The organism is Flavobacterium sp. ALJ2, assembly GCF_015594725.1.
GTDB lineage: Bacteria > Bacteroidota > Bacteroidia > Flavobacteriales > Flavobacteriaceae > Flavobacterium.
In genome coordinates, this window is sequence record NZ_JADNRC010000002.1 from 1 (window position 1) to 115,343 (window position 115,343).

At 31.9% G+C, this 115,343-nt stretch carries 110 protein-coding genes, 1 tRNA gene, 1 pseudogene and 1 riboswitch; of the genes and pseudogenes, 57 read left to right on the top strand and 55 right to left on the bottom strand.

Features of this window, described 5'->3' with window-relative positions:
- Positions 1-115: 115 nt before the first annotated feature.
- From IUY40_RS02200 to IUY40_RS02235, 8 genes are all read left to right on the top strand, one after another.
- Positions 116-616, top strand: a complete 501-nt coding sequence (locus tag IUY40_RS02200) for a tetratricopeptide repeat protein (protein ID WP_195735263.1) — start codon at positions 116-118, stop codon at positions 614-616.
- A 126-nt stretch (positions 617-742) separates the two neighbouring features.
- A complete protein-coding gene (locus tag IUY40_RS02205; protein WP_195735264.1) occupies positions 743-1,705 on the top strand; it encodes an ion channel in 963 nt (320 codons plus the stop codon).
- A 75-nt stretch (positions 1,706-1,780) separates the two neighbouring features.
- Positions 1,781-2,680 (top strand): MerR family transcriptional regulator, encoded by a 900-nt coding sequence (locus IUY40_RS02210; RefSeq protein ID WP_195735265.1) that lies wholly within the window; start codon positions 1,781-1,783, stop codon positions 2,678-2,680.
- A gap of 37 nt (positions 2,681-2,717) precedes the next feature.
- A complete protein-coding gene (crtI, locus tag IUY40_RS02215; protein WP_195735266.1) occupies positions 2,718-4,184 on the top strand; it encodes a phytoene desaturase family protein in 1,467 nt (488 codons plus the stop codon).
- Positions 4,185-4,188: 4 nt separating this feature from the next.
- Positions 4,189-5,025, top strand: a complete 837-nt coding sequence (locus IUY40_RS02220) for a phytoene/squalene synthase family protein (RefSeq protein WP_195735267.1) — start codon at positions 4,189-4,191, stop codon at positions 5,023-5,025.
- A gap of 19 nt (positions 5,026-5,044) precedes the next feature.
- Positions 5,045-5,485, top strand: coding sequence for a sterol desaturase family protein (locus IUY40_RS02225; protein ID WP_195735268.1), 441 nt, complete (start codon positions 5,045-5,047; stop codon positions 5,483-5,485).
- 9 nt (positions 5,486-5,494) lie between these two features.
- Positions 5,495-5,956 (top strand): SRPBCC family protein, encoded by a 462-nt coding sequence (locus IUY40_RS02230; protein WP_195735269.1) that lies wholly within the window; start codon positions 5,495-5,497, stop codon positions 5,954-5,956.
- Complete coding sequence (locus IUY40_RS02235; RefSeq protein WP_195735270.1) at positions 5,956-7,251, top strand: deoxyribodipyrimidine photo-lyase; 1,296 nt, start codon at positions 5,956-5,958, stop codon at positions 7,249-7,251. The genes IUY40_RS02230 and IUY40_RS02235 overlap by 1 nt, the downstream gene beginning before the upstream one ends.
- 174 nt (positions 7,252-7,425) lie before the next feature.
- Here IUY40_RS02235 and IUY40_RS02240 read toward each other — a convergent pair whose 3' ends face one another.
- Positions 7,426-8,730 (bottom strand): AarF/ABC1/UbiB kinase family protein, encoded by a 1,305-nt coding sequence (locus IUY40_RS02240; protein WP_195735271.1) that lies wholly within the window; start codon positions 8,728-8,730, stop codon positions 7,426-7,428.
- Positions 8,727-9,389, bottom strand: coding sequence for a TetR family transcriptional regulator C-terminal domain-containing protein (locus IUY40_RS02245; protein WP_195735272.1), 663 nt, complete (start codon positions 9,387-9,389; stop codon positions 8,727-8,729). The genes IUY40_RS02240 and IUY40_RS02245 overlap by 4 nt, the downstream gene beginning before the upstream one ends.
- A 99-nt stretch (positions 9,390-9,488) precedes the next feature.
- On the opposite strand from IUY40_RS02245, the gene IUY40_RS02250 reads away from it, so the two are divergent.
- Positions 9,489-10,400 (top strand): TIGR01777 family oxidoreductase, encoded by a 912-nt coding sequence (locus tag IUY40_RS02250; RefSeq protein ID WP_195735273.1) that lies wholly within the window; start codon positions 9,489-9,491, stop codon positions 10,398-10,400.
- Positions 10,401-10,403: 3 nt separating this feature from the next.
- On the opposite strand, the gene IUY40_RS02255 is transcribed toward IUY40_RS02250, so the two are convergent.
- The 4 genes from IUY40_RS02255 to rmuC form a co-directional block, all read right to left on the bottom strand.
- A complete protein-coding gene (locus IUY40_RS02255) occupies positions 10,404-10,943 on the bottom strand; it encodes a YceI family protein (protein ID WP_195735274.1) in 540 nt (179 codons plus the stop codon).
- Positions 10,944-11,153: 210 nt separating this feature from the next.
- Positions 11,154-11,708, bottom strand: coding sequence for an acyl-CoA thioesterase (locus tag IUY40_RS02260; RefSeq protein WP_229335310.1), 555 nt, complete (start codon positions 11,706-11,708; stop codon positions 11,154-11,156).
- Between the two features lie 8 nt (positions 11,709-11,716).
- The gene (locus IUY40_RS02265; protein ID WP_195735275.1) at positions 11,717-12,082 is read right to left on the bottom strand and encodes a 6-phosphogluconate dehydrogenase; all 366 of its coding nucleotides are present in this window, start codon (positions 12,080-12,082) and stop codon (positions 11,717-11,719) included.
- A 20-nt stretch (positions 12,083-12,102) separates the two neighbouring features.
- Positions 12,103-13,461 carry a DNA recombination protein RmuC gene (rmuC, locus tag IUY40_RS02270; RefSeq protein WP_195735276.1) on the bottom strand — a complete coding sequence of 453 codons (1,359 nt, stop codon included), beginning with the start codon at positions 13,459-13,461 and terminating at the stop codon, positions 12,103-12,105.
- Positions 13,462-13,659: 198 nt separating this feature from the next.
- Between rmuC and IUY40_RS02275 the strand changes: the two genes are divergently transcribed.
- From IUY40_RS02275 to IUY40_RS02290, 4 genes are read left to right on the top strand one after another with little or no spacing between them, the layout of a single operon-like run.
- On the top strand, positions 13,660-14,538 hold the full coding sequence (locus tag IUY40_RS02275) for a protease complex subunit PrcB family protein (RefSeq protein WP_195735277.1): 879 nt from the start codon (positions 13,660-13,662) through the stop codon (positions 14,536-14,538).
- Positions 14,539-14,579: 41 nt separating this feature from the next.
- Entirely contained in the window at positions 14,580-14,981 is a 402-nt protein-coding gene (locus IUY40_RS02280; RefSeq protein WP_195735278.1) for a hypothetical protein, read from the top strand.
- Between the two features lie 53 nt (positions 14,982-15,034).
- Positions 15,035-15,586: a sigma-70 family RNA polymerase sigma factor gene (locus tag IUY40_RS02285; protein ID WP_195735279.1), complete on the top strand. Its 552-nt coding sequence runs from the start codon at positions 15,035-15,037 to the stop codon at positions 15,584-15,586.
- Positions 15,583-17,097: a hypothetical protein gene (locus IUY40_RS02290; protein ID WP_195735280.1), complete on the top strand. Its 1,515-nt coding sequence runs from the start codon at positions 15,583-15,585 to the stop codon at positions 17,095-17,097. Before IUY40_RS02285 ends, IUY40_RS02290 begins: the two co-directional genes overlap by 4 nt.
- 100 nt (positions 17,098-17,197) lie before the next feature.
- On the opposite strand, the gene IUY40_RS02295 is transcribed toward IUY40_RS02290, so the two are convergent.
- Both IUY40_RS02295 and IUY40_RS02300 read right to left on the bottom strand, forming a co-directional pair.
- On the bottom strand, positions 17,198-20,638 hold the full coding sequence (locus IUY40_RS02295) for a choice-of-anchor J domain-containing protein (protein ID WP_195735281.1): 3,441 nt from the start codon (positions 20,636-20,638) through the stop codon (positions 17,198-17,200).
- Between the two features lie 613 nt (positions 20,639-21,251).
- Positions 21,252-21,629, bottom strand: a complete 378-nt coding sequence (locus tag IUY40_RS02300; protein ID WP_195735282.1) for a hypothetical protein — start codon at positions 21,627-21,629, stop codon at positions 21,252-21,254.
- A gap of 282 nt (positions 21,630-21,911) precedes the next feature.
- Here IUY40_RS02300 and IUY40_RS02305 point away from each other — a divergent pair, with 282 nt between their 5' ends.
- Genes IUY40_RS02305 through IUY40_RS02315 form a run of 3 tightly spaced genes read left to right on the top strand, consistent with a single transcriptional unit; the run spans position 21,912 to position 23,268 of the window.
- Complete coding sequence (locus tag IUY40_RS02305; RefSeq protein WP_195735283.1) at positions 21,912-22,127, top strand: hypothetical protein; 216 nt, start codon at positions 21,912-21,914, stop codon at positions 22,125-22,127.
- Positions 22,128-22,175: 48 nt separating this feature from the next.
- Positions 22,176-22,760 carry a pseudouridine synthase gene (locus tag IUY40_RS02310; RefSeq protein ID WP_195735284.1) on the top strand — a complete coding sequence of 195 codons (585 nt, stop codon included), beginning with the start codon at positions 22,176-22,178 and terminating at the stop codon, positions 22,758-22,760.
- Between the two features lie 52 nt (positions 22,761-22,812).
- Positions 22,813-23,268, top strand: coding sequence for a tRNA (cytidine(34)-2'-O)-methyltransferase (locus IUY40_RS02315; RefSeq protein ID WP_195735285.1), 456 nt, complete (start codon positions 22,813-22,815; stop codon positions 23,266-23,268).
- 172 nt (positions 23,269-23,440) lie between these two features.
- Here the strand turns inward: IUY40_RS02315 and IUY40_RS02320 are convergent, their stop codons facing one another.
- The 3 genes from IUY40_RS02320 to IUY40_RS02330 form a co-directional block, all read right to left on the bottom strand.
- Positions 23,441-24,217, bottom strand: a complete 777-nt coding sequence (locus tag IUY40_RS02320; protein WP_195735286.1) for an ABC transporter ATP-binding protein — start codon at positions 24,215-24,217, stop codon at positions 23,441-23,443.
- Positions 24,218-24,528: 311 nt separating this feature from the next.
- Entirely contained in the window at positions 24,529-25,557 is a 1,029-nt protein-coding gene (locus IUY40_RS02325) for an iron ABC transporter permease (protein ID WP_195735287.1), read from the bottom strand.
- Between the two features lie 6 nt (positions 25,558-25,563).
- Entirely contained in the window at positions 25,564-26,706 is a 1,143-nt protein-coding gene (locus IUY40_RS02330) for an ABC transporter substrate-binding protein (RefSeq protein WP_195735288.1), read from the bottom strand.
- 95 nt (positions 26,707-26,801) lie between these two features.
- Between IUY40_RS02330 and IUY40_RS02335 the strand changes: the two genes are divergently transcribed.
- The 8 genes and pseudogenes from IUY40_RS02335 (at position 26,802) to IUY40_RS02370 (ending at position 34,839) form a co-directional block, all read left to right on the top strand.
- Positions 26,802-27,167, top strand: coding sequence for a DUF5522 domain-containing protein (locus tag IUY40_RS02335; protein WP_195735289.1), 366 nt, complete (start codon positions 26,802-26,804; stop codon positions 27,165-27,167).
- Positions 27,168-27,415: 248 nt separating this feature from the next.
- The gene (cobU, locus tag IUY40_RS02340) at positions 27,416-27,928 is read left to right on the top strand and encodes a bifunctional adenosylcobinamide kinase/adenosylcobinamide-phosphate guanylyltransferase (protein WP_195735290.1); all 513 of its coding nucleotides are present in this window, start codon (positions 27,416-27,418) and stop codon (positions 27,926-27,928) included.
- Positions 27,929-27,985: 57 nt separating this feature from the next.
- Entirely contained in the window at positions 27,986-29,665 is a 1,680-nt protein-coding gene (gene cobT, locus IUY40_RS02345; RefSeq protein ID WP_195735291.1) for a nicotinate-nucleotide--dimethylbenzimidazole phosphoribosyltransferase, read from the top strand.
- A 21-nt stretch (positions 29,666-29,686) separates the two neighbouring features.
- Positions 29,687-30,126 (top strand): annotated as a pseudogene (locus IUY40_RS02350) (transposase).
- Between the two features lie 131 nt (positions 30,127-30,257).
- Positions 30,258-31,055, top strand: a complete 798-nt coding sequence (locus tag IUY40_RS02355) for an adenosylcobinamide-GDP ribazoletransferase (protein ID WP_195735292.1) — start codon at positions 30,258-30,260, stop codon at positions 31,053-31,055.
- The gene (gene cobC, locus IUY40_RS02360) at positions 31,040-31,576 is read left to right on the top strand and encodes an alpha-ribazole phosphatase (RefSeq protein ID WP_195735293.1); all 537 of its coding nucleotides are present in this window, start codon (positions 31,040-31,042) and stop codon (positions 31,574-31,576) included. Before IUY40_RS02355 ends, cobC begins: the two co-directional genes overlap by 16 nt.
- Before the next feature lie 78 nt (positions 31,577-31,654).
- Positions 31,655-31,880: riboswitch (cobalamin riboswitch) on the top strand.
- A 27-nt stretch (positions 31,881-31,907) separates the two neighbouring features.
- Positions 31,908-33,761, top strand: a complete 1,854-nt coding sequence (locus tag IUY40_RS02365) for a TonB-dependent receptor (RefSeq protein ID WP_195735294.1) — start codon at positions 31,908-31,910, stop codon at positions 33,759-33,761.
- A 4-nt stretch (positions 33,762-33,765) separates the two neighbouring features.
- Positions 33,766-34,839 carry a DUF5074 domain-containing protein gene (locus IUY40_RS02370; RefSeq protein ID WP_195735295.1) on the top strand — a complete coding sequence of 358 codons (1,074 nt, stop codon included), beginning with the start codon at positions 33,766-33,768 and terminating at the stop codon, positions 34,837-34,839.
- Positions 34,840-34,950: 111 nt separating this feature from the next.
- On the opposite strand, the gene IUY40_RS02375 is transcribed toward IUY40_RS02370, so the two are convergent.
- On the bottom strand, positions 34,951-36,405 hold the full coding sequence (locus IUY40_RS02375; protein ID WP_195735296.1) for a S41 family peptidase: 1,455 nt from the start codon (positions 36,403-36,405) through the stop codon (positions 34,951-34,953).
- A 125-nt stretch (positions 36,406-36,530) separates the two neighbouring features.
- Here IUY40_RS02375 and IUY40_RS02380 point away from each other — a divergent pair, with 125 nt between their 5' ends.
- The 4 genes from IUY40_RS02380 to IUY40_RS02395 are packed head-to-tail and all read left to right on the top strand — an operon-like array spanning position 36,531 to position 38,615.
- Entirely contained in the window at positions 36,531-37,040 is a 510-nt protein-coding gene (locus IUY40_RS02380) for a sigma-70 family RNA polymerase sigma factor (protein ID WP_195735297.1), read from the top strand.
- Positions 37,027-37,500, top strand: coding sequence for a hypothetical protein (locus IUY40_RS02385; protein WP_195735298.1), 474 nt, complete (start codon positions 37,027-37,029; stop codon positions 37,498-37,500). Before IUY40_RS02380 ends, IUY40_RS02385 begins: the two co-directional genes overlap by 14 nt.
- A gap of 1 nt (position 37,501) precedes the next feature.
- On the top strand, positions 37,502-38,077 hold the full coding sequence (locus tag IUY40_RS02390) for a DUF4252 domain-containing protein (RefSeq protein WP_195735299.1): 576 nt from the start codon (positions 37,502-37,504) through the stop codon (positions 38,075-38,077).
- A gap of 1 nt (position 38,078) precedes the next feature.
- A complete protein-coding gene (locus tag IUY40_RS02395) occupies positions 38,079-38,615 on the top strand; it encodes a DUF4252 domain-containing protein (protein ID WP_195735300.1) in 537 nt (178 codons plus the stop codon).
- 71 nt (positions 38,616-38,686) lie between these two features.
- On the opposite strand, the gene carB is transcribed toward IUY40_RS02395, so the two are convergent.
- Together carB and rpmH are read right to left on the bottom strand one after the other, a co-directional pair.
- Positions 38,687-41,542 carry a carbamoyl-phosphate synthase large subunit gene (gene carB, locus IUY40_RS02400; RefSeq protein WP_195735301.1) on the bottom strand — a complete coding sequence of 952 codons (2,856 nt, stop codon included), beginning with the start codon at positions 41,540-41,542 and terminating at the stop codon, positions 38,687-38,689.
- A gap of 144 nt (positions 41,543-41,686) precedes the next feature.
- Positions 41,687-41,848, bottom strand: coding sequence for a 50S ribosomal protein L34 (gene rpmH / locus IUY40_RS02405; protein WP_008464848.1), 162 nt, complete (start codon positions 41,846-41,848; stop codon positions 41,687-41,689).
- Between the two features lie 168 nt (positions 41,849-42,016).
- On the opposite strand from rpmH, the gene IUY40_RS02410 reads away from it, so the two are divergent.
- Positions 42,017-42,532: a DUF2892 domain-containing protein gene (locus IUY40_RS02410; RefSeq protein WP_195735302.1), complete on the top strand. Its 516-nt coding sequence runs from the start codon at positions 42,017-42,019 to the stop codon at positions 42,530-42,532.
- A gap of 98 nt (positions 42,533-42,630) precedes the next feature.
- Here IUY40_RS02410 and IUY40_RS02415 read toward each other — a convergent pair whose 3' ends face one another.
- Positions 42,631-43,287: an alpha/beta hydrolase gene (locus tag IUY40_RS02415; RefSeq protein ID WP_195735303.1), complete on the bottom strand. Its 657-nt coding sequence runs from the start codon at positions 43,285-43,287 to the stop codon at positions 42,631-42,633.
- A gap of 328 nt (positions 43,288-43,615) precedes the next feature.
- On the opposite strand from IUY40_RS02415, the gene IUY40_RS02420 reads away from it, so the two are divergent.
- A complete protein-coding gene (locus IUY40_RS02420) occupies positions 43,616-43,900 on the top strand; it encodes an N-acetyltransferase (RefSeq protein ID WP_195735629.1) in 285 nt (94 codons plus the stop codon).
- On the opposite strand, the gene IUY40_RS02425 is transcribed toward IUY40_RS02420, so the two are convergent.
- The 3 genes from IUY40_RS02425 to IUY40_RS02435 all read right to left on the bottom strand — a co-directional run bounded on the left by IUY40_RS02425 (position 43,897) and on the right by IUY40_RS02435 (position 47,777).
- The gene (locus IUY40_RS02425) at positions 43,897-45,327 is read right to left on the bottom strand and encodes an anion permease (protein ID WP_195735304.1); all 1,431 of its coding nucleotides are present in this window, start codon (positions 45,325-45,327) and stop codon (positions 43,897-43,899) included. The genes IUY40_RS02420 and IUY40_RS02425 overlap by 4 nt on opposite strands.
- A gap of 20 nt (positions 45,328-45,347) precedes the next feature.
- Positions 45,348-46,499: a porin gene (locus IUY40_RS02430; RefSeq protein ID WP_195735305.1), complete on the bottom strand. Its 1,152-nt coding sequence runs from the start codon at positions 46,497-46,499 to the stop codon at positions 45,348-45,350.
- A 72-nt stretch (positions 46,500-46,571) separates the two neighbouring features.
- Complete coding sequence (locus IUY40_RS02435; RefSeq protein ID WP_195735306.1) at positions 46,572-47,777, bottom strand: hypothetical protein; 1,206 nt, start codon at positions 47,775-47,777, stop codon at positions 46,572-46,574.
- A 268-nt stretch (positions 47,778-48,045) separates the two neighbouring features.
- Here IUY40_RS02435 and IUY40_RS02440 point away from each other — a divergent pair, with 268 nt between their 5' ends.
- The 3 genes from IUY40_RS02440 to IUY40_RS02450 are packed head-to-tail and all read left to right on the top strand — an operon-like array spanning position 48,046 to position 51,554.
- Positions 48,046-49,428, top strand: a complete 1,383-nt coding sequence (locus IUY40_RS02440; RefSeq protein ID WP_195735307.1) for a TolC family protein — start codon at positions 48,046-48,048, stop codon at positions 49,426-49,428.
- A gap of 12 nt (positions 49,429-49,440) precedes the next feature.
- Positions 49,441-50,394: a biotin/lipoyl-binding protein gene (locus IUY40_RS02445; protein ID WP_195735308.1), complete on the top strand. Its 954-nt coding sequence runs from the start codon at positions 49,441-49,443 to the stop codon at positions 50,392-50,394.
- Between the two features lie 2 nt (positions 50,395-50,396).
- Entirely contained in the window at positions 50,397-51,554 is a 1,158-nt protein-coding gene (locus IUY40_RS02450) for an ABC transporter permease (protein WP_195735309.1), read from the top strand.
- A 76-nt stretch (positions 51,555-51,630) separates the two neighbouring features.
- On the opposite strand, the gene IUY40_RS02455 is transcribed toward IUY40_RS02450, so the two are convergent.
- A complete protein-coding gene (locus tag IUY40_RS02455) occupies positions 51,631-53,265 on the bottom strand; it encodes an ABC-F family ATP-binding cassette domain-containing protein (RefSeq protein ID WP_195735310.1) in 1,635 nt (544 codons plus the stop codon).
- Positions 53,266-53,462: 197 nt separating this feature from the next.
- Here IUY40_RS02455 and IUY40_RS02460 point away from each other — a divergent pair, with 197 nt between their 5' ends.
- A complete protein-coding gene (locus IUY40_RS02460; protein ID WP_195735311.1) occupies positions 53,463-53,906 on the top strand; it encodes a PepSY-like domain-containing protein in 444 nt (147 codons plus the stop codon).
- A gap of 87 nt (positions 53,907-53,993) precedes the next feature.
- Here the strand turns inward: IUY40_RS02460 and IUY40_RS02465 are convergent, their stop codons facing one another.
- Together IUY40_RS02465 and IUY40_RS02470 are read right to left on the bottom strand one after the other, a co-directional pair.
- Complete coding sequence (locus IUY40_RS02465; RefSeq protein ID WP_195735312.1) at positions 53,994-55,169, bottom strand: GlmU family protein; 1,176 nt, start codon at positions 55,167-55,169, stop codon at positions 53,994-53,996.
- A gap of 180 nt (positions 55,170-55,349) precedes the next feature.
- A complete protein-coding gene (locus IUY40_RS02470; protein WP_129539582.1) occupies positions 55,350-55,601 on the bottom strand; it encodes a type B 50S ribosomal protein L31 in 252 nt (83 codons plus the stop codon).
- Between the two features lie 246 nt (positions 55,602-55,847).
- Between IUY40_RS02470 and IUY40_RS02475 the strand changes: the two genes are divergently transcribed.
- The 5 genes from IUY40_RS02475 to IUY40_RS02495 all read left to right on the top strand — a co-directional run bounded on the left by IUY40_RS02475 (position 55,848) and on the right by IUY40_RS02495 (position 61,774).
- On the top strand, positions 55,848-56,366 hold the full coding sequence (locus IUY40_RS02475; protein WP_195735313.1) for a DUF4199 domain-containing protein: 519 nt from the start codon (positions 55,848-55,850) through the stop codon (positions 56,364-56,366).
- Positions 56,366-57,322, top strand: a complete 957-nt coding sequence (locus IUY40_RS02480) for a glycosyltransferase family 2 protein (RefSeq protein WP_195735314.1) — start codon at positions 56,366-56,368, stop codon at positions 57,320-57,322. The genes IUY40_RS02475 and IUY40_RS02480 overlap by 1 nt, the downstream gene beginning before the upstream one ends.
- A gap of 106 nt (positions 57,323-57,428) precedes the next feature.
- Positions 57,429-59,156, top strand: a complete 1,728-nt coding sequence (locus IUY40_RS02485; protein WP_195735315.1) for a phospho-sugar mutase — start codon at positions 57,429-57,431, stop codon at positions 59,154-59,156.
- A 51-nt stretch (positions 59,157-59,207) separates the two neighbouring features.
- Entirely contained in the window at positions 59,208-61,034 is a 1,827-nt protein-coding gene (locus IUY40_RS02490) for an ABC transporter ATP-binding protein (protein ID WP_195735316.1), read from the top strand.
- 38 nt (positions 61,035-61,072) lie between these two features.
- Positions 61,073-61,774 carry a hypothetical protein gene (locus IUY40_RS02495; protein WP_195735317.1) on the top strand — a complete coding sequence of 234 codons (702 nt, stop codon included), beginning with the start codon at positions 61,073-61,075 and terminating at the stop codon, positions 61,772-61,774.
- Positions 61,775-61,783: 9 nt separating this feature from the next.
- On the opposite strand, the gene IUY40_RS02500 is transcribed toward IUY40_RS02495, so the two are convergent.
- From IUY40_RS02500 to IUY40_RS02510, 3 genes are all read right to left on the bottom strand, one after another.
- A complete protein-coding gene (locus IUY40_RS02500; RefSeq protein ID WP_195735318.1) occupies positions 61,784-62,506 on the bottom strand; it encodes a hypothetical protein in 723 nt (240 codons plus the stop codon).
- Between the two features lie 101 nt (positions 62,507-62,607).
- The gene (locus tag IUY40_RS02505) at positions 62,608-65,064 is read right to left on the bottom strand and encodes a TonB-dependent receptor plug domain-containing protein (RefSeq protein WP_195735319.1); all 2,457 of its coding nucleotides are present in this window, start codon (positions 65,062-65,064) and stop codon (positions 62,608-62,610) included.
- A gap of 11 nt (positions 65,065-65,075) precedes the next feature.
- On the bottom strand, positions 65,076-66,773 hold the full coding sequence (locus tag IUY40_RS02510; RefSeq protein ID WP_195735320.1) for a M23 family metallopeptidase: 1,698 nt from the start codon (positions 66,771-66,773) through the stop codon (positions 65,076-65,078).
- 175 nt (positions 66,774-66,948) lie between these two features.
- Here IUY40_RS02510 and IUY40_RS02515 point away from each other — a divergent pair, with 175 nt between their 5' ends.
- From IUY40_RS02515 to rny, 3 genes are all read left to right on the top strand, one after another.
- Positions 66,949-67,239, top strand: coding sequence for a hypothetical protein (locus IUY40_RS02515; RefSeq protein ID WP_195735321.1), 291 nt, complete (start codon positions 66,949-66,951; stop codon positions 67,237-67,239).
- Positions 67,240-67,246: 7 nt separating this feature from the next.
- On the top strand, positions 67,247-67,540 hold the full coding sequence (locus tag IUY40_RS02520; RefSeq protein WP_195735322.1) for a cell division protein ZapA: 294 nt from the start codon (positions 67,247-67,249) through the stop codon (positions 67,538-67,540).
- Between the two features lie 208 nt (positions 67,541-67,748).
- A complete protein-coding gene (gene rny / locus IUY40_RS02525; RefSeq protein ID WP_195735323.1) occupies positions 67,749-69,314 on the top strand; it encodes a ribonuclease Y in 1,566 nt (521 codons plus the stop codon).
- A 312-nt stretch (positions 69,315-69,626) separates the two neighbouring features.
- On the opposite strand, the gene IUY40_RS02530 is transcribed toward rny, so the two are convergent.
- From IUY40_RS02530 to IUY40_RS02545, 4 genes are all read right to left on the bottom strand, one after another.
- Positions 69,627-71,150 (bottom strand): PAS domain-containing protein, encoded by a 1,524-nt coding sequence (locus IUY40_RS02530; RefSeq protein WP_195735324.1) that lies wholly within the window; start codon positions 71,148-71,150, stop codon positions 69,627-69,629.
- 201 nt (positions 71,151-71,351) lie between these two features.
- Positions 71,352-72,248, bottom strand: a complete 897-nt coding sequence (gene xerD / locus IUY40_RS02535; RefSeq protein ID WP_195735325.1) for a site-specific tyrosine recombinase XerD — start codon at positions 72,246-72,248, stop codon at positions 71,352-71,354.
- 82 nt (positions 72,249-72,330) lie between these two features.
- Positions 72,331-72,837, bottom strand: a complete 507-nt coding sequence (locus IUY40_RS02540; protein ID WP_195735326.1) for a hypothetical protein — start codon at positions 72,835-72,837, stop codon at positions 72,331-72,333.
- A 279-nt stretch (positions 72,838-73,116) separates the two neighbouring features.
- Positions 73,117-73,638: a hypothetical protein gene (locus tag IUY40_RS02545; RefSeq protein ID WP_195735327.1), complete on the bottom strand. Its 522-nt coding sequence runs from the start codon at positions 73,636-73,638 to the stop codon at positions 73,117-73,119.
- 323 nt (positions 73,639-73,961) lie between these two features.
- Here IUY40_RS02545 and IUY40_RS02550 point away from each other — a divergent pair, with 323 nt between their 5' ends.
- The 3 genes from IUY40_RS02550 (at position 73,962) to IUY40_RS02560 (ending at position 77,600) form a co-directional block, all read left to right on the top strand.
- Entirely contained in the window at positions 73,962-74,471 is a 510-nt protein-coding gene (locus IUY40_RS02550; RefSeq protein WP_195735328.1) for a porin family protein, read from the top strand.
- A 137-nt stretch (positions 74,472-74,608) separates the two neighbouring features.
- Positions 74,609-75,022 (top strand): type II 3-dehydroquinate dehydratase, encoded by a 414-nt coding sequence (aroQ, locus tag IUY40_RS02555; RefSeq protein WP_195735329.1) that lies wholly within the window; start codon positions 74,609-74,611, stop codon positions 75,020-75,022.
- 85 nt (positions 75,023-75,107) lie between these two features.
- Positions 75,108-77,600, top strand: a complete 2,493-nt coding sequence (locus tag IUY40_RS02560) for a DUF5686 and carboxypeptidase regulatory-like domain-containing protein (protein WP_195735330.1) — start codon at positions 75,108-75,110, stop codon at positions 77,598-77,600.
- A 165-nt stretch (positions 77,601-77,765) separates the two neighbouring features.
- Here the strand turns inward: IUY40_RS02560 and IUY40_RS02565 are convergent, their stop codons facing one another.
- From IUY40_RS02565 to IUY40_RS02580, 4 genes are all read right to left on the bottom strand, one after another.
- A complete protein-coding gene (locus IUY40_RS02565) occupies positions 77,766-78,641 on the bottom strand; it encodes a cation diffusion facilitator family transporter (protein WP_195735331.1) in 876 nt (291 codons plus the stop codon).
- A gap of 13 nt (positions 78,642-78,654) precedes the next feature.
- Positions 78,655-79,965 carry a UDP-N-acetylglucosamine 1-carboxyvinyltransferase gene (gene murA / locus IUY40_RS02570; protein WP_195735332.1) on the bottom strand — a complete coding sequence of 437 codons (1,311 nt, stop codon included), beginning with the start codon at positions 79,963-79,965 and terminating at the stop codon, positions 78,655-78,657.
- 174 nt (positions 79,966-80,139) lie between these two features.
- Entirely contained in the window at positions 80,140-80,862 is a 723-nt protein-coding gene (locus tag IUY40_RS02575; RefSeq protein ID WP_195735333.1) for a DUF4290 domain-containing protein, read from the bottom strand.
- Positions 80,863-80,864: 2 nt separating this feature from the next.
- Entirely contained in the window at positions 80,865-81,161 is a 297-nt protein-coding gene (locus IUY40_RS02580) for a DUF493 family protein (RefSeq protein ID WP_195735334.1), read from the bottom strand.
- A gap of 229 nt (positions 81,162-81,390) precedes the next feature.
- Between IUY40_RS02580 and IUY40_RS02585 the strand changes: the two genes are divergently transcribed.
- The 6 genes from IUY40_RS02585 (at position 81,391) to IUY40_RS02610 (ending at position 87,212) form a co-directional block, all read left to right on the top strand.
- A complete protein-coding gene (locus tag IUY40_RS02585; protein WP_195735335.1) occupies positions 81,391-82,314 on the top strand; it encodes an alpha/beta hydrolase in 924 nt (307 codons plus the stop codon).
- Positions 82,315-82,633: 319 nt separating this feature from the next.
- On the top strand, positions 82,634-83,167 hold the full coding sequence (locus IUY40_RS02590) for an ATP-binding protein (RefSeq protein WP_195735336.1): 534 nt from the start codon (positions 82,634-82,636) through the stop codon (positions 83,165-83,167).
- Positions 83,168-83,232: 65 nt separating this feature from the next.
- Positions 83,233-85,125, top strand: coding sequence for an ATP-dependent DNA helicase RecQ (locus IUY40_RS02595; RefSeq protein WP_195735337.1), 1,893 nt, complete (start codon positions 83,233-83,235; stop codon positions 85,123-85,125).
- Positions 85,125-86,072: a methionyl-tRNA formyltransferase gene (gene fmt / locus IUY40_RS02600; protein WP_195735338.1), complete on the top strand. Its 948-nt coding sequence runs from the start codon at positions 85,125-85,127 to the stop codon at positions 86,070-86,072. The genes IUY40_RS02595 and fmt overlap by 1 nt, the downstream gene beginning before the upstream one ends.
- A 180-nt stretch (positions 86,073-86,252) precedes the next feature.
- Positions 86,253-86,525 (top strand): HU family DNA-binding protein, encoded by a 273-nt coding sequence (locus IUY40_RS02605; protein ID WP_129539609.1) that lies wholly within the window; start codon positions 86,253-86,255, stop codon positions 86,523-86,525.
- A 126-nt stretch (positions 86,526-86,651) separates the two neighbouring features.
- A complete protein-coding gene (locus IUY40_RS02610; protein ID WP_195735339.1) occupies positions 86,652-87,212 on the top strand; it encodes a YqgE/AlgH family protein in 561 nt (186 codons plus the stop codon).
- Positions 87,213-87,215: 3 nt separating this feature from the next.
- On the opposite strand, the gene IUY40_RS02615 is transcribed toward IUY40_RS02610, so the two are convergent.
- Both IUY40_RS02615 and IUY40_RS02620 read right to left on the bottom strand, forming a co-directional pair.
- The gene (locus IUY40_RS02615; protein ID WP_195735340.1) at positions 87,216-88,049 is read right to left on the bottom strand and encodes an aminotransferase class IV; all 834 of its coding nucleotides are present in this window, start codon (positions 88,047-88,049) and stop codon (positions 87,216-87,218) included.
- 54 nt (positions 88,050-88,103) lie between these two features.
- Positions 88,104-88,496, bottom strand: coding sequence for an START-like domain-containing protein (locus IUY40_RS02620; protein ID WP_195735341.1), 393 nt, complete (start codon positions 88,494-88,496; stop codon positions 88,104-88,106).
- 152 nt (positions 88,497-88,648) lie between these two features.
- On the opposite strand from IUY40_RS02620, the gene IUY40_RS02625 reads away from it, so the two are divergent.
- From IUY40_RS02625 to IUY40_RS02640, 4 genes are all read left to right on the top strand, one after another.
- Positions 88,649-88,725 (top strand) — tRNA-Met (locus IUY40_RS02625).
- A 63-nt stretch (positions 88,726-88,788) separates the two neighbouring features.
- Complete coding sequence (locus IUY40_RS02630; protein WP_195735342.1) at positions 88,789-89,997, top strand: site-specific integrase; 1,209 nt, start codon at positions 88,789-88,791, stop codon at positions 89,995-89,997.
- A 533-nt stretch (positions 89,998-90,530) separates the two neighbouring features.
- Positions 90,531-90,761 carry a hypothetical protein gene (locus tag IUY40_RS02635; protein WP_195735343.1) on the top strand — a complete coding sequence of 77 codons (231 nt, stop codon included), beginning with the start codon at positions 90,531-90,533 and terminating at the stop codon, positions 90,759-90,761.
- A gap of 10 nt (positions 90,762-90,771) precedes the next feature.
- The gene (locus IUY40_RS02640) at positions 90,772-91,788 is read left to right on the top strand and encodes a hypothetical protein (protein ID WP_195735344.1); all 1,017 of its coding nucleotides are present in this window, start codon (positions 90,772-90,774) and stop codon (positions 91,786-91,788) included.
- Between the two features lie 170 nt (positions 91,789-91,958).
- Here the strand turns inward: IUY40_RS02640 and IUY40_RS02645 are convergent, their stop codons facing one another.
- Genes IUY40_RS02645 through IUY40_RS02660 form a run of 4 tightly spaced genes read right to left on the bottom strand, consistent with a single transcriptional unit; the run spans position 91,959 to position 95,766 of the window.
- Positions 91,959-92,624: a hypothetical protein gene (locus tag IUY40_RS02645; protein WP_195735345.1), complete on the bottom strand. Its 666-nt coding sequence runs from the start codon at positions 92,622-92,624 to the stop codon at positions 91,959-91,961.
- A gap of 11 nt (positions 92,625-92,635) precedes the next feature.
- The gene (locus tag IUY40_RS02650) at positions 92,636-93,139 is read right to left on the bottom strand and encodes a glucosaminidase domain-containing protein (protein WP_195735346.1); all 504 of its coding nucleotides are present in this window, start codon (positions 93,137-93,139) and stop codon (positions 92,636-92,638) included.
- A gap of 2 nt (positions 93,140-93,141) precedes the next feature.
- Positions 93,142-93,663 carry a phage holin family protein gene (locus IUY40_RS02655; RefSeq protein WP_195735347.1) on the bottom strand — a complete coding sequence of 174 codons (522 nt, stop codon included), beginning with the start codon at positions 93,661-93,663 and terminating at the stop codon, positions 93,142-93,144.
- A gap of 3 nt (positions 93,664-93,666) precedes the next feature.
- Positions 93,667-95,766 (bottom strand): SGNH/GDSL hydrolase family protein, encoded by a 2,100-nt coding sequence (locus tag IUY40_RS02660; protein WP_195735348.1) that lies wholly within the window; start codon positions 95,764-95,766, stop codon positions 93,667-93,669.
- Between the two features lie 106 nt (positions 95,767-95,872).
- On the opposite strand from IUY40_RS02660, the gene IUY40_RS02665 reads away from it, so the two are divergent.
- Together IUY40_RS02665 and IUY40_RS02670 are read left to right on the top strand one after the other, a co-directional pair.
- Positions 95,873-96,067, top strand: a complete 195-nt coding sequence (locus tag IUY40_RS02665; protein WP_195735349.1) for a hypothetical protein — start codon at positions 95,873-95,875, stop codon at positions 96,065-96,067.
- A 26-nt stretch (positions 96,068-96,093) separates the two neighbouring features.
- Positions 96,094-96,678, top strand: a complete 585-nt coding sequence (locus tag IUY40_RS02670; protein ID WP_195735350.1) for a DUF6037 family protein — start codon at positions 96,094-96,096, stop codon at positions 96,676-96,678.
- Between the two features lie 28 nt (positions 96,679-96,706).
- Here the strand turns inward: IUY40_RS02670 and IUY40_RS02675 are convergent, their stop codons facing one another.
- The 17 genes from IUY40_RS02675 to IUY40_RS02755 form a co-directional block, all read right to left on the bottom strand.
- On the bottom strand, positions 96,707-98,737 hold the full coding sequence (locus tag IUY40_RS02675; protein WP_195735351.1) for a hypothetical protein: 2,031 nt from the start codon (positions 98,735-98,737) through the stop codon (positions 96,707-96,709).
- 3 nt (positions 98,738-98,740) lie between these two features.
- Positions 98,741-100,978, bottom strand: a complete 2,238-nt coding sequence (locus tag IUY40_RS02680; protein ID WP_195735352.1) for a hypothetical protein — start codon at positions 100,976-100,978, stop codon at positions 98,741-98,743.
- On the bottom strand, positions 100,978-105,099 hold the full coding sequence (locus IUY40_RS02685) for a hypothetical protein (RefSeq protein WP_195735353.1): 4,122 nt from the start codon (positions 105,097-105,099) through the stop codon (positions 100,978-100,980). The genes IUY40_RS02680 and IUY40_RS02685 overlap by 1 nt, the downstream gene beginning before the upstream one ends.
- Entirely contained in the window at positions 105,092-105,691 is a 600-nt protein-coding gene (locus IUY40_RS02690; RefSeq protein WP_195735354.1) for a hypothetical protein, read from the bottom strand. Before IUY40_RS02690 ends, IUY40_RS02685 begins: the two co-directional genes overlap by 8 nt.
- A complete protein-coding gene (locus IUY40_RS02695) occupies positions 105,688-106,146 on the bottom strand; it encodes a hypothetical protein (protein WP_195735355.1) in 459 nt (152 codons plus the stop codon). The genes IUY40_RS02690 and IUY40_RS02695 overlap by 4 nt, the downstream gene beginning before the upstream one ends.
- 153 nt (positions 106,147-106,299) lie before the next feature.
- Positions 106,300-107,178 (bottom strand): hypothetical protein, encoded by an 879-nt coding sequence (locus tag IUY40_RS02700; protein WP_195735356.1) that lies wholly within the window; start codon positions 107,176-107,178, stop codon positions 106,300-106,302.
- A 16-nt stretch (positions 107,179-107,194) separates the two neighbouring features.
- Positions 107,195-107,713, bottom strand: coding sequence for a hypothetical protein (locus IUY40_RS02705; RefSeq protein ID WP_195735357.1), 519 nt, complete (start codon positions 107,711-107,713; stop codon positions 107,195-107,197).
- 1 nt (position 107,714) lies between these two features.
- On the bottom strand, positions 107,715-108,293 hold the full coding sequence (locus IUY40_RS02710) for a hypothetical protein (RefSeq protein WP_195735358.1): 579 nt from the start codon (positions 108,291-108,293) through the stop codon (positions 107,715-107,717).
- 1 nt (position 108,294) lies between these two features.
- Positions 108,295-109,578, bottom strand: coding sequence for a major capsid protein (locus IUY40_RS02715; RefSeq protein WP_195735359.1), 1,284 nt, complete (start codon positions 109,576-109,578; stop codon positions 108,295-108,297).
- A 7-nt stretch (positions 109,579-109,585) separates the two neighbouring features.
- Entirely contained in the window at positions 109,586-109,981 is a 396-nt protein-coding gene (locus tag IUY40_RS02720; RefSeq protein WP_195735360.1) for a hypothetical protein, read from the bottom strand.
- 4 nt (positions 109,982-109,985) lie between these two features.
- The gene (locus IUY40_RS02725; RefSeq protein ID WP_195735361.1) at positions 109,986-110,639 is read right to left on the bottom strand and encodes a hypothetical protein; all 654 of its coding nucleotides are present in this window, start codon (positions 110,637-110,639) and stop codon (positions 109,986-109,988) included.
- A gap of 196 nt (positions 110,640-110,835) precedes the next feature.
- Positions 110,836-112,248: a phage portal protein gene (locus IUY40_RS02730; protein WP_195735362.1), complete on the bottom strand. Its 1,413-nt coding sequence runs from the start codon at positions 112,246-112,248 to the stop codon at positions 110,836-110,838.
- Positions 112,249-112,259: 11 nt separating this feature from the next.
- Positions 112,260-113,747 carry a terminase family protein gene (locus tag IUY40_RS02735; RefSeq protein WP_195735363.1) on the bottom strand — a complete coding sequence of 496 codons (1,488 nt, stop codon included), beginning with the start codon at positions 113,745-113,747 and terminating at the stop codon, positions 112,260-112,262.
- Between the two features lie 240 nt (positions 113,748-113,987).
- On the bottom strand, positions 113,988-114,158 hold the full coding sequence (locus tag IUY40_RS02740) for a hypothetical protein (protein WP_195735364.1): 171 nt from the start codon (positions 114,156-114,158) through the stop codon (positions 113,988-113,990).
- 114 nt (positions 114,159-114,272) lie between these two features.
- Complete coding sequence (locus IUY40_RS02745; RefSeq protein WP_195735365.1) at positions 114,273-114,716, bottom strand: hypothetical protein; 444 nt, start codon at positions 114,714-114,716, stop codon at positions 114,273-114,275.
- 6 nt (positions 114,717-114,722) lie between these two features.
- Entirely contained in the window at positions 114,723-114,959 is a 237-nt protein-coding gene (locus tag IUY40_RS02750; protein WP_195735366.1) for a hypothetical protein, read from the bottom strand.
- A gap of 104 nt (positions 114,960-115,063) precedes the next feature.
- Complete coding sequence (locus IUY40_RS02755) at positions 115,064-115,216, bottom strand: hypothetical protein (RefSeq protein ID WP_195735367.1); 153 nt, start codon at positions 115,214-115,216, stop codon at positions 115,064-115,066.
- Positions 115,217-115,343: the final 127 nt, after the last annotated feature.

The window sequence follows — 115,343 nt, forward strand, 5'->3', positions numbered from 1 at the left end:
ATTGTAATTCTAACCTATAACAAAAAAAGCAAAATATCAATATTGATATTTTGCTTTTTTGCTATAATAAACTATTAGAAAATACGTTAAACAATCTAAAACTAATTATTTTTTTATGAAACAATCATTACTTATTTTATTATTTTTAGCAACAAGTCTTACCTGGAGTCAATCGGGATCTGATTATTTTGACCAAGCTCTAAGAAAAGCCCAAAACGGAAACACCAAAGGCGCAATACTAGACTACACTAAAGCTATTAAGCTAAAAGCAAACTTCACGGAGGCATACCAAAACAGAGGTGTTGCCAAACTAAAACTAAATGACATAAAAGGTGCTCTTGCTGACTTTAATAAAACAATCGAATTAGACCCAATGAATGCTGATGCTTTTACTGGAAGAGCTAATATAAACTACAAATTAAAAGACTTTCAAGCAGCTATTAAAGATTGTACTTCATCAATTGCTTTAAACCCCAAAGACTACATAGCTTACAACTTAAGAGGTACTTGCTACACTCAAATTCAAGATAAAAAAAATGCTTGTAAAGATTTCACAAAGGCAATAGAATTAGGCAGTCAAAGCGCTAGTAAAAACAAAGCTACTTTCTGCAAATAAAAAACCATAAAAAGCACCTAACTTTTCTTTTTACAAAGTAAAAGTTAGGTGCTTTTTTTGTATTCCAACTTATACCTATATTTGATAGGATATTTGGCAATCCATCTAATTTTATTCGATATAATTATGTCAATTCTAAAAAAGATAAATACAAAAGCCAAAACTGATAAGAATTCTGGTTTTGGAACTAACTCTAATAATTATGGAGGCCGTTTTGTAAATAAGAACGGCACTCCAAATATCGAAAAGAAAGGAATGCATTTGTTACGTCGTATTAGCTGGTATCACACCATGATTGATATGCCTACTTGGAAGTTTATGTTTATTTTATTTTCCTTTTATATCACTATCAATTTCATTTTTGCAATTGTCTATTATGCAATTGGCATTGAACACCTAGACGGAATTATTGCTTCTCAAAGCGAGTGGGCAAAATTTGGGCAAGCCTATTTTTTCAGCGCACAAACTTTTACAACGGTGGGCTACGGACACATTAGTCCCACAGGATTCCTAACAAGCGCTCTATCGGCTGCTGAAGCATTAATAGGACTACTAAGCTTTGCTATTGCAACTGGATTATTCTTTGGAAGATTTAGTAAACCAACTGCATTTCTTAAATTCTCACATAATGCTTTAATCAGTCCTTACAAAGAGGAAAAAGCTTTAATGATACGCCTTGTTCCTTTTAAAAATACAAACTTTACTGATGCCGAAGCTAAAATTTCTTTAGGTATTAGTATTGAAGAAAATGGCGTAATGACTAACAAATTCTATTCTTTAGAATTAGAATTAAATCGAATAAATGCCCTTACACTTAGCTGGACGTTAGTACACCCCATAACCGAGAAGAGTCCACTATATAAATTCACAAAAGAAGACTTTGCCACTACTCATGGAGAAATTTTGGTATTCATTAAAACTTTTGATGATATGTACAGTAATACTGTTGCAGCAAGAACCTCATACACCTTTAAAGAGGTATTATACGGGGCTAAATTTGACCCAATGTACAACCGAAGTAAAGACAATACCAAAACTGTATTGCATCTTGACAAACTTAACTCTTATCAGATTATAAATTTTAAATAGACTAAAATCAATAAATTTATTATTTTAAGTATATTTATAGAAATTAAACTAAATTTGTTTATCAAATATCAATTAATGATAAACAATATAAAAAGTGTCTTTAGTATAAAAGACCTTGAAAACCTTTCTGGAATTAAGGCACACACCATTCGCATTTGGGAAAAGAGATACAACATCCTTGAACCTATGCGTACCGAAACCAATATTCGTCTATATGACTTAGCTAGTTTACAAAAACTTCTAAACATTACGTTACTACATGAATATGGCTATAAGATCTCGAAGATAGCAACTTATCCTCAAGAAAAAATTCCACAATTAGTTAGAGAAATCATTTCTAACAAAAATGCAAAAAATCACGCCATTAGTTCTTTCAAAATGGCAATGATGAATTTTGACCAAGAATCATTCTTTAATACATTTAATTGGTTGACTACTGAAAAATCTTTTAAAGAAGTTTTTCATCAAGTTTTCATTCCTCTATTAAATGAATTAGGTTTACTATGGCAATCTGAAACCATATCACCTGCACATGAACATTTTATAAGCAACTTAATTAAACAGAAACTGCACATAAATACAGAGAAATTACAAGTTCAAAAACCAACAAAAACAGATAGAATATATGTACTTTCCTTGCCAATGAATGAAATTCATGAACTAGGATTAATGTATATACAATACGAAATTCTTCTTCAAGGCTACAAAACAATTTATCTAGGTGAAAGTATGCCTATAGAAAACCTAAAAGAACTTAACAATCATTTTGACAATATCACTTTTGTTTCTTATCTAACCATACAACCTGACCGTAATATTATCAATCAATATGTAAGCACTATGGGTTCGGAATTATTAAACAACTCCAATGAAATATGGCTAATTGGTAAAATGGTAGAGTACATTGAAACAGAAAATCTGAATCAAAAAATACATATTTTTAACTCCATTGAAGAATTAGTGATGCAGATATAATTATTTTGTTTAATTATTTCGTAATTTTGTTAAACAAATGAAAAAGACAATCTCAATTATAGGTTCTGGTTTTTCGGCTTTATCTGCTTCTTGTTATCTAGCCAAGCAAGGATATGACGTAACCATATATGAAAAAAATGCTACTATAGGCGGTAGAGCCAGACAACTAAAAAGCAATGGTTTCACATTCGATATGGGTCCAAGCTGGTACTGGATGCCCGATGTATTCGAAAATTTCTTTAATGACTTTAATAAAAAGACAACCGATTACTATGAGTTAATAAAACTTAATCCTGCCTATCGTGTTTATTTTGGAATTAATGAATTTATAACTATCACTGATAATTTAGAAGAAATTGCTACAACCTTTGAATCTATTGAAAAAGGAAGCGGACAAAAACTCGTTGATCATATATCGCAAGCTAAAAGCAATTATGATATTGCCATAAAAAAATTAGTATATCGCCCAGGTGTTTCGGCATTAGAGTTGATAACTTTAGAAACCACCAAAAAACTGAATCAGTTTTTTGGAACAGTCAGCAAAGATATTCGCAAGAAATTTAAAAATGATAAACTAATTCAAATTCTAGAATTTCCTGTTTTATTCCTTGGTGCAAAACCATCCAACACTCCTTCTTTTTATAATTTTATGAATTATGCTGATTTTGGATTAGGAACATGGCATCCTAAAACTGGAATGTATGATGTTGTTCGTGGCATCGAAAATCTTGCCGAAGAGCTTGGAGTCACATTTAAAATGAATTCTAACATTGATAAAATCATAGTAAAAAATAATATCGCAACTGCATTAATTATTAATGACGAAATTATTGCATCGGATATAATTTTAAGTGGTGCTGATTACCAACATACCGAAACTTTATTAGACAAAGAGCATCGAGCCTATTCAGATTCCTATTGGGAAAGTCGCGTTTTTGCTCCTTCTTCTCTCCTATTTTATATTGGATTTGACAAAAAAATTCAAGACATTTCACATCACGCTTTATTCTTCGATGTCGATTTCAACCAACATGCAATTGATATTTATGATAATCCCAAGTGGCCAGAAGCGCCTTTATTTTATGCCAACTTCCCATCAGTTACTGATAAAACAGCTGCTCCTTACGGAATGGAAAGTGGCTTTTTTTTAATTCCGCTTGCACCGGGGATAGAAGATACTGAAGCTTTACGGGAAGAATATTTCGATAAAATTATCACTCGCTTCGAAACTGTAACTCAACAATCTATTAAAAATAATATTATCTTTAAGAAGTCTTTTTGCAAAAATGACTTTATCGAAGATTACAATGCTTATAAAGGAAATGCATACGGAATGGCAAATACCCTATTACAAACTGCATTTTTGAGACCTAAACTAAAAAGTAAAAAAGTAAAAAACTTATACTTTACTGGACAATTAACTGTTCCAGGACCTGGCGTGCCTCCTGCTTTGATATCAGGAAAACTAGTATCCGAATTAATAAACAAATCCTTTTCATCATAAAAATATGAAACAGCTATTTGATAATGTCTCGTTTAAATGTAGCAAGCTAGTAACTCAAAGCTACAGTACTTCTTTCTCGTTAGCTGTATATATGTTAGCCCCGAGCATAAGGGATGCAATTTACAGTATTTATGGTTTTGTGCGTTTTGCCGATGAAATTGTAGATTCGTTTCATGGATTCGATAAAAAATATCTAATTGATGATTTTGAAAAAGAATACTATAAAGCGATAGCAGCTGGTATAAGTCTTAATCCTATTTTAAATTCTTTTCAGCAAACTGTAAAACAATATAATATCACCGATGATTTAATTCAGTCTTTTTTAAAAAGCATGAAACTAGATTTAATCAAATCAGACTATAATGAGGAAGAAATTGAAGATTATATTTATGGTTCTGCTGATGTTGTAGGCTTAATGTGTCTTAAAGTTTTTGTTTCTGGCAGTGATTCAAAATACGAAAAACTAAAAATGGAAGCAATGCGATTAGGTTCTGCTTTTCAAAAGGTGAATTTCTTAAGAGACTTAAAAGATGATAATCTAATTTTAAACCGAAACTATTTCCCTGGAATAGATTTAAACTCATTTGATGAAACTTCAAAAAACAAAATTATAGAAGAAATTGAAGAAGATTTTAAAATTGCCTATCAGGGAATTGTAAAACTTCCTGTAGAAGCTAAATTTGGTGTTTATACTGCTTATATATATTATAAAAAGCTTTTGAAGAAACTAGAAAACACCCCTTGTCACGAGATTGGCAATGAAAGAATTCGAGTCTCTAATTATTCTAAAGCAGGATTACTAGCAAAATCTTTCGTTTCTTATAAACTAAGAATGGTATAACTTCTAACAAAAAAAAACAATGATTTCCTTTTTAATTTTCATAGGCGTATTTCTTTTCATGGAATGTGTCACTTGGTGTACTCATAAATTTGTCATGCACGGTTTTATGTGGTATTTTCACTCTGATCATCACCAACCTAAATACACAAATGTATTTGAGCGAAATGACATTTTCTTTGTGATTTTTGCAATCCCGAGTATTTTACTATTCTATTTTGGAACTATAGATGGTATCAATTATTTGTTTTTTATTGGTTTGGGATTAACCTTTTACGGATTTTGTTATTTTATGGTTCATGATGTATTGATTCATCAACGCTTTAAATGGTTTAAAAACACTAAAAACAAATATCTTATCGGGTTAAGAAAAGCACATAAAGTACACCATAAACACTTAGACAAGGAACATGGTGAGTGTTTTGGAATGTTGTTCGTGCCATTTAAATACTACAAATTCTAATAGATAGTCATGAAAGTATATAAGAAAGAATCTATCCAGCATATCAATGCGAGTTTAGAAGAGTGCTGGGCTTTTTTTTCTAATCCAAAAAACCTGCAAGTAATCACTCCTAAGTCAATGGGCTTTGAGGTTACCGATTATGATGACAAATTAATGTATGCTGGACAAATCATTCAATATAAAATCACTCCACTTTTAGGAATCAAATTAAGTTGGATGACTGAAATTACTGTAGTAAAAGAAAATAGCTATTTTATAGATGAGCAACGTTTTGGTCCGTATACTTTATGGCATCATAAACATTTTTTTGAAGCTACTTCTAATGGGACTCAAATGACTGATATTGTACATTATGCACTTCCGCTAGGTTTTATAGGTCGCATCATGAATGCACTTGTTGTGAGAAATGAACTGAAAACAATTTTTGAATACCGCCATAAAAAGGTTGAAGAAATTTTTAATACTAAATAATGGGCAAACAAAAAGTTACACTTTTTTGGTTTCGACGTGATCTGCGTTTGGATGATAATCGGGGATTGTTTCATGCTCTTGAATCTGATTTTCTAGTTATTCCTTTGTTTATTTTTGATGAGGCAATTCTTGAGAGCTTGCCTAAAAACGATTCAAGAGTGAGTTTTATATACGATTCTCTAGAGAAAATCAATACTGAATTGAATACTATTGGAAGTTCTCTTTTAATTAAAAAAGGAGAAACTAATAAAATCTGGAAATCTCTCATCGAAGAATTCGATATTCAAGAAGTGTTTTTTAATAAAGATTATGAGCCTTATGCTATAAAAAGAGATTTTACAATCTCTAATTTGTTAAGGCTAAATAATATTACAGCACATCTATATAAAGATCATGTGCTATTTGAAGAAAAAGAAATTACAAAATCGGACGGCTTACCATATACCATATATACTCCTTATAAGAATAAATGGCTTGAAAAATATAAAGTTCTAGGTCAAGCCAAAGAATATAATACTACTAAGCTTTTTCCAAATTTTTATAAAAGTGTATTTGAATTCCCGACAATAAACCAAATTGGGTTTGAAAAAAGTACTATTAAAGTACAACCTCATAATTTAAAAAACATTACGAATTATCAAGAAACAAGGGATTTTCCTGCGTTAGATTCAACCTCTTATCTTTCGCCTCATTTGCGTTTTGGTACTGTTAGTATCCGAAAATTAGTAAATTGGGCAGCAAATACAAATCAGGTTTTCTTGAGTGAATTAATATGGAGGGAATTTTTTATCCAGATATTATTTAGTTTCCCGAATGTGGTTAACCATAATTTTAAATCGGCATACGATGGAATTCAATGGTTAAATAACGAGAAGGATTTTCTGCGTTGGTGCTCTGGAACTACGGGCTATCCTATGGTGGATGCAGGTATGCGTCAACTTAATGAAACTGGATATATGCATAATCGAGTTCGAATGGTTGTTGCCAGTTTTTTATGCAAACATTTATTGATTAGTTGGCAATGGGGCGAAGCCTATTTTGCGGAGAAATTACTTGATTACGAATTGGCTTCGAATGTTGGTAATTGGCAATGGGCTGCAGGAACGGGCTGTGATGCTGCTCCTTATTTTAGAGTTTTTAATCCCGAAATTCAACTTAAGAAGTTTGATGAAAAAGGTATTTACATCCGAAAATGGATTCCTGAGTTTGACTTGGGTTATAATCAACCCATGATTGACCATGCTTTTGCAAGAGATCGTGCTATTGCGACTTATAAAGCGGGGATTCTGAGATAGTTTTAAAAAAATTTACTCAGAACTTTAAAAGCCTCTGTCTGAGTTTGAACTTTGACAGAAGCTTTATTCTTTTTGCAGTTTTCTAGCCCAGATAGGAACGGCACCCTTTTGTGGTGGTGTTCACTACAAGAGATATAATGTCCCGATAGCTATCGGGAAGCTGGATGTAGCTCCCTAATATTTCTGATAATTATTTACTTGAATTTTAGCTTTCAAATCGAACATTAAATTATATAATCCAAAAAAGGTTCTATTCATATATATAAAATGTTTCGAACCACGGTTTCCATTCATTTTTTTTAGATTCGTATCTTTAGAAAAACGCTCCCCCAATTGTCCTATACTATCAAAAAAAGCCTCATCAGAAAAATCAAATGTATCGGACTGAAATGGTTTTGTAAATAATGACAATAAATCATGGAACATTCCTGTAAAATATTCTATCTCTTCTTTGGTATCATCTTTTCTTAGAATTTCTAATTCAAAAAGTTTCTCATTAAAAAGCTTTTCATCAGTTATCACTTCTTTATTGATTAACTCAAAATAAGGAACATAAAAATCATTTGGAATTTGTTTCATACATCCAAAATCTAAAGCTACTAACTGTTTTTTATCGTTTACCAAGAAATTTCCAGGATGTGGATCAGCATGAACTTTTCGTAAAATATGAATTTGATACATGTAAAAATCCCAAAGTGCTTGCCCGATAACATCCGATTCCTCTTGATTGGGCTTCTTCGCAGTATATTCTGAAAGATGAATCCCAGTCATCCAATCCATAGTAATGATTTTCTCTGAAGAAAAGGCTGGATAATAATTCGGAAAAACCAGGTTTTCTATCTTTTTACAAGCTTCGACAACTTCTTGACTTTGCTGTAATTCCAATAAATAGTTTGTTTCTTCTATTAACTTATCTTCAACTTCTTTAAAATATTTATCTGAATCTTTTCCTTGCAGATTAAACATTCTTATTGCCATGGGTTTTACCAAAGCCAAATCAGAAGAAATACTATTAGCAACTCCTGGATACTGAATTTTTACGGCTAGTTGTTTACCATCTTTTACAGCTAAATGTACCTGACCGATACTTGCTGCATTTACAGAATTGGGATTAAACTCATCAAAAATTTCATATGGTGTTTTACCAAAATTAGTTTTAAAGGTTTTTAATACTAATGGTGCAGAAAGTGGCGGAACTGAAAATTGTGACAATGAAAATTTTTCGACATAGGCTTGTGGCAAGAAATTCTTGTCCATACTTAACATCTGTGCCACTTTAAGCGCACTTCCTTTTAAGCTTTTAAGTCCGTCGTAGATGTCTTCGGCATTATTTTCGTTTAATTTATCGCGGGTTATGTCTGGATTTACAATTTTCTCACCGTAATATTTTAAATAATTCACTCCTATTTTTGCTCCTGTTTGAACTAATTTGCTCGCCCTTTCAATTTTAGAAGTCGGGATATAGTCGATAGTTTTCATTGTTTGCTGTATATTTTTTCTTTAAAAATAAATTTACCAAAATCTAGTAAATGATTCATTGGCGCTACATTCATCAATTCAAAAGAAACATTTACAGACTTTTCGATAAAAATATCTGTTTTTTCAAAAGCTGGTGAGGCATCGTCTACCCAAAATTTAAGGGTAAGTAAAAGCTGCATCCACGCTGTTTCCTGAATTGCTTTTTCCTGAAAATTTTGAAGTTTCTCTTGTTGAACTCGAAAATCATCGGTTATGATTAGGCTAATATATTTCTTAAAACTATCACGAAGTGTGGTTAGTTTTGCCAAGTTTTTTATCGGATTCGAGTAACTTTTCAAAGCTTGAACAACATAACTACGGTTTGCAGTTAGCAATTCGAAAAAAGTAAAATAAAAACTAAGCATTTTATTCTTCATATCATATTCATGATACTCTGGATTTTTATCTAATAATTCAACTGTGTTTTCAAAAAAAAGATTGAAAATTTCTTTCTCTAATCCTTCAAATGTTCCAAAAAAAGTGTAAAATTCGGATTCTTCAAAATCATTTTCTTTAGCAAAATGGAAAATCGATTTTGGATTTTGCCCATGTTCTAAAACGTAATTCATATACAAAGAAACAATTTTATCTTTTGTCAATATTTCTTTTTTAGTTTCCATACCATTTACTTTTTTTAATTGAGTATAAAGATAAGCAACGTTTAACTATATTTACGTAATGCTAAACAAAACAAGGTGTTAAATATATTATAAACTATTATGACTAAAAATATTTTATTAACTGGTGGCTCTGGCTTTATAGGGAAAAAACTTACTGAATTATTAATTAGCCATGGGTATACGGTCTCTGTATTAACTCGGACCGAAAGAAAAGCTAGTGAAAATATTATCTATTATAAATGGGATATAGAAAACAACTATATAGATGAGGCTTCTGTTTTAAAAGCAGATTACATTATTCATCTTGCCGGTGAAGGTATTGCTTCAAAAAAATGGACAGATAAACGCAAAAAAGAAATTATAGATAGTAGAGAAAAACCTATTGAGCTCATTTATTCTGTTTTAAAAAAGAATAATAAATCCTTAGAGGCTTTTATATCTGCATCGGCTGTTGGTATTTATGGTGCTTTTACAAGTGAAACTATTTGTACCGAAGAAACTCCCGCAACAAATGATTTCTTGGGAGCTACTTGCCAAAAATGGGAAGCAGCTACCGAATGTATTAAATCACTAGGAATCCGCACTGTTATAATACGAACTGGTTTAGTTTTGGGTAAAGATGATGGGTTTTTAAAAAAATTGGTTCCAATTTTTAAGTATGGTTTTGGTTCTATTGTGGGAACTGGAAAACAATATATGCCTTGGATTCATATTGATGACTTATGCAGTATTTATCTTCTTGCAATTACAAACACTAGTATGAATGGTCCTTTTAATGCTGCTGTTACTGATAACACTAATAATGCTATTTTCTCTAAAGCTTTGGCGAATGTATATAGTTTTTCTATTTGGTTACCTAAAATCCCTTCTTTTATTGTTAAATTGATAATGGGAGAAATGAGCAAAATTATATTAACGGGGCAACGTGTTTCTTCTAAAAAAATAGAAAGTGCTGGTTTTAAATTTAAATATTCAAATTTAAAACCAGCACTTATGGATTGTTTAAATTAACTTTTATTTCATTATTCCTACCAAGCTTGTATTTACCTTTTTAGATACTTTACTTTCTATCATTGATGGTATCTTAATATTAAAATCATCCGTATTAAGTGAGAAATCTGAAATGATTTCTATGCCTTCGGGAACTTTTTTTAGTATTGCACTTACTTCTATTTCTTTTATTTTACCGTGAATTTGAAGTTTCCCTTTAATAGTGTATTCCTTTGGCGATTCAGTAATATCTTTCATATCAAATTTCCCGATTTTACCTTTAAATATAGCTTTTGGATATCGATCACTTTCAATATAATTTTGATTAAAATGAGTTTCCATTAAATCCATTTTAAATCGAAAATTTTTAATCACAGCCACACAAACAAAACTACTTGTTTCTGGCTCCATTACCATAATTACCGATTTATTAACTGCGTTTACCTCTTCAAAGAAAGGTACTGAAGCTTCAAAGTTAATAACCCCCATTGAAGTTCTTATTTTATCTTGTGCGGTAATAAAATTAGCGGTAAGTAATAAAATTAAAAAAGTACTTTTTTTCATAATCTTCTGCAATTAAGATTAAACACATTGCATGATTTTTTTGAAAAGTCTATTGAAAGAAACAAACTAACAACAGACATAAATCAAAAAAAGAACTATTCTGAAAAGAGATCAAGCCACTAACGCTATCTAAATGCTCTTTCTTAAAGTTACGAATTTTAATCTACTTTAGTTCTTAAAACAACGCTAAAACTTACACAAAAAACTATTTTAATTTAGCTCTAGTAAAACATTGTATTTACTTAAACTTGCCAATGTTTCTATAGAACTATAATTATATTCTTCTGCATGATTTTCGACTTCTTTTTTCACCTCTATATGTTTCAAAGCTTTACAAAAACGTCTTACTTCTTCAAGATTTGATAAAATAAGTCCTGGAACAAGAACACTCTTTCCTTCTTTATCTTTGGCTACCATTGTAAAGTAAGAAGAATTACAATGTTTTATTGCTCCTGTCTGAATATTTTCGGCTTCAACACGAATCCCAACAATCATTGAGCTTTTACCTACGTAATTAACAGAGGCTTTCATAGTTACCAATTCTCCTACCTCAATAGGTTTTAGGAAATTGACTGTATCCACCGAAGCTGTTACGCAGTAATTACCTGAGAATTTTGATGCACAAGCAAAAGCAATTTGATCTAGTAATGATAATATGTAACCTCCATGTATCTTGCCGCTAAAATTAGTATGCGACGGAAGCATTAATTCTGAAATGCTTATTCTCGAACAGGCTACTGTTTTAAAGTTTGTATTTGTATTCATATTATATATTATTTTACATTAAATGGGGAATCTTCTTTTTTTACAGCCTTTACAAAAAAACGCGTTTCTCCCCACCAAGGAAATGTTTTATACTTTTCGACATACTCCAATTTTACATAACCTCCTTGAAGCACTTTTAAATCTTCTATAACTTTTTTGTCACCGTCTAAAACGGAGAAAGAGAATATTTGAGCTCCAGAAATTCCTTGGCTCAGTTCTCCTTCCCATGTTTTCATCATAACTCCTTTATGACTAAGCCTGATTAATTCACCTGAACGGATTCCTGTACTATAAGGTACATAATAAATAAAACTAAAATACCCAATTAGAGCTATAGCAGCAATACCAATGATAATTCCCAGAATTCGTTTCATACAACTATTTGTTTAATAATTTAATTTTCGCTGTTATTTGCTCTTGCCAAAATATTCTCTGGAAGTGACTTTTTGGCCTTTGCTCCCATTTTCTTCAATTTTTCTACACTTGTAATTAAATTTCCTCGTCCTTCAACTAGTTTACTCATGGCATTTTCATATTCGGTTTTTGAGTCATTTATTTTGTTACCTATTTTAATTAAATCGGCTATAAAACCTTCAAACTTATCATACAACGCTCCGGCTTGTCTGGCTATTTCAAAAGCATTTTCTTGTTGTTTTTGATTTGCCCACATGCTGTCGATGGTTCGCAAAGTCGCCAATAATGTAGTTGGTGTAACAATTACAATGTTTTTTTCAAAAGCTCTATTATATAAGGTAGCTTCTTCATTTAATGCTATTGCAAAAGCAGGCTCTATTGGTATAAAAAGCAATACAAAATCAGGGCTTTCTATTTGATATAAATCATGGTAATTTTTATTTCCAAGTTGCTCAACATGACGTTTTATAGAATTTACATGCTCTTTTAAGTAATCTGCTTTTAAGCTATCATTTTCTTCATTTATCCATTTTTCATATGCTGTTAAAGAAACTTTAGAATCTACAATCATTTTTTTACCATCTGGTAAATGAATCACTACATCTGGAAGAACACGAAGACCAACCTCATTAGTAAAACTCTGTTGCACTTCATACTCTCTTCCCTTTTCTAAACCAGACTTTTCAAGAACTCGTTCCAAAACCAGCTCTCCCCAATTTCCTTGTATTTTACTATCTCCTTTTAAGGCCTTAGTTAGGTTTAGAGTTTCTTTACTCATTTGAGCATTCATTTCACTTAACCCAATTATTTGTTGACGTAAAGCTGCATGATAATCAATACTTTCTTTATGTGTGTCTTCTACTTTCTTTTCAAAGCCTATTATTTTATCTTGCAATGGTAACAAGATATTTTTCATATTTTCATTATTTTGCGCAGTAAATTTTGTCGATTTTTCTTCGAGTATTTTATTTGCAAGATTTTCAAACTCTTTGGTGAATTTTTCCTGAAGTTGTTCTACTTCATTTTTTTGTTCTTTATGGCGTTCCCATAAATTCTCAAAATCGACTTCTTTTTTCGAAAGCTGAATTGCAAGGCTATCTTTTTCAGTTCGAATAATTTCTTTATCAAAATTTGTTGCTTGAAGTTGTTTCTCGAAATTATTTTTTTCTGATTGAAAATATGCTTTTTGCTCTTGAAACTGATTTGTTAAAGCTATCAACTTTTCGTTTAAACTTACTTTCTCAGATTGGAATCGTGCAGAAAAAATAAGTTTACCTATAAAAGCTCCAATGATTAAAGCAATAAGAAAGGCCAGTAAAAAAGGAAACAGATTCAACATATAAAGACTTTTAAAAGAGTAAAAATACACAATAATAACTACTCTCAAAGAAGAGATTCTTTTTTGAGTTTTAAAAAACCCCCTTACAATAATTGTATTGCAAACACAAAAAAAAATTTAATACAAAAACATCAACTTCAACGCAACCTTTTTTGCTTTATGTCATCTATTAATATATAATCTTTTAAAATATTAAAAATGAAGAAAATTATTTTAGCCCTATTTGTTGCTTTGGGGATCAGTTCTTGTTCTTTGAATGCTGATAATGACTATCAAAGCTGTGGCGATTATAGTAATGTTACTTTTTCTGGTTTTCCTCTAGAATGCAACTATACTATAAAAGACATGCCTGCTACACCTATGGCTGTGGCAATAAAAACACAAGAAAAAATGGATTCTTTTTTTATAAAAAACACAAATCCTTGCCCTACATCTGTGAATCCTACTATCGATTTTACCAAAAATTATTTAATTGGTATTTTTTCTGGACCAAAACCAACTAGCGGATATGAAATAAAAATTAGCTCTATAGTAGAGAACTCTTGCGAAATAATAGTACAATACTATGAAAAAGAGCCTCTTCCGAATGAAGAAGTTAATACTCCTGCAACAAATCCATATGATTTTGTTTTAATTCCCAAAACTGACAAGCCTATTTACTTAAATAAGGTAAGTCAAAGCAAAAATTTTGTTGTTATAGGAAGTTATAGTAGTCAATGTACTGGATCTGATTGCCAATTATTTTTTAATATCAATAATCTAAATGTAATTCAATATTTTAATGTAGTTGTTGGTCAATATGATTTTAGCAAATACAACTATCAGACATTGAACAAAAAGGGGGATTATTCTGAGTTTGTAAAGATGATTCCTACAGAGATTTTAAATCTAAATGGTGGTACTAAGACCTATGGAAGCCCAGATTCGGCTTCTCAAGGCGGAATATACTTTGAATTGAGCCAAGGCAATAAAGTTACTAAAGTACTTATAGACAGTAACAATACATCAGATCAAAGCCAAGAAATTATTACATTTAAAAAAGCAATTAAAGATAAAATTGCAGTATTAAGAAACTAATTTAACTTTGTAGGTTAAATAATTAACATCAATTTTTTATAATGAAAAAAACAATCTTAGCTCTTCTAGTTATTATTTCTGTTTCAACTTATTCTGCAAATGTAATTTTCGAGTCTGATAAAACAGCTAAACTTTATGGAAGTTGGACTTGGCAAAAATCTACTGGTGGTCAAAACGGTAGCTACACCTCAACTCCAAAGAGTATTGGAAGCACTAAAAAGCTTATTTTTACATCTGAGGGAAAAGTAATTACATACATGAACAATGTCGAAATAAGAAATAGTAAATATAAGGTTACTAAAGGTATCAGCGTACTTGATAATCTAGAGCATGATTTAATCACTTTTGAAGGTCTAACCTATATTATCGAAAAATTAGACTCTAAAAGTTTAATTCTCACAAACAATTATCCTAATGGATACAGTTCTACTTATAAAAAGTAGAATATTAAATATCCAAATGCCTATTGCAATCTAATTTACTTTAAAATTATTTTTTGAAAGACAATCTAGACTTACTTATAAAAAAGTGCATTGACAATGACAGAGGAGGGCAATTGAGAATTTATCAATTGTTCTCTCCTGTATTGTATGGAATTTGTCTAAAATATATGAAGAATGAAGATGATGCAAAAGATGTCTTTCAAGAAGCATTTATAATCGTTTTTCAAAAAATAAAGCAATATAAATTCGAAGGTAGTTTTGAGGGATGGATGAAACGAATTTTTATCAATAAACTCATAGAAACTCTAAAAAAAAGAAAAAGAGATTATCTTTTTTTGGATGTTTTTGACTCCGAAACAGAAATTATCGAGGAGGAAGAACTAGAAATTATTCCGATAACACAAGAAAAACTAATCGAATACATTCAAGATTTACCCGACCAATATCGGATGGTTTTTAATCTATTTGTTTTCGAAAAAATGAAACACAAAGAGATTGCTGAAATGCTACAAATTACCGAAGGGACTTCCAAATCAAACTTGAATAGGGCAAAAAAAATATTACAAACAAAAATTTTGGCCGTATTAAATTTTAAAACCGCATGAAAAAGAAAAAAATAGAAGATATTTTTTCTTCAATAGAAAATTTTTCTAGTGTACCCCCACCAGAATTATGGACTATGATTGAAGAAAAACTAGACGAACCTAAAAAGAAAAAAGTAACAGCCATTTGGTGGTCGTTAGCAGCTAGTCTTTTAATAGGTTTAGCCATTACGTCTGGTCTATATTTTAACTCAAATGAAGATGAGACTCTAATAAAGAATAAGAATGTTGTCCTAGACAATCAAAAGAGCAATTCGAAATCAAATACAACACCATCCACTATTAACACTACTACTTTAGATAGCAAAACACCAATAACTGTCGCTGAATCAAACAATTCAGCAACTAATAAAATTTCAACCAACAATCAAGAATCGCCTCAAACAGCAATAATCTCAGTCAACAAAAAGGAAAAGTCTTCTTTGAAATTAAATCACGGAACTATCTCTATAGCCATATCATCCTCAAAAAACAATACTACCACTACCTCATCAGAATATAATAGTCCTAAAACTGGCAATAGTATAAATAAAGATAAAAGCGAAAAAATCGCTTTAAACAACAATATTCAATCTGCATCACAAAACGACACCAAAAGTTCTCTATTTAATCAAAATACAACCGGAGTTACTAGCATTTTAAAAATAGATCCAAAAGAGGAAATAGCTCTAAATAGTAGTTCTGACAAAGATCTTATATCTTTTAATGATTCATTGAATAAAGTACAAATTGCACTTGAATTACAACAATTAGAAAACAGATTAAACAATAAGGAAGATAAAGAAGAACCGAAAATTGAAAAAGACCTTTTAAAGGAAAAATGGTCTGTGGGTCTTTATGCTGGCGTCGCAAACTCTCAGAGTTATGGCAATAAAAAAACATTAGGTAATGATATTGAATCAAAACAAAATACTGGATATGGTGTTAAAACAAATTATAAACTCAATAAAAAATGGGCTATAAGTTCTGGTTTTAAAATCAATGAATTAGGGCAATCTGTAGCTAATGTTTCTTATTATAATAAAAAACAAAATACATTGGCTGCTGGAATTACAAATGATTTTTTTGCCTCAAACCCAAGTGTTGAATATATTTCAACAAATAAAAATTATGTTTTTTCGTCCGACAATAGTAATCAAAAAGTTCAAAGTAGTGGAACAAGTAATCTAACTGGTAATATTGACCAACAATTACAATACCTAGAAATGCCTCTAGAAATTTCTTATTCTATTTTAAGCACTAGTAAAGCCGCTATAATGCTTAATACAGGTGGTTTTATAGGAAAGCTAATTTCTAACGAAATTTTTCTAGATGGTAATTCTATAGGAGGTAATCTAGATGTTAACAACTTCGTATATGGATCTAAACTAAGCAGTACTTTACAATATGAAGTACTTAAACAAACTCGCTTATTTGTTGAACCAGGTTTAAATTATTATATCAATCCACTAAAAACACAATCATTCAACCAATTTCAGTGGGGTCTGAATTTTGGGGTCAACTTTGGATTTTAATTCTGTTTGTTGTTATAATAATTACATACCTGAGTATATTCAAAAAAAAAGCTAGATTCTGAGGGTAGAATCTAGCTTTTTTAATTCATAACATTAATGTTTAATTTTTTATAATCTTCTCTCTAAAAACAACTTTATTATTTTCTGTTAAAGTGTAAATATAGATCCCAGATTTTAAATCACTTATCTGAATTACCGAAGTACTATTCTCCTGTCCTCCATTTACATCGACTGGTTTTCCTATCATACGACCATTAATATCATAAAGTCTTAATTTAAATTTCTTGTCTTCATTCGTTTTCACAAGAACATTAACAACATCTGTTGCTGGATTAGGATATGCTTTTACTGCAAACCCATTCTTAGTTTCAAAATCTATAGTACCTAAAGTAGATCCTTTTAATTCGAAGCGAGCAATTACCGGTCCGTGATCGGATGTTGTATTTACATAATTATTTATATCCGAACGTGGATCGTATACTGCAATAGAATTAGCAATGTATTCACTATTTAATTCATTTGATATCATAATGTGATCCAAAAACCCACCTGAACTCAAGAAACTAAAAGCTCCTGCTTTACTAATATCTAAAGTAAGTGCATTATAATTGGCAGTATCATCTACAAACATTTTATATGAAGAAGGATTAGGTGCAACAACAGATGCTTTTACATCATCATTAAAATCTCCTAAAATAATTAAATTAGAATTTGCATAATAACGATCTAGACTATCTTTTAATACTTGAGCATCATATTTACGCATATTATATTTATTGATATCACTTCCGCTATTAGCACGAGCATGAAGATCAACCAAATTAATTAGTTTTTCTACTCCACCAATATTTGTTTTTATTTGTACCATATAAGGTAAGCGCCCTGATGAGAAAAAGTTAGCATTGGTACCTGGATAATTTACTAAATTTTCGGTTCCAGCACGAAGTTTATCGTAAAAATCCTTAAACATTACACGCTCACTTGTAACCGTTGCTGTTTGAGTATTATAAATCACAACTAATTTTTGCGCAGGAAAATTAGGATCAGCTGCATTAAATGAATAAGACCAACTAGGCGAAGTTACTTTGCTAAATGTTTTACCACCTACACTTATTTGCTTAATTAATTCATCCATAGCATCGTCATTAGATACCTCTTGTACAGCGTAAACATCTGCATCTAGCTTAATCATTGTCTTTGCAACATTAGCTATTTGTAATGCATTATCTGTTGGTCCAAATTCTTTACCACTAGTATCTTTTGTATCTGTTCCAAAAAATTCAAGATTATAGGTTACAACATCAAAAGTATCAGCTTTTGGTAAAGAAGAACCTGTCAATATACCAATCTCTTTATTTAATGAAGTTCCCGTTACTGTTAATGTACCTGTAATTTTTAATGCTTTCGTAGAAGGTGTAAATCTCGCATATATTGTTTTCCCAGCCAATGCATCGGCTTCACTTACAAGAATGCTTGATGAAAAGCTAGAATCATTAAGAGATAGTAGATAATCTGCAGGAGCAGTAATAGTAACATCACCGTAACCGCCTGCTTTAAAAACAAAAGTTTTACTAGTAGAAACTGCATTCAGGCTCACATCTCCAAAATCTAAATTAGGATTTGAAGCTACAAATCCTAACTCATTTGTTATAGCTACATCATCAATTGTCCATTCAGCTGCATTACCAGTTCCTCCACCTATTGCAGTTTCGTAAACCCAAGCTACATAAGTCTGATCCGTTTTATATGCTTCTAAATCAATATATTGTGATTGTACATAAGCAGCTGTTGTTACAGGGAAATTACCCTCTAATTCTGTCCAAGTAGCAGTTTCAGGGCTACTTACCCCATCATAATTTGTAGAAACCATTAATTTTAAACTAGGCCCTGCAAAATATTTACGAGAATAAAATGATAATAATGGATATTTATCGAAACTATTTAAGCGTAATTTTGGTGAAATCAACCAATCTTTACTTGCACCGCTATCTGTATATCCATTCATCACTACAGCTCTTGGAGCTGAATTAGCATTTGTTGTTGTAGTTTCCCATTTCTTAATTGATCCAGCTACACTATAAGATGTCCAACCACTATTAGTAAAAATATTGATATCATTAAAATCCTGAGTATATGGATCAATTCCGATACCTGATACAGTTATTATTTTAGTAGTTGCACCAGTAGATACATGAGTAATTTGTCCTGTAAAACTATCAACTGCATTTGGTGTAAAACGCACATAAACTGTTTGCGTAGCATTTCCAGTAAAATCGGTTACATTATATGTAACTGAAGATTGAAAATTGACATTGTCTTTCGAAACTGTAAAATTAGCCGTTGCTGTAACTATTACTGGGGCGCTAAGATTAGAAGCCTGTATTTGATAACTTAAAGCTGATGAACTAAATTTTTGCTCAACAATTTCATCAAAATTAATTGCTGTACTTGTAGTGGTTATTCTTGGCGAAACAACTGCTGTAGTCGTAACATCTAATTTGTTTGCACTATTTTGTATATTTCCATATAGATCTTCAGAAATAGAGTAAAGACTATATGATGTATTCAATGTTAAACCTGTGATAGTTTTTGAATAAACCAACGCCTTATCAGTGATATTCAATACTCCTGATTGTAACGCAACTGTTCCACTTGCACTCAAACCACTTTTTACTTGCGTAGCTGTAGGTGTCGCATCGCTAGCTGGTACTAATACATAATATGTTTTTCCTATCTCATCTATTTGATTATGGAAATCAAACTCATTAGATGATATATTATCAACTTTTGGATAACCCGCTATATTTATAGGAGCTACATTATCACTTCTGATATCTATATTGTCGATTGCAAAAGAGGGACGCGAACCTCCTCCCCCATCTTGTCTGGATATCCATCGAATTTGAACTACTGGTTGATTATCACATTCAGCAGGCAAAGTCACTTTTATTAATTGTAGATTTTGAGAATCAGTAGTTGATGTTACTTGCGCTACATCATTATTTGAATAAACTGTTTGTAATAAAGATGTAAAAGCAGCGCTAGTACCAACACGATATTGCAAAACCATTTCATTAACACGATTAGATGTTGTTTGACCAGAAACAGTTCCATAAGGGTTACGAATTGTCATTGCATCATACTGAACCTGAACCCCTGATTCTCCAGTAGTATTAAATGCAAAACCGATAGTTAGATCTAATGAACCTGTATTAAGAAATCCAATTTTCCCATTATAGTTATGAATATTACCACTAGTAGTAGCAGCTGTGCTAGTTCCTTTTAATGTCGCTGTTAAAGCCCTATCGGCAACTGGAGTCGCATTTGTATTGTATGCTGCTCCTGGTAACGTACTAGCTGTCCAGCCTTGAAAACCATTCGGATAAGTAGTTACAGTATTCACTATACCGTCAAAATTTTGTGTATAAGGCAAGCTTTGGGGTGGAGGATTACTTCCTGCTTGTGCAAAAAGATTTACTGAAAAGCAATAAAAGAAACTTAAAAAAGCCATTAAATGGCGCAAAGAGTAGTGGTTTTTCATACGTTAAAAAATTAGTGTTTTTAGAGTTCAAATTTATTATCTTTAAAGTTAAGCGAATATTATAAAACTTTAAAGTTATTACTTGAAACTTTATAAATATTTAGCAACAAACAATATAATATTGATTGTTTTTTTTGGATATCTTCAATAATTTTTCAAGATAAGCAAATAATTCTTATTGTATATCACTTTAAATTTTAAGGACAAACTATCCAATTAGCCCAATAATGGTAAGGCTTTTCAAACAAAACAACACTTAATTATTTATGAATAATTTTATCATATATTGAAATTATAGAAATATATTTTATATTAATTTCAATATTAAAAACTAATCCACCGGAGATGTTCCTTAGAGAAGAATTTACATTCGTAAGTATAACCAACCCGAGCCAAAAAAATATAGCGTCTATTTTATAGTACTAATCCTAAAAAAAATACTGAAGAATAAACGATAAGTAATTAAATCTAATTTTAATTACTTACAGATATCGAAAATATAATTCTAAAAACAGATTACAAACATTCTTAATAAATAAAAAGAGCCAATAGCTAACTTAACAATTGACTCTCTTTTATCAAGATAAATTTGTATCATGCATATATGATAATTTTATTCATCTAACTTATTATTTCCTCGATTCTTACGATTATCGGGGTTTGAATTGGGATAACGATTAGGAGTGATATCCGAATTTCTATCTATATTCTCTACTGTTTTCTTAGCTTCTTTCTCTGTAGAAACTCCTCTACTAGAGCTTTCGCTATCGTCTAACTCAATTATTTTTTTAGCAGAAATAGTTACAGAACTTCCATCAACATTACGAGCTCGCTCAACTACTTTCTTATTTCCATCAGCATCAATTACTTCTTCTTTCTCTAATTTTGTAATGATAATTTTGGCTTTATGCGAAATATCCTTACCACTAAAATCTTCGTTATGTTCTTGCTTATTATTTATTTTTTTTGAACCTAAATCTTTACTTTCCATATCTTTAAATTTTAGTATTAATACTCTAATATTACGCATTTTAGAGTCTAAAAATTAGTCATTTAACAGAACATTTGGTTTATAAAATGATTTAGTGCTTTGAATTACTCTACAAAAAACCTATCTTGATTTAATCAAAAGTCATATTTTTTAGACACTTTTAGCAGCATATTTCTAAAGTCTAACCTAATCATTATCAAAACAGTAGTTATTTACACTGAAAATTACTTTTCAAAATTGTATTTTTATTAATAATTCTCACACTCCTAAAAATGACATATTATGAACTTCTTCAAAATCAAAACGAGTTGGTCAAACGCAGAGTTCATCATATTAAAACTTTGTATCGCTTCGGCATATATTTTAATCGGAACTTATTTACATGATTTTTTTAGCAATTATTATACTCCTTTAATTATCTTATTTGGCATTACAGTAATCTGGTCGGTTTATTTGTGGTTAAATAAAATGAAAAACTACAAGCAGGAACACCGATAAATTGGAATTACTTGTGAAACAAAACTATCTTTGCACAAAAATCACAGTATGTCACATCACCATTTTATTCTTTTTAAACCATATGGTTATTTAAGTCAGTTTATATATGAACTAAAAAGAAAGAAAAAACTATTGGGTGAATTATATAATTTCCCTGAACGTACAATGGCTATTGGCAGACTTGATGAAGATTCAGAAGGTTTGCTTTTGCTTACTACAGATGGAAAAGTAAGCGAACAAATAAGAAGCAAGAAAGTTGATAAAGAATACTATGTTCAGGTTGACGGAATTATCACTCCTGAAGCGATTAAAGAATTACAAAAAGGAGTTGAAATTGGTTTTGATGGCGGAAAATACATAACCAAACCTTGTTCTGCATTTATCGTCACCGAAGTTCCTGATTTTGGCCCTAGAGCAAAAAAAATCCGAGACGAACGACATGGACCTACTTCATGGGCATCAATTACGGTAAACGAAGGTAAATTTCGCCAAGTACGAAAAATGACTGCTGCCGTTGGATTTCCTACTTTGCGATTAGTACGTGTTCGTATAGGAAATGTATATTTGCAGGACTTAAAGGCTGGAGATGTTTTAGAAGTTTCCGATTTTAAATTAGATAATGTGTCAATTTGAGAATTAGATAATTATCTAATTCTTAATTAACCGAATAAACAAATTAACGATAATGCTAAATATTGTTCTTGTAGAACCCGAAATACCTAATAATACTGGAAACATTGGTCGCTTATGTGTTGGTACACAAAGCCGATTGCATTTAATTCATCCTTTTGGTTTTGTTATAAATGATAAAAACCTAAAACGTTCCGGACTCGATTATTGGGTTCATCTTGATGTAACCGAATACCAAAATGTAGCGGAATGGAAAGCTCAAATTCCAGACTTATCACGCGTTTTCCTAATGAGTTCTCATGCCGAGAAATCATATCTTGAAACTGATTTCCAAGATGGTGATTGGTTAGTTTTTGGTAAAGAAAGTGTCGGATTAAGTAAAGAGGTCTTAGAGCAGTTCGAAAATCATCTTACGATTCCGATGTCATCCTTAATCCGAAGTTTTAATATTGCAAACTCTGTTGCTTTTGTTGTTGGTGAAGCTAAGAGACAGATTGGATTAAAGGTTTAAATGATTATTTATTTAATCGTTTAATTGAATTCGATAGCAAATCTTACCTGTTTATTTCAACCTTGCAGGATAGCTCTCGTGATTCATAGCCCTGATAGTAGCGGCATCCTTTTATTTTTTTCCTTTAAAAAAATAAAAGATATAGCGGATAGCAAGATTAGCTCCTGAAAATCTAAGTAATTACAAACTTTCCTTTTTCGGCATCAAAAGTAATATGATCGTCTTTGAATAATGTGGCAAAACTTCCTGTTGCAATTAAGTTACAAGGTTCATCCTGTATAAAAGCTTCGGGTGTCATTATAATCATTTCGTCACTTAGCTGAATTGCCAAATCGATGTCATGCGTAGAAAACAAAATACATTTTCCCGTTTCATGTGTTAGTTTTTTCAATAATTTAAACAAAGCTACTTTGTGTAATAAATCTAGATGTGTTGTAGGTTCATCCAGAATAATAAGCGGCGTATCTTGTGCTAAGGCTCGTGCAATTAATACTTTTTGTAATTGTCCATCACTTATTTCATAATGCTTTTTATGAGCCAAATGGCTTATTTGGGTAAGCTCCAATGCCTCATTTACTTTAGTGATATCATAGTTTGTCAAAGTCCCAATCCAGTTTGTGTAAGGTTGGCGTCCTAAAGCCACTAACTCAAAAACAGATAAATTACTTGGCGGTAGTTTTTCGGTTAAAACAATGCTTAGATTCTGAGCTAAATCCAGTGATTTATATTCAAATATATTCTTATCATTTAGCAAAACTGTTCCTGATAATGGATGTTGAATCCCTGTAATTGTTCGTAATAAAGTCGATTTCCCTATTCCGTTAGCTCCAATTAAAGCAATAAGCTTACCTGGTTCTAAATTCAGATTTAAATTTTGAGCAATAGTCACACTCGTTTTATTGGTCTTGTAACCAATACTTAAGTTTGAAGTTTGGAGAATTGTTTTCATTGCGATTTTTTTAAACACGTAGAAACATAGGTTTCTTTCTTTTATTAAAGAATTTTAATTAAAATTTACTTGTAAATTAAAACATAGTAACAAGCCGATTACTGTTTTGGCAATAGACTAAAATATTCATTTACAAATGTTTTTTGACCATCTTTAAAAATATTAAAACAATTAAAATTGATTATAATTCCTTTTGGAGCTTTCAATAGTTTCATATAAGTTAAAAGTAGAGTAATCATTAATTCTTTAATTAAAACAAAAACTATGTTTCTATACATTAAAAAAACAAGATACTAAATATTTGTAAGTTTTTACTCAAAATTTCTTTTTCGAACTAATAACCAAATAACTACTGGTGCTCCAATTATAGATGTTATTGCATTAATAGGCAATGTCGTTTCTAATCCTGGTAATTGTGATGCAATGTCGCAAAACAGCATAATTATTCCTCCATAAAAAAGGGTACTCCAATATAAAACAGCGTGATTACTAGTTCTAAAGGTAAGCTTTGCAATATGCGGAACGGCTAGCCCTATAAAAGCAATTGGTCCTGCAAAGGCCGTAACACTTCCTGCCAAAATACTTGTGGCAAGAATAATTATAAATCTTGTTTTCTTAAAATTAAGTCCCATGCTTTTTGCATAATTCTCTCCCAGAAGCAATGCATTTAATGGTTTGATACTAAAAGCACTTAAAAGCAAGCCAAAACTAACACTTACTGCTAAAACAATAATCGAAGACCAGGAAAGATTCCCTAGACTCCCTAATGACCAAAAAGTGAATTTCTGTAATTGTTCTGCCGAACTAAAATAGGTTAAAACTCCAACAATCGCACTGGTAAAACTACCAAACATTAGCCCGACGATTAAAATAGCCATTGTATTACGCAACCGTTGTGATACTAATAAAACCAGTAATAAAACCGAAATACTACCTAATGTTGATGCTAATACAAGTCCGTAACTCGACAGCAAAATTCCTTGTAGAAATGAAGGCAATAAACCAGCTCCTAAAATTACAATCGCTACTGCTAATATTGCTCCGGAACTTAATCCTAAAACATCAGGACCTGCTAATGGATTTCTGAATAACGTTTGCATTAGCAATCCACTTATTGATAATCCTACACCTACTAATACCGCAGTAATTGCTTTGGGCAAACGGTAATTAATTATGATATATTCCCATGTTGATTTGCTTGCTTCTCCTCCTGTTAAACTAGTATAAACTTCTTTAAATGGAATGGTTATCGACCCTAAACTAATATCCAAAAAGAATAGTAACAAAAGGGCTAAACCGAGTATAAAAAACAAGATCGTATTTCGCTTTTGATTCGCCAATTGATATTAATTTAATTTAGATACAAATGTAAATTCATAACTAGGCAATAACTCAGGATGAAATATCTTGATGTAATCTTTAAGAACTAAATCTGGGCGGCTTGGTGCCAATTCATAATAAACTGTTCCCCCTGTTGCTCCAAATTTACTCTCGAAAGTATATACGTTTTTTGTTTTAAAAGCATCAAACTGGCTGTAATGTGGGTTGCTTTTTTCTAATTCTGATAATGATTTAAAAGAACCTGTTGCAATCCAGACTGAAGCTGTTTTGGCTTTGTCTAATATTTTCTCAAATGATAATCCCAGGCTTCCAGTTCCTTCAAGATTCGCCCATAAATAATCGGCTTTGGCATCGGCCATAAATTGCGCCACCCAACTATTTCCTTTGGCAACATACCATTGATCCATATACATTGAACCGTATAATACTGTTGAAGTTGCTTTCTTGGTTGCTACTAGTTTTTTAGCTTCGTTATAACTGGTTACGATTTTATCAAAAAGTTCTTTTGCTTGTGCTTCTTTGCCAAATAATGCTCCGTATAGCTTAATCCACTCCGCTTTCCCTAATGGGGATTGCTCCATCCAATCGGCTTGAATAAGTACTTTTAACCCGCTTTTTTGTAAATTATCTAACATCGGGTTGTTATTATCAACTCCAAAAGTGACAATTAAATTTGGTGATAATTCAATAAGTTGTTCGATATTTAATTTTTCGTTTTGACCAACATTCTTAACGGAACCTTTGTCAATTAATTTTCTGGTTTTTTCAGATGAAATATAGTCGGTATGCGGAAAACCTACCAAGTTATTTTCGACATCTAACATTTCTAAAAACGGAATATTAGTTGTTGATGTTACTACAATTGTTTGTAACGGAACCTGAATTGCAGTATAGCTTTTTAAACTATCTGGCACAACTCCATCTTTTTCTTTTAATACATACGTATAATCTTTTCCTGCATCTGGCCAAGGGTTTGTAACTTTTACAATAGTGTAACCTGTAAATTTATTGATAGATAGTCCCGAAGCATATTCGATACTATTTTGTCCTGTTTCGGCTTTTATTTCTGGAGTACTTTCGTTTTTCTTGCATCCTATTAATACTAAAAAAGAGAAAAGAAAAACAACTTTATATAATGATGGCTTCATATATTACGATTTGAATAGGGACAAAGGTAGCGCAATTTCTAAAATTCTTGTTTACTTTTAAACGTAAAAAATTGAACAAATAGTATCTTTACAGCATGAATGCTCTTAAAGTAAAAAATTGCTCTAGCTGCGGAACTGCATTTAATTGCGGTGATTCTCCCAATGGAAACAAATGTTGGTGTAACGACTTCCCTCCTATTTTTGTACCTTCGGAAGTTGTGGATTGTCTTTGTCCGAATTGTTTTAAAAATGCTTGCGCTGTAAAAATAGATGATTTTGTAAATACAATTACTCCTGAAATAGCAGTTGGTAATAAAGCTTCGGCTTTACCCAAAAACAATACACTTATTGAAGGAATAGATTATTATCTGGAAAATGGAAATTATGTTTTTAAAGAATGGTTTCACCTAAAAAGAGGAAGTTGTTGCGGAAATAATTGCAGACATTGCCCATATAAATAATTATGAGTTATAAATTATTGATTCATATTTCTAAAATTTGATTACTTTGATTGCGCTAGGGATAGTTACCATCTAGACATTAGTGTTCAAAAAGCAAACACGAATTGACACGAATTAGTTTGTGAACTAATTTAGCTTTTAAAATTAATGAAATTCGTATTCAAAATATATTCATAATATTTGTGCTCATTATAGTAGATAGGATAGCAAATACCACATCCAAGAATTAAAAATTAAAAATTAAAAAAATGGTTTACTTGATTACTGGTGGCGAACGTTCGGGGAAAAGTGGTTATGCACAAGAACTGGCTTTACAACTTACAAATGCGCCAATGTATGTGGCTACGGCTCGAAAATGGGACGAAGATTTCCAGAACCGAATAGACAGACACCAACAAGAACGTGACGAACGCTGGACGAATATTGAAAAGGAAAAATACTTGAGCGAAATTGATTTTTCGGGCAAAGTGGCTTTGATAGATTGTGTAACGCTTTGGTTAACAAACTTTTTTGTTGATACTAAAAACGATGTTGCATTATCTCTTGAAGAAGCTAAAGCTGAATTTTTAAAAATAGTCAATCAGCCAGAAGCAACTTTGATAATTGTCACTAACGAAATTGGAATGGGACTTCATGCTGACACACATGTAGGAAGAAAATTCACAGAATTACAAGGCTGGATGAATCAGTTTCTAGCTAAAAATGCCGATACTGTAGTTTTGATGGTTTCAGGAATTCCGGTTACTATAAAAGGAAAATAATAGCTGAGAGCTTTGGGCTTTGAGTCTCGAGTTTTGAACCTTAAAAAAGAAAAAAATATGAGTTATTTAGATGATATATTAAAATCACGCCGCGATACACGCCATTTTACAAATGATGAAGTTCCTGACGAAGTTATCCAGAAGGCTTTGCAGGCGGGACATTGGGCGCCTTCGGTGGGTTTAACAGATGCAACTAAATACTACATCATAAAATCGGATGAAGTTAAAAAAGCTATCAAAGATTTATTTTTGGATTATAATAAAAAAGCCGAATCATTAACGGATGACGAGGAGCAAAAAGAACGTTATAAATCCTTGAAACTAGAAGCTATTGAAGAAGCGCCTATTGGGATGATAATTGCTTATGATCGCTCGGTACTAAATAACTTTACTATAGGGACAGTTGGCAGTAATGAAGCTGTAAAATTCAGTTCGGTTTGCGCTGCGCAAAATATCTGGTTGTCACTTACTGAGCAAGGTTATGGAATGGGGTGGGTTTCTATTTTAAATTATTATCAGTTCAAGAAAATAATTGATTTACCCGAAAACATTGAGCCGCTTGGTTATTTCTGTATTGGAAAACCTGCAACAAATTATGATAATCAGCCAATGTTGCAACAATTGAACTGGAAACAGAAATCGGAAACTTATGAGTGTACCGAAATCAAAACCATAACTGAGAGCTTTGTTTCGAAAGTAGATTTTGAAAACAAACCTAAAGCTGAATCTTCAACTTCTTTTAGTGAAGCACTTCAACATAAAATCGACTCGAAAACTAAACCTCTTGGCGCTTTAGGTATTTTAGAAAAATTAGCATTCCAAATAGGAACTGTTTTTCAAACTCTAAATCCTGAGGTTATAAAACCTAATATAGTTGTTTTTGCAGCTGATCACGGCATTGCCAATCATGGTGTGAGTGCATATCCGCAAGACGTTACCCGACAAATGGTTGGCAATTTCCTTGCAGGTGGCGCAGCAATTAATGTGTTTTGTAAGCAAAATAAAATTGAACTTTCTATTGTAGATGCTGGTGTAAATTATGATTTCCCTACAAATGCGAATTTAATTAATGCTAAAATTGCCAGAGGAACTCAATCCTTTTTGCATGTTCCTGCAATGAGTGAAACCGAATTGCAATTGTGCTTTTTAAAAGGTTCTGAAATTGTAGATTCTATTGCAAAGACTGGAAGTAATTGCATTGGATTTGGCGAAATGGGAATCGGAAACACATCGACGGCTTCAGTTTTGATGAGTATTTTAACTGGTTTTTCTATTGAAGAATGTGTTGGAAAAGGAACTGGAGTTGATGATAAGAAACTAATCGAGAAGCAGGAAATCCTTAAAAAAGCTATCGAAAATTATTCTGGTCAAACCGAATTAAAAGAACAACTCGCCTATTTTGGAGGTTTTGAAATTATGCAAATGGCTGGTGGAATGTTAGCCGCTTACAAAAACAATATGCTTATTCTTATAGATGGCTTTATTTGTACTGTCGCTTTTTTAATTGCTTATAAAATAAATCCAAACATTAAGAAGAATGCAATTTTCTGTCATTCTTCGGCTGAACAAGCACATCAAAAACTATTAGATTATCTTGAAGCCAAATCGGTTTTGCAACTTGATTTACGCTTAGGCGAAGGAACGGGCTGCGCAATTGCTTTACCTATATTACAATCGGCTATTGCTTTCCTGAACGAAATGGCTACTTTTGAAAATTCTGGGGTAAGTAATAAATAGTGTTTTTTTAAATAAAATAAAATGCCATTTATAAAAGTATATATACATTTAATTTGGAGTACTAAAAATGGAATTGCCTATTTAGATTCAGTAGAATTGCGCCGAAAAGTTTGGCAACATATAAGAGATAATGCAAAAGAGAAAGGAATTTATATAGATTTCATAAATGGATATTCAGACCATTGTCATTGTCTTATTTCATTAGGTGTTTACCAAAACATCCAAAAAGTAATACAGTTACTAAAAGGAGAATCCTCATTTTGGATTAATAAAAATAAATTGACTAAAAAAAATTTGAATGGCAAGATGAATATTTTGCTATATCAGTTTCTGAGTCAATTGTCGATAAAGTAAGAGAGTATATTAAAAACCAAGAAATACATCATACTAAAAAAACATTTCAGGAAGAATATGAAGAATTTATTCTCAAATATGGTTTTCAGAAAATAAATAATAAATAAAGATTTGGCTAAAGCCAACAACGATAACAAATTTCATATCCTCCAGATAAATCTGGAGGCAATTCAATTTCTAACATCTTTAGATGATAATCAAATTGGCTTTAGCCAAATACTAAACAATTAATTTTTGAATGAAAAAGCAACTCCATATATTTTTTACTGCATTAATGTTCTACACAAGGATTCCTTGTCCTAAAAACATAGACCATAATCCTGATTATCTTAATAAAGCCAGTCGCTATTTTCCATTGATTGGTTGGATTGTTGGAGGAATTTCTTTTTTGGCATTTTATGGCGCTTCTTTTTTAGTTTCAACTGCAGCATCTGTAATTATAAGCATGATTGCTGGAATTTTAACCACAGGTGCTTTTCACGAGGATGGATTTGCTGATGTTTGCGATGGCTTTGGCGGAGGCTGGACCAAAGAAAAAATCCTATTGATAATGAAAGATAGTGCCATTGGTGCCTATGGAGCTATTGGTGTAGTACTGTTATTTTTATTGAAGTTTCAATTACTTTCAGAATTAGTAACGACAGAAACAATTACAAGTCAGCAACCAATATTGAACATTCTTCTGTTCTTTATCGCTGGACATTCCATAAGTCGTTTGGCAGCAATAAGCATTGTATTTACACATGAATATTCTCGTGAAGATGCTTCAAGCAAAAGTAAACCTATTGCAAAAAGTTTTAGTTGGAAAGAAGTTTTGGGTTCTTTCTTCTTTGGTTTATTACCTCTTCTAATCCTTTCTTGTTTTCAATATCAACTACTTTTAGTTATAATCCCTGTTTTTCTGGCGCGTTACTTTCTGGCACGTTATTTCCAAAAATGGATTGACGGTTATACTGGAGATTGTTTAGGCGCGACTCAACAAGTTTGCGAAGTTATATTTTACTTAAGTGTTATAGGCATATGGAAATTTATTTAGTCCGCCATACCGAAACTGTTTGCGAAAAAGGAATTTGCTACGGTCAAACCGATGTAAACATTGTAGAACCTTACGATTTGATATTTGAAAACATTGCACAACAATTACCACAAGATGCGTTGTTATATTCGAGTCCATTGAAACGTTGTGTACTACTCGCCAAACATATTCAGAAAAAAAACAAAATTTTAAATTACCAAGAAGACAAGCGGTTAATGGAAATGAATTTTGGCGATTGGGAAATGAAAAATTGGAACGAAATTTCTCATGAAGATTTAAATCCTTGGATGGAAGATTTCGTAAACATTCGTGTTCCAAACGGAGAATCTTTTATCGATTTACATGAAAGAGTCACTCATTTTATGAAAAACAAACTACTTACAAAAACTTCACAAAAGCTAATCATTGTGGCACATGCCGGAGTTATAAGAAGTATTTTATGCCTCTTAAATTCTCTTCCCTTAAAAGATGCTTTCCAAAACAAAGTCGATTTTGGACAAGTAATAAAAGTCGAAATCTAAATGAAATCAACTTTTGTTTTGTTTACAATTAGCGTTAAAAAATCAAACACAATTGATTTATAAGCTTTTTTAACTTTATATTTGCACCCACATTAAGGTTGTGTATATTTTTTAAACACATTAAAAGGGAATCAAGTAATTGAAGATTGAAAAATCAACATTCAAAAATCTTGAGCTGTACCCGCAACTGTAAACTTAGTTCCGTAAGGAATGCTTGTTGTTAACTACAAAACCACTGTTTTAGAACGGGAAGGTAAACAACAAGACGTAAGCCAGGAGACCTGCCTTTGTTAACAAATATCGAACTCTCGGGAAAAAGAGTTTAGAAATTATGACATTACAAAAATTTTACATCTGTTTTTCACTCCTAGTTTGCCAATTCATTTCGGCACAAAATGATACTATAACAAAATTAAAAGAAGTTGTAGTTTCGGATACTAATCTCAAGAAATACTCTGGTTCTCAATCGGTATTAAAACTCAATGACTCCATTATTAATAAAAATGAAGCATTACTTACTGATTTGTTAAACTTCAATTCTACTATATATTTCAAAGAATATGGTCGTGGAATGCTTTCGACAGTTGCTTTTAGAGGAACAACGGCTTCCCAAGCTGCTGTAATATGGAACGGTATCAATATCAATTCTCAGATGAACGGAAGTACCGATTTTAACACTATAGTGGGATCTGACTACAATTCGGTAAGTGTAAAAGCTGGTGGAGGAAGTGTTATTTACGGAAGTGGTGCTGTGGGAGGAACAGTACATCTAAACAATGATTTAAGTTTTTACAAAAGATTTGAAAATAATTTAAAGTTAGATTATGGAAGCTTTAATACTATTGGAATCAACTACAAAACAAATATTTCAAACGAAAAGTGGAGCGCACAAATTGGATTTTCCAAAAATAGCTCAACCAATGATTACAAATATATAAACCAATACAATTGGAAAGGCGAACAACGCTGGAACCAAAATGGGCAATATGCCATTATTACGATGAGCGCAAATGTTGGCTATAAATTCGATGCTAAGAATAGCCTTAAATTATACAGCCAAACATCTAATACTGATAGAAATACTTCTTTAGTTTCTGAATCAGAAACCAAATCAAAATACATCAATAATTTCAGTCGCAATTTAATAGAATACGATGGTGATTTTGGCAGATTCACAAGTAACTTTAAAACTGCTTTTATTACCGAGAAATATCAATATTTTGAAGATAATTCCAAAAACAACTATAGCCACGGAAAAACAGAAAGCCTAATTACTAAAGCCGACTTAGGATACACTCTTTTTAAATCAACTCAAGTAAACACTATTCTAGATTATAATAGAACCAAAGGTTACGGAACAGGTTTTGGAGATCACATGAGAGAAATTAGCTCTGCTGCCTTAATGATAAAACAAGATTTTTATGGAAATTGGAAAAATGAGTTAGGCATCCGAAAAGAGTTTACAAATAATTACAAATCTCCTATTTTATTCTCTTTAGGATCATCTTATCAATTTAGTAAATTATATAATCTGAAATTAAATTTATCTCGAAATTTCAGAATTCCAACGTTTAATGATTTGTATTGGGAAGAAGGAGGAAATCCTGATTTAAAACCAGAGAACTCCTATCAAGCCGAAATTGGAAATGTTTTTACATACAAAAACATCTCGCTTACCCAAACTTTTTATTACATGAAAATAAAAGACTTATTACGATGGGTGCCTAGTGACAATGGCATTTGGATACCTCAAAACACCGACAAAGTAAATAGTTACGGGGCTGAAACCTTATTAAGTTGGAAAAAACATTTTGGCAAAAATTATTTTAATGTCAATGCGACTTATGCTTATACCGTTTCAGAAAATGACGAAACCAAAAAGCAATTATTCTTTGTTCCTTTTAATAAAGTTACAGGAGCAATTTCATATTACAGAAATAAGTTCTCAGCCAATTATCAATTTTTATACAATGATTTTGTTTATACACAATCCGATAATGACCCAAAAAATATAATTCCTGCTTACACCGTTTCAAACATAGGTATAGACTATGACTTCAAACTTTTATCCTCTTTTAAAATAGGTTTCCAAGTTTTAAATGTCTGGAACAAAGAATATAAAAGCCTCGAATTTAGACCAATGCCTGGAAGAAATTATAATTTGTACATAAACCTTAAATTTTAATATAATGAAACTAACTAGATTATTTTTATTAGCATTAAGCATTTCGCTTTTTGCTTCTTGCTCTAATGATGATAATGACAACAATGACGATGGTCCAAAAGGAGCTTATGAAGATGGTGTTTTTATCTTAAATGAAGGAAATGATATCAGTGGTGGTTCTGTGTCTTTTATCAATGAAGACTTAAATACAAACACTTTTGTTAAAGATGTTTACGGACCAACAAATGGCAATGACTATATCGGAAAGTATCTTCAAAATATCTTTTTTGATAATGACAAGGCCTACATTATTTCTGGTGGTACCAATGTAATCAACGTAGTAAACCGATATACTTTTAAATTAATAGCCAAGATTGAAACTGGTCTTATTAAGCCTAGATATGGTGTTGTAATAGACGGAAAAGCATACGTTACTAATGCAAACACTTACTGGAGCAAAACAAACCCAGTGGGGAATACAGATGATTTTGTCGCTGTAATTAACTTATCTACAAATAAGGTAGAAAGTACAATTCCTTTAGACGGAACTGCTAACCGTATTGAACTTACAAACAATAAACTTTACATAACTGAGCCTTATAATAGTGATAAATTAGTTATCATTAATCCAAGTACAAACAAAATAGAAACTAAAGTGACTATTGGTTTTGGTGGAGATTCAATGGAAACCAAAGATGGTACTTTATATATTATCAGAACTCCATACGGAGACAGAAGCGAAATTGCAAAAGTAAAATTATCAGATAACACCATCACTAAAATAACTTTTCCTGAATCTCTTGACGGTGCTAAAAACTTAGACATCTACAACAACAAAATATATTATACTGCCAATACTGCTGTTTATGCAATAGATTATACTGCTACAACAGCTTCTACTATTCCACTTTTCGAATATTCATCAACTTCTGCATATGGAAAAATGTATGGTTTTGCTGTGAAAAATGACAGAATTTATATTTCTGATGGAGGTGATTTTGCTTCAAATAGCAAGGCTTATATCTACAACTTAAGCGGTACTTTACAAAAAGAATTAACTGTTGGTATAGGACCAAACGGCTTTTACTTTAATGATTAATTAAAACTACCTCCCTCTTTTACTTTATTAAAAAGGCTTTCATAATTGTATTTCCCTTTTGGGTCAGTTTACAATTATGAAAGCCTTTTCAAATAGTCCTGTTTATCTATCCTATCTATCTTGCAACGCTCTCAAAAGTCCTTCAGGAGCTTTATCCAAATACATTTGATTTCGAATACCATCTATTGACTTTGAATCGGTAAAATATTCAAACACTTTACCCTCTTTAGGCTGAATCATTTTACCCGTTCCTGTAATTTTAGAAACTGCAGTACTCAATAACGGTTCAGTAGTATAATCTCCTAAAACTCCTAACGCATTTATAGATTCTAATACACTATATGTTGGTGTTAATCCGTTAGTGTATTCTCCAAAGCCTACTGAGTTAACAATCTTCAATACAATTGGCTGCATAGCATATTTATGACTTGGATTTCTATTGGTTTTACCAAAAGTAGGAGAGTCATAAAGAGTAACTGATCCCACATTTTTACCTATAGTAACATCTCCTATTTGCACTACATCAATGTATGGTTTTAAGCCATTAATAACCAGCTCACTTGCCGAAGCTGTACTTTTAGTCGTTAATATATATACCCGTGTTAAATTCAAACTATTTAAAACAACCCCATTAAATTTATCTACAAAATTATTATTCAATAATTCCGGATCTTCGCTTTCAAAATATTTATTGAGTTTACTATTCCATTTTTGCTTAGAGAAAACCTTATTAGTAAACTGTCCTGTAATCATACTTGCTAATCGGGTTGCGGTTTGTACAGAACCTCCCCCATTATATCGCAAATCAAGCACTAAATCGGTAATACCTTTGCCTTTAAGTTCTCCAAATGCAGCATTTAATTGATCATCATAGTTACCATAAAAACCATTATACATCAAATAGCCTATTTTACGGCCATTTTTCTCTATCACTTTATTAATGTAAATGGGATTTTCATCCAAAACTGATTTAGTAAGCGTAATCGATTTGCCATTTGGAACAAATGTCGTTCCATTATAATCCGTTAGATTTATAGTATAACTATCTGACGCAAGCAGTGTTCTATAATTAGAATAAGTGATTTGCGTTCCGTTAATACCATAAAATAAATCTCCACGCTTCACTCCTTTGTTTGCAGCATCAGAATTAGGTAGAATATAACGTACAAAGCCAATCAAATCATTAGAACCTTGTGATTTTGGACTTAATTTAAAATCAATTCCGTTATTTTTTGATGTCCCCTGAAGCTCTTGTTCTAATAACGTATAATCATCTACAATCCAGCTAAATCTATCTATTGACGGATCTACACGCAAAGAATTAAATAAAGTTTCAGGATCTGGATATCCTCTTAAAAAAGAGTTCAATTGTTCTTGAGTTGCAAAACGATCATCAGCTAAATTTGGAACATCACCTTGCCATAAATAATACTGATTCAATCCTTTCCATATAAAATCCTGTACTTGTAAACTCTTAGGAGCAGCCACATCATCTTGATCTTGACAGGCTTGGAAGCAGAATATAGCTAAAAATAATAATATTGCGGTTCTAAATATTGTCTTCATAATATAGGTATCAATGTAATATTAACGTAAAAATACTACCTTTAGTTTTATTTAATGCACATTTGTAACAAAAATAATTCTGTTTCGTCTTGATAATATAAGCGAACCTAAAATTTGTCATTTTTATGAATCAAATCGTTTTCATTCAGTTAGTAAATCCTTTTAAAGACAAAGTGTTTCGTCTGGCTAAACGATTGCTCACAAGCACAGAAGAAGCTGAAGATGCTTCACAAGAGATTTTAGTAAAACTATGGAATAAAAAAGAAACTTTAGACACTTACAATAATATTGAAGCTCTTGCCATGACAATGACCAAAAATTATTGCTTGGATCAATTAAAATCAAAACGAGCCGATAATATCACTCTTGTACACACAAATTACAAAGACAGAGAACCACAATTAGATCAAAAAATTGAAGATAGTAATAGTTTAGAATGGGTAGAAAAAATAATGAATCAGTTACCAGAACAGCAACAAATTTTAATTCAGTTACGAGATGTCGAACAATATGAGTTTGAAGAAATCGCTAAAATAGTTAACATGAACGAAACCGCTATTCGTGTAGCGCTTTCAAGAGCTAGAAAAAAAATAAAAGAATCTATGCTTAATACACATCAATATGGAATCAGATAGAATAGAAATAATATTAGAAAAATACTTTCAGGGAGAAAGCACTATTGCCGAAGAAATGGAGCTAAAAAACTACTTTTCTTCTTCGAATGTTGCGCAGCATTTAGAACAATACAAACCACTTTTTGGTTATTTCTCTCAAGTAAAAGAACAACGTTTAACGCAAGAAATTCCACTACAAACTAAAAAACGTAATGTAGCGTGGTTATCAATTGCTGCTTCGGCTGTCCTTTTACTAGGAATAGGTTCTTATTTTTACCTCAACAACACAAATAATACAACTCCTGTTGTTGCGAAATCAGAATTAGGAACTTATGACTCTCCAGAAGAAGCTTTAGCTGCAACGCAAAAAGCCCTGGCTATGGTGTCACACAATGTTAATACTGGTATAGAAAGTGTCCAGTATATTAAAGAATACGAACAATCAAAAAACTTAATTTTCAAACAAAATAAAATTAGATAAAATGAAATCAACAATTCACGAAAACAGAAAAAATAACAGAAGTAGTTTTAGTAAAAATTTCATAATGACACTAGTTTTCGCTTTTGTTAGTCATGCTTTTTACGCACAAGGAGCTTTCGACAAATACGATGGACAAGACGATGTAACTTCTGTAATTGTAAACAAAAAAATGTTTGACTTAATGAGCAAGGTAAAAGTTGACGCTTCTGATAAAGATACACAACAATACTTAAATCTTATTAAAAAATTAGACAACCTAAAAGTATTTACCACACAAAATGCCAGAGTTGAAGCAGAAATGAAACTTACTGCCGATAAATACATAAAAACCGCAGGATTAGAAGAATTAATGCGTGTAAATGACAGTGGAAGAAACGTGAAAATTTATGTAAAATCTGGATCAAGTGCCACTCAAATAAAAGAGCTATTCATGTTTATCGATTCAGGTAAAAATGAAGATACCGTTTTACTATCCCTAACTGGTAATTTCGATTTAAACGAAATCTCAGTACTTACTGATAAAATGAAACTACCAGGAGGATCCGATTTAAAAAAAGCATCTAAAGGAAAAAAATAATATGAAACAGATAACCAATATTTTCGTCTTTTTAGGATTATTACTTTTAATAAGTTGTAATTCTGAACCTTCGTTGCAGAAATATTTTGTAGAGAACACAGAAAACAAAAATTTTATTGCCCTCGATGTCTCTCCAAGCATTCTAAATGTCGATAAAACAAAACTATCAGCCGAACAAAGCGAAGCATTAAAGTCATTTGACAAAATGAACATTCTGGCTTTTAAACGAAATGATAAAAATCAGGCTGAATACGAAGTAGAAAGAACCAAAGTAAATACTATTTTGAAGAATCCGAAATACCAGCAATTAATGAAATTTGGTTCTGGAAAAGACGGCGCCTCAGTAAGCTATGTTGGAACTGACGAAAATATTGAAGAATTTGTAGTTTATGCCAATAGAAATGAAAATGGTTTTGCTGTAGTTCGTGTTTTAGGAAAAAACATGAATCCAAACAATATCATGACATTAATGACCGTTCTTAAGGAATCTAATATAGATATGGAACAACTTAAACCGTTACAACAACTGATTAAATAATTCTTACTTTTAAAAACAAAAAAGCCTCAAAATCTAAATTTTGAGGCTTTTTTATATTTTATGATTTAAGATTATTTACTCAAATACATTTTTCTTCTTGAATATAATTCATAGAACTGATCATCTTTTAAATCATCAATAAACAAGATACTTTCTCCAGTTGATTTCATCTCTGGTCCTAATGCTTTATTTACATTATGGAATTTACTGAATGAGAATACTGGTTGTTTAATTGCAAATCCTTTTAATTGTGGATTAAATTTAAAATCAGTTACTTTATTATGACCCAACATTACTTTTGTAGCGTAGTTTACATAAGGTTCTCCGTATGCTTTTGCTATAAATGGTACTGTTCTAGATGCTCTAGGGTTTGCTTCGATAATATAAACGGTATCGTCTTTTATAGCGAACTGAATGTTTATTAACCCAACCGTTTTTAAAGCTCTGGCAATTTTTATAGTATGATCTTTTATCTGTTGCATCACGAATTCTCCCAAGTTAAAAGGAGGCAATGTTGCATTACTATCTCCAGAGTGAACTCCGCAAGGCTCGATATGCTCCATTATACCAATGATATAAACATTACCATCAACATCACAAATTGCATCAGCTTCAGCCTCGATTGCTCCGGCAAGGTAATGATCTAAAAGTAATTTGTTCCCAGGAATAGTTTTCAATAAATTGATAACGTGCTCTTCAAGTTCTTTCTTGTTGATTACAATTTTCATCCCCTGCCCACCTAATACATAAGAAGGACGAATCAATAATGGAAAATCAAGCGTATCTGCCAAAGCCGAAGCTTCATCAGCCGTTTCAGCAATTCCAAATTGCGGGAAAGGAATATTTAATTCAGTCAATAATTCTGAAAAACGACCTCTATCCTCAGCTAAATCTAAAGCATCAAAACTAGTTCCGATGATTTTTACACCGTATTTAGATAATTTTTCAGCTAATTTCAAAGCAGTTTGTCCACCAAGCTGTACAATTACTCCTTCTGGTTTTTCATGCTGAATGATATCGTAAATATGCTCCCAGAAAACTGGTTCAAAATATAATTTATCAGCAGTATCAAAATCAGTCGAAACTGTTTCAGGATTACAGTTAATCATAATCGTTTCGTAACCACATTCTTTAGCAGCCAATACTCCGTGAACACAAGAATAGTCAAATTCAATTCCTTGCCCGATACGGTTTGGTCCTGAACCTAAAACTATTATTTTCTTTTTATCCGTAACAACACTTTCGTTATCTACATAACGTTCGCCGTTTGCTTTTTCAATTTCTGCTTCAAAAGTCGAATAGTAATAAGGTGTTTTAGCTTTAAATTCGGCAGCACAAGTATCTACCAATTTAAACACACGATTAATGTTCATTCCCATTCTTAAAGAATGAACTTCGCTTTCCAAACAATTCACCATATGAGCAATTTGTCTGTCGGCAAAACCTTTTTGTTTCGCTTCAAGCAAAAGTTCTTTTGGAAGAGTAGCTATTTTATAATTCGAAATTTCTTTCTCTAAAGTATGAAGCTCTTCATATTGTTTCAAGAACCACATATCTATTTTAGTAATCTCATGAATACGGCTCAATGGAATTCCCATTGCAATTGCATCATAAATTACAAAAACACGATCCCAACTTGCAAAAGTTAGTTTCTCGATAATCTCTTCATAATTTTTATATCCTTTTCCATCAGCACCTAAACCATTACGTTTAATTTCTAATGATTGAGTTGCTTTATGTAAAGCTTCTTGAAATGAACGACCAATTCCCATAACCTCACCTACAGATTTCATCTGTAGACCAAGAGTTCTGTCAGCACCTTCAAATTTATCGAAGTTCCAACGAGGAATTTTTACAATTACATAATCCAAAGTTGGTTCAAAAAGAGCCGAAGTTGATTTTGTAATTTGATTTTGTAATTCATCCAGATTATATCCTAACGCTAGTTTAGAAGCAATTTTTGCAATTGGATATCCAGTTGCTTTTGATGCTAATGCTGATGAACGAGATACACGTGGATTAATTTCAATCGCAACGATATCTTCTTTTTCATCTGGCGAAACTGCAAATTGCACGTTACAACCTCCTGCAAAATTTCCGATACTACGCATCATCAGGATTGCATAGTCACGTAATTTCTGGAATGTCTTGTCAGATAATGTCATTGCTGGCGCAACTGTAATCGAATCTCCAGTATGAATTCCCATTGGATCCATATTTTCGATAGAACAAATGATTACTACATTATCATTTTTATCTCTCAAAAGTTCCAATTCATACTCTTTCCACCCCATTAAAGCTTTATCAATTAAAACCTCATGTATTGGAGAAGCCTCAAGCCCTCTTGTCAAGAGCTCATCGAAATCTTCTTTTTTATAAACCACAGCTGCTCCGGTTCCTCCTAAAGTAAATGAAGGACGAATAACTAATGGAAAACCAAATTCCTGAGCAATTTCTTTTCCTTCTAAATAGGAAGTTGCAGTTTTTGCAGGTGCAGTTGGTACATTAATTTTTTCAAGAAGTTGTTTAAACTGCTCTCTATCCTCAGTAATGTTGATTGCATTTACATCAACCCCGATTAATTTTACCCCAAAATCTGCCCAAATTCCTTTTTCATCAGCTTCCAAACATAAATTCAATGCCGTTTGTCCACCCATTGTAGGCAAAACAGCATCGATTTGTGGATGTGCTTTCAGAATTTCAATAATCGATTTTGTAGTTAATGGCTTCAAATATATATGATCGGCCATACTTGGGTCGGTCATAATAGTCGCTGGATTTGAATTTATCAAGATAACTTCAATTCCTTCTTCACGAATAGAGCGTGCTGATTGTGATCCTGCATAATCAAATTCGCAAGCTTGACCAATAACAATAGGTCCTGAACCTATTATTAAAACTGATTTTATTGATGTGTCTTTAGGCATTTTAATTGTATTGTGTAGTTATATTTTCGCTTAATGTTTAAGTCTACTTGTTTAGAAATTAAAACATTACTGTTTTTTTAATGACAAGGTATAAAAAAAGGCGATACTAAAAAAAGTAACGCCTTATTTATGTTTATAGAAACATTATTTTTTGTGTCTAGGTTCGCTAGAAACAGTTAACTTATGTCTTCCTTTAGCTCTTCTACGTGCCAGAACTTTTCTTCCATTCGCAGAAGCCATTCTGTCCATAAATCCGTGCTTATTTCTTCTTTTTCTTTTCGATGGTTGAAACGTTCTTTTACTCATTGCTTTGTATCTTTAAATATGGTGTCTAATATCTTCTTTTTGTTCTTCGAATTTTGTTACTCTAAAACCGAGTGCAAATATACAAAGACTTTTTTTCCTTGCAAGTAGTTTTATAAAAATATTTTTAATTCATTTTACTATCTTTGCAATCACAAAAATACACCTATTATGTTTCACAGAAATATTAAAATTATTTTAGCCGGACTATTAGTAGTTGCTGGCATTTGGCAATTTACAGAAAGTAATATCGGAAACGGAATCTTCCTTATATTATTGACAGGAATCCCTATTTTCCTTTATTTTAAAAACGAATTCATCTTATTAGCCTTCTTAAAACTAAGAAAACAAGATTTTGAAGGTGCTAAAAAATGGCTAGCATACATCAAAAATCCTGAAATTGCTTTGGTAAGAAAACAACAAGGTTACTTTAACTACCTACAGGGTATTATGGTTTCTCAAACTAATATCAATCAAGCTGAAAAATATTTCAAAAAAGCAATTGAACTTGGCTTATCTATGGATATGGATTTAGCTGTAGCCAAATTAAATCTAGCTGGTGTTGCTATGTCACGCCGAAGAAAGCTTGAAGCAACAAACTTATTAAATGAAGCCAAAAAGCTTGATAAACAAGGGATGCTAAAAGAGCAAATTACAATGATGAAAGAACAAATGAAAAAAATATAGTTTCATATTTATCTCTTATAAAAAAAACCATCCGCAAAAACGGATGGTTTTTTTCATGATCAATAAGTCAAGAGAAAACTTAATCATAACCAAAGAATCTACTCTAAAATAATTTTAGGCAAGTTTTCATTTAACCATTTAAACTTATTCAAAATCATAATATGAGTTCCCCCTTTCACTACTTTACAGTTTGTAATATACTTTATAGGAAAAACATCATCTTGATCTCCATGAATATGAATTACATTTTCATCAATTTGGGTTCGATCCCAAAGAATCACTTGTTCAATTGCCCAATCTAGGTAGCGAATATCGCGCACAGACAAAAACTTCTCATAAAGCTTCAATCGTTTATTTATCTTTTCACCAAAAGAAAACCTAGCCATACTCTCTACATTTAAGATCAATCGCATAGGGATTAATTTATAAGCCTTAGTCGATTTGGCAATTTTCATTCTTCTAGGAAACTCAGCATTGCTTTTCACACTCGAAATAATAATTACTTTTCTAGCTTTTATATGCCTTGCCATTTCCTGAACCATGATACCTCCAAAAGACACTCCAATTAAAATAGGATTTTGATGTTTTATATTTTGAGTAATTCTTTTAGCATAATCTGATAAAGGTTCGCCATCAAGTGGTATTTCCCATTCTAACAAATGCATTTCAAAAATATCTTCTGGCAATGTAATCCTCTCAAAAATAGTTGTACTTGCCGCAAGACCAGGCATGAAATAAACAGGAACTTTACTCATAATCACATTTCTAATATTAACAACAACGAAAAAACTATTATTGATATAAAATTATTGTTTTTTAACGACTCTAGCTCTCTTTTTACAATAATATTATCACTTAAAATCATAGTAAACCCGCTTACTCACAACAGTTTTAAAAATGTAAAACATTTCTCATTCACAAAATCATTTGTTATTGAATATCAAATGATTACCTTTGCATCAGAAATAATTTATTTCTAACAATATATTACAAGAGGTCCTCATCGACCTTTTCACAGGGTTCATTTCTTCTTTTTTTTTAAATACCACATAAAAAACAAATAATATGGAAACTATTTCAGCAATGGAAATCAAAGACAATACCTTTGCAAGACAATTTGAAATCTCAACACCTACAGGATTAGTAACAATCGAATACTCTTTTCAAGAAAAAAAAATATTTCTAACAAAAATAAACACTCCCGAATCATTTGACGATCAGGAACTTTTTTATAATATGCTTAAAAGCATAATGGAAATTTCAATTGAACGAAAATTAAAAGTAGTCCCTATTCATCCTAAAATTGCAACTTTCTTTAAGAAAAACCCAATTTACAAAGAACTACTTCCGCCTGGTATCCGAATTTAATAATAACCGATTATATTCATCCACAACCCTCCTATCACCATATAAATGAGTAATAGGACAAGACCTGTTACAAGACCTTTTACCCACCAACTCTTTAAATCGACATAGCCGCTACCAAAAAACACAGGAGCTGGTCCATGACCGTAATGGGTTAATGTACCATAAAGCGACCCAACAAATCCAAGCATAAAAGCCAATAGTAACCCCGGAACTCCCAAAGAAACCCCGACCCCTAATAACGCCGCATACATTGCCGCTACGTGAGCCGTTGCACTCGCAAAAAGATAATGACTAAAAAAGTAAACAAGAATTATAATAGGAAAAGCCATTTGCCAACTTAACCCCCCTATTTGCTCTTTTACCAAATCACTAAACCATCCGATAAAACCTAATTCATTGAGCGAACTAGCCATCATTACCAAAACCGAAAACCATACGATAGTATCCCAAGCTCCCTTCTCTGATTTTACATCTTCCCAAGTTAACACTGAAGTTAATAACAAAATTACCAACCCAATGAAAGCTGTTGTTGTAGCATCAATAGAAAACAAATCACCCGTCATCCAAAGAAACAACAAGATAAAAAACGTTAATAACATTAACCATTCATTTCTAGAGATTGGCCCCATGTCTTTTAGCTTTTGCTTCGCAATTCCTGGAGCATCGGCTGTCGATTTTAATTCAGGCGGATAAATTTTATACAATACTAAAGGAATTACAAAAAAAGCAACTAACCCCGGTACAATCGCAGCAAGCGCCCAAGACATCCAAGTTATTTTAATCCCTAAATTTAAGGCAAACTTTTGACACATAGGATTACTTGCTGTTCCTGTTAAAAACATTGAGGATGATATAAGATTCATATTGTAACTATTCAATGTCAAAAACGAACCTAACTTCTTGTGTGTTTCAGGCTTATCTGGCTCTGACCCAAAACTTATCGCCATCGATTTCATAATGGGATAGATAATCCCTCCTCCCCTAGCCGTATTACTAGGAACAGCAGGAGCAAGACATAAATCAGCAAGCCCTAATCCATAAGCAAGCCCTAATGAACTTTTCCCAAATATTCTTATAAAAATAAAAGCGATTCTATTTCCAAGTCCAGTCTTAATAAATCCGCGTGCTATAAAAAATGAAATTCCTATTAGCCATATCACTTTATCACCAAATCCTCTTAAAGCCAATGTTATCGATTTCCCAGCTTCGCCAGGCGCCAATACCTGCGAGAATGCTGTAACAGCTATTGCAATCATACACATAGTCCCCATAGGGGCTGCCTTTAAAATAATCCCGAGAATAGTCGCCACAAAAATAGCAAACAAATGCCAAGCTTCTTCTTTAACACCTTCGGGAGCTGGAATAATCCAAAGAGCAATACCAATTGCAAATGTTATTAATGTTTGAGGAATTTTTACTTCTTTCATAATATGGAAATTAAATTATATTAAAGTCTAGTTTGAAATTGAACGATAAATAAATTATCATTATACATAGATGTATTAGGGATATTCTTATCATACCTATCGATTTCAAATCCTAATTCAATTCTGCCAGTATAAGCCTTTCCAAATTCAAGACTCAACATCGGTGTATATGTTTTACGAACATTTGAATTTAATTTGAAATTAGTATCAAAAGACTCATAACGACATGAAAACTCTAAAGAAGTCAGTTTTTTATAATCTATACGGTATCTCAAATTTGGCATAACATAATACCCGCGCATCTGATAATCATCTGCATGCAATGTCCTACCATCTACTGGTAATGAAAAATATAAATTATGATTCGTCCCCTGTTTATACTCAAGCTGCAGATCAAAAGTAAATTTATCCGTAAGTTTAAAATCACTCGTAATGTCAGCTCCTAAAGCAAAAACATCCTGATTAAATACTTTTCCTGTCCCACCATTTAATCCTAAATTAATTTTATGCAGTTTAGACAATCCAAAAACCCATCTTGTAGAATATTGTTTTCCGCTGTCTTTATCTTTTTCCTGATTTCTCCCAGTCCCATTTAAGATAGAAATAGCATAACTTACAGGAAGACTTCCAACATCAAAAGAACCTGTTGCAGAAGCCCCTATTTGAAAGCTCGTCCAACCATTTTTCCCAAATTCATAATATTGATTTGAGAAATCAAAAGACTTAATAACATCTACAGGAACAAGCTCTTCTATACCAAAAGCTGGTCGGAACTGTCCTCCTGTTACTGCAAAATACTTACTAAAAGTATATTTTGCATAAGCATTTTCAAGAACTTTATTTTTAGGATCCGATTTAAAATCAGCTAAATTTACTAAAATCACCACTTCTGTTTGCTCACTCAATTTTGTATTTAACCCAACACGCATTCTTTTAACATCAAATGAAGTTTGAGTAACTTCTCCCGTTGAATTGTGAACTCCAAGAACATCTACATTATCTGAAAGCGCTCCTAAAAATCGAGCTTGAAAAAGTCCTTTAAACTGAAATTGTGGATATTTTACAGTTTTATCAGAATTCGTTGTAGCCTGATTTACATCAACTTGAGCATTCAAAAAATAAGGAACCATTAAGATAGCGAATACAATTTTAATTAGCGAAAACTTCCCCATGAGTATATTTTAAATAAAAATTTAAACTAGTAATTAATCAATACGCAAAATTTGATTTTTAAATCCGCTCTCTTATCTCCTGTTAGCCCCTTCATTTACAGGCCTTGTTCCTGCTGGTCTAGTTACTGGCCTTGTCGTTGCTGGCTGCACAGGTCTAACAGCAGGTCGCGTTGATTGGGCGGCTGGAGTAACTGGACGTGTTGCTGGCCTTGTTACTGGCTGTGTTGGCCTGGCAACTGGTCTCGTTGATGGATTAGTTGGAGTTACCGGACGTGCAGTTGGCCTTGTTGTTTCTGCTCCCGGTCTAGTCGCTGGAGTTGTAGGACGAGTTACTGGCCTAGTCGTATTTCCTGGTCTGGTTGATGGAGTTGTAGGACGCGTTGTTGGCCTAGTCGCATTTCCCGGTCTAGATGGCCTAGTAGAAGTAACTGGTGCTGGTTTTTTATAATCTCTTCCATTATAGGTAGAATTATAGCGCCCGTTGGTTCTATTAGTTCTAACAACTACTGATGTATTTCTTCTACTAACATAATTATTATAATACCTAGGATATCTTATAACAGCTGTCCTCTGATAATAAGGACTTCTGTAATAATGCCCATGATATCCCCAATAATCATGATAATAAACTGGACGCCAAGGGCGCCAGTACGAAGGATAGTACCCCCAGTGCCAAGGAGACCTATATACTACATATACGGGAGAAAACAAAAATACAACCACTGGCCATGCACTTACACTAGTACTCACATAACTTGGACTAGTTGTTGTATTATAATTATTAGTTGTATTATTATTTACAATTACAGTAGCTTCTCCTTTGTATCCCGGATTAGGTGTTCCTGAAACAGCATCTGAAGGTTCTACAATATAATTTTTACCATATAATTCTTCGTCACCTATAGCCTGAACATGCACCTTGTTCTTTTTATCCCTAGTTACCTCAATCACAGCAACATCTTGTGTTTCTTTACTATTCACAGCTACCTGAAGTACAATTACATGAGTACTACCTTCCTTATGGCCTTCTACCTCAATATAATCGATTTCCCCATCATTATTTAGGTCTAAATTATTAACCTTGCTATCTGGATCATTTAATGCTCTTTCAAAATCTTCTAATGTTTTTGATTTTTGAAAAACATCTAATACTGCAAATAAATTAAGATTATCACCAGGTAACCCCAAAGCAACTGGCTCATCATTTATTTGAGAAAACACAGGAAGACTAAACGAACTAGTCAACATAATAGCTAAAAATAATAGATTTTTTTTCATGTTAATAAGTAGTTAATTTATTAAATATATATACTAAGGTATAAAAAAACAAATAAAGTTCTATATCATCAAAAAAATTTCTATTTTCTTAATGAAAGCTATAGTGAGTTTTTAAATGCGATTATGTATTTACTTATTACAAAACAAAGATTGTAAGACTAATATTCTTAACTTTGCGAATAACTGTATTTCATATACAATCATTCTATTTATAAAATCTTACAAAATATATTTAGATTTATCATATAATAGAAACAAAAAACATACAATGAGAAAACTTTCACCTATTTTCTTTTTCTTTCTTTCATTAACTTATGGATATGCCCAAATTGAAGTCTCTCCAACTTTAGAAGAGGCCATTAATAAAGCGTTAGAAAAAAGTAATTCTTTAAAAAACAAAGACCTCGATATTGAAAAATTAAATCTTCAAGAGAAAGGAATTTGGAACAAATACATTCCTACTGTCGAAGCAAGTGCACTATACACGTATTTTGATAATAAACTAACGGTAGATCTTCCTACTGCTACTATTCCTATTGTAAATTATCCTTTATTTGACGGAAAAACAGCCTTTAAAAATTACGGAAACCTTTTTAATGGAAGCGTAATGGCTAAAACAGTTTTATTTAGTGGTATGCAAATTCCAAATGGAGCCAAAGCAATACACGAAAAAACCAAAGGAACTGCATTTTTAAAAGAATCCGAGAAAGATGGAATCATAAAAGATGTCATTAATACCTTTGATCAATTAGAGTTATTAAAAGAAATTGACAGACTAATAAAAGAAAGTGAAAAACGATTAGATACCGAAACCAAACGTGTTGCAAAAGCAATAGAACAAGGTCTTGCAATTCCTTACGATAGAGATAAAATCAAATTAGCCTCACTTGAATTAGCTTCTAAAAAAATTGAACTGGACGGAAAACGAAAATTAGTTTATAAAAAAATTCAGTACTTAACAGGGTACTCTATTGCCGAAATAGAAAATGTGCATTATGACTTGGTTCCGTATTTAATTACAAATGAAAAATTAAGTACTCAAAACAAACAAGAAATAAAAGCTTTGGAGTCTTTTAAAACTGCATATGAATATTTACTAAAAAAAGAAAAAGGCACTTATTTACCAACCTTAGGAGCATTTGGGGGTGTTTCTTATTCAAGTTTATTTAATGCCAATGCTACAACACCAATAATTACTGGAATAAATCAAGCATTATATTTAGGACTAAACGAGGCAACCATAAGCAACAACTGGGTTGTAGGCGCAGCGATGAAATGGGAGGTTTTTTCAGGTTTTGAAAGAAAACATAAAGTACACGAAGCCAAAATTAATATCGAACAGATGCAAAACCAGATTGATGACACTAAAGAAAAACTAGAATTATTACTTGAAAAAAACTTAGTTGACTATAGTGTACTAACACAAAAAATTGACATTACTCAACAACAAGAAAAAGTAGCAGGCAATAATTTAAATCTTGCCATAAAACAATACAAGGAAGGTCTTATCAATATATCGGAACGTCTTGAAGCCGAAAATGATTCTTATAAAGCATCAGTAAACAAAACAACTACCTTAATCGAACAACGATTATCTGCTATTGAAACAATAATTTCTACTGGCGATTTATCAAAAAAACTATCTAAATAAAAGTTCTATTTTATGAAAAAAGCAATTATTATAATCAATTTAATTTTCATTTTTACAAGTTGTAAAAATGAAAAAAAAGAAAATCTGATTCAGGGAAAAATAGAAAAAGAACAAATTGCAGTTGTTAGCAAAATTCCTGGGAAAATTTTAAAAATATTTATCAAAGAAGGAGATATTGTCCAAAAAGGAGATACCCTTGCAATTCTTGACATTCCAGAAGTAGATGCTAAAAAAAATCAAGCTGAAGGAGCTGTTATATCTGCAAAAGCACAATATAAAATGGCAGTAAAAGGAGCTACTGAAAACCAAATTAAACAGCTGGAAGCAAAAAAAATGGGATTAAAAGAACAGTATGAATTTGCTCAAAAATCGATTAAACGATTAACAAATATGCTCAAAGACTCCTTAATATCACAACAAACTTATGACGAAACTTTCGCTAAATACCAAGGGGCTCAAGCTCAATATAACGCTGTTATTGCTGAACTAGACGATGCGAAAAAAGGAGCTCGTATTGAGCAACAAACAATGGCTTTAGGTCAACAAGATAGAGCACTTGGAGCGTTACAAGAAGTAGAAACTGCCGATAAAGAACGCTATATTGTAGCTCCTCAAGACATGAGCATCGAAACTATAACTTTAACTATCGGCGAGCTAGCATTACCAGGTTACACCTTATTTAATGGTTATATCGCTAACAGTACTTACTTCCGCTTTACGATACCTGAAAATCAATTAGAAAAATTAAAAAAGGGACAAGAAGTAACAGTACATGTTCCTTATAAAAAAACAGACATAAAAGGAAATATTAGCACAATAAAACAACTGGGAGCCTATGGAAATATTGCAACCGCATACCCAGATTATGAAATGCAGGAAAGTTTATTCGAAATAAAAATAACACCTTCCAATGCCAATGAAACAAAAGATTTAATTACGAAAACAACTGTTACTTTATCTCTTTAACTATGCAAAATTTCTTTTCATTGCTTAAACGGGAATTCAAATTATTCTGGCAAAACAAAGTGCTTCGAATACTTTTTATTGGTGCACCAATACTTTATGGCGTCTTATTAGGTTATGTTTACGGCAAGGGTAAAGTTACCGATTTACCCATAATTGTTGTAGATCAAGATCGTACCGAGATGAGTTCAAAAGCAATTCAGATGTTTGAAGATAATGAAGTAATACATATTGCTTCAATTCTATACGATCAAAACAATCTTTCTCAGATTGCCATAAAAAAAGAAGCTACTTGTGTTGTTATCATACCAAAGGGGTTTGAAAAAATGACACTCACAAAAAAGTACCCTGAAATTACAACCATCGTAAATACTTCTAATGTTTTAACTGCCAATTACGCATCAACAGCAATACAAGTTTGCCTTGGAACATTAAAGGCTGGTGTTCAAATTGAAACTTTAAGAAAACAAGGTGTACCCGAAAACTTACTTATGTCACAATACGAACCTTTTAAGACAACTTTTATAAAGAAATACAACCGAAGCACCAACTATATGTATTTTCTTTGGCCAGGTGTTTTAGCAACCGTCTTACAACAAGTACTTTTACTAGGGCTAGCACTTTCTTTTGCGTCTGAATTTGAAAATGGAACTTTTAAAGACTTAGTTAAAAGATGCCCTTCAATTGTAAAACTCATGATTGTAAAAATAACACCTTATATGCTAATGAGTTTGGGCATTTGGTTTGTATACTGGCTCTTTACTTTATGGTTTAGACTTCCTTTTTATGAAAATTTACTTCCACTAACATTCATAGCAGGGATTTTTGTACTATCCGTTTCTTTTATTGGAATCCTGGTAAGCATTTTAGTCCCCAGTCAACTGAAAGCTACAGAAATACTAATGGTTATTGCGACTCCTAGTTTTATCCTAAGCGGATTTACTTGGCCTTTAAGTCAAATGCCACAAGCTGTACAGGCAATTGCTAATGTAATTCCATTAACGCATTTTTTAAAAGCATTTAGAATATTAATAATCGAAAATGGAACGTTCTCACAAACTACAAAACCTATTTGGAATATGATTATTATAGGATTAGTTTGTTCAATTACCGCTTATATTGCCTTATACTATAAGAAAAAAAATGTTTTAAAAGAGATTTAGACTCCCAATTATCAGACATAAAAAAACGGCATAAGTAGTTCATCTCTTATGCCGTTTTCTTTATTAAAATATAAGACTATTTTTCAATCTCTCTCATCGAATCCATCTTTTTATGCGCTAAGAAACCAGCAACATCTTCAAAATGCTCTTTAACACGCTTATTTCCAAATTCAAAAACCTTAGTTGCTAATCCGTCAAGGAAATCACGATCGTGAGAAACTAAAATTAAAGTCCCATCAAAGTCGCGTAAAGCATCTTTAATTATATCTTTGGTTTTCATGTCTAAGTGATTCGAAGGCTCATCTAGAATCAATAAGTTAACTGGCTCCAACAATAATTTTATCATTGCTAAACGTGTTTTCTCTCCTCCAGAAAGTACTTTTACTTTCTTTGTAATATCATCTCCCTGAAACATAAAAGCCCCAAGAATGTTCTTAATTTGAGTTCTAACATCTCCAACAGCAATAGCATCGATGGTTTCAAAGATTGTAGCATTCTCATCTAACAAAGAAGCCTGATTCTGAGCAAAATATCCAATTTGTGAATTATGACCAATTTCTACACTTCCTTCGTCGATACCAATCTCTTTCATGATTGCTTTAATCATAGTCGATTTACCTTCTCCATTTTTACCAACGAAAGCAACTTTTTCACCTCTTTCGATAACTATGTTAGCATCTTTAAAAACAACATGATCTCCGTATGACTTAGATAATTCTTTAACCACAACAGGGTATTGCCCTGAACGTGCTGCTGGTGGAAATTTTAATTTAAGAGCAGAATTATCTACTTCATCAACTTGCACAATAACTAATTTCTCCAGCATTTTAACACGAGACTGAACTGCATCCGTTTTAGAAAAGGTTCCTTTAAAACGATCGATAAAGGCTCTATTATCAGCAATCATCTTTTGTTGTTCATCATATGCTTTTTGTTGGTGTATACGACGATCTTTTCTTAGCTCTAAATAATGAGAATATTTGGCTTTATAATCATAAATTCTTCCCATGGTAACTTCGATAGTACGATTGGTAATATTATCTACAAACGCTCTATCGTGCGAGATTACCACAACAGCTTTTGCAGAGTTTATCAAAAACTCCTCTAGCCATTGAATACTCTCAATATCCATATGGTTGGTTGGCTCATCCAGCAAGATCAAATCTGGTTTACGCAAAAGTATTTTAGCTAATTCAATTCGCATCCTCCATCCTCCAGAAAACTCAGAAGTTTGTCGTGTAAAATCTTCACGCTCGAAACCTAATCCAACCAAAATTTTCTCAACTTCAGCTTCATAATTTACTTCTTCAATTGCATAAAATTTTTCACTTAAGTCCGAAACTCTTTCGATTAACTTCATGTACGCATCACTTTCATAATCGGTACGAACAGTTAATTGTTCGTTTATCTCATCAATTTCAGCTTTCATTTCGAAAATTTCACCAAAAGCTTTTGATGCTTCCTCCATTACAGTTGATCCATCTTTGGTCAATAAATGCTGAGGCAAATATGCCACAACAGCATCTTTTGGAGCCGAAATACTTCCAGTAGAAGGTTTACTTTGACCAGCGATTATTTTTAAAAGTGTCGATTTTCCCGCACCATTTTTACCCATAAGGGCAATTTTATCATTTTCATTTATAGCAAAAGAAACATCGCTAAAAAGTGTCGTTCCGCCAAACTGAACTGAAATATCATTAACTGTAATCATTATACTGTGAATTTGTTTATTCGGTTAATCGTTAATTTGCTAACCCAAATTTTCGAGGTGCAAAGATAGATTAATTAGAGTATTCAACAACACAATTAAACCTCTGTCATCTTCGTTTTTTTTAAATTTAGACATTCTTCTTACATATTTTATTCTATTTTATCATACCTTGTATAAGAATTTAAAAATCAAAAAACATGAGAACGAAATTAAACTTGGTAGTTTGCCTTATTGCAGGATTAATATTTGGACTTTCAGCAAATGCTCAAAAAACAGTAATCAAAAAAGAGGCTTTACCTGCAAATGCACAAACTTTCTTAAAGACTCACTTCGGATCTAAAAAGCCCAGCTATATACTGCAGGACAAAGAGATCCTCTCTACAGAATACAAAGTTCAGTTTGACAATAAGATTGAAATCGAATTTGATAAAAAAGGAAACTGGAAAGAAGTTGATGGCAAAAGCACTAAAATCCCAAGTTCTATTATCCCTAAAAAAATTGCGACTTATGTAAAAGAAAATTTCCCTAGAGAAAAGATAACCAAAATAGAAATAGGAACTTTTGGCTACGAAACAAAACTAACCAATGGTTTAGAACTAAAATTCAACCTAAAAGGCGATTTTACTAAAATCGACAAATAGTACTTAAATAAAAACCCGACAAGTTTTAAAAACTTGTCGGGTTACTTATATTATCTAATTTTCAAACTGACTAATCATCTAATTAAATCAGTCTTTTCTCCATTTTTTTGTTTCTTCAAAAATATGCTCTAAAATTGCAGCTTCTTTTTCATCAAAATCAATATTTCTGCGCCCCATAACCAGTCGAGCTGTTTCAAAAGCTTTTTTGGTAACATATGTTGTAAAACCAGCTGCTCCGCCCCAAGAAAAACTTGGCACAAAATTGCGAGGAAAGCCAGTTCCAAAAATATTAGCACTAACTCCTACTACTGTACCTGTATTAAACATCGTATTAATTCCGCATTTACTATGATCTCCCATCATTAAACCACAAAACTGAAGTCCAGTTTTAGCAAATCCTTCTATTTCATAACTCCATAATTTCACTTCTTCATAGTTGTTTTTTAGATTCGAATTATTAGTGTCTGCACCAATATTACACCATTCGCCTAAAACTGAATCTCCCAAAAATCCATCATGCCCCTTATTAGAGTTTGCAAAAACAACCGAATTCTTGACCTCCCCTCCTATCCTAGAACCTATCCCTACAGTTGTAGCTCCATAAACTTTGGCATTCATTTTAACTTGTGCATTTTCACATAAAGCAAATGGTCCACGAATAACTGAGCCTTCCATAATTTCAGCATTCTTACCTATATAAATCGGTCCTGTAGAAGCGTTTAAAGTGACAAACTCCAATTTAGCACCCTCTTCTATAAATATATTCTCCGGAGCTATAGTACTTACGCTTTTAGGGATTGGTTGCGATTTCCTGTCTTCTGTCAAGAAATTAAAATCTTCGCGAATTGCGGCATCATTTTTCGAAAAAATATCCCATGTATTTTCTACTGTTATACAATTATCATTATACTGAATAATTTCGTAAGTATCAAAATCTACTTCTTCTTGATTTTCACTTGTATAAAAAGCAATAACTTCTTCCCCTTTAAAGATAGCCTGATTTGTTTTTAAATCCGAAACTAATTCTGCTAGGTCATAATTTGGCAAAAACGAAGCATTTATCATCACGTTTTCCTCAAGCTCTACCATTGGATATTTTTCTGACAGATACTCTTCAGTTATTGTGGTTGTAGTTGATCCTAAATACATTTCCCATTTTTGACGTATCGTCATTATTCCGATCAAAATATCGGCAACAGGTCGGGTAAACGTAAAAGGCAACAAGGCATTCCGGACGGGCCCGTCGAATAGAATGTAATTCATATATTAATTTAATTTGGCAATATTTTAAAATCTTGATTTGGTTATCGAGTTCAAAGTTACAAATATTTTATTTGTTTCATTTAACGATAAGGCTTCTTAATCAAGCATTAAGATAATATATTTATACAAAAAAAGCCTTCCGAAAAGGAAGGCTTTGATTTATTTAGAAACAAACTAAAATTATTTAGCGTGTTTAGCATATTTAGTTTTGAATTTATCAATACGTCCTGCAGTATCGATAAGTTTAGATTTACCTGTGTAAAAAGGGTGAGATGTTCTAGAGATCTCCATTTTCACAAGTGGATATTCAACACCATCAACTGTTATTGTTTCTTTTGTATCTGCAGTAGATTTAGTAACAAAAACTTCTTCATTTGACATGTCTTTGAAAGCAACTAATCTGTAATTTTCTGGGTGAATTCCTTTTTTCATCTTTTCTTTTTATTTATTGTTTGGAGCGTTTTAATTTTGAAGCTTCTTCGTGGTTAGAAAAAGGTGTAAATGCAACTACTCTTTTTGTTTAAAATCTTTTAATTATTTCAGTTTGCAAATTTACAATTATTTTTCAATAAACAAACCTTTGCCCTGTTTTTTTTATCTAAAATCGAAAAGCATTTTTTATCCATGAATATATTGGGAATTGTTATATTTGTGGATTAATTTTAAAACATATAAATTATGATTAATGAAGTTATAAAAAAGAATGGAATTACTTACGGTATAATAATAGGTGTTGTTGCCTGCTTATCACAAATTATTACGTACGTAGGTGGTGATAATTTTTATAAAAATACTTTGTATGGCATCTTCATATCATTAATATACTGGGGAATTAAAATATTTCAGGTTATAATAACTAAAAAACAATTAGGGAATACAATTAACTTCAAAGACAGCTTTACAACTTTACTAATCTCTACAAGTATCGGAATATTAATATCAATATTATTCAGCTATATTTTCTATAACTTTGTATCACCCGAATTTAAACCAGAAATAAACAACTTCATGAATTCTAAACAAGTAGAATTATTCAAAGCGATGGGGAAAACCACATCAGAATTAAATGAGTTATTAAAAAATGACAATTTTTCTATAGGCAATCTTGTTAAAGGAGGGCTTTTTTCAATAATAATCAGTTCTATTTTCAACTTAATTATTTCAGCAATTATCAAATCTAAACCATTACAACAATAGTGAATTTATCTATACTTATACCACTTCTTAACGAAGAGGAATCACTTACAGAACTATACACATGGATCATTAAAGTGATGAAATCTAACAATTACTCATATGAAATCATTTTTGTAGATGATGGAAGTACAGATAATTCTTGGAATATTATTGAAGGTTTTTCTAATGAAAACCCAAATGTAAAAGGAATCCGATTCATGAAAAACTTTGGTAAATCGCAAGCGTTACATGCTGGTTTTGCCAAAGCAAATGGTGATGTTATCATTACTATGGATGCCGATTTACAAGATAGTCCAGACGAAATCCCTGGATTATACGAAATGATTACCAACCAGAAATTTGATTTGGTTTCGGGCTGGAAAAAGAAACGTTACGACTCTGTTGTAGCAAAAAATTTACCGTCAAAATTATTTAATTGGGCAGCCAGAAAAACTTCGGGTGTTGAATTAAATGATTTTAATTGCGGATTAAAAGCATATAAAAATGCTGTTGTTAAGAACATTGAAGTTTCAGGCGAAATGCACCGATATATTCCGGTTTTAGCAAAGAATGCAGGTTTTAATAAAATTGGAGAGAAAGTAGTTATACACCAGGCTCGTAAATACGGCGAAACCAAATTTGGCATGGAGCGCTTTGTTAATGGCTTTCTGGATTTGATTACAATTTGGTTTTTATCAAGATTTGGAAAAAGACCAATGCACCTATTTGGCGCAATGGGATCGCTTATGTTTATAATTGGGTTTTTATTAGCTGGTTATATTGGTGTTTCCAAATTGTACCACATGTATATGGGAATGCGTTATAACTTGGTAACAAATAATCCTTGGTTTTTTATCGCACTAACAACTATGATATTAGGTACACAATTATTCCTTGCTGGATTTTTAGGAGAAATTATTTTACGAACTAAAAACAATGAAGCTCGTTATAAAATAGCCCATCAGGTTAATTTTTAAAATACACCTTTGCCTTATCGGGAAGCAGGAAATCAGTTCGATGAATAGTAATCCTTACTCCTGAAATTACATTATTATTTTGACTTACAATTTAAACAATATACAAATGAATATAGCACCTAACATATTAACTGCTGTAAACGAATGGCTTACGCCAGCATTTGACAACGAAACACAAGCGGCTATTAAAGAAATGATGACAACGTCGCCTAAAGACCTTGAGGAAGGTTTTTATAAAAATCTAGAATTCGGAACTGGTGGAATGCGTGGTGTCATGGGCGTTGGTAGTAACCGCATCAATAAATATACCCTTGGAAAAAATACACAGGGACTTTCTGACTACATGCATAAAGTTTTCCCTAACAAACCTCTTAAAGTAGCAATCGCTTATGATTGCCGTCACAATAGTAATACACTTGCAAAAGTTGTTGCAGACGTTTTCTCTGCAAATGGAATCCATGTGTATTTATTTTCAGATATGCGTCCGACTCCTGAATTATCTTTTGCTCTTAAATATTTAGGCTGCCAATGTGGTATTGTACTTACAGCATCCCATAACCCTCCTGAATATAACGGGTACAAAGTATACTGGGAAGATGGTGGCCAAATTGTTCCTCCTCAGGATGCTGAAATTATTGCGATGATTGAAAGCATAGATTATGCTAAAATTAAATTTCATGCTAATGAAAAATTAATTGAATATATAGATACTGAGATTGATAATGCCTTTATCAAATCATCTATTGAGAATGCTAGTTTTAATACTCCAGCAAAAGCTAAAGAAAATTTACAAATCGTTTTTACGTCTTTACATGGAACTTCTATAAAATCGATTCCTCCTACTTTATCACAAGCAGGCTACACCAATGTACATATTGTACCTGAACAAGCTGTCCCAAACGGAGATTTCCCTACTGTAAAATCACCTAACCCAGAGGAACCGGAAGCATTAACAATGGCACTTGTATTAGCTGATAAAACAAATTCAGATATTGCTGTTGGTACTGATCCTGACTGCGACCGCCTTGGAGTTGCTGTTCGCAATAACGAAGGCAAAATGATTTTGCTAAATGGAAATCAAACCATGATATTAATGACTTCCTTTTTATTGCAAGAGTGGAAAAAAGCTGGCAAAATTAATGGAAAACAATTTATAGGTTCAACTATTGTTTCAACCCCTATGATGATGGAACTTGCAACAAGCTATGATGTTGAATGCAAAATAGGTTTAACAGGCTTTAAATGGATTGCCAAAATGATTAAAGATTTCCCTGAACTTGAATTCATAGGTGGCGGAGAAGAAAGCTTTGGTTTCATGGTTGGAGATGCTGTACGTGATAAAGATGCTGTTGCTGCAACTTTATTAATTTGTGAAATGGCTGCTCAAGCAAAAGCAAATGGAAGCTCTGTTTACAAAGAACTTCTAAAACTTTATGTTGAACACGGATTTTACAAAGAGTACTTAGTTGCTTTAACCAAAAAAGGAATAGAAGGGTTGCAAGAAATCAATCAAATGATGATTAATTTACGTGAAAACCCTGTAAAAGAAATAGATGGCCAAAGAGTAATAATGGTAGAAGATTACCAATCATCTACAGCATTAAACTTATTGAGTGGAGAGGTTTCTGAAATGACTATTCCAAAATCAAATGTGCTTATTTATTATACAGAGGATGGTTCTAAAATTTGTGCAAGACCAAGCGGAACTGAACCAAAAATTAAATTTTACATTAGCGTAAATACTCAATTGGACTCTGTAAAAGACTTTGATGCAGCTGATGCGGTTTTAGATAAAAAAATAAAAAATATTATCACAGCAATGCAATTGAATTAATTTTTTTACTTCTGACTTATAACGTTGATTTAAAAAATAAAAACATCTTGAATGAATAATTTCAAAAGAATATTTCCTTTTATATTTCCTTATAAAAGATATGCATACATGAACATTTTTTTTAACATTCTGTATGCGCTGTTTAGCACGCTTTCGTTTATGGCATTAATTCCTATGATTCAGGTTTTATTTGACCAAACAAAAAGAAACACCACAATACCTGTTTACGAAGGTATTTGGGAGCTAAAAAACTATGCAGAAAACTACTTAAGCTACTTTATCACACAAGCAACTGATAACTATGGCGTAGGATACACACTATCTATAATGGTAGCAGTAATTATTTCGATATTTTTATTGAAAAATCTATGTGATTATCTCGCTATGTTCTTCATTACTTTTTTAAGAAATGGAGTTTTAAGAGACATGCGAAATGCGATGTACAAAAAAACACTTGAATTACCTTTGGCATTTTTCTCAGAAAAAAGAAAAGGAGACGTTATCTCACGTATTGCAGGTGATGTCAATGAGGTACAAACATCATTTCTTGCCATTTTAGAACTTATCGTAAAAGAACCGCTTACTATCCTATTTACAATTATTGCCATGCTTGCCATAAGCCCGCAATTAACTCTTTTTGTTTTTGTTTTTATTCCCATTTCTGGATATATCATATCATTAATAGGAAAACAATTAAAAAAACAATCAACCAAGGCCCAACAAGAACAAGGAACATTTTTATCAACTATTGAAGAAACATTAGGCGGGTTAAAAGTGGTAAAAGGATACAACTCTGAGAATTATTTCAATAGTGTTTTTCAAAATTCAACACAACGTTTCTTTCAACTATCAAATAGTATTGGTAATCGCCAAAACTTAGCTTCTCCTGCAAGTGAATTCATGGGAATCATGGTAATTGCAATTTTATTATGGTACGGTGGTCAAATGGTTTTAATCGAAAAAACATTAAACGGCGCTTCATTCATCGCTTACATGGGATTAGCTTACAATATACTTACCCCAGCAAAAGCAATCTCTAAAGCTTCTTATGGCGTAAAAAGAGGAAATGCAGCAGCAGAACGTGTATTAGAAATTCTTGATCAAGAAAACCCAATTACAAGTAAAGTAAACGCTATAGAAAAAGCTACATTTGACTCTGACATCACAATAAAGAACATCAACTTTAAATACGAAAAAGAAAATGTACTAAAAGACTTTTCTCTCGAAATAAAAAAGGGACAAACTGTTGCTCTAGTTGGACAATCTGGTAGTGGAAAAAGTACTATCGCTAATCTCCTTACTCGTTTTTACGATGTAAACGAAGGCAGTATAAAAATTGACGGCATCAACATTAAAGACATGTCTTTACATTCTCTTCGTGGTTTGATGGGGCTAGTAACTCAAGACAGTATCTTGTTTAATGACACCATAAAAGCTAATATTTCATTAGGAAAACTAGACGCAACCGATGAAGAAATTATTGAAGCTCTAAAAATTGCCAATGCTTTTGAATTTGTAAACGAATTACCTCTTGGTATTTATACTAATATTGGTGATAGCGGAAACAAACTTTCTGGTGGGCAAAAACAACGTTTATCAATTGCTCGTGCCGTTTTAAAGAATCCTCCAATTATGATTCTAGATGAAGCTACATCTGCACTGGATACTGAAAGCGAAAAATTTGTACAGGTTGCTCTTGAAAACATGATGCAAAACCGCACCTCTATTGTTATTGCGCATCGTTTATCAACTATTCAAAAAGCAGATTTAATTGTTGTTATGCAAAAAGGTAAAATTGTAGAACAAGGAACTCATGAAAACCTAATAGCTTCAAACGGAACTTATAATAAGTTGGTTACCATGCAGTCATTTGAATAATTTTTCTTAAATTAGAGATACCTAAGATGTAAACACTTATGTATCGTCACAATTCAAACATTAATCTTCCTGAAGATCCCAATACAGTAGTCTGGAAATACTTAGATTTATCTAAGTTTCTAGACTTATTGATGTCTAAAAAACTATTCATGTCCCGTTCTGATAAATTTGAAGATCAGTACGAGGGAACGTTTAGCGAACCTACCTATGAGGAGATAAAAAAACTCGCTATAGACAATCCTGATTTTATAAATTATTATAAAACACACCGCGAAAAAGTCGCAATAAGCAGTTGGCATATAAATGAATATGAATCATTTGCTATGTGGCAGATATTCACCCAAAATAGCGAAGGGCTAGCGATTCAATCTACCATTGGAAGACTGCAAAAAGCATTAAAACCCGAGAATAATTTTGATCAATATATTGGTGAAGTAAATTATATTGATTACAAGAAAGAATACATCCCCTTTGATGATTTATTCTTTCCGTTTTTATTTAAAAGAAAAAGTTTTCAATATGAACGTGAAGTACGCATAATTACAGATTCATCCAAAAGCAACATTAAAATTAATGATGGATTAAGAATTAATGTTAACCTTAAATATCTTATTGAAAAAATATACATTCATCCCAAATCAGAGAACTGGTATAAAAAACTTGTAATTGACTTGGTTCACAAATTAGGCTATGACTTTGATATAGAAAAATCAGACCTTGAAAGTGACATATTAATATAATTACAAACTCTAAATTGGCTTATAACTAATCACTTTCCAATCTTTAACTCCGAGATTGATGTAGTTGTAATGCAGAACATCATTTTTATCAAACTGACCATTTTTATTAGTGTCTTCGATAGTTCTAAAATACAAACGATTTTTTGACTCTATAACATTCCAATCTATTAATTCTTGAAAATCTTCAGAAACTTTAATAAATTGCTCTCCACTAATATCACTTAAATACAATGCTTTTATATCGCTGGTATCCAATTTCCCGTCTTTATTGGTATCCATATCTACCATGGTATACACCATAACATGGTTATGCGTTTTATCGGCAATTGTTTTTAAATAAGTTGCTGTTTGAATTAAAACCGCTTTATCTGTCAATGGTCTTATAGAATCCGAATCTATCTTCTGAAATTTTAAATTTTGTAAATATCCAGTAATTTCATATTCACCAATATTCGAAATTGTAAAACTTATATCATTTACACTAGATGAACCATAACGTGCCTTAACCCCCTTTTCATATACTCTTACATCTCCAACTGGATGAATTAAATAATCAGTCCCTTCCATCTGAATTGGCAAATCAGCAATTGCAACTTGCGTTGAATCTACCTTAGCAATTACTTTTGAAGAAGTTGAAGCGTCATAAGTAACCTTTGGTTTTTCGACTTCATTTTTGCAACTCACTAAGAGTAAAACAGAAAGACTTATAATAGATATATGTAATTTTCTCATGTTGTTTTATTAAAAAATAATTTCAAATGTAATGAATTTTAAAAATGGTTCATACCTTTACAGTCAATTTATACATTCTAAACTAGCTTTTTCATTGGTTATTATAACCTAGCAGTTAATTTTACATTAAAAACTCTCGAAGTCATATAATTAGGAATTGCATATTGATTTTTAGAATACACATCCCGAACCCAAGTATTAGTAATAGCATTTTTATTATCAAAAAGATTAAAGATTTCAAACCCTACTGATAATTCTTTAAAATCTTTAAATAGTTTGCTTTTTACAATTCTGTTATTGTCAATAAAAACTTTAGAAAACCCAACATCTGCCCGACGATAATCATTCAATCTATTTTGATATAAATATGGATCTGAATACGAAGGAGACCCTCCAGGTAATCCTGTATTATAAACCAAATTCAAATACAATTTTACACTTGGAATATTAGGCATATAATCTTGGAATAAGAGAGCAAATTTCAATCGTTGATCTGTTGGTCTTGCTATATATCCTTTATTTTCGTAATTCTCTTCGGTTTTTAAATATCCAAAACTAAACCACGATTCGGTTCCAGGTACAAACTCGCCATTTAATCTAAAATCTAAACCTTGCGCATAAGCCGTAGCATTATTATTGGCCACATATCGAACCCTCACATTGTCTATACTATAAACATTAACGTCTGACAATGATTTATAATACAACTCCGAAACAAGTTTAAATGGTCTATTCCACATTTTAAAACTATAGTCGTTACTTAAAACCACATGTACTGATTGTTGTGCTTTGGTATTTGGCAATACTTCTCCACTAGCATCTCGCAATTCTCTATAAAATGGCGGTTGATGATATAATCCTCCAGAAAGTCTAAAAATCATATCCACATCCCAATCTGGCTTTATAGCAATTTGCGCACGCGGACTAAATACTAACTGATTCTTCCCTTCAACAATTCCTCCTGACACTTTCCAATCCTGAAAACGAACTCCTGCATTATACCAAATTTCACTAGATCCTATAGTACCTTTTCGGCTCCATTGCGCATAACCCGAAAATCGATTTATAGTATTAAAATTTATTGCCCTCACATTTTGATAAGGAAAAAGTGGGCCTATGTAAGATTCGTTTGGCTGATTGTTTTTGGAAAAACTTACAATTGGTGGATTTACTGAAAAACCTGCTGAGTCAATTACCTCCCACTCTGCCACACGATCACGTATAGATTCACGAGTATATTTTACTCCCCATTCAAGAAGATTGTCTTTCCAATTATAAATCCCTTTTAATTCAGCATTAACAATTAAAGCATCTAGATCATTCCGCGCATGATTTAATTGCGAACCAATTCCTTTGGTATAATTTACCTCTTGCAAAACTACCGAACCATCACTATCTACCTCACCTAAACGATATTGTGCCAAAATATCATAATGTTCCTGTTCTTGTGTATGAAATATAGAACCTATGAACTTTAAAGTAAAATCTGAAGAAACAGTATATGTTGATTTTATTGCACCAAAATAAGTATCATATTTATCTCTTTCCTGTCCTTCATAATATACTGCTAGCGCCATTGGCTTATCAATGGTTCCAAATTTAGTTTCTCGAGTTAATGGCTGATACAAATATTTATTTTGAGAAATAGCTCCTAAAAAACTCCATTGCCATTTTTCTGAAGCGAAATAGTTAATATTTGTTTGAATATCAATATAAGAAGGCGTATAATTAGTCTGTGTATCTTGACTATTTACAAGCATACTATTGTTTCGATAACGAACTCCTGTAATTGCCGACCATTTCTTGTTTTTAGAAACTGCGTCAACAGCAATACTTCCTCCAAGTAAACTTGCCTCAAAAGATGCTCCAAATTGAGTTGGTTTTCGATATGTAATATCCAATACTGACGAAAGCTTATCACCAAACTTAGCTTGAAATCCTCCTGCCGAAAAATCGACGTTCTGAATCAAATCGGTATTTGTAAAACTCAAGCCCTCTTGTTGACCTGAACGAATTAAAAATGGGCGATATACTTCAATCTCATTTACATAAACAAGATTTTCATCATAATTCCCTCCTCGAACAGCATATTGCGTACTTAGTTCATTGTTCGAATTTACTCCTGGTAATGTTTTTAATATATTCTCGATTCCTGCATTGGCACCTGGAATTTTCTTTATAATGGTTTGATCTACGGTTGTAATTCCTTGTATGCGCTTTTTATTTGCCATGACAACAATCTCTCCCATTTGTTCAGCATAACTATTCATTACAGGATTTAAAACGAATACCTCATTCGGTTTTAAAGTTACTGTTACCGTCATCATTTTCTGAGAAACGTGAGTAAAAACAATAATTACTTTTTTATTAGATGGAATCAAAATATCAAAAAAACCATCCAAATTAGATTGCGTTACATTTCCTGAGTGAGAAACATTTACATCTGTAATAGGGAAATTGCTTTCATTAAGAATTATTCCTTTCACTCGGGCATTCTGAGCAAACGAAACAAAACCAACACACAATAAAAGGGAAACAAATAGTAGGTTCTTGTTCAAACGTTATATTTTTATTTTATTTGACTTCTAAAAAAACGCGTCTCAAAGATAGCAGAATTCCCCACATTATCAACAACTTCTATTTTTAAATCGTTTGCTCCTTCAGCTACAATTCCATCGTTAAAGTCATGAGTAATTTTTTTAGTTTTATTATCATACTCAAATAATATCCAATTTCCATTTAAATAACCATTGTAGGATTTAATCCCTGACATGCTATCATTAATTGTAAACTGAATTTTCTTTATGTCACTTATCCATTTACCTTCAATTGGTTTTGCAATACTAATTGTTGGTCGAATTGTATCAACAACCAATCTAAATTGGCCTAAAATTCTTGACTTTGCTTTATACTCTGTACCCTTACGTGATGTAGTATTATAGCTACTACTCTTTCCGGTAATTCTACCTATATATACTTTGTCTCTAAGATTTTCAGGATATTTATCATCCTCAATAGTTATTGTGAAATTAGAATGCACTGGAACTGTATCATCATGGATGTAAATACGGTCATTTTTTACGTCAAAATTTAAATTAAAATCATCATAAAATGTTCCTGCAGGAAAAAATACAGACATATTATTTTTTGAAAAATTAGCATCTTTATTATATTTCACCAAATAATCAGAAGCTACGGATGTAGGGTTTACAAGTACTGGCAATGAATTGTATTGAACTGGGACATTAATTGTATTGGTATTTCCATAAAAATCCGAAACTTCTATACGATATGCCGAAGCTAGATTTGGAACAACAGAAAGTACCCCATTAAGCGAATCCTTTTTAATAATACTTAAATCAAAAGGAGTTTTCATAAACAACTTTTGAACTCTTTGACCTGTTTTTTTGTATCTAGAATAATCAACCAAAGCGTTTATGTATCTCATTTCATCAAATGAATAGGTATTGAACTGATATCCATAATTTGATTTACCGTTGTAAAAAGATTCTACTTTATAAACTCCATTTTTATTAAAAGAAACATCATCATAATCTACAGCAGTAATTCCAAAGCCAATTTTTCCATTTGTTGCAACGCTACTAGACAAATAAGTTCCATCTTTTTGCAATGACAAATTAAGCATTAAAGGCACTTTTGACTGGTTAACAATAGTTTTATCATCTAGCGGATAAACATATAAATTAGAAACAACTGGTTTTTTGGTGTCTTTTATATATTTATCAAAACCAAAAAACATTGGATTTATAATAAACTCTGTTTTCGAATCACGAAATTCAAAATGCAAATGCGGTCCTCCTGAAGATCCTGTATTCCCAGATAAACCTATTAATTGCCCCTTGGTAACAACCATTTCTCCAGGCTTCAAAAACATTTCAATTTCAAATGATTTCTCTTTGTAATGCGTCTTTTTTATATATTCCTGAATTGACCCTACCATACTTTGCAGATGCCCATATACAGATGTATACCCATTTGGATGGGTTACGTACAATGTTTTGCCATTCCCAAAAGTCGAAATTTTAATCCTCGATATATAACCATCAGCAACAGCATAGACATTTAGACCTTCTCTTTGATTCGTTTTCAAATCAAAACCCGCATGAAAATGATTTGGTCTTAGTTCCCCAAAATTTCCTGAAAGTTGCATCGGAATATCAAGAGGTGATCTAAAATAATCTTTAGGATAATCTGTCTGAGCAGAAACAAAATTACAAAATAGCAGAAAAAGCACAGAATATTTCATGATTTACATTTTTGCTAAGATAAAAAAAAGTTTACAAAATAATTAGGAAAATTACAAAATACAATACCTTGAATTCCATTAATTTGCTATTTTTAATGCAAAAAAATCGATAAAATATTGCATTAATAAAAAGGAATACTAACTTTGTATGATTAAGTAATGAATAGGATTTGTAATGAGTGTAATTGCCGAAATAATTGATACTCTTGAATATAAAGTTGAAAAACTTTTTGCGAAGCTAAAAGGTTTAGAAAACAACAATCAAGAACTAAAGTCAGAATTAACAGAAGCTAAACAGACTATACAAAGACAGTCCGGAGAGATTGAGGCCTTGAAAAAGCAGTATGAAACACTCAAAATCGCCAATTCTTTACTTGGCAGTAACGATAATAAAAGAGATACAAAGCTTAAAATAAATTCATTAATTCGTGAAATTGATCACTGTATAGCACAACTATCAGACTAGTAACAACATGGACGAAAAGCTTAAAATTAAAATATCAATCGCCGACAGAGTTTACCCATTAACGGTAGATTTATCGCAGGAAGAAGGTCTTAGGAGCGCTTCTAAAAAAATTGACGTGATGATAAAGCAATTTGAAGAAAACTATGCTGTACGTGACAAACAGGATGTTTTAGCCATGTGTGCATTACAATTTGCCTCTCAAGTAGAGCAAAAACAAATTGACAAAGCCACTGATAGTGATGAAACTATCGAACGAATTAAAAGATTAAATATCCTTTTAGATCAATATCTCGAAAATTAAACGTTCTTTACAGAAACTAAGATACTGCCTACATTAGTTCATATTTGGTAAACTCAACACTAACAAATTAGAATGAGCAAATCATCACTACTAAAGCATGCCCCGCTTCGGCGAGGAAACTTGAACAGTGAGTTAGCTCAAAACTTGTCTTTTCGAGTTTATACAAGCAACCTAATGTAGGCTTTTTTATATATAAATTTTAATAAACATGGACAGTATAATAACGATCATCATTTCAGGAATCATAGGTATTGCAGCAGGTTTTGGAATAGCCAAAATCATCGAAAAAAGTAATATTTCCAATTTAATCAAAAACTCAAAAAAAGAAGCAGCATCTATTTTAAAAGATGCTAATCTGGAAGCTGAAAACATTAAGAAAGATAAAATTCTTCAAGCAAAAGAAAAGTTTATTGAATTAAAATCTGAGCACGAACAAGTAATTCTTGCAAGAGACAAAAAAGTAGCCGAAGTAGAAAAAAGAATTCGAGATAAAGAATCTCAAATTTCTAATGAATTATCAAAAGCTAAAAAAACCAATGATGATTACGAAGCTAAAACACTAGAATACAATTCTAAAATTGACGTTTTAGACAAAAAACAAGCTGAAGTTGACAAATTACATAAAAGCCAATTACAGCAGTTAGAAGTAATTTCAGGACTTTCTGCTGAAGAAGCTAAAAACCAACTAATGGAAGGTTTAAAAGCGGAAGCAAAAAGCAGTTCGATGTCTTATATCCAAGAGACTATTGAAGAAGCTAAACTTACAGCACAACAAGAAGCTAAAAAAATCATCATTAATACAATTCAAAGAGTTGGAACTGAAGAAGCAGTAGAAAACTGTGTGTCAGTATTTAACATTGAATCTGATGATGTAAAAGGTAGAATTATTGGACGTGAAGGTAGAAATATCCGTGCACTAGAAGCTGCAACTGGCGTTGAGATTATCGTAGATGATACTCCTGAAGCAATTATCCTTTCTTGTTTTGATCCAGTACGAAGAGAAATTGCTCGTTTGGCATTACACAAACTAGTTACAGATGGCCGTATTCACCCAGCTCGTATTGAAGAAGTTGTTGCTAAAACTGCAAAACAAATTGATGATGAAATCATCGAGGTAGGAAAACGCACAGTTATAGACTTAGGAATACACGGTTTACACCCTGAGTTAATAAAAGTTATTGGACGTATGAAATACCGTTCTTCTTACGGTCAAAACTTATTACAACACTCTAGAGAAGTCTCTAAATTGTGTGGTATTATGGCTGCAGAATTAGGATTGAACGTAAAACTAGCTAAAAGAGCCGGTTTACTACACGATATTGGTAAAGTTCCAGATACTGAAAGTGATTTACCACACGCATTATTAGGTATGCAATGGGCTGAAAAATACGGTGAAAAAGAAGAAGTTTGCAACGCAATTGGAGCGCATCACGACGAAATAGAAATGAAATCACTATTATCACCAATCGTACAGGTTTGTGATGCTATTTCAGGCGCAAGACCAGGTGCAAGAAGACAAGTATTAGATTCCTATATACAACGTTTAAAAGACCTTGAAGAAGTAGCTTACGGATTTAATGGAGTTAAAAATGCCTATGCGATTCAAGCAGGAAGAGAACTTCGTGTTATTGTAGAAAGCGAAAAAGTATCCGATGAAAATGCCGCAAGTTTATCATTTGATATCTCACAAAAAATACAAACTGAAATGACTTACCCAGGTCAGGTTAAAGTAACAGTAATACGAGAAACCAGAGCGGTAAATATTGCAAAATAAACCATTCTCAATTTCATATTATAAAAAAGAAACTCCTCAATTGAGGAGTTTCTTTTTTATAATATATCCTATATTTTCACCACTAAGATTAAGTTTTACATCCTAATCAACTGCGCAGTACACATTCCTGACAACTATTGAGATATACAAAGGTTGCAAAATTCACATTAGAGTATATACTCCGCCTATATACGTATGACTACAGAGCTACCCTCAAAGATTGCCTCACCAGTTCACTGTTGCTCAAGTCTCCCTACTTCAGAAAAACATTCTTGTGAATATCACAAACTTTGAGCTTCTGAACGGTTACAGCTAAAAATCATCATTAAAAATAATCTTAAAAGTAGTTCCCTCTCCAACAACACTCTCTACAGAAACCTCCCCTTTCATAGATTCTATCTGGTTCTTGGTTATATACAGTCCAATTCCACGAGCTTCTTTATGTTTATGAAACGTTTTATACATTCCGAATATCAAATCCCCATATAGCCCTAAATCAACCCCTATACCATTATCTTTAATCTTTAAAGCCTTTCGCCCATCTGGCTCAATTACATAAATAAACTCAACTACAGGATCTCTATCTGGATGCGCGTATTTAATTGCATTAGTTGTAAAATTTAACAAAACACTTTCAAGATAAGCCGGATTAAAACTAATCATTACATAATCCGGTACGTTATTAAGTATTGTAATTTTAGTTTTACCACTAAATGCCTTAATTATAGATATTGTTTTATCTATGTTATAACTTAACTTAAGTGGCTTTATCACAATATTCAGATTACTCTGAATCTGAACAATCTGTGTTAAATTAGAAATCGTATCATTTAAATCATTAGAAACAGTACGCAAATGAACTAACATTTCGTCGATTGTTTCTTTGCTATGATCCTCATCTATAAAATCAAGAATACTTTTAATATTTCCAGCTTGTGTATTTAAATTATGCGAAACTATATGCGAAAAATTAAGCAATCGACTATTCTGATCACTAAACAATTTCATTGTTTTTATAAGTTCTAATTCTTTCTCTTTCTGATAAGAAACGTCAGTATGAGTACCCAAAACACGCAATGGTTTTCCATTCGAATCTCTTTCTATTACTTTGCCCCTATCCAAAATCCATTTGTATTTACCACTAGAAGTTAATACGCGATGATAGTTTTCATAAAAAGGCACTTTATTATCAAAATGTTCTTGAATATCTGAGTAATATTTAGGCAAATCATCTGGATGAACAATTTTATCCCAACGTTCAGGATCATCAAAAATATCAATGGATTGCAACTCTAAAATCTTTAGAGACAAAGACGAATAAAAAACTCTATTAGTAACCATATCCCAGTCCCAAACCCCTACATTAGATGCATCTAAAGCAAACTGAAAACGTTCTTCAGATTGTTTGAGTTGAAGTTCTTGATCTTTTAAATCTGTTACATCTGAGATTCGCCCATAAAAACTAACTTGACCATCTTGGGACCCTTCAGATTTTGAAAAAACTTTTAGCCAACGAATTCCTTTTTTTGGCAATACTACCCGAAACTCTAATTCCCAAGGAGTTAGGCATTTTCTAGCTTTAGAAAGCGTACTAATAAACATATGCTGATCTTCAGCATGCACTCTTTCGTAGATAAAAAATTTACTACGATTTGAAAATTCAGTTGTTGGTAGCTCAAATATTTCCTCCATAGACTTGCTCACCAAAGGAAAAGTATAAGTATCATCAACATCAATAACAAATTGAAAAATTAAATCTGGAATTTCAGCAAATAATTTCTTATAAAAGTTAATCAACTTCTGACAGTTTTCATCTTCATATAAATCAATAACCATAATTGCGCTTGTGTAAGTTGACTATTTTATTTATAAAATAGAACAAAGTTGATACTATTATTTAAGCCTTAAAAAAAAACATTTTTTATTTCTCATTATAAGCATTAGAGTAAATCCTCTTTGTTACAAACAATATAGTTCCAAGGTATTATTTTTTTTAAGACAAAAACAAAACTTTATAAAATATTTTAACAAAAAAAATTACCTTCTAGGATGAAAAGCATGAATTACTTGAGTTAAATATGTCCTGTCTAAATGAACATATATTTCGGTTGTAGTTATCGATTCATGCCCTAACATCAATTGTATTGATCGCAAATCAGCACCATTCTCTAGTAAATGTGTTGCAAAAGAATGCCTTAAAGTATGTGGACTTATACTTTTATTTAAACCTATTTTAAAGGCCAAATCTTTAATAATTGTAAAGATCATTGCTCTTGTTAACTGACTCCCTCTTCTGTTAAGAAATAAAGTATCTTCATGCCCTTTTTTAATGTTTAAATGAAGTCGAACCGAATTGACATAGATCAAAATATATTTTTGAGTAGATTCTCCAATAGGTACAAAACGCTCTTTGTTTCCTTTACCAGTAATTTTTATGAATCCTTCTTCAAAAAACAAATCCGATATTTTCAAAGCCACCAATTCCGAAACCCGAAGTCCACAGCTATATAAAGTTTCTACCATCGCTCGATTACGTTCTCCTTCATTAGAACTTAAATCAATAGCTGCAATAAGCGCATCAATATCTTCAACCGATAGTGTGTCAGGCAATTTTCTTCCTGTTTTTGGAGAATCTATAAGTTCCAACGGATTCGTATTACGATAGTCTTCGAAAATCAAGTAATTAAAAAAACTTTTCAAACCAGAAATAATGCGAGCCTGAGATCGTGCATTTACTTCTTTGGATACTGAATAAATAAACTGCTGAATCGTTTCTTCATTAATTTTTAACGGAGAAATTTCAATTTTATTCTGAGCTAAAAAAAGACACAACCGCTCTATATCAAAAACATAATTCTCAATTGTATTTTTAGATAAACCACGTTCTATCTTAAGATAGGATTGATAATCTTTTATATATCTATTCCAATTCATACCCACAAAGTAAAACATTTTCTGCATAAAAAAACCTTCTACCACAGTAGAAGGTTCTTAAATTATTTTTGAAATTTTAAAACTAGAATTTATAATTAAGCCCTACATTGATTGAAGAAAGTGTTCCACTATCAGAAATTCCTTTATAACCAGCGTAAATCTCAAATTTCTCAGCTTGGTATCCGAATTTTGGCTGATAGATAACTCCACCATTTCCATCACCACTACCTGCATAAATTGCATATCCTAAATCCGCACCCACAAATAAGTTATCTGAAATAGAATATTGTGCTGTACCGGCAACTGGAATAAAACCAGCGGCATCACCTTTAGTTTCAATTACAACAGCCCCAAAAGTTTCTTTAGTGGTTTTACCTAAATAAGTAGAATAACCTGTAGTTGCCCCTGCACTAAATTTATCAGTAACTTGCCATAAATAAGCAACATCAACACCCAAGTTAACTGAGTAAAAATCTTTAAAATCTCCCATAGGTAAACCAACGTGTGCTCCTACTTTGAAATGACCATCTTGTGCATTTGCAAATCCAAATGCTAAAACCGCAACAATTGATAAAGTAATTTTTTTCATTTTTTTGTTTATGTTAAAATTTATGCAGCAAACGTAAATAAGTTCAATTTAAATTCCAATAAAACAATAAAAAAACACAAAATTAACAATCTGCAAAACAAACTACCAATATATTCACATCTTCCTGAAACAAAGAACATTATCATTACTCTTCTCACTAAATTTAGTGATGCCTTATTTTTTTAAACAGTAATGCAAATTAACATTAAAAAACTTATAAAATAAAAAAAGCCTTTCATGACTAGCATGAAAGGCTTAATAAAACTTAATTATAATTGCTTAGAAATGTAATGCAAAACCAATATTGAATTGGAAAGCATTTTTTCCTGAACCAAAATCATCATTTAAGGTAACATTATAACGAACACCTGGTTCTACTGAAATATTTTTACCTACAAACCAAGCATATCCACCTTGGAATCCAACATATGAAGGATTTTCATCAGCATCTTTAATACTTGCGCCAGTATAAGAAACTTCTAATGGAAATTGATTTAATAAATAATATTTTGCTCCAACTTTATAAGAGAAAATAGTATTTGCTAAATCAGCACCTGTATCTCCATAACCAAGTCCAGCTTTTACAGCAAGTTTATCCATTACAAAGTATCCACCTTCAGCTCCAACGTTCCAAGCGGTAATTCCATCTTCATCCCATAATCCAAATGAAGTGCTTCCGTTTCCAAGCGAACCAAAACCAGTATTCGCCTCAATAAGCCATTTCCCTTTTGCAATTTGCTCTTGTGCATTTGCAAATGTAAATCCTAGAACTGCTACTACAGTTAAAACAATTTTTTTCATGTTTATTTTATTATAAAATTAATACTACAAATATAAAAATAATTTAATACATAATACTACTAAACAATAAAAAAATGAAAATTATGTAAAACTATCTTCTATATATATAAATAAAAACGTCTAATAGCGCGTAAATTTGCGAAGGAACAAGAAATTTTACTAATGATAATTTAATGACAAAAATTAAATCTTAATAGATTACCCAAGCAATATTCATCATTTACAAGCGTTTTACATACATAAAACACAATAAAATCGTTAAAAAGGAAACTATGAAAAAATTAATTTTAGTAGCTGTACTGTTCATAGCAACATAAGCAACAATGCAAGCTCAATTTTTAAAATTTGGAGTGAAAGCGGGAGTGAATTTTGCAAATCTAAATGGAGATGCAGGCTATGAAGGAATCTCAGTAAAAAAAGAAGGTATTACTAGTTATCATGCAGGTTTAGTAGCAGAAATAAAATTGTTAGATAAATTTTCTATCCAACCAGAACTTTTATATTCTACTCAAGGAGCAACATACAAAACCGCAGTAGAGGATTTTAAAAATGAATTAGGTTATTTGACAATTCCTATAATGGCAAAAATTTATTTAAACAAATCATTTAGCCTAGAAGTTGGTCCTCAAGCATCATTCTTATTAAGTAATAAAAAAGAATTTGATGTACAAGACCCTAACACATTTGAATTTGGAGTCAACGCAGGTTTGGGGCTAAAATTAACTGAGAATATTTTTATTCAAGGTCGTTATGGTTTAGGATTAACAGATGTTTCAAAAGAAGCCAAAGCTAAGAACTCAGTTTTCCAACTTTCAGCAGGATTTATGTTCTAAAAAATAATATCACATACTTTTATAAAAACCGTTCTATTTATTAGAACGGTTTTTTTATTTTTACACCACTCGATTAGTAAAATGTTTGGAATGAAATGTAAATGAATTCCAAAAAACACTACTTTAAATTATTACAAATGAAAATTATCATTATAAACGGTCCTAACTTAAATCTTTTAGGAAAAAGAGAACCTGAAGTTTACGGATCTCAAACTTTTGAAGATTATTTTAGAACACTACAAAACGCTTTTCCAAATCTAGAACTAAGCTATTATCAAAGTAATATCGAAGGGGAACTGATCGGTAAAATTCAAGAATTCGGTTTTACTTATGACGGTATTATCCTAAATGCTGGTGCCTACACTCATACATCTATTGGTATTGGTGATGCTATAAAAGCTGTTACTACTCCTGTTATAGAAGTTCATATATCTAATACTTATGCACGCGAAAGCTTCCGCCATCAATCGTATATCTCCGGAAATGCCAAAGGCGTTATTCTTGGTTTTGGCTTAAAAAGTTATGAGCTTGCCATATATTCTTTTTTATAATTAAAGCACTACATATCTTTTAACATACTTTTAATAGGTTCATTATTAAGTTCTTCTATTTTTGAAACAAGAAATGAACCTATTTATGAAAAACTTTACTCTATTTGCTTTTTTACTATTTTCTATTTCAAATTTCGCTCAGGTAAAAGGAACAATTTCTGATGAGAATGGAAATCCTCTTCCTTTTGTTTCTGTCTTCGAAGAAAATACTTATAACAGTACTACTTCTAATGAACAAGGAAGATACCAACTCAATATAAAGGAAATAGGCAAAAACAAAATCATATTTCAATTCTTAGGGTTTAAAACTCAAAAACTAACTATTACAAATATCACGTCGACATCTTATACTTTGGATGTTAAGCTACAGGAAGAAAATTTCACTCTTAATGAAGTAATAATTAACCCCAAAGATAATCCTGCAAATGATATTATAAAAAGTGCCATTGCCAACAAAAAAGAAAACGCTGAAAAAACAGGACGTTATACTGCTGACTTCTATTCTAAAGGATTATTTAAAATAAAGGATTTACCTAAAAAAATCATGGGGCTGAAAGTTGATATTGGAGAAGAAATGGCTTCTAATCTTGACTCTACCGGAACTGGCGTTTTGTACCTGTCTGAAACTATTTCTAAAATTACCTTTGAAAAACCTAATAATCTGAAAGAAAACATCATTGCTTCTAAAATATCAGGAAACAATAAAGGTTTTAGTTATAATACAGCTAGTTTGTCTACCTATGATTTTTATAACAATACCTTGAAATTTGGTGTAAATATGATTTCTCCTATTGCTGATAATGCTTTTAATTACTACAAATACAAACTCGAGGGAACGTTCTTTGATGAGAATAATAAAGAAATAAATAAAATAAAAATTATCCCGAAACGCGACAAAGAACCCGTTTTTGAAGGCTACATTTATATTATTGATGATAGTTTTGCTATATATGCTGTTGATCTTGATATCAAAGGATATCGGATTAAAAATGAGATTACACAGATAATGAATCTAAAACAAAGCTTTAGTTATAACTCTAAAAATAAATTGTGGGCAAAAAACGCCCAAAGCTTATCTTTTACTGCTGGAGCATTTGGCGTACAATTTACAGGAAAATTTAATTATGTATATACTAATTATGAGTTTCCAGAATCTTTTGAAAAGAAAACATTCTCTAATGAAATTGTAAGTTTTGAAGCTAATGCTAATAAAAAAGACGACTTGTATTGGAATACTATCCGTCCGATTCCTCTAACAATCGAAGAAAGTTCTGATTACATTAAGAAAGATAGCTTACAAACTATTCGAACTTCTAGAAAATATACCGATTCTATTGATGCTAAAAATAATAAGTTCAATTTTTTTGATATAATACTTGGTCATTTACACAAAAATACTTTCGGAAAACATTCATTTAAATACAATGGCTTATTTGACTTAACTGCACTTAGCTTTAATACTGTACAAGGTTTTAATATTGGCACTGGCTTTTCTTATAAGAAATGGAATGAGGAAAAAGGCAATGAAACTTCTATAAGCACAGCAATCAACTATGGCTTTTCTGATGAAAGATTACGTGCTACCGGAGAATTCAAACATACTTTTAACCATCAGAACTATGCTACTATTATAGCTTCTGGAGGAACTAAGGTAAAGCAGTTCAATAGCAGTGAACCTATTAGTAGCTTTATCAATTCGGTTAGTTCTTTATTTTTTAAGGATAATTATATGAAAATTTATAATCTCGAATTTGCTCAACTAGCCTACTATCAAAACATCGCTAATGGCATTACCTTAAATGGAAAAATTACCTATGAGCAACGTAAACCTCTTTTTAATACAACGGATTACTCTTTCTTTAATAAAGACGACTTATATTCTTCAAACAATCCGCTTGCACCAAATGACTTTATTAACTCTCCTTTTGAAAAACACCATTTAGTAAAAGCTACTTTGACTACGAGAATCAATTTTGGGAATAAATACATTTCAAGACCTGATGGAAAGTATAATGTTAAGAATCAAAAATACCCAACTTTATATTTAAGCTACGAAAAAGCATTAGCCGCTAGTGAGAAAAAATATGAATTTGACCATCTGACTACTGCTATACGATATGATTTAGCATTAGGAAATAAAGGCCTATTGGGAATAAATATAAAAGCAGGGAAGTTTTTTAATGCTGAAAATATAGCTTTTATCGATTACAAACATTTTAATGGTAACCAAACTCACATTGGTCAAGCCAATAGCTATTTAAATGTTTTTAATCTACTTCCTTATTATAGCAATAGTACAAACGACAGCTATTTTGAAATTCATATGGAACATAATGACAATGGTTATATAATGAACAAAATACCGTTATTAAACAAATTAAAATCAACTTTAAACATCGGATTCCATTCTCTTGAAATTCCAAATACAAAACCATATTCTGAATTTACGATTGGATTAGACAATCTTGGTTTTGGAAAATTTAGAATGTTTCGTGTAGATTATGTTCACTCTTATCAAAATGGAATAAAGCAAAACGGAGTTGTCTTTGGCTTGAAGTTCCTTACTATTTTAGAGTAATTTCAACATTATAAAACTTAGATTCTTTATATCATACAAGGAGAAGTAACACATAAAAATCCGTTTACTCTATGAAAGAATAAACGGATTTTGTTTTTTTGTCTTAGTAATTATCTTTGTCTAAGTTACCTTAGCTTCTCAGAACCTTTACCTCTTTTAATTATCCTAGTGATAATCATCTGGTTCAATATGAATCAGAACATTCCCCAATTGAGGTATTTTTTCTTTTAGTGTGTCTTGTAATTTATGTGATAACTCATGCCCCTCTTTTACCGAAATATTAGCTGATACTATAGCATGTAGATCTACATGATATTTCATTCCTGCTTTACGAATAAAACATTTTTCGGTCCCTAGAATACCTACAACAGTTAAAGATTCTATTCGAATTTCTTCGACTAAATCATCATTAAGATGTTCGTCCATAATTTCGCCCAATGCTGGTCTGAAAATTTTATAACTATTGTATAAAATAAAAAATGCTGCAAAAAGTGCTGCCCAATCATCTGCTGCCTCATATCCTTTTCCCATAAACAAAGCTATCGAGATCCCTACAAACGCTGCTACAGATGTAATAGCATCACTGCGATGATGCCATGCATCTGCTGCTAATGCTGAACTATTAGTTTGTTTACTTCGCTTCATTACCAATCTAAAAGAATATTCTTTCCATATAATGATAGCTCCTAAAACATATAGCGTCCAGGATTTAGGCAAATCATGCGGATTCTGAATATTGGCAATGCTTTCGTATCCAATAATTGTTGCTGATGTTATTAAAAACCCAACTACCAAAAAGGTAACTAAAGGCTCGGCACGTCCATGCCCGTATGGATGATTCTCGTCTGCAGGCTTGCTTGAATATTTAATTCCGAATAAAACCAAAAAAGATGAGAATATATCTGTAGTTGATTCTATTGCATCCGCAATTAAGGCATAAGAATTGCCAAAAAAACCTGCCAAGCCTTTTATAATGGCTAAGCAGGTGTTTCCAATAATACTAAAATAGGTAGCTTTTATAGCTTTTTCTTCATTCGTCATTTGAGGATTTTATCTATGCTCTCACGATTTTTGCTCCAATTGCTCTTAATCGTTCATCGATACGTTCGTATCCACGGTCGATTTGTTCTATATTCTGAATAGTACTTGTTCCTTTTGCTGATAATGCAGCAATTAACAATGAAATACCGGCACGAATGTCTGGTGACGACATTGTTGTTGCTTTTAATTGTGACTCGAAGTTATGCCCCATAACAACAGCTCTATGCGGATCACACAGCATAATTTTCGCACCCATATCGATTAGTTTATCTACGAAAAACAAACGGCTTTCGAACATTTTTTGGTGAATTAACACATCTCCTTTTGCTTGTGTTGCCACTACCAAAACGATACTCAATAAATCTGGTGTAAATCCTGGCCATGGTGCATCTGCAATGGTTAAGATTGATCCATCAATATCTGTTTTTACTTCATATCCATTTACGTGAGCAGGAATATAAATATCATCTCCACGTTTTTCTATTGTAATTCCTAGTTTTCTAAATGTATTTGGAATTAAACCTAAGTTTTCCCAACTTACATCTTTAATAGTAATTTCGCTTTTAGTCATAGCTGCTAACCCAATCCAAGATCCTATTTCGATCATATCTGGAAGAATTCTGTGCTCACAACCTCCTAAGCTTTCAACACCTTCAATAGTTAATAAATTAGAACCTACGCCTTTAATGTTAGCCCCCATTGAGTTCAACATTTTACACAATTGCTGTAAATAAGGCTCACAAGCTGCATTATAAACTGTTGTCTTCCCTTTTGCCAAAACGGCTGCCATTACGATATTAGCAGTTCCTGTTACAGATGCTTCATCAAGCAACATATCTGTACCTGTTAATCCTTCTGGAGCTTCTACACCATAAAAGTGATCTTCTCTGTTATATCTAAATTTAGCTCCTAGATTAATAAACCCTTCAAAGTGTGTATCTAATCTACGACGACCTATTTTATCTCCTCCCGGCTTAGGTATATATCCTTTACCGAAACGTGCCAAAAGCGGTCCAACAATCATAATTGAACCACGAAGTGATCCTCCTTCTTTCTTGAAAGCTTCCGTCTCAAGATAATTCACATTCACTTCATCAGCTTGAAATGTTATTGAACCTGATTCATTTTTTTGAATTTTCACTCCTAGATTCCCTAAAAGTGTAATTAATTTATTGATATCAATAATATCAGGAATGTTATTAATCTTTACTTTTTCTGAGGTTAAAAGTACTGCGCACAAAATTTGTAACGCTTCGTTTTTTGCTCCTTGCGGAGTGATTTCTCCTTTTAAAGGAATTCCTCCTTCAATTTTAAAAATTCCCATATTCTTTTTTGATAAGTTGCTAAGGTTCTGAGATTCTGAGGTTCTGAGCTAAGAAATCTTAGCTACTTAGTCCCTTAGAATCTTAGTAACTTTATTAAACATTTTTTTATTATTCTTTTTTTAGTTGCTATGGCTGTGAGCTAAAAAATCTCAGTGGCTTAGTAACTTAATTCTTTATTTCTGATTATTATTCTTTTGAAATGGCTTTGATTTCCCTACACCTTTTATATTCTTATTATTCTGAATTTTAGGTTGTACAGCTGGTGTGATTTTATTTGATATACGTTTGTTTGTTCGTAATAAATCAGTTGTATTTAGGAGCTCTTCTGAACTTTGTAAAAGATTTATCTTTCCATCTGATAGTTCATACAAATGTTCAAAAATAACATCATCTTTTACAGTATCTTTATTCCAACTCAAGTATGATTTCTTCATATGATTGGCAATTACCAATACTAATGCATTCTTCATTTCGCCTTCTTCCCATTTGTTGGCAACATCTATCATATATTTGATGTTATTACCATAATACCTGTATTTTGGGTAATTTTGCGGGTATTTTAATACATCTGGCTTTAGTTGCAATACTTCACGAGATGGTATTGGGTATGGTGAATCAACATCTAATTTAAAATTAGACATAATAAAAAGCTGATCCCAAAGTTTGTGTTGGAAATCGGGGACATCACGCAAATGCGGATTCAAACTTCCCATTACTTGAATAATATATTTGGCCGCTTTGTTGCGTTGTTCAACATCTTCAATAGCAGTAGCCTGATCTATCAATTTTTGCAAATGACGACCATATTCTGGAATGATTAAATGTTGTCTTTCAGAATTATATTCTAAATTAAAAACAACATCATTCGCATTTTCTTTTTTATATTTTTCGATCATAATTATAGTGAAACTATACCCTCAATTACAGAAACTTCTTGGTATTTACTGATTACTTCATCTGAGCTTTTCATAGTAACATCTACCGAAACACTGGTAAACTTACCTGTTTTAGATTTTGTAGTTTTAATTACTGCTCCCATGCAATCAAAAGCTTTCTCTACGCGCTCAACATTATCGCCTACTGAAGGCATAATGAATTTATACAAATACTCTGCTGGCCAAGTGTTACTATTGTCCAACTCAACCTTTAATCTTTCGTAAAATTCAGCGGTGGTTTTTTCTTTATCTTCGTCCATTCTTTCATTAAAATAAACGCAAATATACGGTTTTGAACTGAGAATTTATATTTAGCATTTGGGAATTTTTCACAATACGAAACATTAATTAGAATTCGCTTTATTTTCCTATTTAACAACATTAAATTATGTTGCCTAAAATTGTTAAATAATAGATTTTAGTCTATCCTCTTTTATTCTTTTATCTTTGATTAATTGAATATGCTTTATAATAAAAAATACAACCACAATGAAAACGCCTTATCTCTATTTGTTAGTTGCTATATATTTTTTCTCAAATCCCATTACCGCACAAGAAATCAAGTCATTAACATATTTTAAAAACGATTCCACTAAACTGGAACTTGATTTGTATCTACCTTTAAAAAAAACAGATAAAAAAACACCTCTTGTTATTTTCGCTCATGGTGGCGGATTTTCGGGTGGAGATCGTTTTGGTGAAAAGAATTTCGCTAACAGCCTTGCTGAAAAAGGAATTGCTGTTGCAAGTATTTCATACACTTTATATATGAAGGGAAAAGATTTTGGATGCAGCTCAACACTATCTGAAAAAATTAAAACCATACAAATTGCTGTTAGTGATACTTGGCAGGCGACTTCATATTTGATTAAAAATAAAAACATATACAATATTGATGATTCTAAAATATTTATTGCAGGAATTAGTGCTGGCGGCGAAATTAGCTTTCATGCTGCTTTTTGGGATTATAAATTGATGAATTTATACTCTGATAATTTACCAAAAAACTTTAAGTACAAAGGTTTAATTGGAGGGTCTGGAGCTATTATGAATATAGATTTGATTACATCTAAAAATGCAATTCCGATGCTGCTTTCCCATGGAAGCGAAGACCCTACAGTGCCTTACGCAACAGGCTCGCATCGCTCCTGCCCTACGGACTCTCAAGGCTATATGAGTCTTTCAGGCTCTTATTCCGTTTACAACCGTATGACTTCACTAAATAAAAACATTAAACTTATTACTTCTTGTGGTGCTGGACATGAATTTTGTGGTTATTTATTTGAAAAAGAACCAGATTATGTTTTAGACTTTATAAATGATGTGATTGCAAAAAGAAAATTTGAATCACACATTATTATCTCAAATACTAAGAAATTAAAAGAGCCATCACAATATTTGTTTTGCAACTAGAATAATTTCATCATTATACATCAAGTTTCATTACAACTAAACTTGATTTTTCACATTTATATTAATGGTAAAAAAAGCAGATTAGCAAGTATAACTTTATGCTAGATCTATTTTAAACTAATTAATACAAGTATCAAAACCACAAGCCCATTTGCCCCGATAGGAGTAAAAACCTATTTTATTCTTTCTTTAAAAAAGGTAAAAGCTGACACAAACACCAGGAAGTTTACTTACTAAAAAAAATAATCGTTCACTTCTGAAAAAATAATCTTGCGTAATACCAATAAGTTTAGGTAAATTTGCACTTTATTTTTAGAAAGTGCAGAAAGAAATTATTGTTATTATTGGTGGCCCAGGTACGGGAAAGTCTACAATTATTGATGGTTTGGTAGCCGATGGATATTGCTGTTATCCCGAAATTTCTAGACAAGTAACATTGGAAGCTCAAAAAGAAGGAATCGAACAACTGTTTCTAGAAAAGCCCTTGCTATTTAGTGAGAAGTTGCTTGAAGGAAGAATAAAGCAATTTGAAAGCGCTCAAGAAGAAGCTGCAGAAGTAGTTTTTATTGACCGAGGAATTCCTGATGTTGTTGCTTATATGGATTATATAGGTGATGAATATCCGAAACACTTCAAAACAGCATGTGAGGTTTGCAAATATTCTAAAATTTTCTTGCTTCCACCTTGGGAAGAAATCTACATGAGTGACGGCGAACGTTACGAAAACTTTGAACAAGCAAAAACAATTTACAGTCATCTAGTAGAAACGTACAAAAAATACGGCTACGAACTAATTGAGGTTCCAAAAGATACTGTGCCTAACCGAATTCTTTATATCTTAGATAAAATTTAGTCAGAGTCTTTAAGGTTGGTAAAACTAGAAGCTGTATTCTAAATTGTTAACTTTAATCCTGACAAATGCAAGAAGCATTAGCAATTCTTCAAAAATACTGGAAACATGATAGTTTCCGTCCTTTACAAAACGAAATCATCGATTCAGTTTTAAACGGTGACGATACTTTTGCCCTGTTACCAACTGGCGGAGGGAAATCAATTTGTTTTCAGGTTCCATCAATGATGAAGGAAGGAATCTGCCTTGTAATTTCACCTTTGATTGCCTTAATGAAAGATCAAGTCGCTAATTTACAAAAACGCGACATCAAAGCAATTGCTCTTACTGGCGGAATCAATACTGAAGAAATTATTAATCTTCTGGATAATTGCCAATATGGAAATTACAAATTTTTATACCTATCTCCTGAACGACTTCAATCGGACTGGATTCTTGACCGTGTAAAGAACTTACCAATAAATTTTATTGCAATAGATGAAGCGCATTGTGTTTCGCAATGGGGACATGACTTCCGTCCAGCCTATCTTAAAATTTCAGAGCTGAAGAAATTTTTTCCTAAAATTCCTTTCCTTGCTTTAACCGCTACAGCAACTCCAAGAGTTATTGAAGATATCAAAACCCAATTAGGACTAAAAGACACTAAACTTTTCCAGCAATCATTTGCCAGAGAAAACATTGCATATATGGTTTTTGAAGTCGAAGACAAACTATATAGAACGGAACAGATTTTGAAAAAAAACCCACAGCCTTCTATTATATATGTCCGGAACCGTAAATCTTGTTTAACGATTTCGGCTCAATTACAATCTTTAGGCTTTAAAGCTACCTATTATCATGGTGGTCTTTCGACTAAAGAAAAAGATAAAAACATGCAATTATGGATGAATGAAAGTGCACAAGTCATTGTTGCTACAAATGCATTTGGAATGGGGATCGACAAACCGAATGTAAAAACCGTAATTCATACCCAATTACCCGAAAATATTGAAAACTACTATCAGGAGTCTGGTCGCGCAGGACGTAATGGTGAAAAATCTTACTCTCTTTTGCTTACTAGTTCATCGGATACTGCTAATGCTGAAAGTCAGTTTATACAATCTTTGGCTGATAAAAAATTTCTAAATACGATGTATATCAAGCTTTGTAATTATTTCCAGATTGCCTACGGCGAAGGAATTAATGAAGAGTTTGCTTTTAACCTAAACCATTTTTGCCATAAATACGATTTCCCTACTCTAAAAACATACAATGCATTACAGTTTCTAGATCGCCAGGGCATTATTACTTTATCTCAAGGTTTTTCGGAAAAAATCACCATGCAGTTCCTTATTGAATCTAAAGAAGTAATTCGATATATAAGTCTTAATTCAAATGATGAGGAAATCATTCTTGCCATTTTACGCACTTATCCAGGTATTTACGAAATGAAGACTCCCTTCAACTTACAGCTTATTGCTAAAAAATCGAGCAGTACAGAAACTGAAGTTCATGCTGTTCTTCAAAAACTAAAAGAAAAAGAAATCATCGAATATAACAGCAAAAACAATGATGCTTCTATATTATTCAATGAAGTACGTGAAGACAACTATACAATTAATAGAGTTTCGAAATACCTAGAAAAACAAAACAACCTAAAAAAAGACCAATTAAAATCAGTTTTAGATTATGTAAAGGAAAATAAAACATGTAAAAACAAGTTAATCTTAGATTATTTTGGAGAAAAAACAACCACAGATTGTGGCATATGCTCTTATTGTATTACTAAGAAAGTAAAAAAAACTAACAATTCTATTACACAAAACATTCTAGATTTATTAAAAACCGAAGAATTAAGCTCAAGAGATATTCAGACTCGAACTAATAATAGTGCAGATGATGTTGTTCATGCTCTACAAGAACTATTAGAAGAAAATCACATTATAATAAAACCGAATAATAAATACACTTTAAAAACATAATGGAAAAATTACGAATCATATTTATGGGCACTCCTGAATTTGCAGTTGGAATTCTGGACACCGTAATTAAGAACAACTATAATATTGTAGGCGTTATTACTGCGGCAGACAAACCAGCTGGTCGTGGTCAAAAAATAAAATATTCTGCTGTAAAAGAATATGCATTAGTCAATAACCTTCCTTTATTACAGCCAACTAATTTAAAAGACGAAGCTTTTTTATCTGAATTAAAATCCTTGAATGCTAATTTACAAATTGTGGTAGCATTTAGAATGCTACCTAAGGTTGTATGGGAAATGCCTTCATTAGGAACATTTAACCTTCATGCATCCCTGCTTCCAAATTATCGTGGCGCTGCTCCTATAAACTGGGCTATAATAAACGGCGAAACAAAAACTGGCGTTACCACGTTTTTTATAGATGATAAGATTGATACTGGAGCAATGATTCTCAGTTCAGAAATAGAAATAGAGCCCACTGAAAATGCAGGACAATTACACGATCGATTAATGCATTTAGGAAGTGAAACTGTTATAAAAACTTTACAAGCAATCGAAACTGAAGATGTAACTACTATAATTCAGGAAGAATCTGCCGAAATCAAAACAGCATACAAGTTAAACAAAGAAAATTGCAAAATAGACTGGACAAAATCAGCATCAATAATCAGTGATCTAATAAGAGGTCTGAGTCCTTATCCTGCAGCTTGGAGTTTCTTAAAAGATAAAGAGGAAGAATTAAGTATAAAAATATACGAGGCTAAACCTATCTTAGAAGCACATAACCTCGAAATTGGAAGCTTAATTAGCTCCAAAAAGGAGATTAAAATAGCCGTTATTGATGGTTATATCCAATTATTGAATTTACAATTACCTGGGAAAAAGCGAATGACTGTAGTCGAATTACTAAACGGAATCTCTTTTTCTGAGAACACAAAAGTCTATTAACACCAACAAAACAAGGCTACTCACTAAAAACAGCGATACTTTTAGTCGGTTTTATGAACAAAAAAAGCAAGTTATCAACAATTCAAACTAAAATCAAACAAAACGCTTGCAAGGAACGTATTTCCTATTAAATTTGTGTATTGACAATTTTTTTTAACCAACAATTAATAACTAATTATTATGAACAAATCAGAATTAATCGATGCTATTGCTGCTGATGCAGGAATTACAAAAGCTGCGGCAAAATTAGCTTTAGAATCATTTTTAGGAAACGTAGGTGCGACTTTGAAAAAAGGCGGAAGAGTATCATTGGTAGGTTTTGGATCATGGTCAGTTTCTGCAAGAGCTGCTAGAGACGGTAGAAACCCTCAAACTGGAAAAACTATTCAAATCGCTGCTAAGAATGTTGTAAAATTCAAAGCAGGAGCTGAATTAGAAAGTGCAGTTAACTAAGAACAAGCTACATACGCTTTTAATATAATTAAAACCTTCCATATGGGGGGTTTTTTTTTGCTGTTTAACGATTTTATTTACGATTTTAAAAAAATTATTCTTAAATTTAATAAAAATTGTAACGATATGATTTCAGAAAAATTAAAAAAAGGACACCTACTTATTGCTGAGCCTTCAATAATTGGAGACTTATCATTTAATAGATCAGTGATCTTATTAGCAGATCACAACGAAGAAGGTTCTATAGGTTTCATCATAAATAAGCCACTAAAATATACCATTAATGACTTAATTCCCGAAATCAATGCTACATTCAAAATCTATAATGGTGGTCCAGTAGAGCAGGATAATCTTTATTTCATCCATAATATACCCGATTTGATTCCAAATAGCATTGAAATTTCAAACGGTATATATTGGGGAGGTGATTTTGAATCCACAAAAGACCTAATTAACAGTGGTGCAATTAACAAGAACAACATACGCTTCTTTTTAGGTTACACAGGCTGGGATGAACACCAACTAGAAACAGAAATGCAGAATAATTCTTGGATTATAGCTGACAATAATTATAAAAATAAAATTATCGGAAAATCACCAACCCATTTCTGGAAACAACAAATTATTGAGCTGGGTGGAGATTATCTTATTTGGTCTAATGCACCTGAGAATCCATACCTAAACTAGTATTTACACAAGACTTTCATTAAGTTTTTGCGTTAATATAGCAGATAATTTAGTTGTAAATTCCTTTTTACGGTATTTGGTTATTGGCTGAATCCCTTTTATTACGTTAGTAAGAAACAATTCGTCGGCTTTTTGCAAATCAAACGGCGATATTGGTTCTTCTACAACTTCTATGTCCGTTATTTTTTTAGCCAAAGCCAATACTTGTTTACGCATTACCCCATTTAAACACCCTTCTGATACTGGTGGCGTAATCAATTTATTCCCCAATAGCATAAACAAATTTTCTTGTAATGCTTCAACAACATTCTTACTATCGTTTAACAAGATACAATTATCCAGTCCATTTTCGTTTGCAAAAATACTTCCTGTGATATTTATTATTTTATTAGTCGTCTTTATTGATGATAATAACTGCTTCGTAACATAAAAATCTTTGTACAAATCGACTTCATATTGATTTTCACTAACCTGATATTCTTTATTATCTAAAGCTGTTGCATGAATTAAAAACGAAACTGTATTGTTCTGTGGCAAATAATATCCTCCATTGTTACGATATACTGTAATTCTTGCTCTTGCCGAATCGGAGATTGAATTATAATTAAGTAATGAAAGAATTTGCTCTTCAAGATATTCCATTGTAAAGTTCATTGGAATCTCCATTCGAACTATTCGCATAGAAGACATTAATCTAAAATAATGATCTTCAATAAAAAGAACTTTATTATCTACTATTTTAAAGGTTTCAAAAACGCCATCTCCGTATAAAAAAGCGCGATTTTGAATTAATAAATTATCGTTCTGTGCTACTATATTTCCGTTAAAATTAATCATAAAAAAACCCTGAATTTTGTTCAGGGCAAATATAAGTTATAAAATAGACTTTTACTAAACTGATCCGATAAGATGTTTAAGATCGGAGATTTGATTTTCCCATAATTGTTTAGCTTCTCCAAGCTCATCTTTTTCGGCAAAATCGACTACCATAAGCGAAACATCTTTTGTTAGCTCGTCTACAAGAATATGCAATTCAAAGAAATACTCTGTGTCTTTGCTGCTTTCGTCAACCCATTTAAACTTAACTTTTTCGCCCGTTTTTTTGGATGCTAAACGTGCTTTTTCCTCAGAATCATTCCAAATGAAAGTAAAAAACTCTCCACGTGAATTCACATTATCTGCAAACCATTCAGACAGTCCCGATGGTGTAGATATATACTGATATAATAACTGCGGAGATGAATTTATAGGAAATTCGATTTCGTAACGTACTTTTAGATCCATGTGCCAAATTTAATTTTTCGGAAATATAAGAATATATCTCCGTAAAAAAGAGTTTTTTAAAAATATTTTTTTTTCTTTCATTTATGCTTGTCAACTCTAAAATTATTTTTATATTTGCACCCGCAATGAGAGCCATACTCTTACTGCAATATGGCGAGATAGCTCAGTTGGTTAGAGCGCAGGATTCATAACCCTGAGGTCCCGAGTTCAAATCTCGGTCTCGCTACCAAAAAGAAAAAAACAAAACATTAGGTTTTACACGGGATAAGAGATACTTTTATCCCGTTTTTTTATGGTTAATAATATCAAGAAATTACTTTTTAAACACGAAATTAAACACGATTTGGCAATTAAAAAGAAATACTCAATCCCAAAGATTTACATCGCTAATGGTGATTTAACCAAGCAATGGTATGTATATTTTTCATACCGAAATCCGATTACAGATAGAATGGAAAGGATGCCAAATATAAATGTTTCAAACACTTTAGATAAAAAACAGCGCATTGAACTTCTAAAATCAATGAAAGATAATCTTTCAGATATGCTAAAGAATGGATTCAATCCATATGATGTAGATAATAATATAGAGGAAGAAAAGATATATAATATTAGAGAAGCTTTTGATTTTGCTCTAAACATAAAAGAACAATCACTTAAAGGTGTTTCTTTTTCTAATTTTAAAAACAGAATTCTAAAATTCAATCTTTGGTTAAACTCAAATGGTTTTGATAAAAGAAATATTACTTCAGTTACAAAAAAAACAGTGATTACTTATTTGAATGAAGTTCTCGAGAAAACAAGTCCTAGAAATAGAAATAATACTAGAACTGATATTCAAGGCATATTCCAGGTTCTGGAGGACAACGAAATAATTTTAACGAACTTCATTACCAACATAAACATTTTAAAAGCGAAACCAGAGCGAAACAAAAGTTATTCTACAAAGGAAGAAGATGCAATCTTTGAGTATATGAAGAATAACGACCCTTTAATGCTTCTATTTGTAAAATTCATATCATATAACTTCCTAAGACCAGTAGAAGCTTGTAGGTTATTAATCGGTGATATTGATTTAATCGATAAAAAGATTAGACTAAAAACTAAAACAACAAATTATAAAATCAAGATTTTACCTCAAATTTTGATTGATGATTTACCTGATTTAAGTAAGTACGATAAAAATGCTTTTCTTTTTGGTCGAAATGGAATTGGAGAATTCTGGGAAGCAGAAGAAAATAACCGAAGAAATACTTATAGTGAGAAGTTCAAAGCAATTAAAGACAAATTCAATTTAGGCAAGGATTATGGTCTTTACTCTTTCCGACATACTTTTATTGGAAAATTGTATCATGAATTCATCAAAACATTAACTCCATTCGAAGCAAAAAGCAAATTGATGTTAATCACTGGCCACGCTACAATGAAAGCACTTGATGAATATTTACGTGATATAGATGCAGTACTACCAGAAGATTATAGTGAACATTTAGTAAAATAAGTTAATCGAAATCAGATAATGGAAAAATCTCCTGATTTTTAAATACAATTTTTTCCTAAATTTATATACCAAACATTACTCCTTGGCAGCTTAAAATATTTGATAAAAGAGCAAAAAAAGAATTACCTGGAAAAGCTTTTACCGAACAATTTGGGGTGGTTACACGATTAGGATTTAAATAGTTACACTCAAAAAGTATTTTTTGAAAGAAATCACAATGTAAATCGGCAATCTCTCATTAAAATCCCCCTAAAGTCATTCTAAATTACGTAAACTTTTATTGATGTAAAAAACATAAAACCCTTATGAATAAAGGAAATATATAATATCTGTTATTTAGAATCGCTTAGCTTTTTTGGTAAAGCAAATGTGGTTTAGTAATTTTGATACAGCAAATATGTATATTTGTACAGTAATATATTTAATATCAAAATACCTTATTTTTAAACTTAATAGATTTAAAAAAAAACTAATCAATAGTTATTATTATTAAAATTAGATCTTCAGTTTTTTATTTTAAAAACATATTTAACATGAATAATTTAAACTATATATTGACCTCACTTGAAGCTTCATTAGACTTAGTAAAAGAGCAATTAATGAAAACTTTTAGCAAAGATACTTCTGTCATTGATAGAAAGGTTATAGATGTCGTTTTATCTAACCCTGATAACAAAAAAAAGCTGATAGATTACCTAGATAAAAACTCAAATTCTACGGTAGAAATAAAGATAGAAGGTGATAGCTTTTCCATTATAGAATAGTTTCGATATTATGGACTTTGCTTTTCATTCTTTATTTTTATTTATACTATTCGTTTTTCCTGGAATTGTTTTTAGAAGATTCTATTATGTTGGTGAATTTTCAAAGCAATTTAATTCAAGTAATTGGTTAAACACTTTTTACATTAGTCTTATTCCTGGGCTAATTATACAAATAATTTCATATTTTGTATTTATATCTTTTATTTATAAAAAACCGATTACAGGAAAGTATGAGTTCATTAATGTTGTGTATAATAAGTTGAAAAGCAATTCTTTACCTAGAGAGCTTTTCGATTTGAAACTTTTTTTTTGGATTTGCATTTACATGTTTGTTACTGTTGTAATTTCTTTTTTCATGGCGCAAATTTGTTGGCAACTTGTAAGAATGCTTAAGTTAGACAAAAGATTTATGCCTCTCAGATTTAATAATTACTGGCACTATTATTTAAGTGGTGAATCTCTTAGTTTTAAAGATTTTAAAGGAATTCTCGCAGGTAAGGAAGCAATTCTTACAGAAGCAGATGTTTTAGTGGATTTAGGGAATGGTATAAATAAGCTTTATAAAGGTTTTATACGCCAGCACACTATATGTCGAAATACGGGAGAATTAAAAGCTATCTACTTAACTGATGTTAGAAGATTCACAAGTTATCCCCCGCCAAACAATATAAAAGTTGTTCCAGGTCATATAATGATTATACCTGCGGAAAAAATAATTAATATTAACCTTAACTATATTACTAGAAATACTAGTAATATAGATTACAAGAGTTTATTGTTAATAGTAACTTATTTAGTTGTGTTAGGCTATTTAATGTTTAATCCATATATGTTTTTAAAAAACGTAAATTTATTAGGTGAGATTTCTGGTCGTTTTTGGTTGCTTGTGGATTGGACATTTTTGATTACTTTCTTGGAAAGATTAACAACTGACAGAAATACTCCCGATTTCTGGAAAGAATTATTTGGGTTATCTCTTATCATAATTCTAATATCATTAGTACTATTCTTTTTCTTCTTTAACTAACCTTTTCTTATAATATATTTATAACTGCATAGCTTTATTTAAACCACTCAATAGAATGTTTTTTTAATTTTAGCATTTTATAATCTTCACAATTTCAGTAAATCAGAGAGATTTAAAAAAAGCAGCTCATTACTGAACTGCTTTCACACATAACTAAAATAACCAAAAAACTACCTCTTAATATTGAATATTGAAACATTATACCCTACCCAAATATTTTGTAGAGTATCAAATGAACCTGATATGATATTGCCCTTACGATTTTGAAGCATCAAATTTGCTTTAATATTGAAGTTATCTAATTGGGCATTATTACCAAGTTCGATACCGCCTAAAAGTCTAAAAACAGTTTCTTTAGTCTTTAAAGGAGCATCTATTATTTTCTCTTTAATAATGTAATTTGGCGTAATCTCCTTTACCTCTCCTTGAACTATTCCATTAATATTTAAAGTCAAATTACTGTCTTCAAATTTAGTTGAAAATTTATTCAATTGAATTGCTTGATTAAATTTTAAATCCTTTATACTATCATTAGCTTTTGCAAAATCAGCTTGCAGTTTTTCGTTTTCAACAATTAGCTTTTTATCGATTGGATTTTCAATAAAAATTGTTTCTGTTTTATTTAAAGGTGTCGAATTCGACACCTTTTTAACTTGAACATGGTCAGGTTTAATAGCCTCAAAACCTCCTATTACTTCGGGAACTTCTACTTTTGTATTTGTAGATAAGTTTCCTTTATCTGAGCATCCTCTAAGCCATATAGAAACTAATAACAATATCCATCCTAGATATTTTAAGCTTTCTTTTATTCGTTGATGTCGTAAATTGATCTGCATAATGAATTATTTTAAATTAATTTCTCAATCATTTTTGCAACCGATTTTAAAGTTTTAGCATAATCGGGATCAGTTGCATAACCAGCTGCTGCAATTTCGTCTATGAATTTATACGGGTCTGATTTAACCAATAAAGCTTTTGCATATCGTTTGTTTTTAATAAAAAAAGTTACATGATCAGTGAATGACTCTTCTGGAGTATTATACTTTCTAAAATAGTCTTTGCCCTTATGTTTAAACATTTTTACACCATTTCTAATAACTGGTACTGATGATATATGAACAGGCATTGGATTTTTAATACTTCGAGTATATTCAGTTGTTGTGATTAGCTGCTCGTTTCCGTTAACTCCATCAGTATCTTTTACACCAAAAATCATGTTACCAGGAGCAACTTTGCCCCAGCCACTCTCTAAGGCTCCTTGCGCTAAAACAGCAATCGCAGAGATTCCTGTTTTTTCTTGGGTAATTTTAGCAAATGGGTAGTATTTGTCTACAAATTCTTTAGGTCTCATAATTATTCTGTTATTTCGTTTTTAATTTCTTTGTAAAATCCTATCATTTTTTTTAATCTTTCCCATAAATTGAATCCACATTTTGGCAAATTTTCATGAAAAATTGAAAAGCCTTCGTTTAAGCAAAACACAATAATAGCTATTGTCGCCAGTTCAAATTCAGCTTCTGAAACTCTATCATACTTGAAGTTTTTTAACATGAGTACTTCTTGAAATTTTATAATCATAAAAGGAACTCCTAAATACACCAGTACTTTCAATCCCATTCTCTTAAATTTATCACTTGAAAATCCTTCTCCTTTACCAAAAAACCAACGTTCCAAACGATCACTCTTTCTCCACACGCAATACGAAGCAAGTAGTCCAGTGACTAAATCTAAAATTAGCATATAGAATAATATCCAAGCTACACTTTCAAAATCAACAACCAATTTTGTTATTGCAATTACAGGAACTGTAGCGACTAGAAGAGCAGGTTTTTTAAACAACATGGCGATTAAAGGGAATATTAATAGATTTTTCATAATTTATTTAATTATTTTTATGTTAAAAGCTTCTGAAGAAATAGATATCGATGCGCTTCCAAAATTACTAAGCCTAACCGTTACGGTATTCGCACCAGAAACAAAACCAGTGTAGTTACTATTTGGTCTTACTGCTTCTATAGGTACACCTACGCAGACTACATCACCAATTGATGCACCTGACATTGTTAGTGTTAAATCTGAGCTAGTGCCCGCTGACACGCTATTAAAATTTAATCTTCCTCCCCATGATAAAAACACGGGTGATCTATCGTTCAACTGATTCAAATTAACTGCATCTGTACCATCCACAGCGTTTGGAATTGTAATAGGGTAGTGAAATTTAGATTTTCCAGAGGCATCATCTATTGAGAATGTATCATTGCCTATGCTGTTCGTATAAACAAGTTTTTTTAATTTTTCGTTAAAATATATTTGAGCAAAATTTTCAACTATTGGAACTCCAAATATTAATGCAGTTGCTGGAGGTATTCTTACAGTTGAATTCAATAATATTTCACTCCCGTCATCCGAAATCCTACTATCTTCAAAATTATTTACTGAATTTCTCTTAAGCAAGTGGTTTACCGTGCCAGTTCCTTTAGAATTCTGGACTAAATTTATAGAATTGATATCGATACTTGCTAACGATTTTATCATATAATCAGCTATCGCAGCATGACCTTGCGCGGAATAATGCAAACCATCAGACTCATAGCAATTAGCTTTTGTTATATATTTGTAAATGCTATTTAAATCAAGCATAACAATACCTAATGATTTACACACATCTACCGCTTTATTGTAATAATTAATATAAGGCTCATAAATGACCGGATAGCTTGTTTCCATAGCTTGTGGCGGCATAATATAGACAACGTTTGTATTGCTAGTTTTCAAAGTGTTTAAGTAGACTGCTAATTGGGTTCCGAAAACTGCCGAAGTAGTAGCTACTGATCCTCCATAAATACTATTAGTCCCTAAATTTAATAAAAACAAACTATTTCTTTCTAATCCTAAACCATAAGTAGCTAGTATATTATTCGCACTGAAATCAGCGAATGACTTAGCAGATACACAATGTCTTAAAAAAAAATATGTGTCTTTGCCTTCTGAAAACAATACTTCAGTGAACAAAGCTGTAATGACAACATTTCCTGTCGTGCATTTTATAACATAGCGACCACTAACACCTGACGGCGTAGGAGTCGAAGGGAATGAGGGTGAATCAATTGATGGAAAATTATTTAAAGTACCAGCGGAGCCTAAGTCCATCGTTCTGTACAAAATTCCGTTGTAATAAAATTCAAGTTTTCCGCTTGCTGGAGTTGTATTAAACCATATCTCAACTAAATTTGTTGCGCTGTCAAATTCTAATGTGCTATTAGGTGTCATTTTAATAGCAGTGCTTGTTGGTCCTGCTGAAACGATCGAAGTATTACCAGTTTTTATTACTCCATATCTTTCTAGATCGGAAAAATTAGTAAATCCTATGCCTGAGTTAAGCCCCTGATTTTTTTGTAAATTTGATGCAACTTTGTTGAACCAGTTTTCCCTGCCTACACCTACTGTATTATACCCTTCGCTATTCGAATCCCCTATTAACACAACACCCCCATTCATTAAATTCATTCCTAGTCCTGAATAAGTCGCATAAGCAGCGAAGTCTTGAAAAACTTTATCTTTTTTAATACCATTTTTTACGGAAAAACTAGATGGTAAGGAACTATCCGAATTACTTAATTCTAGTTTATCAAACTTTTTTGACTCAAACGAACCTCCATTTTTAGGTCCAGAATAAATGAATTCATAATCTGGCTCATCTATATCCATCATTGCTTGCGTGCCATCTGCATTTTTTATATAAATTTTAGATTTATCAGAAACTGAACTTACTCTGTCTAATTTTTTCTCAATTGGTTCAGTAATTTGATGTAAATCTATTCTTTCCGAAACACCACCACGTGATACATGAATTCTTGATTCTGGATCTAAAACATTTTGTTTAGGCAGCTCGTCAATTTTTTTAGCTTTTTTTGCTATTGCATTAAATCTTTCTGTTAAAGCAGCTATTTGTTGGGTTATAATAGTTTGAAAACTCATGATGAATAATTTATTCGACAAATGTAAAAATTATTATCTTATTTATAACCATTCTAAATAATAGAATAGATTAGTAAAGACTTTAATTTTCAATATCTTTGTTTTTATGATGTTTATTATTATACTTTTTGTAGTTATTGTAGGTGGTTGCTGGAGAATTGGCAAATCATCTGGGAATGTTTTATTTCCAGATGAACGTCGTGAATCAAATTATGTAGATAAATCAACAACTATTGTGCACCATCATCATTATCATGATAATAGAAGTGTTCACATCAATGGAAAAGAAATTAAAAAATAGAAAGACTAATTAAAAGATTGTTATCGATGCAAAAAATAGATAACCTGAGTAAAATTTACCGCCAATTAAAAGATAATAATAAAACATATACTTTCTTCCCTTTTATAGCAAATGGAGTAAATTTTGACATCTTTTTTGATATAAATAAATCTCCTTTTAAACTAGTATTTTTAGCATTAAACTCAAATTTCCAACTATCTTTAGATGTCTTGCCAGGATTTTTGATAAATAATAATTTACCTAAAAATCGATTTTATGAATTAGTAAAATTATTGAATCTTAAAAAAGATATAAATAACCCTTTTTCTACAACAAACTTTTTCAAGCAATTTGACAATCAAATACCTCAAAATTTGATTAAAATTGATAAACAACATGCAAATTCTTTAATCTTAAAAGTATACTCTGATATTGAAGAAAAAGATAAAATTTATTACTTAAGAATGAAAGATTGGAATGACAGTGATAATGAATGGCATAGAACAAGTAAAAATTTAGAAAAGACTAGGCTTTTATATCCTGATTTATATTCTTTAATAGTAGATAAAGATATTAGTATCTATTACACATCAGATGCAAAGCAGGAAAAACAAATACCAAAAAGCCTCTAAAAAATAGAAGCTTTTTTTGTTAAATATTTTAATAACTTACGTATCCAGATTCTGTTGATATTAATCCTGGTATCTCAACTTGACTTCCGTCAAAATCAATATTACCACTACCACTAGAGTTGTAAACACTGCCCGTTTTAATCATATTTGCAGTTAATACATATAGATTAGAATTTTCTAAAGGACCTTCAGTACTAAAACTACCATTTTTTACATATCCAACTCCATTTAACCAAACTTTTTCATGTGATAAAGCAATCATAATCTTTCTCCATATCTCTTTGGTTACAGGTTCGAAAATAAATTGATCTCCTTCGTAAAAATCTGCACTTAAGAGAATTGCGTCAGTATCTGTTTTATGAATTTCACTTTCTTCATCCAAAATTCCTTTCTGACTTGTGAGCGGTATTCTTAACTTAAACTCAATTCCAGTGCTATAAAAAACATCTGTATTGGTTGTGTTAAAGTATCTAATTTCTATGAGATCTTCATGTTTAACCTTACACCAAATTTCTTCACTTATATGTGTAATTGTCGAAAAATTGGGATCAGAATTAATAAGTTTCACTTTGAAATACTTATCAACGAAATCAAACATGCTAATACTGAACTCATATACCTCATAATTGAAACGATTAAAAATAGAGCCCACAATAATATTAATCTCTGGACCGTAATAATTCTGAGAAAAAATCAAAATATCAGCGTTCTTATTTTCATCAAAAACAATTTCCTCAATTAAGAACCAAGCATTATTAATTACGATATAATTTCCAATAATCCCCCATTCGGGTAAATTCCCAATTAATGAATAAGAACCAGTGATAACATTATTATTATAATCATAAGTATTTCCAGAAATAAAATAGATACCTGTTTTACCATTTCCTAAACTATATTTTCGCGCATCTCTTTTATCTTTTATACCAATGTTAGATGTTTTTTTTTCAACCGGAATGTTAATTACCGTCAAATCTTCTTTAATAATTTGTGCAATATTAGTAGTAAAGTTAGATTTAAATTGAGTATTAATAATATCTGCACTTTGAAATTGTTGCACTTCTTTATAAACCTCATCAACATCAACCTCGCAGCTTAAAGTGTTTTCATCATTTTTATAATTATCAGAATCGCCCCAAGTAATTCGTTTAGCATATCTGATAGGATTGGATTTTGATATGTATAAATAAGAATTTTGAATTCCGAATTCGTCAACATAAAATGGTTTAATAAATGAGCAACCTAATTGATCTTTTACATATAGTGTGAAATTTCCAACACCAAGACCACTAAAAGTATCTGACAATTGCCAATTAATATTGTTCAAAGAATATTGCAAAACCAAACCTGAAGTAGAGGTTCCTTGAACAACTACAGTAGCTCCATTAGGACTATTGTTAATTATAAAAGAAAAGTTAGCAGTATTCAAAATACTTGGCGTAACAAAAGATCTACTTGCTTGTTTCCCATTAGCATCTTCTACAATTACATTAATAGTTTGTCCTCTTAACCAATCAAATGAAATCGGATTATCTGCATTTGGATTTACTGAAATGGGACTTATAACTTTTTTTGCCAACAAATCAGTTGAAACATTAACGTTTACATATTCACATTGATTATTTATTGCAGATGTAAAGTTAGCTCCTAGAATTTTAATTTCCGGAACAACTACCTCATTATTAATTGTGATTGTTGCATCGATTGTTTCAGACTGCAAAATAAAAACAGCACCGGAATATTTAGCTGTAATTATAATCTCCCCGATACCAGAATTAGGAGCTCCAGGAATACTAACTATATCAAACAAATTAGTGGAGTTATAATCTAAATTAAAAGAAGTCCTGTAAAAATTAGATATGAAACCAACCCAACTATCATCCGACTCCTCCGGATTAGTGCTGGCAATAAAGACAGGTAATTGAACCTGCCCAGAACCTAATCTATTATCTTTAAAATTTTCATTTAAATTTAAACCTAATGAGCTTTCAAAAACATTTAAAAAAGTTCCTTCAGTAGGTACAGTATTGAATAATATCGATATTTTTGAATATGCCATGATCTATCTATTTAGTTTTAATACTTTAAATTGGCCTTTACCATTTGGTTTAAGGTTCATGAAAAAAGCCCTCTCTTTTTCACCTTTTTCATTAATAAATTCAATTAAACCGTAAAGATTCAATACTTTTTTGCCTAAAATAGTTGTGCTGCCATTAATTTGCTGCATAACATCGAAATCACATACATGTTCAAATTCAATTTCTTCAGGAATAAAACGAGCTGTTTGCAGTTCAGAGTTTATAATATCTCCATTTTCTGCATACTCTTTTCCTCCAATTAATTTAGTCTTTAATAGCCTATTTGCTGTTGATGATCCGAATTTTAGTTTAGCAGTGGCATATTTAATTAGTGATGCTGAAATCCACCATCCATGTCGTAGTAAACAATTTACAGGAGAAAATCTTAGATTAGTTGCAGTTTCTGGACTAAAAATTCCTGTTGGAAGTTTCTCAAAATCATCTCCCCACTTACGTTGCAAAAAAATTGATGATGGACCTCTTTTTAAATCGAGAAAAAAAACATCTTCGTCATAACTTGTATCTTCTGTATCATTTAAAGTAATTGGCTTTCTTCTGGCAAATTCCATCCCGTAGCTATCGGCTCTATATTTTGAAATCTGGGTATAAACATTTTTAAGTCTACTTATTACAGTTGAAAAATTTGATTTCACATTAAATTCATCAAGCCCAAAGGCTTCTTCATAATCTCCTCCTTTCTCATATCCGATATCTAGTGCTGAATAATACTTATCTACAGCAATAGTCCTTTTTACATTTTTCACTTGATTAGGAAGCCTAATAGTGACATTTCTATTGTAGAAATAGCTTTTATCTTCAATCCTAACAATTTCCTTATTACCAATAGTTTCGATTCCGATGCCTATATTTAACACAGCACCTGTCGATGTGGTGAAATCATTAAAAGAGGTCGTTATTGGTTTAAATAGGTTTGACACTTTGTCTTGAGTAGTAGTCTCTTCTTGTGGAAGTGGTATTTTATCAAACCTTCGAACCCAAAAACCATGTGTAAACCCAATAAAAGCACCTTTACCATCAACTGGGTACCCTAAATCCTTTCTTCCAAAATAATCTGAATAGAAAGCGCCCTCTCTATTAGTCGCAATGGAAACTAATCTATCTGCTAATTCATGAGCTAAAACTGCTTTAGTTATTGATGTATTTGCAGAACTATCTTCTTCTACGTCAACAGTACAAGTTATATCTAGAAGCCTAATATCTAAGTGCGATTTCTTTCCATTTTTTCCGTCATAACACTGATCAAAAACAAGAGCTAAGCTTTCGCCTTCCAACAATCTAATTGTTTGATAAAATGAAGCTTTAAATGTATTCCCATTTAAAGCTTCATAGTTATCACTAGTGAAAAGGGTATAATTTTCTTTAAAATTCAAATCATTTTTCCCTGTATACTTTCCTAGTCTAGCCCAAAATCTAAAAAAATTCACATCATCGTAAGAGTCAAAACTAACTTTAAATTCAAGTTTAATATTCACTCTTAAATCTCTATCTTCATCTGAAATAGCAAAAAACAAATTACTAACCGTACCTCTCCCTGATCTCTCCCAACTATTATCACCGGCTAAGGCTCCGTTAAGTGGAGCTTGCGCACTTTCGTGAGATTTATTTACTAAAGACAATGGTATCGCGATTGTACTACCCCTTGTATTACCTTTTGTCGAATTGCTTAATTTAACTGAATTGTCAGAAGCTTTAGTGGCTAATTTAGTTTGCAGAAAAATCCTTCTTCCTTCTAATTCAACTTCAACGGTTTTTAATTCTGAAATTCGTGTATCATTAAATGTTGTCAACCTATCTACTTCTACGCTTTCAGAATCTCTTGCTTTTAACTCTTGTTCCAATCCTCCTGAATTAAATTTCACTAAAACTTGGTTATTTTCTTGACTTAATGTTGATAAATCTAAAAAACCAGAATAGGTTAAAGTCCAAATATCTGTATGTGGATGCTTTTCATTTCTAATCAATTCAATATCTCCCATTATGCCATCTATATCATAAATAAAAAGAATATAGTCTTTGGCATCTCCAATAAATTTTAACGAATTTGAAAATTTTGCAACTATTCCATCGTATTTTTCATGTCGTGTATACTCTTTATCGTCATCTGTCCAGCCAATAGGCTCAATAGTTACTATACTACCTAAAGTTTTGCTTTTCAGAATGTACTGAACCCTGTCGTTATATTGTGGATTTATATTTCCCATTACCAATTAGTATTTTTAGATTTCCAAATTACATGAGGAATATCAATTTTAGGACCCTTATAAAAGGGTTGCTTCTGATTTTGAATGGCCTTTCTCGTCAACTTCATTTCTTGCAATAACTCCTTTCCATAAGAGGCTTCAAAATATTGTGAAGCTTGAAACTCACTCATATTTCTACCTTCCATATTTAGACTGGCCATCATAGTGGCTCTTTGCAATTTATTATAATCATCAAAAGATTTATGCACTGTATCTCCCTTGTATAATTGCACAATTCTATTTTTACCCGAATAAATTTTTGCAGTACCATCTTTTGATTCTACAACCTCAGTAACACCACCATCATTAATCATTGCGGCTTCTTTTGGCCCTCCTTTACGACCATCTTTATACTTTGGTATTGGTGTTGCAACTATACTTGCAATTTGCACTGCCCCTATTCCACCAGCTAAAGCTGCCATAATAGGTCCCATAGGTAAAAAAGGCTGTGTATTTAAAGCTGCTAAAACTGCTAAAGCAGTATTGATACCTGCCTGCGCAACAGCCGATGCTTTATTAAATACTGCCTGCTTATGCTGTTCTTTACGTTTCTTCTTTTCTAATTCATCATTTTTTTTATCACGCTTTTTCTGCAGTAATCCTTTTTGTCTTTCATCATTTTTTGCAAGTTCAATCTGTTTCGCATAGTATTCGTCGTTAGCTACCTGATCTTCTTCTATTTTTTGTATTCTACCATCAAAAATTGCATTTCCTAAATCCACCAAAACATCATGTAATTCTCTTGCTCTATCTTCAATTTTTCGAAAATTTTCTTGTTCAAAAAATGAAATTTTTTTATTTGCTACATCATTATTTTCAACATTAATATCTGAGTTTTCCTTTTTTAATCTAGCAAGATCATTGTCAATTTGCACCCTTTTATCAGCAGATATCTTCTCATTATCAGGAAGCTGATTCTGAGCTTCAAGTAAATCATCTATCGCTTTGATTTGAATAGCAAGCCCCTCTTTTGCAAAGGCTCTCTTAATTTCAAGGATTCTTCGCTCATGCTCTTCTTGAGCTTTTTCTAAATCTGAATTTTTATTTAATGACGCATTAAATAAAATATTTTCAGCTTCCAAAGCCTGATTTAATTTAGTATCCTGAAGTAATAATTCTGTATCTATACGCTTTTTTATCTCATCAACTTCGCTGTCAATTATTTTTTGACGGTCTTTTGCCCCTTTCATTACTATTTTTTTTTGATCATCTTGAAACTTTTCAATAATCAATAATTGACCAGCTGTAAGTTTCCTTTTAATATCCCCTGTTTCTATAAGAGTTTTAATTTCTAAATCAGAAAGTTCACGTATCAATTTACCTGTGTTTTCGTTGTACTTGCCGAGTTGTGATAATTCAAATTCAGCAGCATTTCTAATTTTATCAGATGCTAATTGAGTGAAACCATAGAGAGCATCGAGCCTTTTATCGTATGACATTATATCATTTCCAAGTATCTCCTCATCTATATCAATAGCAACTTGAAGGCGAAACTGTTGTAGCTTAAACAAATCATCTTGTGCCTTTTTTTCTGCATCATATATTGCTTTTAATCTTTTCTTTCTTTCAGCTTCCTCTTTTTTAGATAGTTCTTTTTTAAATTCAGCATCTTTAACCGCTGCATCTTTATCTAAATCTTGTAATTGTTTATTTAATCGGGACTGTTCTTCCTTGGTAAGTTTAGCATTTTGACTTAAGCTAGATTTCTTAAGATCTAATTTTTCTTTTTCAGCTTGGATTAACTGATCAAGATCCTCACTAGTTCTACCTTGTTTGCTAACCCTTATACGAGCATTATCTAAAGCTTTTTTCTCAAGTTGAAATTGAGCCACTCTTTGTCTAGAATTATTAATTTCAACTTGAGTTCTTTCCAATTCAAGCTTCTTTAGATCAGTGTACACGTCTAAAGAAGCTTGAATTATTTGTTTTTTTCTTGCAATTTCCTCTTTATCTAACTTGTCAGAATTCTCTCCCTGGGCTTTTCTCAGTTTAATATCATCTTCTATTGTCTTAAATCTATCTCCATTAGATTTATCTCTTGATTCCGCATATGATTTTTCAGATTTTTCTAATTCTTTATTTGCTTCAACGATTCTATGAATATTTTTTTCAGCATCAGTCATTTCATCATTAAAAATCATATAAGCTACAATAGCAGCTGATAAAAAAGCAAGTATCAATCCCCAAGGAGTAGCCGTTACTGCGACATTCAAACCGTTTTGAGCAACCATTGCAGCTCTCGCAGCTGCAGCCTGAGCTAAAATTGACTTTGTGCCAATTCCAGTCGCTAATGCAAATCTAATTTGACCAGCTGTCCACGCAGTTTGTAATGCCGAAAACGTAATCATTGTGTAATTTACTACCTTCATTACTCCAATGAAAGTCAATAAAACCGTTCCTCCTTTTGCAATCCAATTGATAATGTCTTTGAAATTATCACGAACAAACTTTAATCCTATTGCTAATGATAGAGTTCCTTGATTAGCATCATCCATTGTTAAAATATAAGCTTCCCATTTATCTCTTATATCGCCAACTATTGAAGCTACACTTTCAGATGCTGCTGCAACTTCTTTATTTAATGCAATGTTTTCAACATATTCTTGTTGCGCATAATTCATTGCTTTTTGAAGTAATTCATAATTTGCAGCCAAAGAACCTATTGTTTTAAAAGTCCTAACTTCATTTAAACCTACTTCTCCTAAAACTAATGCTAAGTTTTCGCCTTCTTTCTTCGCTGTATTTAAACCTTTTACAAACTTAACAAATACTCCAGTGGCGTCTTTGTTAAATTGTTTTGACATCTCTTTTTCTGTCAACCCAGTTAGTTTTAAAACTTTCTCTAAATTTTTACCAGTAGCAATTGCATTATTTATAACTCCAAAAGTTTTTTGAATGGAACTTGCAGATACTTCAGCTTCAGAACCTAAAGAAGATGTAGCTGCACCTAAGGCTAAAACACCTTGCGCAGAAGCATTGTATACTGCAATACCCTTTTGAATTTCAGTAGAATTTGCGAGGACTTCACTTTCCATTGTTGCGAAATTATTTCCTAACTGCGTAATAACAGATGCTAGCCTATCTGCGTTTTCAAAACTATCACTTGAAACCTCAATAAACTTAGCGAATGATGCGACTTGCTCATTAGAGATTATGTTTGACGTCAATTTTAATTTCTCAATAGCTTCTGAAAATTTTAAAATATTAGCCGTTCCTGAAACCCCTAACTGGCCAGCAATTTCCGCTGACTTTAGTAACCCGTCAACTGAAACACCATCAAGCTTATCTCCAAGTTCAACAACATCCCTACCAAACTGTTTTAAATCTTCACCTGAAATATTTGTGGTTTTTCCAACCGCAATTAACTGTTTATCAAAATCAACTAAGACATGATATATATCCTTCACGATTTGCCCAAAAAGCGCCATTCCCGTCACAATACCAAAAGTTGATATCAAATTCCTTAATGTCTCATTAAGTCCCTTCAAAGCGCTTTGGTAATTACCGATATTTCTAGAGTAATTTCGGATTGATGTATCTACAGCTCTAACTCTCGCGTCCAGTTTATCAAACTCTTTCTGTGCAATAATAATTTCCGCAGTATTTTTTTTCTCTGCTGAAAGCAAGTCTGCTAATTTTTTCTGAGAATCATTTCTGGCTTTCGTAAGTTTTTCATAGGCAGAAACCATTCCAAGACTTTCTCTAGCCTGTTGTTTTAGTGCTTTTGTGGATTCTGCTAAAGCAATACGTTCTTTGATAACAGCTTTGTTTGTGCTTTCAGTTGCTAGTTCGTTCTTCCTTTTTAGGCTTATTAGTTGGTTTTCTGCAGCTATTTGCTCTTTCCAAACTTCCGTTGTTATTCTACCTAGTTCGATTTCTCGTTCCTTTGATTTAATATAAGCGGAATTGTTAGATGCTTCTTTTATCATCTTTTGAACCACTGAAATTTCAAGAACTCCTTTTACAAATTCTTTATTCTTGTCAATAGCGACTTGTACCTGTTTTGCGTATTCAGGTCCCCACGTCAAAGCACCATCTTCGATAACTTCCTTTCTTGTAATAACACCTTTAGAGCTAGCCATTTTTATTGCTTTTTAATTCTTGTTTCTTAATTGATTGGATTTTTGCATGAACTTGTTTTTCATAACCATAAAAAGCAGTGTATGTAATTGAATTAAAATCTCCAATTTGGTAGCCTAAAATGCTACAATACGAAGCCATTACATCATCAATACTGTATTCTTGACCTTGATTAACTTTTGGGAGTAACTTTGAAAGGACATTTATTTTAACTTTAATTGATTTCGATTCTCTTTCTATTTGTTCTATATCCTGATAATAGACTTCTTCATCTGTAATCCTTAAAACATAACCATATCCCAAAGTCAATAATTCAAAAAGATCATTGTTGAAGTCAAATCGTAAAGCTTCACAAGCCATCAGAATAACTTTATACTGAGATTCTAACGCACTTATCTCCTTCGAAATTCTAAAAATCTTCTTTTCCTGTAAACTAGCACCTTCTTTATCAACATGTTGCTGATAAAGAGACACCCATAATTCTGTAAGAACTTTAAGGTCTTTTTCAGTATCAGACAATAGCTGAATGTTTCCAGATTCTACAATCTTGAAAAAGGTTTTATATGGTATAATATCAAGTGAATTGTAAATCATATCTCGAGAATTTTTCTTGCATTTTGTATAAAAAAAGGAAGTAATCTAGATGTGATTACTTCCTTTAATTCTTTATCAGTTAATCCGAATAATTCATCAGAAAGCCATGTATTGTCTGGTCCATCACTAAGAATAATTGCGTTTTTTGGATCTTTAGAACTAAATCTTAGAACTCCTGAAACTTCTTGCATATAAAAACCTTTAAACCAGGATCCAGTATCTAATCCTGTAAATGGTTCTCCAGCTTTTTTCTTACCTCCTGATAAAATTTCAGTTAACTCTGAGTAAAAACCAATAGGACAACCGAATATATCTTTACCCTCTTTAGATAATCTCTTTTTTTCAAGATCTAGAAAATCTTTTTCTAGACTTCTAATAAACTTATAAAGACTTACCTCGAGGCCCTTCGGTTTCAATTTCTTTGCCTTTGCTAGTTGCTGTTGAAATGTTGCCATTAGTCGCTATTTTATGAGCTTTTTTTAATTCGGCTTCTCTTTCTGCGGACGGGATCGCTTTAAAAACATGAGTTGAAGCAAACTCGTTTTTAAAATCTGCAAAGGACTTGTTATAGCCCTCTGCAAATTCTATCCCTTTATATTCACCTCGCATTATGGTGTAACCTTAATTTTTGTAGGTTCTGGAGTCTCATATGAAGTACCCGTTTGAGTAACCACGCCATTTAATCCAATAGTATAACCGTTAGCAAATCCAGTTCCCGTAACTGTGTAGATTCCTTCAGAATCAGCCGGAACGAAAGAAACCGTTTCCGTAGCACCACCAAAATCTTTAACAATAATATTCGCAGCCAGTAAAGATGTAATTTCTTCATCTCCTCCAGAACAACCATCAGTAGCCGTAAATTGAATTTCTGTTGATGTTGCCGAAACGATGTTGATAGTAACGTCAAATATTCCGTATACATCATCTGCTCCCCAGCCTTCAGGACGGACGATTGCACCATTATCTTCAAACTCGTTATAATCTTTATAATTTAAAGTCACCCCAGTGGATGCTGGTCTATCAGATGTGGGGTCAATACGTTTGCCTACATTCATGACAATTGATTGTCCTTTTACAGTCCCATCATCATTAATAACTCCTTTAATCGCACCATCCTCTGTAAATTCAAATAAACCTAATTCAGATTTATGATATGTCTTTAAGGCTGAATGGGAACAAAGACTTAAAAAGCTATTATAAGTAGATACTTTTTTCCCTGTTGAAGTAATGTATTGATTCCTACGTCCTTCAAAAACAGTATCCTCTGTATTAGCAGATGCTAATTCTTCAACTTCATACAGCGGGATAATTTTCTTAGCTGCTATTGCTGCATTCCATTTAGTTTTGTCTTTTGCGTCCTCAATTGACTCAAATGAGAACCCTGGCACATGAACTGCTGTTTTTATCGTAAGCCCTTCTATACACTGCTCTTTCGCCCCAGTGTTCTTTTTGGCTCTCTTTTTATTTTTACATTCTTGGTAAACCATGGTGTAATTTTTTTAGTTAACAATTAATTTTGTACTTCAATTTTCCTGTAATAGCAAAAACATGGAAAGGTTGCATGTTCAAAAGTTTTACTCTTTCAATACTGAAACCTTTAAAAACAGTTTCAATTCCTTTTTCAAAACCATTAACCTCAAACATTCGATGTCTTTTAACTATTTTCAAAGCGTCAATTTCAACTTCCATATCAGCACGATGAATAATAGACGGTTTAACCTTTTTTAAGTCAACCATGAAAACTATTTTGACATCACTATAGTAGAAAACTCTATTGGTAGTCGCATGTTCATCATCATCTATGAAAAATACATTTGCCAATTTAAGATCATTTGTAAACACATCTTTGTATTCATTCTTGCCTAAATAGAATTCAGGCACCAGACCTTTATCTTTTGAAATGTTTTTATGGACTCTCCCAAATACATCAATTGGTGTCCATTCAAGTTTATCAAACAATGAAGTTTGAATGAGTTGGATTTCCTTATCAATTCCTTTTGGATTTTCTATAGTGTAATTCATATTACCAAGCTTTACCATTATTAACAATAATCTTGAATGGAAAAATTATTTTTTGAGCCTTTTTTATGCTTTGCTCAAGTTTGTAAACAATTCCTTTTGCGATGAAATGACCGTTATCATTTCTTGCCCCTTCTAATTCAACTTTCAGAGATTGATAGCTCATTTTAGCACTTCTCTCATTGAAATTTGAACGAGTAGTTGAAATAAACAGCTCAATCATTTTTATAGCTACTGAACAACCAATAGAATCATCAAACAGAGTTGATCTATTAATAATAATATTTGAATAATCAACTAATGGGTCATAATCAACATGAGTATCAAAAATTGATGTCAGAACATTTGAAACAGCTTGATTTCTTACATCTGCCAAATAATTATTAAATTCTGATTCCGACATTTCTACTTCTGGAACAGCTGCATAAATATTATCTACTAATACTAAAGAATGATACCAATTAAATTTTTTGCCAGAATTTGCTGTTTTGTTTTCTGGAGTTAAACCAAATGGAAGGCCTGACGATAAATCAGACCACCCAATACGGTTTATTAATACATCTATAGCTTCTTGAGTGTACATATTATGCTGATACTACAATGTTTGCTTCAAATGCTAATACTTGCTCTTCGTTAAGCTCATCAATGTATTTCGCCAAAGTAGCATCTGTATTGTTTGCTTTGGCTATTGATTTTCCACTTGCTAAGTTGATCGCAGCAATCACAGAAGCTTTAGTATAAGAAACCGTTTTGTACAAGTAATTAGTATCACCATCTGTTTGAGTGTCTTTTGAAGCTGTTGCCTCTTCTGAATCAAGTAAATAAATACTGTCTACTGCATCAATAACAGGAATTGCCAAAGCTTGAGAAGATGTGTGCTCTGAGAAAGGTTCTTCTTCAGACCATTTTTTCAAAAGAATATACTTACCTGCTTTTGCATAAGTAGCAGCTTTAGACTGCCTTGTTTCCTCAGCCAAAATACCATAAACCAAACGACCTACTTTTTGAGTTTCCAAAAAGATAACTTTGTTTGTGGCCCAAGGAGTTTTAACTTCCCTTTTTCCGTCACGCTCAGTAATAACAGTTCTATCAATGATTACAGCTGTCAATTTGTAACGTTTCTGTAACATACTATTAACTTGATCTTGATCAGGAACTGGAATATTAGAACCTAAGAAGTTTTGAGAGAATGCAAAGTACTGACGTACTTGTTCGTTTGCTGCTAAATTGTCAAAAGTGTTCTGGTCCATCATCATGAATTTCAAAGAAACACCTTTAGATCTGGCCTCTTTAATCACTCTTTGGATGTCATCTAATGGTTTAGCTGCTACATCAGACCAAGCTTTAACTACACCAAATTTATTGGCATCTGAGTAACCGTAATCAATACGAACTCCAGTACCAACATTTTCAGTATCTTCAATTAAAGCAATACCTGTAGATAATGCACTTAAGAAAACGTACTCCATTTTCTCATAAATACCCATAGTACATGAAATTGCATCGTTGAAAATCTTTTCAACAATAACTTTGTTTTCTACCTTCTTATTTACCAAAGTATCAATATCTGAAAGTTGTTTTTCTGTTAACTTCTTTTTCATACCGACCTTGGTAATATCTCCATTGGCAGTACCAATTGCATCACGCTTTTTTAATGGCAAAGGAGAATCCATTGCTACAATGTCAGCCGCTACGATTGTACTGTTAATTGTCAATGTTGACCACTTTAGATCCACTGATAATTCTTCGGTAAGCATCGATTTATGAAGATATGTCAACTCTGTTTTACCTCCATTTATTTTTGTTACCACACCTAATATAATGGCACTTAACCATGAGGTGTATTTTACAAATAATGATTCTTTCATAATCTAATTAGTCTTGAGTAAAGCGAATAAGTGGTAACGCTGATTTTACTGCGGTTAATACTGATGCTATTCCATAGAATGAAGCATTTTTGTTTACGGTACCTCTTACCATTATTCCTGCGAAAGGTTTTGCTTTCAAAATAGTTGAAATTAAAACACCTTCGTAAATATGAGATGCTGGCAAATCCGCATACTCAGTACCAGAAATTGGCATTGGTTTTAAAACTCCAGTTGAAGTCTCTTTGATAATCAAATGGCCTGCAGGAATTACATCAGGAGTATAAGAAGTAACATCTAGTGTTTTTCCTCCTGGAATAGCCTCTAATACTTTAACGATAACTATCGTATCGTTACCAGCATCATAAACAGGACCTTTTGTGGCTAAATTTGCTGTCGTTGACATGTTTTTAAATGTTTAAGTTATCTACTATTTCACTAACAATTGATTCATCTGGTTTTGTGTTATTTAAACCTCCACCTGCTGGACCTCCATAAACATTACTATCAGCATTTACTTGAACCAATTCCGAATATTCTGACTCTAATTCTTTGATTTGATCCTCAATTGGAGTTTCAGAATTAACATCGATTCGAGTTAACCAACGACCTTTTAATTCAGGTTTTAATCCTTTTAGGATTTCTGATTTTTCAAAAGACTGTAAGGCTGTCTGTTTTTTTGTTTCAAGTACGTTCCCAGATTTAATAGAATCGATGTCAGATTTTAACACACCGAAGTTTTTCAACATTCTTTTTTCAAATGGTGTCATTCCTTCTGTTTCCTCTTCTTCCTCTTCTTTACCTCCTTTGTTTTTAACTGCTTCCTCCGCTTTCTTTTTGTCTGCTTCAAGAGTGCGAATTCTATCGTCCTCCGCTGCAACTACTGCAAAATCAATTACCTCATTGTAATCGTTAATGATAGCATCAATCGCTTCGTCATCAGCATCATCGGCTGGTTTTGGCGCAAGTTTAGCCGCATAAACGTCTAACCTTTTTGTAGATAAGTTCGCCTTAGGGAATAATACCTTAAGTCGTGCCTTAATAATCTCTGGTTTTACTGCCATGATAAAATGTTTTTAAATTGTTTATTTTTATTAGATAACAAATGTAATATATTTTACACTATTTAGAATCATTCTAAATAACAATTTTATGAAGCATAAAAAAACCACATTATTTCTAATGCGGTTTAATGGCGAAAGTACTGGCTATCTATTACTTGCCTTATTAAATATTTATTTCTTTTTCCAAATGAAAACTTTATTGTTCTACTAATGGAATTACAACCTTAGTTTTATTTTCTAACTCTATTTGATTTATTTCTTCTTCATGATTATCAACCAAATCAATTAAGCTAATAGCTGTTTTTTGACTTACAAATTTACCTTCTACTGCAGTTTTTAGATAAGTAACTGTTTCTGAAATATCCGAAGGTAGAATAGAATTAAACTGAATATCATAATACAAAGCTTTACCATTAGCAGTCATAGTCGTATTTGTAGTTTTAGTAACACCAGATGTGATGATATTTAAACATCTTTCTATGAATGTTCTTGTTGATGATTGCTTTAAAACAGCTTTAATGTCTGTTGCTAAGAACATTAATTTAACAGTTTTTTCAGCCACATTACCTAGTGATTTAAGCTTTTCTAATGATAAATTAGGAACACCAGATCCATAAGCAATTGTATCTTCCAACTTATCTAATTCAAGTTTGTTACTTTCAGGCGCTGTAGTTGCTTCTAGAAAACGAACATTTCCTTTTATTATAGTTTTTCCATCTTCACCACCTAATTTAATAGGCACATTAAAGTGCTTACCACTTTCTGATTTTAAAGGCATATTTTGAACCTCTCCTTCAGTTACCAAAATAGGATGTCCAGAATAATCATTAGCATCTCCTAATTTAGACAATGCCACTTCATGTCTGTCTATTGGTGATTTTACAGTATACCAAATTGGCTCATCTTGACTATCATATACTATTGGGATCCTATCAAATCCATGAGGCAATTTTGAAGCCAAAACCAAATCCTTAAAATGATACACATTCGTTTCGTCCCAAATTTGAACGTTGCTCACTTCCTTATCTCCTTCTTTATTTTTGTAATCCCACATAAAGAATTTCATATCTCCTGATTCATCAAAATAAGGTGTCATAGCTCCTTTAATATTGTCAAGCACTTTAGCTTTTATCTCTTTGACTTGTGCTTTGAATCCAAAATAGGCAAGTACTTTGTTTAAAATTGACGTTTCATTAGCATCTACAATATAGAATTGCATTGCAACTTGTGTTTGAGAGAATTTGATAATAGTAGACTCCAAAAGCTTCGAATCAATACGGTTAATCCTCCATATTTGCTTGACTATTTTTGACAAGTCATTTTCTTCTGAAGGAATTAAGGTTATAGGCTTCCCAATAACAAAGGCTGCCAAAGTTTCTGCAATGTTTTGAGCGTGGTTAATGTAAATCTTAACCATTTTAGAAACCTTGCCAGCTTCTAAGGCCTTGTCTTTTTGAATAACTTCGATTTGTTGATCTCTCTGGCTTCTGTCAAAGTCTTTGTATTCTTTAATGTAATTTCCGATTTTTGAACTATCCTTGCTTTGAACTTTGATAGTATCAATCGCCTTTTGAGGGTCGGAAATTAATAACGTTAGTATTTCTTCCATGATTGTTTTTATTAATAATTAAGTTTTATACTCTGTTCTTTGGTCATGGCAAAAACCGTCTCTCCTTGACTGTTGTGTGCCATGTGACCATATCTTCCAGAATCCCAAAAGTGATTCCAAGAATCTATTGGTTGATTAATACAGATTCCTTGTATTTCTTTTAGTTTGTAATTCTCTTTTTCTTTTTTCACCTGTGCATACAAGTGATTTTTAACGATATGAATTTTTTTAGTTTTCATAGAGTTAAGCCAATACATTACACCTTTGGTTTTGCTTACTTTTTTTGCATTGTATCTATAGTCTTTTTTTAACGATCGAACCATTTCAACTGTTCCTTTGTTTTCGCCAGTGTATTTATCTGAACTATCACAAATAATCAAATCTCCATCATCATCATCATCACTTGAATTTTGTTTGACTCCAAAAGATTCTAAAACACCTGCTAATTCACTAGCCGTTTCAATTGGTGTATAAATCAAAGGCTCAATCCAGATATTGTGTTCGTCTTCGGCATATTTATTTAATGCATTTGGATCTGTTGTAAATCCAAAATCATTCGTGTAGATGTACGCTAAATCAGGAAATTCGTTTGGTTCAATCCAAGTAACATGACTAAATATTACACCTTTCATAGCTCCACGCAATCCAAGTCCATAAACCTTCCACATGAAATCATCTGCTGTTCCGTTTGTTATATTGGTTGGATGCGGTGGAGGTTGGTTAGTTTTACTTATTGGTTCAACTTTTCCTGTTGCCTTATTGTAACAATAGATTTCATCCGCTTTAACGATATAAGAGTTAGGTTTCCAAGGTTCCCAAGATTTAATCTTATTCTTTTCTTGAACGGATAAATGAGTAATATTGTCTAAAAATGTTGTTCTAAGAAAACCAACATCTGGACGTGATAGGACTTTATCAAAAAACCAGTGCTCAGTAAAAGACGGATTATAATCTGCCCACCAAAATTTACGACAACGCATTTCTACCTGGTCAAATACCGAATTCTTAATAAACATCATTTCATTAAAAAAGGCATAATCACAACCTCCACCATGCTTTCCATCTCCAAGAAAGTAAATTGTACTTCCATTAATCTTGAAACTTTTTATTTCCTCAGCATTATGAAATTTATTAGGTAGTCCGAAATCATCCAGTCTACGCTTAAAATCGTCATATAAAGTAGTTTTAAATTCATTGTAAGTTGCACGATAAATATTAATCGTACATCTAGTTTCAATAAAAAGACAAATAAAAATAATTATATCTACTCCTGACCAAGTTTTGCCTGAACGAGAAGACCCTTCTAATGCACATCCACGATTACCTCCTATAAGTTCATCTAACTCGTTATATTCTTGATCTCTAATTGATTCAAAAAGAAGTCTGTAGTTTGGATTGGTGTCTTCGTTTATTTCCTTCAGCTTATTACGAGAAATATCGATATCCCTTTCCTTCAAAAGATCTTCCAATTCTAATATTTCAGCATCGGTTAACGACATTCAATTTTTTTGATTATTTATTTACTTGGATATGACCTTTTGATATGAGATGCTTGATTCTTAATTGAACGAAATCTCTTTGGCTTCTTGATAATTTGCTTTTCTTTTCTTGAATTAATCTGAATTCATTAATAAGGTTCTGATATTCTTCAATAACTCTGGTAGACGTCAATCTTTGACTTAATTTTTTATTTTTGCGCTTATTAACCCAATTAAAAAGTCTTTTTAAAATAAGTTTCATTATACTTTAGCAATTAAAGGTTCGATAAAAACGTCTTGATCTTTCAAAACAATTTTAACTCCATCTACTTCTTGTGTTTCTGCATAATCTAGAACAGCCAAACCAATCAATGTAGGATCAATAGTTTCACGTCCTTCAACAAATACTCTTCCGTTTACAATTTCAATCATATTAATGTGGTTTTAATCCTGAGAGAGCAGGAAGTTAATTTACATTTCAAAAGTAACACATTTTACAACTAAGTTGCAAAATATATTACAATCAAAATAAAAAAAGGGAAAGTATTATTTTAAAGCTTTTGCAAGTAATGCAGCAATTCTAGCTTCTCTTTCTTCTGGGTTTGTGATTACTAATGGCTTATCAGAATCACCTTGAACTACAATCTGTCTAGCAGGATAAATACCTTCAAGCTTATTGATTTCTTTTTGTATCTGATTAACTGCATTCATTCCTTGAGGTGTTCCACGATACTGTTCTTTCATAGAACGAATATTTTGCTTTAATTCAGCAATACGAAGCGCTCGTTTTTGTTCAATAGTTGCTTCCTGGTCCTCGTGCCAAATTTGATATGCCTTTTGAAGTAGGTTTTTAGATTGGCGACGACCTACACCCCATTCTTGCTCAATGTTTTTAAGAATCAAATAATCCTGAATACCATTGATAATCCAGCCTTGAATCGTGAACACACGTTTCTCTGTTTCTATTTTAGTTGATTTGGTACCAGCCATTGTTTGTTAAATACTAGGAAACATACGTTTAATAACTGCAATATGTCTATGTGCTTGACTTATCCTATCTCTGAGTTTCATAGCTTCAATCTCGCGCATTCTTCTCAATTCAGCATCTGAATCCTGAATAGGTTTATCGTTGTAAGCCTCCAAAGCTTTTGAATTAATCTCTGCTTCTTCGGTTAGATATTCGATAATGACATTTTTCATTTCCATAAGTATTTGATAATTAGTTGGTGCCATTTCGAGTGATAATTTTGTTACAATGGCATAAAAGTAGACAAAACTTTAGTTAAACGGGCACGGTGACCGAAGCCACCGTTAATCTTTTTTCATTCAAAATAAGCCTATAATGCGAAGATCATATCTCCGTTTTCTAGTAGGATTTTATGTCCCACAATAGCAACTATTTTTGATTTAACATCAATCATTCCTTTATACATTATTTCCTTTTTATAGCTAATAATGTCTCCTCTTTTTAAATCTTCTTTCAATAACATAATATTACTCTGTTTTAATAATTCTTGATGCAATTGTTTGTTGTGACATAGGTAAATTTATTTCTTTGGAAGTATTATGAAACAAATGTAGTAAAATATATTACCATGTTGCAAAATATGCTACAAT

Excerpts from the sequence above, each read along its gene's own strand:
- IUY40_RS02200 (WP_195735263.1), top strand. The coding sequence starts at position 116 with ATGAAACAATCATTACTTATTTTATTATTTTTAGCAACAAGTCTTACC.
- IUY40_RS02205 (WP_195735264.1), top strand. The coding sequence starts at position 743 with ATGTCAATTCTAAAAAAGATAAATACAAAAGCCAAAACTGATAAGAAT.
- IUY40_RS02210 (WP_195735265.1), top strand. The coding sequence starts at position 1,781 with ATGATAAACAATATAAAAAGTGTCTTTAGTATAAAAGACCTTGAAAAC.
- crtI (WP_195735266.1), top strand. The coding sequence starts at position 2,718 with ATGAAAAAGACAATCTCAATTATAGGTTCTGGTTTTTCGGCTTTATCT.
- IUY40_RS02220 (WP_195735267.1), top strand. The coding sequence starts at position 4,189 with ATGAAACAGCTATTTGATAATGTCTCGTTTAAATGTAGCAAGCTAGTA.
- IUY40_RS02225 (WP_195735268.1), top strand. The coding sequence starts at position 5,045 with ATGATTTCCTTTTTAATTTTCATAGGCGTATTTCTTTTCATGGAATGT.
- IUY40_RS02230 (WP_195735269.1), top strand. The coding sequence starts at position 5,495 with ATGAAAGTATATAAGAAAGAATCTATCCAGCATATCAATGCGAGTTTA.
- IUY40_RS02235 (WP_195735270.1), top strand. The coding sequence starts at position 5,956 with ATGGGCAAACAAAAAGTTACACTTTTTTGGTTTCGACGTGATCTGCGT.
- IUY40_RS02240 (WP_195735271.1), bottom strand. The coding sequence starts at position 8,730 with ATGAAAACTATCGACTATATCCCGACTTCTAAAATTGAAAGGGCGAGC.
- IUY40_RS02245 (WP_195735272.1), bottom strand. The coding sequence starts at position 9,389 with ATGGAAACTAAAAAAGAAATATTGACAAAAGATAAAATTGTTTCTTTG.
- IUY40_RS02250 (WP_195735273.1), top strand. The coding sequence starts at position 9,489 with ATGACTAAAAATATTTTATTAACTGGTGGCTCTGGCTTTATAGGGAAA.
- IUY40_RS02255 (WP_195735274.1), bottom strand. The coding sequence starts at position 10,943 with ATGAAAAAAAGTACTTTTTTAATTTTATTACTTACCGCTAATTTTATT.
- IUY40_RS02260 (WP_229335310.1), bottom strand. The coding sequence starts at position 11,708 with ATGAATACAAATACAAACTTTAAAACAGTAGCCTGTTCGAGAATAAGC.
- IUY40_RS02265 (WP_195735275.1), bottom strand. The coding sequence starts at position 12,082 with ATGAAACGAATTCTGGGAATTATCATTGGTATTGCTGCTATAGCTCTA.
- rmuC (WP_195735276.1), bottom strand. The coding sequence starts at position 13,461 with ATGTTGAATCTGTTTCCTTTTTTACTGGCCTTTCTTATTGCTTTAATC.
- IUY40_RS02275 (WP_195735277.1), top strand. The coding sequence starts at position 13,660 with ATGAAGAAAATTATTTTAGCCCTATTTGTTGCTTTGGGGATCAGTTCT.
- IUY40_RS02280 (WP_195735278.1), top strand. The coding sequence starts at position 14,580 with ATGAAAAAAACAATCTTAGCTCTTCTAGTTATTATTTCTGTTTCAACT.
- IUY40_RS02290 (WP_195735280.1), top strand. The coding sequence starts at position 15,583 with ATGAAAAAGAAAAAAATAGAAGATATTTTTTCTTCAATAGAAAATTTT.
- IUY40_RS02295 (WP_195735281.1), bottom strand. The coding sequence starts at position 20,638 with ATGAAAAACCACTACTCTTTGCGCCATTTAATGGCTTTTTTAAGTTTC.
- IUY40_RS02300 (WP_195735282.1), bottom strand. The coding sequence starts at position 21,629 with ATGGAAAGTAAAGATTTAGGTTCAAAAAAAATAAATAATAAGCAAGAA.
- IUY40_RS02305 (WP_195735283.1), top strand. The coding sequence starts at position 21,912 with ATGAACTTCTTCAAAATCAAAACGAGTTGGTCAAACGCAGAGTTCATC.
- IUY40_RS02310 (WP_195735284.1), top strand. The coding sequence starts at position 22,176 with ATGTCACATCACCATTTTATTCTTTTTAAACCATATGGTTATTTAAGT.
- IUY40_RS02315 (WP_195735285.1), top strand. The coding sequence starts at position 22,813 with ATGCTAAATATTGTTCTTGTAGAACCCGAAATACCTAATAATACTGGA.
- IUY40_RS02320 (WP_195735286.1), bottom strand. The coding sequence starts at position 24,217 with ATGAAAACAATTCTCCAAACTTCAAACTTAAGTATTGGTTACAAGACC.
- IUY40_RS02330 (WP_195735288.1), bottom strand. The coding sequence starts at position 26,706 with ATGAAGCCATCATTATATAAAGTTGTTTTTCTTTTCTCTTTTTTAGTA.
- IUY40_RS02335 (WP_195735289.1), top strand. The coding sequence starts at position 26,802 with ATGAATGCTCTTAAAGTAAAAAATTGCTCTAGCTGCGGAACTGCATTT.
- cobU (WP_195735290.1), top strand. The coding sequence starts at position 27,416 with ATGGTTTACTTGATTACTGGTGGCGAACGTTCGGGGAAAAGTGGTTAT.
- cobT (WP_195735291.1), top strand. The coding sequence starts at position 27,986 with ATGAGTTATTTAGATGATATATTAAAATCACGCCGCGATACACGCCAT.
- IUY40_RS02355 (WP_195735292.1), top strand. The coding sequence starts at position 30,258 with ATGAAAAAGCAACTCCATATATTTTTTACTGCATTAATGTTCTACACA.
- cobC (WP_195735293.1), top strand. The coding sequence starts at position 31,040 with ATGGAAATTTATTTAGTCCGCCATACCGAAACTGTTTGCGAAAAAGGA.
- IUY40_RS02365 (WP_195735294.1), top strand. The coding sequence starts at position 31,908 with ATGACATTACAAAAATTTTACATCTGTTTTTCACTCCTAGTTTGCCAA.
- IUY40_RS02370 (WP_195735295.1), top strand. The coding sequence starts at position 33,766 with ATGAAACTAACTAGATTATTTTTATTAGCATTAAGCATTTCGCTTTTT.
- IUY40_RS02375 (WP_195735296.1), bottom strand. The coding sequence starts at position 36,405 with ATGAAGACAATATTTAGAACCGCAATATTATTATTTTTAGCTATATTC.
- IUY40_RS02380 (WP_195735297.1), top strand. The coding sequence starts at position 36,531 with ATGAATCAAATCGTTTTCATTCAGTTAGTAAATCCTTTTAAAGACAAA.
- IUY40_RS02385 (WP_195735298.1), top strand. The coding sequence starts at position 37,027 with ATGGAATCAGATAGAATAGAAATAATATTAGAAAAATACTTTCAGGGA.
- IUY40_RS02390 (WP_195735299.1), top strand. The coding sequence starts at position 37,502 with ATGAAATCAACAATTCACGAAAACAGAAAAAATAACAGAAGTAGTTTT.
- IUY40_RS02395 (WP_195735300.1), top strand. The coding sequence starts at position 38,079 with ATGAAACAGATAACCAATATTTTCGTCTTTTTAGGATTATTACTTTTA.
- carB (WP_195735301.1), bottom strand. The coding sequence starts at position 41,542 with ATGCCTAAAGACACATCAATAAAATCAGTTTTAATAATAGGTTCAGGA.
- rpmH (WP_008464848.1), bottom strand. The coding sequence starts at position 41,848 with ATGAGTAAAAGAACGTTTCAACCATCGAAAAGAAAAAGAAGAAATAAG.
- IUY40_RS02410 (WP_195735302.1), top strand. The coding sequence starts at position 42,017 with ATGTTTCACAGAAATATTAAAATTATTTTAGCCGGACTATTAGTAGTT.
- IUY40_RS02415 (WP_195735303.1), bottom strand. The coding sequence starts at position 43,287 with ATGAGTAAAGTTCCTGTTTATTTCATGCCTGGTCTTGCGGCAAGTACA.
- IUY40_RS02420 (WP_195735629.1), top strand. The coding sequence starts at position 43,616 with ATGGAAATCAAAGACAATACCTTTGCAAGACAATTTGAAATCTCAACA.
- IUY40_RS02425 (WP_195735304.1), bottom strand. The coding sequence starts at position 45,327 with ATGAAAGAAGTAAAAATTCCTCAAACATTAATAACATTTGCAATTGGT.
- IUY40_RS02430 (WP_195735305.1), bottom strand. The coding sequence starts at position 46,499 with ATGGGGAAGTTTTCGCTAATTAAAATTGTATTCGCTATCTTAATGGTT.
- IUY40_RS02435 (WP_195735306.1), bottom strand. The coding sequence starts at position 47,777 with ATGAAAAAAAATCTATTATTTTTAGCTATTATGTTGACTAGTTCGTTT.
- IUY40_RS02440 (WP_195735307.1), top strand. The coding sequence starts at position 48,046 with ATGAGAAAACTTTCACCTATTTTCTTTTTCTTTCTTTCATTAACTTAT.
- IUY40_RS02445 (WP_195735308.1), top strand. The coding sequence starts at position 49,441 with ATGAAAAAAGCAATTATTATAATCAATTTAATTTTCATTTTTACAAGT.
- IUY40_RS02450 (WP_195735309.1), top strand. The coding sequence starts at position 50,397 with ATGCAAAATTTCTTTTCATTGCTTAAACGGGAATTCAAATTATTCTGG.
- IUY40_RS02455 (WP_195735310.1), bottom strand. The coding sequence starts at position 53,265 with ATGATTACAGTTAATGATATTTCAGTTCAGTTTGGCGGAACGACACTT.
- IUY40_RS02460 (WP_195735311.1), top strand. The coding sequence starts at position 53,463 with ATGAGAACGAAATTAAACTTGGTAGTTTGCCTTATTGCAGGATTAATA.
- IUY40_RS02465 (WP_195735312.1), bottom strand. The coding sequence starts at position 55,169 with ATGAATTACATTCTATTCGACGGGCCCGTCCGGAATGCCTTGTTGCCT.
- IUY40_RS02470 (WP_129539582.1), bottom strand. The coding sequence starts at position 55,601 with ATGAAAAAAGGAATTCACCCAGAAAATTACAGATTAGTTGCTTTCAAA.
- IUY40_RS02475 (WP_195735313.1), top strand. The coding sequence starts at position 55,848 with ATGATTAATGAAGTTATAAAAAAGAATGGAATTACTTACGGTATAATA.
- IUY40_RS02485 (WP_195735315.1), top strand. The coding sequence starts at position 57,429 with ATGAATATAGCACCTAACATATTAACTGCTGTAAACGAATGGCTTACG.
- IUY40_RS02490 (WP_195735316.1), top strand. The coding sequence starts at position 59,208 with ATGAATAATTTCAAAAGAATATTTCCTTTTATATTTCCTTATAAAAGA.
- IUY40_RS02495 (WP_195735317.1), top strand. The coding sequence starts at position 61,073 with ATGTATCGTCACAATTCAAACATTAATCTTCCTGAAGATCCCAATACA.
- IUY40_RS02500 (WP_195735318.1), bottom strand. The coding sequence starts at position 62,506 with ATGAGAAAATTACATATATCTATTATAAGTCTTTCTGTTTTACTCTTA.
- IUY40_RS02510 (WP_195735320.1), bottom strand. The coding sequence starts at position 66,773 with ATGAAATATTCTGTGCTTTTTCTGCTATTTTGTAATTTTGTTTCTGCT.
- IUY40_RS02515 (WP_195735321.1), top strand. The coding sequence starts at position 66,949 with ATGAGTGTAATTGCCGAAATAATTGATACTCTTGAATATAAAGTTGAA.
- IUY40_RS02520 (WP_195735322.1), top strand. The coding sequence starts at position 67,247 with ATGGACGAAAAGCTTAAAATTAAAATATCAATCGCCGACAGAGTTTAC.
- rny (WP_195735323.1), top strand. The coding sequence starts at position 67,749 with ATGGACAGTATAATAACGATCATCATTTCAGGAATCATAGGTATTGCA.
- IUY40_RS02530 (WP_195735324.1), bottom strand. The coding sequence starts at position 71,150 with ATGGTTATTGATTTATATGAAGATGAAAACTGTCAGAAGTTGATTAAC.
- xerD (WP_195735325.1), bottom strand. The coding sequence starts at position 72,248 with ATGAATTGGAATAGATATATAAAAGATTATCAATCCTATCTTAAGATA.
- IUY40_RS02540 (WP_195735326.1), bottom strand. The coding sequence starts at position 72,837 with ATGAAAAAAATTACTTTATCAATTGTTGCGGTTTTAGCATTTGGATTT.
- IUY40_RS02545 (WP_195735327.1), bottom strand. The coding sequence starts at position 73,638 with ATGAAAAAAATTGTTTTAACTGTAGTAGCAGTTCTAGGATTTACATTT.
- IUY40_RS02550 (WP_195735328.1), top strand. The coding sequence starts at position 73,962 with ATGCAAGCTCAATTTTTAAAATTTGGAGTGAAAGCGGGAGTGAATTTT.
- aroQ (WP_195735329.1), top strand. The coding sequence starts at position 74,609 with ATGAAAATTATCATTATAAACGGTCCTAACTTAAATCTTTTAGGAAAA.
- IUY40_RS02560 (WP_195735330.1), top strand. The coding sequence starts at position 75,108 with ATGAAAAACTTTACTCTATTTGCTTTTTTACTATTTTCTATTTCAAAT.
- IUY40_RS02565 (WP_195735331.1), bottom strand. The coding sequence starts at position 78,641 with ATGACGAATGAAGAAAAAGCTATAAAAGCTACCTATTTTAGTATTATT.
- murA (WP_195735332.1), bottom strand. The coding sequence starts at position 79,965 with ATGGGAATTTTTAAAATTGAAGGAGGAATTCCTTTAAAAGGAGAAATC.
- IUY40_RS02575 (WP_195735333.1), bottom strand. The coding sequence starts at position 80,862 with ATGATCGAAAAATATAAAAAAGAAAATGCGAATGATGTTGTTTTTAAT.
- IUY40_RS02580 (WP_195735334.1), bottom strand. The coding sequence starts at position 81,161 with ATGGACGAAGATAAAGAAAAAACCACCGCTGAATTTTACGAAAGATTA.
- IUY40_RS02585 (WP_195735335.1), top strand. The coding sequence starts at position 81,391 with ATGAAAACGCCTTATCTCTATTTGTTAGTTGCTATATATTTTTTCTCA.
- IUY40_RS02595 (WP_195735337.1), top strand. The coding sequence starts at position 83,233 with ATGCAAGAAGCATTAGCAATTCTTCAAAAATACTGGAAACATGATAGT.
- fmt (WP_195735338.1), top strand. The coding sequence starts at position 85,125 with ATGGAAAAATTACGAATCATATTTATGGGCACTCCTGAATTTGCAGTT.
- IUY40_RS02605 (WP_129539609.1), top strand. The coding sequence starts at position 86,253 with ATGAACAAATCAGAATTAATCGATGCTATTGCTGCTGATGCAGGAATT.
- IUY40_RS02610 (WP_195735339.1), top strand. The coding sequence starts at position 86,652 with ATGATTTCAGAAAAATTAAAAAAAGGACACCTACTTATTGCTGAGCCT.
- IUY40_RS02615 (WP_195735340.1), bottom strand. The coding sequence starts at position 88,049 with ATGATTAATTTTAACGGAAATATAGTAGCACAGAACGATAATTTATTA.
- IUY40_RS02620 (WP_195735341.1), bottom strand. The coding sequence starts at position 88,496 with ATGGATCTAAAAGTACGTTACGAAATCGAATTTCCTATAAATTCATCT.
- IUY40_RS02630 (WP_195735342.1), top strand. The coding sequence starts at position 88,789 with ATGGTTAATAATATCAAGAAATTACTTTTTAAACACGAAATTAAACAC.
- IUY40_RS02635 (WP_195735343.1), top strand. The coding sequence starts at position 90,531 with ATGAATAATTTAAACTATATATTGACCTCACTTGAAGCTTCATTAGAC.
- IUY40_RS02640 (WP_195735344.1), top strand. The coding sequence starts at position 90,772 with ATGGACTTTGCTTTTCATTCTTTATTTTTATTTATACTATTCGTTTTT.
- IUY40_RS02645 (WP_195735345.1), bottom strand. The coding sequence starts at position 92,624 with ATGCAGATCAATTTACGACATCAACGAATAAAAGAAAGCTTAAAATAT.
- IUY40_RS02650 (WP_195735346.1), bottom strand. The coding sequence starts at position 93,139 with ATGAGACCTAAAGAATTTGTAGACAAATACTACCCATTTGCTAAAATT.
- IUY40_RS02655 (WP_195735347.1), bottom strand. The coding sequence starts at position 93,663 with ATGAAAAATCTATTAATATTCCCTTTAATCGCCATGTTGTTTAAAAAA.
- IUY40_RS02660 (WP_195735348.1), bottom strand. The coding sequence starts at position 95,766 with ATGAGTTTTCAAACTATTATAACCCAACAAATAGCTGCTTTAACAGAA.
- IUY40_RS02665 (WP_195735349.1), top strand. The coding sequence starts at position 95,873 with ATGATGTTTATTATTATACTTTTTGTAGTTATTGTAGGTGGTTGCTGG.
- IUY40_RS02670 (WP_195735350.1), top strand. The coding sequence starts at position 96,094 with ATGCAAAAAATAGATAACCTGAGTAAAATTTACCGCCAATTAAAAGAT.
- IUY40_RS02675 (WP_195735351.1), bottom strand. The coding sequence starts at position 98,737 with ATGGCATATTCAAAAATATCGATATTATTCAATACTGTACCTACTGAA.
- IUY40_RS02680 (WP_195735352.1), bottom strand. The coding sequence starts at position 100,978 with ATGGGAAATATAAATCCACAATATAACGACAGGGTTCAGTACATTCTG.
- IUY40_RS02685 (WP_195735353.1), bottom strand. The coding sequence starts at position 105,099 with ATGGCTAGCTCTAAAGGTGTTATTACAAGAAAGGAAGTTATCGAAGAT.
- IUY40_RS02690 (WP_195735354.1), bottom strand. The coding sequence starts at position 105,691 with ATGATTTACAATTCACTTGATATTATACCATATAAAACCTTTTTCAAG.
- IUY40_RS02695 (WP_195735355.1), bottom strand. The coding sequence starts at position 106,146 with ATGGCAACATTTCAACAGCAACTAGCAAAGGCAAAGAAATTGAAACCG.
- IUY40_RS02700 (WP_195735356.1), bottom strand. The coding sequence starts at position 107,178 with ATGGTTTACCAAGAATGTAAAAATAAAAAGAGAGCCAAAAAGAACACT.
- IUY40_RS02705 (WP_195735357.1), bottom strand. The coding sequence starts at position 107,713 with ATGAATTACACTATAGAAAATCCAAAAGGAATTGATAAGGAAATCCAA.
- IUY40_RS02710 (WP_195735358.1), bottom strand. The coding sequence starts at position 108,293 with ATGTACACTCAAGAAGCTATAGATGTATTAATAAACCGTATTGGGTGG.
- IUY40_RS02715 (WP_195735359.1), bottom strand. The coding sequence starts at position 109,578 with ATGAAAGAATCATTATTTGTAAAATACACCTCATGGTTAAGTGCCATT.
- IUY40_RS02720 (WP_195735360.1), bottom strand. The coding sequence starts at position 109,981 with ATGTCAACGACAGCAAATTTAGCCACAAAAGGTCCTGTTTATGATGCT.
- IUY40_RS02725 (WP_195735361.1), bottom strand. The coding sequence starts at position 110,639 with ATGGCAGTAAAACCAGAGATTATTAAGGCACGACTTAAGGTATTATTC.
- IUY40_RS02730 (WP_195735362.1), bottom strand. The coding sequence starts at position 112,248 with ATGGAAGAAATACTAACGTTATTAATTTCCGACCCTCAAAAGGCGATT.
- IUY40_RS02735 (WP_195735363.1), bottom strand. The coding sequence starts at position 113,747 with ATGTCGTTAACCGATGCTGAAATATTAGAATTGGAAGATCTTTTGAAG.
- IUY40_RS02740 (WP_195735364.1), bottom strand. The coding sequence starts at position 114,158 with ATGATTGAAATTGTAAACGGAAGAGTATTTGTTGAAGGACGTGAAACT.
- IUY40_RS02745 (WP_195735365.1), bottom strand. The coding sequence starts at position 114,716 with ATGGCTGGTACCAAATCAACTAAAATAGAAACAGAGAAACGTGTGTTC.
- IUY40_RS02750 (WP_195735366.1), bottom strand. The coding sequence starts at position 114,959 with ATGGCACCAACTAATTATCAAATACTTATGGAAATGAAAAATGTCATT.
- IUY40_RS02755 (WP_195735367.1), bottom strand. The coding sequence starts at position 115,216 with ATGTTATTGAAAGAAGATTTAAAAAGAGGAGACATTATTAGCTATAAA.